Source organism: Azonexus hydrophilus (genome assembly GCF_905120355.1).
Lineage (GTDB): Bacteria > Pseudomonadota > Gammaproteobacteria > Burkholderiales > Rhodocyclaceae > Azonexus.
On sequence record NZ_CAJHOB010000001.1, the window covers coordinates 1 to 115343 of the forward strand.

The following is a 115343-nucleotide window of genomic DNA, read 5'->3' on the forward strand; positions in this document are numbered from 1 at the left end:
AACGGTTGTGCGACAAGCCTTTGGCGTTCGGCGCGGCAATGTTCACCACCGGCACGCCGTTACCCGCCGCACCCACCGTCGTCCCACCGCCCGCCACCACCACCTGACCCAGCGCCGGCAAGACCGGATTCAAAACCAAGGTGCAGATCAGCGTCCAGATCACACCACGGCCTGAACGGCTGCGCGGGGAAGGAATAAGGTCAGGGGTGGAGAGAGAAGAGAGGGGGGCGGGTTTTCTCATGATGGCGAACCATTCGTTCAAAGAGGAAATGTTCAAAAAACGTTCACAGCAGGATTTCGAGACGGAAATGCAGGGGGCGCTCGCGCTTGAGCAGCGCAGCGGGGCGCGACAGGGATTCGGCCCAGGTCAGGCTGAGGCGGGCCTTGCGCCCGCGGGTGCTCAATTCGATGGCCCGCCCGCTGATGCGGCCGTGCTGTCCGGTGAATGCGTTGTGGCGGTCGCGCGAGATGACGCCCACGTCCCAGGCGAGCGCGAGGCCGAATTCCCCCGCCAGTTCGGGCAGCCAGTCCGCCGCTGCCGCGCCGAGCGCGTGGGCGGGAATGGCCGAGCGCCAGCGCAACTGGTTGCGCAGATAGCCGCCGCTGTCGCCGGACAACGAGCCTTCCTTGAAGCCGCGCACCGAGCCGAGGCCGCCGATGCTGACCCGGCGGGCGCTGTACAGCACGTCCTCGCTTTTCTGGAAGTAGAGCATGCTGTCGAAGGAAAACGACTGCCCGGCCAGCGCGAAGGGTTGCAGGAAGCTGCCGGTCAGCGTGTATTTGTCGTACTGGGCGTGCGGCGCGTCGCTGTCCGGATGGCGGTCGACGCGCCCGCCGAACAGATCGACGCCGCGCTGCCAGCCAAGATCGAGGTTGACGAAGGCGGAGCCGATACGCCGGCCATGATTGAACGCCAGCGCCGCTTCGGACAGGCGCGGACTGCTGGATTCGAGCAGGCTGCCTTCGATGTAGTTGCGCGAGGCGACTTGGCCGAGCGCGAAATTCACCGCCGTCTTGCCCTGGGCGTCGCGGTGCAGCAGCCTTTCGGCGCGCAGTTCGTGGCTGCGACTGTTGCCCGAGGCGGCGAATTGCAGGCCGAAGAATTCATTGACCGTGCGATAGCGGCTCTGGCTGTAGCTGTAGGAAAACGTCCACCAGCCGAGCGGCAGACTGTAGGCCAGAAAGCCGTTGTCGGCGGCGCGTTCCTGCGTGCGCTGCGTGCTGCTGCCGCCGCGCACGATCAGGTGATCGGCCAACCCGAGCGGCGAATCGAGTTCAAGGCCGAGATTCCATTGCTGTTCCCCGGTGCTGCGCTGGCCGTCGTTGTGCCGGGTAAAGGAAACGCGCCAGGGTTTTGCCGGCTGATTGGCGATGACGGCACGGCTGCCGCCCGGCGCTTCGCCCGGCAGCAGTTCGACGGCGGCGCGGTTGGAGGGCAGGCGGTTCAGTTGATCGGTAAGCTGTTCGAGTTCGCGCAGGTTGAGGAATTCTCCCGTTTTACCGGGGAAGGCCATGTTCAGTTCGCGCTCCGTCAGGCCGCTGTCCGGCTTGGCTTCGATGCCTTCGAGGCGCCCTTCGATGACGATGATTTCCAGCCGGCCACTGCCGAGATCCTGTTCCGGCAGATAGGCCCGCGAGGTGACGTAGCCGCGATCCAGATACCAGTCGGTGATGCGCTTCAACAGCGCGTTCAGGTCACCCGCCGCCAGACAGCGCCCGACGAACGGGGCCAGCAGTTCCTGCCGCTCCGCCTGATCGGGCAGGCTGGCTCCGGTGAGTTCGATGCGGCGAATCTCGAAACAACGCTCCGGCGCAGGCGCAGGTTCCGCCGGTTGCGCGGCGGTTGCGGGCAGTTGGCGCAATTCCTCGATGCGTCGTTCCTGCTCCCGGAGCAATCTTTCCTGACGCTCCCGCTGCAAATCGAGATCGCCCGGCAGCACGGGTTGAGCAGACGCATATGACATAAAACAAGCCAAGATAGCGACGCAAACAGTGACAAAAATAAAATGCCGGCGATAGATGGGTGCCATCTTTGCCGGGCAACAAGAATTTGAGGGATGCAGTTCAGACATGAGAAAGGCGTAGGGGCTGCGACATTTCAATCTACATTGCACGGCAAAATAGTCCACACAATAGAAAAGCCGACTTTATCTGAATAAAAAGATAGATAACATATCTATTGAACATGCAATATTATCTTTTTGTGTTTTACACAACAAACGAAGAACCCAAACTTTCAAAGAGAGTAGAGTTTTGTGTAAACGGATCTTTGGCAGGAAACTGCCGACTTGTCCGGAGTCAGGATGAGCAAGAAGAAACACGGCGTACGCCAAAACCTTGGCACCCAATTTCCACCCTCCGGGCGCAGCGCACGAACCTACAGGTGGAAACAGCCTGCAGCTTCGGGCTGATACAGCACTTTCCTAATCCGGATATGGCGGGTCCGGTTCGTCATGCGCCAGTCAAAGGCATCACCTGCCTTGTAGCCCAGAATCGCGGTACCGATGTCAGAGCAGACCGATAATTTCCCGGCGCTCTCATCCGCATCTTCCGGGTAGACCAGCGCCACTTCCACTTCCTCGTCGTCCAGTTGCAGCAAAGTCCGCGAATTCATCGTGATGACGTTCTGCTCCACGTGCCGCGCGTCGACGACGACGGCCCGCTCAATCTCGTGCTCAAGTTCAAAAACGGCCGAGGGATGTTCGAATGCGAGCAGATTCGTGAGCCGTGCCTTGTCGAATTCGGTGATGTGGATATCGGCGGTGTGCTCCGCGGCGCCTTCGCGCAAGAGCCGGAGATAACGCCTGGAACTCATGGCGAATGACTTCAAGACAGGGGTCTGACTTTCCAGCTGAAAACCACAGCGCTCGAAAGCCTTCAGCGAGCGAGTGTTTTCGATGTGCACCTTGGCGATGAGCTTGTCGGCCCGCATTTCGAAAAATGCGAGCTTCATCCCTTCGCGGATGGCACTCGCACCGAGCTTGCGTCCCCAGTTGTCGCGGTTGCCGATAACCAGGACCATTTCGCAGTCCGACCCGGTTTTGACCAGACGCACAAAGCCCACGGGCACATCATGCCGATCGTAGGCCGTGAAGAACCGACCGCCTTGATTGAACAGATGCGTCAGAACAGGTAACTGAACACGTCCGATAACCTCTTCGATGAAGCGGGAGACATGGCGGGAATCGCTCAGGTAGCGGGTGACGCACTCGTCTTCCAGCCAGTCCATGAGTATGAGCGCGTCAGCCCGAGTGATCTCGGGACACAGAGAAATGAAAGGTCTCATCATCTTCACCACGTTGGCAGCAAGAATGAAAGCCTTTCATGGGCCCAGCCATGACGGTTCTTTCGAAAGGGTGCCTATTCTATGGCGGCACGGGCCCAAAGTCGAGGCGGCCGGGATACGCGCCGAGAGTGTGCAAGCGCTTGGTACGGTATCATCCAGCCAAGAGGACGACCTCGGCCTGCGGGCAATGTGAACACGTCCGGGACGGCCCGGCTCTTTCCTGAAGGAGGGCCATATGGCCTGGATTCTGTTGATTTTCGCTGGACTGCTCGAAGTGGTCTGGGCTTACACGATGAAGCTCTCGGACGGCTTCACTCGGATGGGATACGCATCCATCACCATTGCCGCAATGATCGCCAGTTTCTGGCTGCTGTCGATGGCGATGAAATCCCTGCCGCTGGGAACCGCCTACACGATCTGGACGGGTATCGGTGCCGTCGGCGCTTTTGTCGTCGGCATCTGCGTACTGGGTGAAGCCGTCAGCCCGCTACGGATCTTTGCCGCCGTTCTCATCGTGAGCGGCCTGCTGCTGATGAAAATAGCCTCCTGAGGCTATCAGCCGCACTCTGCGCTAGGGCCACAGCCCCAGTTCGGCCATCTGGCGGCTGGCGGCTGGCGCCCAGCCTCGGTTGGCCAGCGGGCTGGCCGGGCTGGGATGCAGGATGCGGCCAAAATTCAGAGGGCGTCCAGCCAGGGCTTCGCGCGCCCGCTGCTCGGCCCAGACGCCGACGCCAATCACCCATTCGGGCTGCAGGGCGTCGACCAGGGCACGCAAATGCTCATCGCAGGCTGCCTGCAAGGGAGTGCGCTCAGCAGCCGGCAGCTTGTCCGGCGTCAGGTTGCGGCTCTGGTCGAAAAACACCAACGGACAGTAATTGGCCACGAAGTGGTCGGCAAAGAATTTCTGCGGCGTGCCAAAACGCTCCGCAAACAATCCCCACAGGCGCTTGCCGCTGGCCTCGGAGCGGCGGCAGGAAAAACCTTCCACCGGCCGTTTCGGATTGCTCTGCACTGGCTGGCCGATGCTTCCGTGCAGATCAAGCCAGTCGCACACCGCAGCAATTTCGCCAAACGGCACCCCCGTCTGGGCCATGCCAAATGGCCCGGGATTCATGCCCAGGAACACGATGCGCTTGCGTCCCTGTCCATAGCGCTCGAGATAGGCGCGATGCACCGCCCAGGCGTAGGTCAACGGGTTATAGACGTGGCTGACCGGCGCCGCAAAATGCAAGGTTTCAACCGTGTCGGACAGCGCCAAAGCTGCCTTGACGAGTGCGTCAGCCGCCATCAGTTGAGTTTTTCCGGGCTGCCGCAGCACTGCTTGAATTTTTTACCGCTGCCACAGGGGCAGAGGTCGTTGCGCCCCACCTTGGGTTCGCTACGCCGTTCGGTTACCGGAGTACGCATGGCACGCCAGAAATTGTAGATATCCTGAATGATGAAAGGCAGATTCATTTGCCGGTCCGCCAGAATGCGCGCCTCTTCCGCCGGGCTCATCCAGCTTTCCTCCAGGCGCTCGGCCTCGGACTTGAGCAAGCCGGTCAGGAGGTAGAACGGCTCCATCAATTCGATCAGCCGCTCCTCGTGCTGGCCTGCAGCTTCTGCCCAGGGCATCGCACTCATTTCAGTACCGTACAGATACGCCTCGCACCACATCTTGTAGTCAAAAGACGGGGTTTCTTCCTCCGGCGCCACGCCTGCCGCGTCATCCGCGGCTGCTTCGTCCAGGTCTTCTTCCGGATAAAGGTACAGGGGGAAATTCTCGCCTGCCGCCAGGGCGGCTGCGTGCTGATTGTAAAAACGGATCAGCAGATCGATCAATTCGCGCAGATCCTCGGCATCGAGATGGCTTTCCATCGCCGGCCCGAGCACCTCCGGCAACCACTGCGCAGGCTGAATCGGCTCCGGCCCGCTGAGCATGGCGCAGAAAAACCCCTGAATTTCGTCCAGCAGCATGGCTTCGCCACCGAGAAACTCGCTGTCCAGGAGCGCCTCCAGGCGGTCAAGTTCGTTTTCGCTCAATGCGGTCATGGTGTTTCCTTTACTCAATGGTCAGGCTGTGATCAGCCATTCAGCCCACCCAACGACGGGCGTTGCGGAACATGCGCATCCACGGGCTATCTTCACCCCAACCCGACGGATGCCAGGACATCTGGACGCTGCGGAACACCCGTTCCGGATGCGGCATCATCGCGGTAAAGCGGCCATCAGCAGTGGTCACTGCCGTCAGGCCGGCGGGAGAGCCATTGGGGTTGTACGGATAGACTTCAGTCGCCTGGCCGTGGTTATCGACGAAACGGGCGGCAGCCAGACACGCGGCTTGATCGGCAGGCGAATCGAAAACCGCCCGACCTTCACCGTGCGAAACCACGATGGGGATCTGCGAGCCTTCCATGCCGGCGAAGAAAATCGACGGCGAATCCAGCAACTCGACAGCGACAAAGCGTGCCTCGAACTGCTCGACCTGATTACGGCGGAAGGCCGGCCAGTGTTCGGCACCGGGAATCAGCGATTTCAGCGCGCTCAACATCTGGCAACCGTTGCAAACACCGAGCGCAAAGGTATCCGGGCGCCGGAAGAAGGCTGCGAATTCCTCCCGGCAGGCGGCATTCATCAGAATGGTCTTGGCCCAGCCCTGCCCCGCGCCCAGCACATCGCCGTAAGAGAAGCCACCACAGGCAGCGAATCCCTTGAAATCAGCGAGACTGACGCGCCCGGCGAGAATGTCGCTCATCGTCACGTCGACCGCCTGGAAGCCGGCACGATCGAAAGCCGCCGCCATTTCGTAATGACTGTTGACGCCCTGCTCGCGCAGGATGGCCACCTTGGGCCGGCCGCTGATGGCCTGGTAAACCTGGGTGAAATCGTCCTGCGGATCAAATGTCAGCTTGGGCGACAGACCAGGATCGCTGGTATCGAGGATGCGGTCGAATTCCTGCTGCGCGCAGTCGGGGTTGTCGCGCATCGCCTGCATGCGGAAGCTGGTTTCCGACCAGGCACGCTGCAGGTCGACGCGCTTCTCGCGCAGCACGCGCTTGGCATTGCGGGTGACGCGGATTTCGTCCCACTCGTTCAGGTGGCCGACAAAGTGGTAAGGCACGCCACAGGCGCGCAGGATCGGCGTGACCTTCTCGCGGTCGGCGCGGCGAATCTGGATCAGCGCACCGAGTTCCTCGTTGAACAGGGCACGGACGATATTCTCGAAATCGCGGCCGGCCATCAGGTCCGGGCGCTTCTCGGCACCATCAACGTCGAGCGCGGCAGCGTCGAAACAGACGCCGTCGAGGTCGAGCGAGACGCCACAACGGCTGGCGAAGGCCATTTCGCAGGCGGCGACGAACAGACCACCGTCGGAACGATCGTGGTAAGCGAGCAGCAGGCCGTCGCGGTTGAGTTTCTGCACCGCGTCGAACAGGCCCTTGAGCTTGGCCGGCTCATCGACGTCCGGCGCATCGTCGCCGGTGGCGTTGTAGACCTGCGCCAGGCAGGAGCCGCCGAGGCGGTTCTGGCCGAGATCGAGCAGCAGCAGTTCGCTCTCTCCACCCTCACCCTGGTCGGTGGCGAGCAGCGGGGTTTTCGTCTTGCGCACGTCGTCGACCGCAGCAAACGCGGTGACGATCAGCGACAACGGCGACACCACCTGCTTCTTCTCGCCGCCCTCTTCCCAGGCGGTGCGCATCGACAGCGAATCCTTGCCAACTGGAATTGACACGCCGATCTGCTTGCACAATTCCGAAACACCTTCGACCGTCGCATACAGGCGGGCGTCCTCGCCCGGCACGCCGCACGGTGCCATCCAGTTGGCCGAGAGCTTGACCTTGTCCAGGCTGCCAACATCGGCGGCGGCCAGGTTGGTCAGCGCCTCGCCGATGGCCATGCGGCCGGAAGCCGGCGCATCGAGCACGGCCAGCGGCGTGCGCTCGCCCATGGCGAAGGCTTCGCCGAGATAACCTTGATAACCCATCGTAGTCACGGCGACGTCGGCCACCGGCACCTGCCACGGGCCGACCATCTGGTCGCGCGCGGTCATGCCACCGACCGAGCGGTCACCGATGGAGATCAGGAAGGTCTTGTCGGCGATGGTCGGCAGACGCATCAGGCGGTAAGCGGCGTCCTTGAGTTCGATGGAAACCGCGTCGAAGGGCACGAAGGTCGACGGCTGCGACGTGACATCGCGCGTCATGCGCGGCGGCTTGCCGAGCAGCGCTTCCATTTCCATGTCGACCGGATTGACGCCGAAATGCGCGTCGGTGACGGTCAAGTGGCCGTCGCCGGTGGCTTCGCCGACGACAGCGAACGGGCAGCGCTCGCGTTCGCACATCGCCTGGAATTCGCCGATGCGGTTCGGCGGGATGGCCAGCACGTAGCGTTCCTGCGATTCGTTGGACCAGATTTCGGCCGGCGACATGCCCGGCTCCAGGGTCGGCACCTTGCGCAGATCGAACTTGGCGCCGACGCCGCCCGAATGGGCAAGTTCCGGCAAGGCGTTGGAAACGCCGCCGGCACCGACGTCATGCACGGAGAGAATCGGATTGTCCTTGCCCATCTGCCAGCAACGGTCGATGACTTCCTGGGCGCGCCGCTGGATTTCCGGGTTGCCGCGCTGCACAGAGGCGAAGTCGAGGTCTTCGGCATTGACGCCGGCGGTCATCGACGAAGCAGCACCGCCGCCCAGACCGATCAGCATGCCGGGACCACCCAGTTGCACGAACAGCGTGCCGACCGGGAAGGTTTCTTCCTTGAACGACTGCTCGGCCTGGATGGAACCAAGGCCGCCGGCGATCATGATCGGCTTGTGGTAGCCGCGCACGAATTTTTCGCCATTGACGGGCACGTCCTGCTCGTAGGTGCGGAAGTAGCCGGTCAGGTTCGGGCGGCCGAATTCGTTGTTAAAGGCGGCAGCACCGATCGGGCCTTCGAGCATGATGTCGAGGGCGGAAGCGATGCGCGAGGGTTTGCCGTAGGCGCGCTGCTGCTCGGTTTCCCAAGGCTGAATGGCATCCGGCAGGTTCAGGTTGGACACAGTGAAGCCGCACAGGCCGGCCTTCGGCTTCGAGCCCTTGCCAGTGGCGCCTTCGTCGCGGATTTCGCCACCGGAGCCGGTCGAGGCGCCGGGGAACGGCGAAATCGCGGTCGGGTGGTTGTGCGTCTCGACCTTGGTCAGGATGTGGGTCAGCTCTTCCTTGTACGAATAGCCGCGGTCGGCATCCGGGTAGAAACGCGGAATGGTCGCGCCCTCGATGATCGAGGCATTGTCGGCGTAGGCCATCACCGTACCCTGCGGGTTGGCGGCGTGGGTTTCGCGGATCATGCCGAACAGCGTCTTGTCCTTCTTCTCGCCGTCGATCACCCAGGAGGCGTTGAAGATCTTGTGGCGGCAGTGCTCGGAGTTGGCCTGAGCGAACATCATCAGTTCAACGTCGGTCGGGTTGCGGCCAGCCTGGGTGAAGATGTCGAGCAGGTAATCGACTTCGTCGTCGGACAGCGCCAGGCCGAGCGTGGCGTTGGCGTCGACCAGCGCGGTTTTGCCGCCCTGGAGCACATCGACTGTCGCCAGCGGCTTGGGCGAGAAATGCCGGAACAACTCCCCGGCCTGCGAAAAATCATTCAGCACTGACTCGGTCATGCGGTCATGCAGCAACGCTGCCACCTGCTGCCGCTCTGCCTCGGTCAGGGTTTTGCCTGCCGGCAATTCAAGACGGAAGGCAATCACCCGCTCAATGCGCTCGATTGCGTCGGCCAGTCCGCAGTTGTGGGCAATATCGGTGGCCTTGGAAGACCAGGGGGAGATGGTGCCGATGCGCGGCGTCACCAGAAACAATTCGCCCGTCGCTACCGCCGCCGACTCCTCTTCCAGCAAAGCCGCCAGTTGCGCACGCTCGGCATCGCTCAAGGCCCGTTTAACTTCCACCACATGCCAGTAATCCGCCCGCAAGGCCACCATTTTCGGCAGCACCACCTGCAGGCGATCAACGAGACGTTGCAATCGAAACGCGGAAAAGGCAGCAGCGCCCTGCAAGCAAAGGATATCGGCCATGGGAATTCAAGGTTGTGCGGAAAGGTGCGAATTATACCCGAGGCCACCTTCGCCTTCTCCAAATGGGGCATCAGATCACGCGTCGCCATATTGGCGGCACGCCCCAGAGAATGCCGTGTTTTTTTGCATCGCTACGCCTCCAGCCCCCAGTGGCCGCGTTACAATTTGCCACATTCTTTTGCGCGGACTCAACGGACATGGCAACCTGGGGATTCGGCCTGCGGGCCAAATCGATGCTGGCGCTTCTGCTAGCCTGCCTGTTCGCCCTGATTCCCGCGGGCCTGGTCGGCTGGCAGGTGCTTGATGCCGTACGCGAGCACTTCGGTACAGCCTACCTGCGCAATTTCACCTTGCTCAAGCGCCAGCAAATTCTCGCCCCTGTCAGCCGCGAGCTGACCCTGTCGCTACGCCTGGCCGATTCGCAGGTCACCCGCCAATGGCTGCTCGACGAGCACGATGCCGCCAAACGCAGCCTGTTTTTTGCCGAAGCCGAAGGCTACCGGCGGGACTTTCGCAGTCAGACCTTCTTCATCATCCCCGCCAGCACCGGCAACTACTATTTTGGCGATGGGCAGCGGCAAAGCGACGTTCCAAGCTACCAGCTGCAGCGCGACAAAAAAAGCGACGCCTGGTTTTTCAATACCCTGCACCAACCGGGCTCTTACGACATCAACGTCAACTACGACGAAAACCTCAAGCTCACGCAAATCTGGTTCAACGCCATCATCCGCGATGGTGACAAGGTCCTCGGCCTGACCGGGGGCAGTCTCGATCTCACCACCTTCATCGAACGTTTCATCGTCACTCCGGAGGTCGGCCTGACACCGATGATCGTGGCCCAGAACGGCGCCATTCAGGCGCATCGCGACATCCGCCTGATTGCCACCAACCAGATCACCCACAGTGCCCTCGGTGCCTTGCCGCCGGAGCAGACCCTGAGCGGCCAGCTCGACCACGCCAGCGACCGCGAACTTCTGGCGACGGCGCTGCGCAACGCCGAGGAAAAAACCGACGAAGTCGTCATCATTCCGGTCCATCTCGCCGGCAAACCGCAACTCATGGCACTGGCCTACATTCCCGAATTGCGCTGGCACATCGTCACAGCCATGGATCTGAAGGCGGCGCGGATTCTCGATCAAACCTGGGCACGCAGCGGCCTGATCCTGCTCGTCATGCTGCTGGCCACCCTGCTGCTGGCCTTCAGCTATGCCGTCGAACGTCTGTTGCTGCGACCACTGAAAAAACTGCAGCAATCCGCCACTGCCATTGCCCGCGGCGACTACGACACCCCCTTGCCCACTGCCAGCCGCGACGAAATGGGCGATCTCAGCCAGGCGTTTGGCAGCATGGCGCAGCAGATCCGCGACCACACGACGGAGCTCGAAAACAAGGTCGCCGCACGCACCCAGGCGCTCGCCGAGGCCAACCAGGAAATGCAGCGGGCGCACCGGCAGATCAGCGATTCCATCGACTACGCCAGCCTCATCCAGCGCACCATCCTGCCGCAGCAACAACTGCGGCAAACACTCGATGAGAGACACTGCGTACTGTGGCAGCCCCGCGATGTGGTGGGTGGCGATTTCTACATTTTCCGCCAGGACGGTGAGCGTTATCTGCTGGGGGTGGTCGACTGCGCCGGCCATGGCGTTCCCGGCGCCCTGATGACCATGCTTGCCCGCGCCGCCCTCGACCATGCCATCAATACCTGCGGCCTTGACCAGCCTGCCGCCATCCTGCAGGAAACTGATCGCGGCATGCGCGCCATGCTGCAGGAATGCGAACTGCCGCGCGCCATTGCCACCAACCTCGACGCCGGCCTAGTGTTCGTAGACCTGAAGCGGAGCATGCTGCGCTTTGCCGGAGCCAAAATCAATCTCTACTGGAGTGACGGCAACGAAATCGGCCAGCTGGACGCCAACCGCCGTTCGATCGGTGACCGACGACCAGGTACCTATACCGACCAGGACATCGCATTGCGTCCGGATGTCACCTATACCCTATCCACCGACGGTTTCCTTGACCAGGCCGGTGGCGAGCGGGGCTACGGCTTCGGCAACAGCCGCTTCGCCGAACTCCTGCGCAGCAACGCCCGTCGTCCGATGGGCGAGCATGCCAGCGCCTTCAGTCAAGCCCTGGCGCTCTATCAGGGCACCTACCCGCAACGTGACGACATCACAGTGCTATCCTTCCGCTTCGACCAAAAACAGGCACAACATGACCCACATTGATCTGTTCGAACTGCGCACACACTTCAACCAGAGCCGCATCCTACTCTGCTTCAACGGCCCGATTTCACGCAGCCTGATCGAAGAAATCGGCAGTGCTCTGAAAAACTACCTGCAAGCTGAGCAAGCCCATATTTCAGCGGCAATGGACGTTTTCAGTGTCTATATCGAGATGACCCAGAACATCCGTCACTACGCACTGGCCCACGGTTACGACGAGCTCGCCGGCTCGGCCACAGTGGTGGTGGCACGCGACGCGGATGGCCGTTATCTGGTGCAGGCCGGCAACATGGTGGAGAAGGAAGACGGAGAGAAACTCCTCGCCCGGGTTGACCATCTCGCGGCCATGAGTCCGGCAGAATTGAAGGCCGCCTACAAGACCCAGTTGCGTCAGCCTCGTCCGGAAGATGCCGTCACCGGTGCCGGGCTCGGACTCATCGACATTGCCCGCAAATCAACTGCACCGCTGACGGCCAGCCTGGCCCCGCTCGATGCAACACACGTTTTTTTCAGCCTGCGCGCCACCATTTGAAACCTGCACATAAAAACAGTCATGAACGAACTCAATATCCCCGGCAGCCAATCGACTCCCAGCGTCAGCAGCAATCTGGCCCTGGGCCAGCTCTCGTTGCAGGGCGACTCCTATCCGGAAAACTCCTTCGAGTTTTTCACCACCGTCATTTCCTGGATTGAAGATTTCCTGACCCAGAAAACCGAGCCGCTCACTCTGGAACTGGGGCTGATTTACATGAATACCAGCTCGGTCAAAGCCATGATGGACATTTTCGACCTGCTCGAGGAAGCCCACAACAAAGGCCGGGCGGTGCGTGTAGACTGGCTGTACGACCCGCAGAACGAGCGGGTGCGCGAGTTGGCAGAAGAGTTCCGCGAAGACTACACTTTTCCTTTCCTGATCACCGCCCATGCCTGACAGCGATTTCCCGGCAGTGAAGAAGGCGCAGCCGCTGGCGCACTTTGCCGCCCTGCTCGACGAGCCGGCGCATGCCGACAACCCCTTGCGCCCGGCCTGCGCCGAACTGCTCAGCCTGTGCACTGAACAACAGGAGAGGCTGTCCCGGCTGGTACGCATTTCTGACGGTTATCACGATATCTCACGTAGCCAGAACCTCTCGCTGCATGCACAGTACGACCGTCAGCTGCGCCGGCTGGAAAAAATCACCCGCATCTCTGACCGCTATCAACAAAGCCTGCATGAACTGAGTGCCGCGCTTGAAGAAGCCGCCCTGAGCGACGCCCTCACCGGGTTGCACAACCGCCGCTACCTGATGGAGCGCCTCAAGAAGGAAACCTTGCGCAACGATCGCAAGGCAGGCAGCTTCGCCCTTGCCATACTCGACGTCGACTACTTCAAGTCGATCAATGACCGCTTCGGCCACGAAGCAGGCGACTTCGCCCTGTGCCAGATCGCCCAGGCGGTTCAGTCCAGCATCCGTGAATATGATATCTGCGGCCGTTGGGGCGGCGAGGAATTCCTCATCCTGCTCCCCGACACCGATCTTGCCTCCGCCGTGCAAGTCGCTGAACGCATCCGCCAGGAAATCGCCCAGCTGCACCTGGGTTTTCTCGACAGCAGCGCCCTCCCGCACACCACGGTCAGCATCGGCCTGAGCACGCACGTGCCGGGAGAAATGTATTCAGCGACACTGGACCGTGCCGACAGCGCCCTGCGTAACGCCAAATCCGCCGGACGGAACCGGATCGAAGTCAGCTAGACGGGGTATTTCCTGCCGCCTCGGGGGCGGACCGGCAGTCGGCACACTGACCATACAAGGTCAGTTCATGCCCATCGACAGCGAAACCATTGGGCGCCAGCCCCTCCAGGGCACCCGGGCAACCAGCCACATCGAAGACCCGCGTGCAGGCACGGCATAGGAAATGATGGTGGTGCGGCTTGCCGCACAACTCGTAGCGGGCGTTTTCTCCCGGCAGCTGCACCAACTGCACCGCCCCCTCCTCCATGAAGGTTTTCAGGTTGCGGTAGATGGTGGCGATGCCGATCCCCGGCGCATCGTGTTGTGCCAGCTCGAGGATTTCCGTCGGCAGCAGCGGTCTCTGCGCCGCTCGCAAGGCTGCAAGAATGGCGTGGCGCTGGCGGGTTGAGCGTTCATTCGGAAGCATTGGCAGACAGTGGCGTCAAAACAAGGGGGCTACTGTAACAGTTGCCCGTGACCGTAGCGAATCCTGAAACGCGCTTCCCGGAGAGGAAATTGGCGCCACTGCCGCATGGAAAGGTGTCGATTGATCCGATATTGAGAATTCATTATCATCTTGAATTCTGATTCTCACCACACTTGGCCACACCCATCATGTTCAAACCGACTCCTCTCGCCTTGGCACTCGCTTGCATCTTTGCTCCACTCCCGGCAAGCGCCGCTGAAACACACACCACCGCGCAGGAATCCACGCTGCCGGCGATTACCGTCGAGGCAAGCAGCCTGTCGCTGGGGATGGATGACATGACAACGCCCGTCACCGTTCTCACCGCCGATGACCTGCTCACTCAGCGAGCAGCCACACTGGGCGAAACGCTGGCGAACCAGCCCGGCACTCACGCCAGTCATTTCGGCGCCGGCGCCAGTCGCCCCGTCATTCGCGGCATGGACGGGGCGCGGGTGCGCATCCTCAGCCACGGTTCGGAAGTGATGGATGCTTCGACCATCAGCCAGGATCACGCAGTGGCGATCGAACCTCTGCTCAGCAACCAGATCGAGATCCTGCGCGGCCCTTCCGGTCTGGCCTATGGCGGTGGCGCCAGCGGCGGCATCGTCAATAGCCTCGATGACAAGATTCCCACGCAGATTCCGGCCGCAGGTTACGCCGGCCATGTCGAAATGCTCGGCGCCTCGGCCGCCCGCGAAGGCACCGGCACCTTCGCCGTCACGGCCGGCAGTGGCAATTTCGCCCTGCACGCCGAAGGGCTGTACCGTGACAGCGACGATTACCGCGTCGGCCACGGCTGGCACAAAGGCAAACGGGTCGCCGGCAGCGACACGCGCACCCGCACTGGCAGTCTCGGTCTGTCGTGGGTCGGCGACCGCGGTTATGTCGGTCTGGCCTATACGGCACAGAACAACGTCTATGGCCTGCCCGGCCACAGCCATGATTTCGAAGACTGCCATCTGCATGGCACGCACCTGCATTGCGGCAGCCATGGCGGACATAGCCACGACGATGAAGCACACGGGGTGCCCCGCGTCGACCTGCGCAGCGAACGCTGGGATGTGCGCGGCGAATACCTCGAGCCCCTGGCCGGCTTTTCTCGACTGCGTTTCAGCGGCGGCCTGACCGACTACCAGCACGACGAACTGGAGGGCAACGAAGTTGCCACCCGTTTCCGTAACAAGGCCCGCGACGGCCGGTTCGAACTGCAGCACCACCCACTCGCCGGCTGGCGCGGGGTCATCGGCCTGCAGAGCAGTTTCCGTGATTTCAGTGCGACCGGCGAGGAAGCCTATGTCCAGCCCAGTACGACCCGCAAGCATGCCGTCTTCCTGCTCGAAGAAAAACGCTTCGGTCCCTGGCGGGTGGAAGGCGCGCTGCGCCACGAATGGCAGCGTATCGACACCGATTCGGCACAGCCCAACCGCAGCCACGATGGCACCTCGGCAGCGCTCGGCCTCCACTGGCGCCTGGCGCCGCAGTACAGCCTCGGCCTGACACTGGCGCGCGCCCACCGCCTGCCCACCGCCGAAGAACTTTACGCCGACGGGCTGCACATGGCTTCCGCCACCTGGGAATTAGGCAACCCCCGCCTGCAACGCGAAACCTCGAACAACATTGACCTGACGCTGAAAAAAACCGCCGGCCCGACCACCTTCTCGTTCAGCGTTTATCGCAACCGCATCAAGGATTACATCTACGCCAGCACCCTGGACGAAGACGACGGCCTGCAGTTGATCGAATATACCCAGGGCGACGCCATCTTCACCGGCATCGAAGGTTCCGTACGCCAGCAATTGAGCCGCCAGACTGGCCTGACCCTGTTCGGCGATTACGTCCGCGCCCATCTCGACCGTGGCGGCAATCTGCCGCGCATCCCGGCTGCGCGTCTGGGCGTCCGTCTTGATGCCCGCCTGGGTGACCCGTGGCGCGGCGAACTCGAGTTCTACCGCGTTGCGGGACAGAACCGGGTAGCCGCCCATGAAAGCGCAACCCCCGGCTACAACATGCTCAATCTGCGCCTGAGTTACACCACGCGGCTCAACGGCCTCGCGACCCAGTTCTACCTGAAGGGCGAAAATCTCGGCAATCAACTGGCTTACGCGCACACTTCCTTCATCAAGCACACTGCCCCGCTGGCCGGGCGCAATATCACGCTCGGTGTGCGCATCGCCTTCTGAGTGTCTGCCGCATGCCGTGGCGGGAGGCCGTACAACGGGAGCTTCACACGGATGAACGGCAAGCGCTGCAGTTGATCGTGCTCACTTGCGGATCGGCCCGTTGCGCCCGGACATGCTGTCGCTCATCCGGTAGGCCGCATCGATGAACTGGCCGTCCGGGTTCTTGCGGCAGTACTGCTCGATGTTGCGCTCGACCGTGCCGGCCGAGACGTCGGTCACCTGCTGGCGCTGGTTGGCGTAGTTGTGGCCGCTCAGGAAGCCGCGCACCCAGGCCACCTGCGCCGCCCGCTGGTCGGGATCGGCGGCGGCCGCCTGCCAGGCGGCGCAGGAATTGTCGTCGAAACCGAGGACTTTCAGCCTCGAAGCCGTCGCCGGCCCGGCCAGCAGGACGGCACATGCCAGCAGGACGCATCCGCGCGTGTTGCCCATCGCTCACTCCAGAAACGGTTGCCAAAGGCCGCAGCATAGACCACCCGGCCGCCGGCGGGAACGCCGATGGCTTGAACCGCCGGCGATTGTCACGGTCAACCCGGCCATTGCCCGGAAAACCGCCATGCCCGAATTTCGCCCGTTTGCCCTCTCCGCCACCTATGCCCAGACGCTCGCCGAGTTTTGCGTCCCCTGGCAGCCGGCAGCCGCGCCGGCCCCCAAGCCGGTGCGCCTGAACCGCGAACTGGCCGAAGAACTCGGCGCCGACCCCGATCTCCTGGCCGGCCCCGAGGGCCTGGCGATGTTCGCCGGCAACCTGCTGCCGGCCGGCGCCAAGCCGGTCGCCCAGGCTTACGCTGGCCACCAGTTCGGCGGTTTCTCGCCGCGCCTGGGCGACGGCCGCGCTTTGTTGCTCGGCGAGGTCATCGACCGTCAAGGCCGGCGCCGCGACATCGCCTTCAAGGGCTCCGGGCGCACCCCCTTCTCGCGCAATGGCGACGGCAAGTGCGCGCTGGGCCCGGCACTGCGCGAATTCCTGGTCGGCGAAGCAATGCACGCGCTCGGCATCCCGACCACGCAGGCACTGGCCGTGGTCGCTACCGGCGACATGGTGCGCCGCGACCGCGCCCTGCCCGGCGCCGTGCTCACCCGTATTGCTGCCAGCCACCTGCGCGTCGGCACCTTCGAATACGTCGCCGTGCATCACGGCCCGGCCGCCGTGCACAAGCTCGCCGACTACGCCATCGCCCGCCACGACCCGGATCTGGTCGGCCGCGCCGACCGTTACCTGGCGCTGCTCGACGCCGTCGCCGGCCGCCAGGCCGAGCTGGTCGCACGCTGGCTCGGGGTCGGCTTCATCCACGGCGTGATGAACACCGACAACATGACCATCTCCGGCGAAACCATCGACTACGGCCCCTGCGCCTTCCTCGAAAGCTACCACCCGCGCACCGTGTACAGCTCGATCGACAGCCAGGGCCGCTACGCCTACGGCCGCCAGGCGTCGATTGCCCAGTGGAACCTCGCCCGCCTGGCGGAAACCCTGCTGCCGCTGATCGACACCGACACGGACCGCGCCATCGCCGCCGCCACAGCGGTAATCGAGGCCTTCCCCGAGCGTCACGCCGCCTGCTGGCTGAACGTGATGCGCGCCAAGCTCGGCATCGACGACAGTGGCGACACCGAAACCGACCGCGCCCTGGCCGACGATTTCCTGAGCCTGCTGCAACGCGGCCGCCACGACTTCACCAACAGCTTCCGCGCCCTCCACGACTTTGCCGACGGCCGCCCGCAGGCACTCGCCCGGCTGTTCGCCGACGACCCGGACGCCGCCGCCTGGCAGCAACGCTGGCAAGCCCGCCAGCCGCAACGCGACGCCGCCCTGCTGGCGACCATGAAGCGCGCCAACCCCTGGCTGATCGCCCGCAATCACCAGGTCGAAAATGCGCTCGAAGCCGCCGTCGACCGTAACGATCTGGCCCCTTTCGAGGCCCTGCTCGCCGCACTGCGCGCGCCCTTCGACGAACGCGACACCGACCGCCATTACACCGAACCGGCAGCGCCGGAAATCACCGCCAGCTACCAGACCTTCTGCGGGACCTGAGGCAAGGCCGGACAAAGGCCGTAAAATCCGGCCTTTGTCATCGCCAAGCCGCCCGCATGCGCCTCCTCCACACCTCCGACTGGCACCTCGGCCAGCATTTCATGGGCAAGAGCCGGCAGGCCGAGCATCAGGCGCTGATCGTCTGGCTGCTCGAACAGGTGGCGGAACACGCGGTCGATGCGGTGCTGATCGCCGGCGACATCTTCGACACCGGCACCCCACCCTCCTACGCCCGCGAGCTGTACAGCCAGTTGGTCGTCCGCCTGCACGAGGCGGGCGTCGCGCTGCTGCTGCTCGGCGGCAACCACGATTCGCCGGCGACACTGGGGGAGAGCCGCGAACTGCTGGCGCGCCTGGGGACGACGGTGATTGCCGCGACGCACGAAGACATCAGCACGCAAGTCGTCGTGCTGCCGCAGCGCGACGGCACGCCCGGCTGCATCGTCGCCGCCGTCCCCTTCGTCCGCCCGCGCGATGTGCTGCAGAGCCAGGCCGGGCAAAGCGCCGAGGACAAGCAGCAGTCACTGCAGCAGGCGATCCAGCAGCACTATGTTGCGGTCGACGCCGCCGCCCGGGCCAGAATGGCCGCGCTCGGCGTCACCCTGCCGATCATCGCCACCGGCCACCTGACCACGGTCGGCGCCAGCGCCAGCGAATCGGTGCGTGAAATCTACGTCGGCGCGCTCGAAGCCTTCCCGACCAGCGCCTTCCCGCCGGCCGACTACATCGCGCTCGGCCATATCCACCGGCCGCAGAAGGTCGGCGGGCTGGAACACATCCGCTACTGCGGCTCGCCGCTGCCGCTCGGCTTCGACGAAGCGCGGCAACAGAAGGAAATCCTGCTGGTCGACCTCGACAGCGACGGCCTGAAAACTGTCACCGTGCTGCCGGTACCGCGCTTTCAAGGCCTGGTCGCCATCAGCGGCAATCTGGAAACGCTGGCCGGCGCGATCGGTGCCGCAGCCGCCGAAGGCACGCGCGAACGCCCGGCCTGGCTCGAAGTCACGGTCGCCGATGACGATTACCTGTCCGACCTGCCGGCGCGCATCGAGAAGATGACCGAAGGCTGGCCGGTCGAAGTCCTACGCATCCGCCGCCAGCGCGGCAACGCCGCCGCCCGCCTGGCAGCCGCCGCCAGCGAGACGCTGGACGAACTCGACCCGTTTGATGTCTTCACCCGCCGCCTGCAACAGGAGGAACTGAGCGACGACCTGCAAGCGGCGCTGAACAGCCGCTACCGCGCCATCGTCGCCGCCCTGCGCGGGGAAGAAGCATGAAAATTCTCACCCTGCGCCTGAAGAACCTCAATTCGCTGAAAGGCGAATGGTTCATCGACTTCACCCGGCCGCCGTTCACCGACAACGCGCTGTTCGCGATCACCGGGCCGACCGGCGCCGGCAAGTCGACGCTGCTCGACGCCATCTGCCTCGCCCTCTACCACCAGACGCCGCGCCTGAAGACGATCTCGGCGTCCGACAACGACATCATGACGCGGCACACCGCCGACTGCCTGGCCGAGGTCGAATTTGAGGTCAAGGGTGCCGTCTACCGCGCCTTCTGGAGCCAGCGCCGCGCCCGCGACAAGGCCGACGGCGCGCTGCAGGCGCCGAAAGTCGAACTCGCGACCGGCGACGGCACCATCCTCAGCACCCAGACCAACGACAAGCTGAAACGCGTCGCCGAAATCACCGGCCTCGATTTCCCGCGCTTCACCAAGTCGATGCTGCTCGCCCAGGGCGGCTTCGCGGCCTTTTTGAATGCCAGCGCCAACGAGCGCGCCGAACTGCTCGAAGAACTGACCGGCAGCGAAATCTACGGTGAAATCTCGCGCAAGGTCTTCGAGCAGGCGCGCGAAGCTAGGGACAAACTGGCCCAGCTCAAGGCCCGCGCCGACGGCATGGCACTGATGAGCGACGAGCAGCGCACCGCGATGCTGCAGGAAAGCGCCGTGCTTGAAACACAGCTCGCCGACGTCCAGCGCCAGCACACACAGACGCAAGCGCAGCGCCAATGGCGCCTTGATCTCGCCCAGGCCGAACAGGAAGTCGCCGCCGCACTCACCCGCCAGCAAACCGCCGACGCCGCGCTGGCCGCCGCCGCGCCCGAACTCAAGCGCCTGAGCGACAGCGAACCGGCGGAAGCGCTGCGCCCGCTGCACCAGCAATGGCAGCAGGCCGACGCCGCCGCCCGCCAGACCGCCGCCGAACGGCAGACGCTGCACGACGAACGCAGCCGCCTGCAGGCCGAACAACTGGCCGGCCACGACGCTGCCGCCAGCCACGCCGCCGCCGTCGCCGCCCAGGCGCAACAGGCCCTGCAACACAGCCGGCGCGAAGCGAAGGAGATCGACGATTTCTGCGCCGCCCACGCGCAGCGCGCCCAACTCGGCGAACGCCTTGGCCTCTGGGATCAACAATTCCGGCAACGCGACAAACTCATCCGCGAACTCGCCGCCCAGCAGCAGGCGCAACAGAAACTCACCGCCGAGCAAGCCGCCAACGAACGGCAACGCGCCGCCCAGCAGTTGACGGTCGACGCCGCGCAGAAGGCAAAAACCGCCGCCGACGCCGCGCTCGACACCAGCCGTACCGAACAGAACCAATGCCTCGCCGGGCAGACACTGGCCGAGCTGCGCGCCCATTGGCAGCGCGAGCAGGCCGCCGGCAACCGCTGGCAGCAGCTCGACACCCTCGCCCACCAGCGCCGCGAACTCACCGCCCAGCAAGGCGCGCAGGCGCAGCAACTGCAGCAGGGCGAAGCGCAGATCGCCGCCCGGGAAAGCAGGCTGGTCGCGCTGCGCGAGCAGCACAAGGTGCTGAACGCTCAGGTCGCCGACAAGCAGAAGCTGCTCGAACAGGAACGCCTGATCCGCAGCCTCGCCGACCACCGCCGCCAGTTGCAGCCGGGCCAGCCCTGCCCGCTGTGCGGCGCGCACGAGCACCCGGCAATCGCCGACTACGCCGCGCTCGACGTTTCGGCCACCGAGGCCGCATTGCTGGCGGCGCAGAAGTCGCTCGCCGAGCTGGTCGACAAAGGCCAGCAACTGCGCGACGAGCAGACCAAGGCGAAGACCGCGCACGCCGCGCTGCAGGAACAACAGGCAAAGACCGCCCGCGACCTCGCCCGCCTCGCCGACGACTGGCAGAGCCAGCTCGCCGCGCTGCCGGCCGACAGTATTGCGGTCGACGCCTGGCAGGACGAAAAAGCCATCGCCGCCGCCCGCAACGCGGCTGAGCAACGCCTGGTTGCGCTCGACGAGCGCATGAAAGCCGCCGAACGCGACGAACAGGCGGTCCACACCGCCACCAAGACCGCCGCCGACGCCACCCAGGCGCTACTCGCCGCCGGCAACCAGCTGCAACTGCTGATCCAGGCCGGGCAAACCGCCGCGCTGCGCCAGGCGGAAATCGCCAAAGCCGGCCAAGGCATCGCCGCCGAACAGGCCGAACTCGACGCCCGGCTCAAGGCAACCCTGGCCGACATTCCTGCCGACCCGGCCGCCTGGCTGGCTGAGCGCGACACCGAATGGCAGCACTGGCAGCAGACCCAGCACCGCCGCCAGGAACTCGCCACCCAACTCGTCCAGCAGCAGGAACGCGCCGACGCCGCGCAAACCCAGGCCATTCACTGGGCCGAACAGGCCGCGCAACGACGGGCCGCAGCCGCCGACGCTCTCCCGCCGACGCCAACCAGCGCCGAAGCCGACCCCGCCGCCGCCCTCGCCCGCTGCGCCGAGCACCTCGCCGAACTCGGCCAGCAACTCGCCGCATTGCAGGGCCGACAGGCACAACTCGACGCCAACCTCGCCCGACAGCAACAAACCCTCACCGACGCCGCCAGCGCCTGGCAAACGGCACTCGCCGCCAGCCCGTTCAAAGATCTCGAAGCCTACACCGCCGCCCTGCTACCGACGGAAGAACGCCAGCGCCTGCAGCAAGCCCGGGAAAGCCGGCAAGTAGCCAAGCAGCAGGCCGACACGCTACTCCAGGCCGCCCGCGAAAAACTCGCTCGCCTGCACGCCGCGCCCACCGGCGCGCCGGCCAGCGATGACACGCCTAAGGCTAGCGGAGAAACCGAAGTACCGCCGCTCGCCGACCTTGGCGCCGCCCTCACCCAACTCGACCAGCAGCGCCGCGAACTCAGCGAACAGCTCGGCGCCCGGCGCGCGCTACTTACCCGCGACCAGGAGGCGCGCCAGAGCCAGCAGGCGCTATTCCAGGAAATCGCCGCACAGACCGCCGACGCCGACCTCTGGCAGCGCCTCGACGGCCTGATCGGCTCGGCCAAGGGCGACAAATTCCGCAAATTCGCCCAGGGCCTCACCCTCGACCACCTGCTGCAGCTCGCCAACGGCCACCTGGCCCGTCTGCACGGCCGTTACCTGCTGCGCCGCAAGACGACAGGCGAACTCGAACTCGACATCGTCGATAGCTGGCAGGGCGAAGTCGCCCGCGACACGCGCACCCTCTCCGGCGGCGAAAGCTTCCTGGTCAGCCTGGCACTGGCACTGGCACTCGCCGATCTGGTCAGCCACAAAACCTCGATCGACTCACTCTTCCTCGACGAAGGCTTCGGCACGCTCGACGCCGACAGTCTCGACCTGGCCCTCGCCGCCCTGGACAGTCTCAACGCCAGCGGCAAGAGCATCGGCATCATCAGCCACGTCGCCGGCCTGAAAGAGCGCATTCCGGTGCAGATCGAAGTGCGCAAGAACGGCGGTATCGGCCATTCGCAATTGCGGGTCAGCGCCTGAGGGGTGCCCCTGTGTCAGCTGCTGCAATGCCCGCCGCGCGCGGCACGGCAAATTTCGATCAGGGCGTTGAGCGCATCGGTTACGGTAAAAATACCGAGGAAACTGCCATCCGCCTCATTGACGATGACGCTGCCGATCTTCTTGTCCGACATGATGAAGGCAACATCGTCGAGTGCATCCGACGCGTTGACCATGACCGGGTCGGTCGCCATGATGTCGGCGGCACTGATCTGGATGCAATGCGCCCGGGACAGGCTTTGCGCAAAACGCACATTACGGTCACTGACCAGACCGACCACGACACCGTCACGCACGATGGGCAGGTGGCGGATACCGTACGCCTGCATCAATTCACGCAATTCATCCGGCGACAAGTTTTCACGTCCAACCACCGGGTTCGGGGTGGTAAATTCCTCGACAGGCAGGCTCAGCATGGCAGTTCTCCCGGAGTGATGCTCGCCTCGACTATAGGCCGCCGGGCGCCGCAGGGTCAACGCCGTTGCCACACGTCGTTGCCACAGCTACCGGTCAACACGGAAAGTACATTTTCCGCCTCGGTTCCCGTGCCCTCCACGGAGGCATAAAGCAAACAGCAATCGGTTAAACTGCGAACCTTTCGCTGCCAAACAAATACGCATGATCAAACGCACGGTTTTTTTCGTTTCCGACAGCACCGGGCTCACCGCCGAAGCGCTCGGACACAGTTTGTTGACGCAGTTCGAGGATGTCGAGTTCAAGCTGGTACGCATCCCCTTCCTCGACAATACCGATAAGGCACGCGAAGCCCTGCTGCGTATCAACGCCCAGGGGGAAACAGACGGCATGCGACCGATCGTTTTCACCACCCTGGTCAATAAGGATGTCGCGGCCATCGTGCACCAGGCAGATGCTTTCTGTCTGTCGTATTTCGACAGTTTCCTCTCACCGCTGGAAGCAGAACTGGGCCTGAAATCGAGCCACACCGCCGGCCGTTCGCACGGCAAGGCGGACAGCCTCGATTACAAAAAACGCATCGAAGCCATCAACTACACACTGGCCCACGACGATGGCATCACTGATCGCGACCTGGCTGAAGCCGATGTCATTCTGGTCGCCGTTTCCCGCTGCGGCAAGACACCCACATCCCTTTATCTGGCCATGCAGTTCGGCCTGAAAGCCGCAAATTTCCCGCTCATCCCGGAAGACTTCGACCGTGGCCGCTTGCCCGGCACACTGGAAAAACACCGCAGCAAGCTGTTCGGACTGACCATTCAGCCCGAGCGACTGCATCAGATCCGCGAAGAGCGCCGGGCCAGCAGCAAATACGCCTCCTTGCCGAATTGCCGCTATGAAGTCGCCGAAGCCGAAAAGATGATGCGCCGTGAAGGTATCCGCTGGCTCGACTCCACCACCAAATCGATCGAAGAAATATCCGCCACCATCCTGCAGGAACTCAACCTGCGCTAACCAACCCCTCGCCAAAACATGCCTAAAATCACCAAAGCCGTTTTTCCCATTGCCGGTCTCGGCACCCGTTTTCTCCCGGCCACCAAGGCATCCGCCAAGGAGATGTTGCCGGTGGTCGATAAGCCGCTGATCCAGTACGCGGTGGAAGAAGCCTACGCCGCCGGCATCCGCCAGATGATTTTCGTCACCGGGCGGACCAAGCGCAGTGTGGAAGACCATTTCGACACCGCCTACGAACTGGAAAACGAACTCGAACGCGCCGGCAAGACCGAACTGCTGGCCATTGCCCGCAGCATTGCCCCGGACGACATGATCTGCACCTACGTACGCCAACCGCGCGCCCTGGGCCTTGGACATGCCGTGCTGTGCGCGCGCGAACTGGTGGGCAAGGAAGCCTTTGCCGTCTTGCTGGCAGATGACCTGATGGTCGGCGAGCCGCCGGTCATGGCGCAAATGGTGCAGCAATACAGCGAATGGCGCGCCAGCATTCTCGCGGTGCAAGACGTGCCACGCGAACATACCAAGCGTTATGGGATCGTCAGCGGCGACACGCTCAATGAAGAATTGGTCGATGTCGACGGCATCGTCGAAAAACCGGCTCCGGAAAATGCGCCGACGACACTGGCGGTTGCCGGTCGCTACATTCTGACGCACGGGATTTTCGACGAACTGGCCAACCTGCCCCGCGGCGTGGGCGGCGAAATCCAGCTGACCGATGGAATCGCCCGTCTGTTACGCCGGGAAAAGGTATTCGCCTACCGCTACCACGGTACCCGCTACGATTGCGGCAGCAAGCTCGGCTTCCTGCAGGCCACCGTCGACCTGGGGGAGCAGCACGCAGAAGTTGGCCGTGAATTTTCTGCCTGGCTGCAGGCGCGCACTCAGGACTGAACCGCCAGACGGCGGCGCACCTGCTCGAACAGGCAAACCGCCGCCGCGGCACCGACATTCAGCGATTCAACGCCGCCTGGCATGGGAATGCGCAGCCGCTGCTGCGCCGCCGCAAGCAACTCGGCCCGCACCCCCTGACCTTCAGCCCCGAACACCCAGGCTGCCGGTGCACTCCAGTTCGCTTCGTACAGGGAATGCGCATCGTCCAGGCTGGTCACCAGCGTACTGCCGCGAAAGTCGCGCATGAAACCCAACAAATCGACGTCACTATGGATTGCCAGCAGGAAATGCGCTCCCTGCCCGGCCCGCAGGACCTTGGGCGACCACGGCGCAGTACATGCCGCGCTGAGCAACACCTGCCGCACCCCCGCTGCCGCTGCAGTCCGCAACAGGGTACCCAGATTGCCGGGGTCCTGCACCCCATCGAGCAACAAGGCATCGGCTGCCGTATCAGGCGGCAGTTCCGGTTCGGGAATCGGGGCCAAAGCAAGGATGCCACTCGGCGTATCAACCAGACCCAGTTCGCGCACCAGGACGTCACTGAGCACAGTCACCGGTCGGGTGCCGAGATAAGCTGCAATTTCCCGATTCTGCCGCGCGCTGTCAGCCACGATCAGCGTATCCAGCGCACCCCGCTGCTGCTCCCAGGTTTGCACCAAGTGCAGACCATCGAGCAGGGTCTGTCCGCGTTTCTTACGCTCGCGCGCTGAGTCCGCTAATTTTTTCAGCCCTTTGTAAAAGGCGTTGTCGCGCGAGTGGATTTCTTTCATAGCAGCGACAATTGCCGAGCCACCGGCGCAAAGCTACGGCGATGCACGGGCGACACGCCGTGCGCCGCCAGTGCGGCGCAGTGTGCGGCGGTGGGATAACCCATATGCCGGTCGAAACCGTAGTGCGGATATTGCGCATGCAACCCCAGCATCCCCTCGTCGCGTACGGTTTTAGCGAGTATGGACGCCGCCGCGATCGCTGCCACCTTGGCGTCACCCTGCACCACGGCTTCTGCCGGTATGGCGAGTGAGGGACAGCGGTTGCCATCGATGAGGGCGCGCTCGGGCGTGACCTGCAATGCGGCCACTGCCCGCTGCATGGCCAGCATGCTGGCATGCAGGATGTTCAACTGGTCGATTTCTTCGACGCTGGCTTCGGCGACTGCCCAGGCCAGCGCCCGCTCACGGATCAGGCCGGCCAGCGCCATGCGTTTTTTCGCCGAGAGTTTTTTCGAATCGTTCAGCCCGGCAATCGGCCGGGCCGGATCGAGAATCACCGCCGCCGCCACCACCGGCCCCGCCAGCGGTCCACGGCCCGCTTCATCAACGCCGCAAACGAGCCCTTCAGGAACGATCAACGCAGACATTCCAGCACCGCCTGCGCCGCCTTTTCCGCCGTGTTCTGCCGCAATTGCAAATGCAGGTCGGTAAAGGCCGCCTCGATTGCTGCCGAATTTTCCTTGTCGACGTACAGTTGGTTGAGTGCTTCGGCAAGATTTTCCGGCGTCGCCGCATCCTGCAGGATTTCCGGCACCACGAAACGTCCGCACAAAACATTGGGCAGGCCAACGTAAGGCAGATAGGCCATCCGTTTCATCAACCAATAGGAAAATTTCGCAATCTTGTAGGTGATCACCATCGGCCGCTTGATCAAGGCGGCTTCCAAGCTGGCCGTACCACTCGCAATCAGTGCCACATGCGCGGCACCGACGGCATCCTGAGCATGGCCGAACAGAAGGCGAAAGGGAATGTCGGCAGCCTGCTGCCGGTACATTGCCGCCTCGAACTGCAAGCGGGTTTCCCGGGTCGCCAGCGGCACCACAAACTGCGCCTGCGGCTGGTAGCGTTCGCGGATCAGACGGGCCGTCTGAATGAAAGTGTCCGCCATGGTTTCCAACTCGCCACGGCGGCTGCCCGGCAACAGGGCAAACATCGGCACCGTCTTGGGCAAGCCCAGCTTTTCGCACACCGCCAGGCGGTCCGTTGTCAGCGGAATGCTGTCGGCAAGCGGGTGGCCAACATAGGTGACGGGAATGCCTTCTTTTTGATAGAGCGGCGGTTCCAGCGGAAACAGCGCCAGCACGCGGTTGACCGCACGCCCGATGCTATGGATGCGCCCGCCACGCCACGCCCAGATAGATGGACTAACGTAATGAACGGTCGGCACGCCGGCTGCCTTCATGCTGGCTTCCAGGCCGAGGTTGAAATCCGGCGCGTCGATGCCGATGAAGATGTCCGGACGCTCGCTTTTCAAGCGTTTTTTCAGCTGACGGCGGATACCGGCAATGCGCCGATAATTTTTCAGCGCATCCCAGTACCCCATCACCGACAGCTCGCCCATCGGCCACCAGCAGGTCATGCCCTGCCCTTCCATACGCGGGCCGCCGATGCCGTAGAAGATGGCACCGGGCAATTTCGCCTTGAGCGCCGCGATCAGATGCGCACCCAGCAAATCCCCGGAGGCTTCGCCTGCCACCAGGGCGATACGTAACGGGTTGCTCATGGTTCAGCGGATGATGCCGCGCCTGGAAAGGTCCAGGAAATCGACGAACAACTGTATTTCAGGCTGCGTTTGCGCCGCCTCGACCAGCTTGGCGCGCGCTTCTTCCAGGCGCAAACCGGATTTGTAGAGGGTGCGGTAAGCCCGCTTCAGGGACAACAGCGCGTCGGCTGAGAAGCCGCGCCGTTTCAGGCCTTCGACATTGATGCCATACGGCTGGGCGGTATTGCCTGCCGCCATCAAGTACGGTGGTACATCCTGCAGGATCACGGTACTGACCGCCGTCATCACGTGCGCACCGATGCGGCAGAACTGGTGCACCCCGGTAAACCCCCCCAGAATGGCCCAGTCATCAACCGTCACGTGGCCCGCCAGGGAAGCATTGTTGGCGAAGGTGCACTTGTTGCCGACCTGGCAATCGTGAGCGATATGCACATAGGCCATGATCCAGTTGTCGTCGCCAATGCGGGTCACCCCCTTGTCCTGCGCCGTCCCCAGATTGAAGGTGCAGAATTCGCGGATGGTGTTGCGGTCACCGATTTCCAGACGGGTTGGCTCGCCCGCGTATTTCTTGTCCTGCGGCACTTCACCCAGGGAACAGAACTGGAAGATGCGGTTGTCGCGACCAATCCGGCTATGGCCCTGAATCACCACATGCGGGCCAATCTCGGTGTTATCACCGATTTCGACATGCGGGCCGATGATGGAATAGGCGCCAATACGGACATTGCTGCCCAAGCGCGCCGCAGGATCAACCAGAGCAGTGGCATGAATCATGTCAGAGATCCCGCTTAGCACACATCAGCTTGCCTTCGGCGGCAATCTGCCCGTCCACCCGTGCTTCACCCTTGAACTTCCAGACACCACGCATCTGGCGCTCGACTTCAACGTGCAGATGCAGTTGATCACCCGGCAGGATCGGTCGTTTGAAGCGCACTTCATCAAGCCCGGCAAAATAGAAGACCGTGTCCGGTGCCGGTTTTTCGCCCAGCGATTTGAAGGCCAGGATGCCTCCGGCCTGCGCCAGCGCTTCCATGATCAGCACGCCGGGCATCACCGGATGATGCGGAAAATGACCCACGAAGAAGGGTTCATTGATGGTGACGTTCTTGTAGGCATGAATCGATTTGTTCGGTTCGATTTCCAGCACCCGATCCACCAGCAGGAAAGGATAACGATGCGGCAGGTGCGCGAGAATTTCGTGAATGTCCATCAACATGGTTGCAAACCCCGGTTATTCGTTTTCAATGGTTTTCAGTTTCTTTTCCAGCTCCGCAACGCGCTCGGCCAGTTTCGACAAGCGGCGGATGTGGGCCGCATTACGCACCCACTCATCATGACTATCGAGCGGGAAGACGCTGGTATATAGGCCCGCCTGATTGATACTCTTCATCACCAGCGAACCGCCGGAAATGGTCGTTCCCGGTGCCAATGTCACGTGCCCGGAAATCATGCCGGCACCACCGACGATGCAATGCTCGCCCAGGGTCACACTGCCCGCAATGCCGGTACAGCCGGCCAGCACGGAGTAGGCACCGATCTGGCAGTTGTGTGCGACCTGCACCAGATTGTCGATCTTGGCGCCTTCGCCAATCACCGTATCCTCGAGGGCGCCACGGTCGATGGTGGTGTTGGCACCGATCTCGACGTCGTCGCCGATCGTCACCGCACCGATTTGCGGAATCTTCACCCAGGTCCGGCCATCGGGAGCAAAGCCAAAACCATCGGCACCGATCACCGTTCCGGAGTGGATGATGACACGCGCGCCCAGGGTACACCCGGCGTAGACCGTCACATTGGGGTAGATGATGCTGTCGGCACCGATCGTTACCCCGTCACCGATCACGGTATTGGCGTGAATGACGACATTTTCGCCCAGCTGCACATTGCGACCGATCACGACATGCGGCCCGACGGCTACGCTGGCTGGCAGTTCCGACGCGCTGACAGCGCTGGCATGGACACCGCTGAAGCCGGCACGGGCCGGATAGAGCAAGGTCGCGACACGTGCGTAGTAGGCGTAAGGATTAGTCGTGACAATGCGCGCACCGGCAAAACCATCGGCGGCATCAGGCGCCAGAATCACCGCAGCGGCCTGGCAGCCTTGCAATTGCGATTTGTATTTACGATTGGCGAGAAAACTGATGTCTCCCGCCCCCGCACCCGCCAGGGTGGCCACCCGGGAAATGCGTGTTTGCGGGTCCCCATGCACATCGCCGCCCAGGCGGGCGGCGATTTCGGCGAGCGTCCACGACTGCGAGCTCGGTGCCGTCATTATCTACCGTCCGACAAGGCCTTGATGACGCGTTCGGTGATATCCAGACGCGGACTGACCCACACCACATCCTGCAAGATCAGGTCGAACTTGTCGCTTTCGGCAATCTGCTTGATGGCACGGTTGGCCCGTTCGATCACGGCTGCGTTTTCCTCGTTCTGGCGCAGGTTGAGATCTTCACGGAACTCACGCTGACGCCGCTGGAATTCGCGCGACAGATCGCCAAATTCCTTCTCCTTGCTGCGCCGTTCGTTTTCCGACATGGTCACGGCGTTCTTTTCCAGCGCCTCCTGCATGCCCTGCAACTGTTTGGCCATGCGCTGCAATTCCTGGTCACGCTTGGAAAACTCGCTTTCCAGTTTTTTGCCGGCTTTCTGCGCCAGCGGCGCATCGCGGAAAATCCGCTGGGTGTCGACATAACCCACCTTCAGTTCGGCCGCCTGAGCCACACCCACGGTGGCGAGCAAGGATGCAAGAACAAGCGCTTTAACTTTCAACACAAGTAACTCCTGACTTAAAAAGTAGTTCCCAGCTGGAACTGGAAGGTTTCTGCCTCGTCGCCCTTCTTCTTGTTCAAGGGCGTACCGATGCTGAATTTCAATGGGCCAACCGGCGACATCCAGGCAGCTGTCACACCCGCCGAATAACGCAGTTCGCCCGCGTCGAGTTTATCCTTCGCGGCATACACCTGACCAGCGTCGAAGAACACACCCAGCCGGGCGGTGTTCTCAAGCCCGGGCAAGGCCCACAACAACTCGGCGTTGCCGATGACTTTGCGGTTCCCCCCCAGACGATCTTCGCCTTCCAGGGTATTGATGGTCCCCAGGGTGCTCGATTTGTAACCGCGCACCGAGCCGATACCGCCGGCGTAGTAATTCTTGAAGAAGGGCAGCCCTTCGCTATTGCCATAACCGTCAGCGTAGCCCACCTCACCGGCCAGCATCAGGGTGAACCGCTTGCTCAGCGGGAAGTACTGCTGCACCTGGTAGCCAGCCCGGTAATATTTCAGGTCACCGCCCGGCAGGGCAATTTCAAAACTGGCGCGCTGGTAGGTCCCCTTCGACGGGAAGAAGAAACTATTCTTCGAATCGCTGACCCAGGCTAGGGTCAGCGGGAAGGAGGTATTGGTCCGGCCAAATTCCTTGACGTACTTCTTGTAGTACGCCGGGCTTTCGTCGAAGGTATCGATCGAAGTCGAATCCGCTGCCAGACCAAACGAGAAGGATTCCGTCTCGCTGATCGGGAAGCCGAAACGGATGCCACCGCCAGTGGACGACGATTTGTAATCGGCAATATTGGTGGAACTGGTATCTGTCGTCCGGTGATAAATGTCGAAGCCCTGGCTGACACCATCCGGCGTGAAATACGGATTGGTATAGGAAAGCGAATAAGTGCGGTAGGACTTGGCGGTATTGACCTGGATGGACACGTTGTTACCACTGCCCATGAAGTTGCTCTGCGAGATGCCACCGGAGAGGATGAGTTTGTCGGTACTCGAAGTACCCGCCCCCAGCATCAGGTTGCCGGTCGGTTTTTCGACCACATTCACATTCACATCAAGCTGGTCGCTGGTCCCTGCCACTGGCGGCGTATCGACCGTCACTTCGGAGAAGAAGCCGAGACGGTCGATGCGTTCGCGCGAATTCTGCATCTTCTCGGCGTCGTACCAAGCACTTTCCATCTGACGGATTTCACGCCGTACCACTTCATCGCGGGTACGGGTATTACCGGTAACGTTGATGCGGCGGACGTACACCCGTTTGCCAGGATCGATGAAAATGGTGAAATCGACCAGACGTTTTTCCGAATTGATTTCCGGGGCGGCGTTGACGTTGGCAAAGGCATAACCTTCGGCGCCCAGGCGATCGGTAATGGCTTTGGTGGACTGATTGAGCTTCTCGCGCGAGAACACCTCGCCTGGACGCACGCTGACCAACTTGCGCAGATCAGCCTCGGGAATTGAGGTATCGCCGGCCAACTTGATCGAGGCCACGCGGAATCGCTCACCTTCCTTGATGTTGAGGGTGATGAAAACGTCGCGCTTGTCCGGCGAAATGGAAACCTGCGTCGACTCGACGTTGAATTCCAGGTAACCACGATCAAGGTAAAAGGATTTCAGCTTTTCCTGATCCGCCGCAAGTTTCTGCCGCGAATACTGGTCGTTCTTGGTATACCAGGTCAGCCAGCCCGGCGTCGTCAGATCGAACAGGCTGACCAGTTCCTTTTCCTTGAACGCCTTGGCGCCAACGATGTTGATCTGGCGGATCTTGGCCGCATCCCCTTCGACAATATTGAAGTTGATGCCGACCCGGTTGCGCTCCAGCGGGGTCACCGTCGTGGTGATCTGTGCCGCGTATTTGCCGCGCGAAAGATACTGGCGCTTGAGTTCCTGTTCGGCCTTGTCGAGCAACGAGCGGTCGAAGATGCGCCCGGTGGCAATCCCCACTTCCTTCAAGGCCTTGATGATGGCGTCTTTTTCGAATTCCTTGAGGCCCACGAAATTGATCGAGGAAATCGCTGCGCGCTCTTCCACGATCACCACCATGACCTGGCCTTCAACGTCGATGCGTACGTCCTTGAAGAAGCCGGTGGCGAACAACCCCTTGATAGCCTGCGCGGCCTTGTCGTCATTCAGGGTATCGCCCACCTTGACGGGCAGATAGCTGAATACGGTACCGGCTTCCGTACGCTGAATACCTTCGACCCGGATGTCTTTCACGACAAACGGCTCAAAAGCCGCTGCGGGCAAAGCAAACAAACCGGCGATCAGGACAGGCAGCAGGGTTTTTTTCATCATGAATCGCCAAACAGGCGAGTGAAATCGTTGAAAAGTGCAAAGGCCATCAATGCAAAAAGAATGGCCATGCCGATTTGCTGCGTCAAGGCCACAACCCGCAATGAGAGCGGTTTACCACGAATAACTTCGACGGCATGATACACCAAATGCCCCCCATCCAGCACCGGGATGGGCAACAGGTTGAGGACCCCCAGACTTATACTGATCAGGGCCATGAACTTGATGTAATAGTCCAGCCCTAGTCGCGCCGACTGGCCGGCATAATCAGCGATAGTCACCGGGCCCGAAAGGGTCTTCCAGGAGACCTCGCCAATCAGCATCTTGCCGATCATGGCCAGGGAAAACCAGGACTTCTCCCAAGTTTCACGCAAGGCTTTCTCGGCTGCGGCAAGAGGACCGTAACGAACAAAACTGCGCAAAGCCCGCTCACCCTCCGGACTTTGCGCGACCGCGACGCCAATGCGACCAAAACGCAGGCCGCGTTCATAAACCTCTTCCGGCGTCACGGCCGCTACAAAATAGCGCCGCTGCCGCTCCATTTGCAGCTTCAACTGCTTACCCGGTGACTTGCGCACCACTTGCACGAACTGATACCAGTTGACCACGGCCTTGCCATCGACCGCCAACACCCGGTCCCCCGCCTGCAAACCCGCACGCGCGCCCGGTGTGTCAGCCGCAACTGTGCCAATCACTGCCGGCAGATCAGGGCCAATGAACTGCACCCCCAGCCGGGCCAGCACATCGCCTTCCCAGCCGTCATCATCCACCCGATCCAGTGCCAGGCGCCGCAAACTGCTTTCACCCCGGGCATTCACCACGTCCAGGGTCACTTCCTTCTTGTTCATGGCCTGATGCAGCAAAATCCAGCGCAGATCGCTCCAGCTGACCACCGGTTCGCCATCGATACTGCGCACCTGCTCACCGGCCAGAATGCCTGCTTCCGCCGCCGGAGTATCAACGGGCGGATTGCCCAGGATCGGCAACAATTCGTCACTGCCGAGCATGAACACACCCCAGTAAAGAAAAATCGCCAACAGGAAATTTGCCAGCGGTCCGGCAACGACGATCAAACTGCGCCGGCCTACCGACTGCCGGTTGAAGGCCCGCGCCACTTCGTGCTCATCAACCACGGCCTCGCGCTCATCGAGCATCTTGACGTAACCGCCGAGCGGAATCGCACTTACCGCCCACTCGGTCTGATCGACGCCATACCGGCGCTGCCACAGCACCGGGCCGAATCCAACTGAAAAGCGCAGGATTTTCACCCCGCACCAGCGCGCTACCAGAAAGTGCCCCAGCTCATGCACGACCACCAGTATGCCCAAGGCAACGATGAATGCGGCTGCGTAAAAAAGGAACTGCCCCATACTCAGCCTCGCTGTGCAATCAATGTCGCGGCCAGGCGCCTTGCTGCCGTATCGGCTGCCCGCACATCATCTAGGCTACCTTCCGGCGCCGCCGGCAAGGCAGCCAACACCCCCTCGTTGATGCGCGCGATATCGAGAAAGCCCAGCCGTCCTTCCAGAAAGGCAGCCACCGCCATTTCGTTGGCTGCGTTGAGAATGGCGGGGGCCGTCCCCCCCGCACACAGCACATCATAGGCCAGCTGCAGGCAACGGAAACGGGAAAAATCAGGGGGATAGAAATCGAGGCGACCAATGGCAAACAGATCAAGCGGCACCACGCCCGCAGCAATCCGCTCCGGCCACGCCAGCGCATAGGCAATCGGTGTCCGCATGTCGGGGTTGCCCAGTTGCGCCAGCACGGAACCATCGGCGTACTGCACGGCAGAATGAATCACGCTCTGCGGATGCACTACGACCTGAATCATCTCCGGTGGCGCGGCAAACAACCAGTGCGCTTCGATGACCTCAAGCCCCTTGTTCATCATGGTCGCCGAGTCGACCGAAATCTTGCGCCCCATGACCCAATTGGGATGCGCACAGGCCTGTTCCGGTGTCACATTCTCGAGATCCGCCAACGGCGTCGCACGGAATGGCCCACCGGAAGCGGTCAGGAGAATCTTGTCCACGCCGCAGGCCGACAAGCCGGCGGAGAAATCGGCAGGCAGCGCCTGAAAAATGGCATTGTGCTCGCTGTCGACCGGCAACAGGCTGGCGCCGTGCTGGCGTACGGCATGCATGAATAACTCGCCGGCCATGACCAGCACTTCCTTGTTCGCCAGCAACACTTTCTTGCCTGCCTGTGCCGCCGCCAGGGTGGGTTCCAGACCGGCCGCGCCGACGATGGCCGCCATCACCGCATCGACTTCAGGCGCGGTGGAAATGGCGATTTGCGCGGCCTCTCCGTACAGGACTTCAGTCGACAAGCCCGCCGCGCGACACCGGGACGCCAATTCAGCGGCACTATCCGGCGCACCCAGCACGGCATAACGCGGCATGAATTCGCGGCATTGGGCAAACAACTTGTCCACCTGGCGCTGCGCACACAGCGCAAACACCTGATACCGCTCCGGATGACGACGAATCACATCGAGCGTGCTGCCGCCAATCGATCCGGTCGAACCAAGAACGGTAATCTGTTGTGGTTTCATGCGTGGTGGAGAAAGGCGAGCCAGGCCAGTGCCGCCAACGGTAGCGTCGAGGTCAGGCTGTCGATACGATCGAGCACCCCTCCGTGCCCGGGCAGGATGTTGCTGCTGTCCTTGATCCCTGCTTTACGCTTGAGCAGGGATTCGAACAAATCACCGATGATGCTGACCGCTGTTGCCAGCACCAGCGCCAGCATCCAGGCGGTGAGTGGCACTTTGCCAGCAAGCAGGAAATGGCCGATCACCAAGCCGTAGAGCATGACACCGATAAACGCACCGAGCGCGCCTTCCTGCGTCTTCCCCGGACTGATGCTGGGCGCCAGCTTGTTCCTGCCAAATTTCCGGCCAGCAAAATAGGCCGCGATATCCGCCATCCACACCAATGCCATCACTGCCAGCAAAACTCCCGGATGCACGGCGCGCAGCTGCACCAGCGCCAGCCAGGTCGGCAACAACACGACCGCCCCGACCAGGAGACCGGCCAGGCTGGAAAGACGCCACTGACGATTGAGCCAGAGCGGGATGAGAAATATCCAGAAGACAACCGAAAGGGTGTAGAGCGCAACCACCCACGGCGCAGCGGGCGCAAAAGTACCGATACCCAGCGCGGCAGGAGCGACTTGCGCCAAACCGACGCAAATCAGCGCGGTTACCCCGCCCAACAGGCGACGTGCGCCCTGCTGCCAACCCAGCAGCGCGCCCCACTCCCAAGCCGCCACACCAATCACGGCCGCCGTCAGCAGGGCCCAAGCTGATTGTGGCAGCCAGAACAGACTGGGCAGCAGCACCCCAACCAGTACAAGGGCAGTGATGACCCGGGTCTTAAGCATGTGACGAAGGTTCCTTCAACTGTTCGCTGGTGCGCCCGAAACGGCGCTCGCGTTGCTGGTAGGACGCGATGGCACGGTCAAATTCGACGCGGTCGAATTCCGGCCACAGGGTCGGCGTGAAATAAAACTCGGTATAGGCCATCTGCCACAGCAGGAAATTACTGACCCGCATCTCACCGCCGGTGCGGATGTACAAATCCGGTTCCGGCGCGAAGGCCATGGACAGATAGGGTTCGAGATCGGCTTCCGTCCATTGTCCAATCTTCTCCGGCTCTGCCACCGCCAGACGGTTCGCTGCCTGCAGGATGTCCCAGCGGCCACCATAATTGGCTGCAATGCTCAGATGCAGGGCGGTATTTGTTGCCGTCGCTTCTTCCGCCTGCCGGATCAAAGTCTGCAGCCGTGGCTCGAAACGCGACAGATCGCCGATCACCCGCAGGCGCACGCCATGACGCTGCAGGCGCTCGACCTCCTGCTCCAGCGCCTTGACAAACAGCTGCATGAGCAGACTGACCTCTTCCAGCGGCCGCCGCCAGTTCTCCGAGGAGAAAGCAAACAGGGTGAGGTAACCGACTCCGCGTTCCAGGCACGCACGCACCAGCTCGCGCACCAGTTCGACGCCTTTGACATGTCCTGCCACGCGGGGGAGGAAACGTTTCTTTGCCCAACGCCCATTGCCGTCCATGATGACCGCAATGTGCCCGGGAACCTCTGGCGCGGACGGAATTTCCCGCGTCGAACTGGAAAAAATCCCCATGCAGGGCGTCGATCAGATCTGCATCAGCTCGGCCTCTTTGGCGGCGAGCATTTTGTCTACTTCTGCGATGTTCTTGTCGGTGAGCTTCTGGATCTCATCCTGGGCACGACGCTCGTCGTCTTCCGAAATCTCGCTCTTCTTGACGGCATCCTTCAGGTGCGTATTGGCATCGCGGCGCAAGTTGCGGATCGCCACCTTGGCCCCTTCGCCTTCATTCTTCACTACCTTGATCATTTCCTTGCGCCGTTCTTCGGTCAGCGCCGGCATCGGCACCCGGATCAGGTCACCCTGCGTCGCCGGATTGAGGCCCAGATCGGAGTCGCGGATGGCGCGCTCAACCTTCTGCACCATGTTCTTTTCCCACGGCTGTACACCCAGGGTACGGGCATCGACCAGAGTGATGTTGGCGACCTGATTCACCGGCATCATCGAGCCGTAGTAATCGACCTGGACGTGGTCGAGCAAACCGGCATGGGCACGCCCGGTACGAATCTTGAGGAGGTCGGCTTTCAGCGCCTCCAGGGTTTTGAGCATTTTTGCTTCGGCGGTTTTCTTGAGTTCGGCAATCATCACTTTTCCTCAGCAATAAACCAGCGTGCCTTCATTTTCACCGCATACGACGCGCTTCAAGGCACCCGGCTTGAAAATGGAGAACACGTTGATCGGTAATTTCTGGTCGCGGCACAGTGCAAAAGCAGTGGCATCCATGACCGCGAGATTCTGCGCGATGGCTTCGTTGAAGCTGATCTGGTCATAGCGCGTGGCGCCAGGATCCTTCTTCGGATCGGCCGTATAAATCCCGTCCACCTTGGTCGCCTTCAAAACGATGTCGGCGCCGATTTCGGAACCGCGCAGGGCGGCTGCGGTATCGGTGGTAAAGAAAGGATTGCCGGTGCCTGCACCGAACACCACCACCTTGCCTTCTTCCAGATAGCGAATGGCCTTGCCGCGAATGTAAGGCTCGACCACCTGCTCGACATTCAGGGCCGATTGCACACGCGAATCGAGCCCGATGCGACGCATGTTGTCGGAGAGCGCCATGGCATTCATCACCGTGGCCAGCATCCCCATGTAATCTGCAGTGGCGCGATCCATCCCGGTCGCCGTACCGGCCATGCCGCGAAAGATGTTGCCACCGCCGATCACGACGCCAATTTCCACCCCGAGTTCTGCCACCGCCTTCACTTCCTGGCAAATGTCGGTGATCACCTGCGGGTTGATCCCGTAGGCATCGTTACCCATCAGGGCTTCACCGGACAATTTGAGCAGGATGCGTTTGTACTTGGAGACAGCGGCAGTCATCGGGGCTTCCTTGGCGATATGTTTCAGCTTACTTGTTGGCAGCCGCAGCGGCCTGGGCAGCGACTTCAGCGGCGAAATCGTCAACCTTCTTCTCGATGCCTTCGCCGACCAGGAACAGCTCGAAGCCGGCGACGCTGGCGCCCTTCTGCTTCAGCAGCTGCTCGATGGTCTGCTTGCCGTCTTCCGCCTTGACGAACACCTGGCCAAGCAGGGTCACATCCTTCAGATATTTCTGCACGGTGCCTTCGGCAATCTTGTCCAGCATCGCTTCCGGCTTGCCGGCTTCGCGTGCCTTCTCGATCGCCACACGGCGCTCGGCGTCGAGCAGTTCGGCCGGCACACCGGAAGCATCCAGCGAGCGCGGCTTGGACGCAGCGATGTGCATGGCGATGTCGCGACCCAGCTGATCGTCACCGCCGACCAGGTCAACCAGCACACCCACCTTGGCGCCACCGTGAATGTAGGACAGCAGCTTGCCTTGCGCCGTGCGGCGCACGAAACGGCGGATGCTCATGTTCTCGCCGATCTTGCCCACCAGCGCAGCGCGGGTGGATTCGACCGTACCCTCGCCCATCGGCAGCGCCGACAGAGCCGCCACGTCGGCCGGATTCTTGTCGGCCACCAAAGCGGCACAACCGTTGGCCAGCGCAATGAACTCGTCGTTCTTGGCCACGAAATCGGTTTCGGAATTGACTTCGATGATGGCGCCGGTCTTGCCGTCTGCCGAAATACTGATCGCCACGATGCCTTCCGCTGCGATGCGCGCTGCCGCCTTGCTGGCCTTGTTACCCAGCTTGACGCGCAGAATTTCTTCTGCCTTGGCCATGTCGCCATCGGCTTCGGTCAGAGCTTTCTTGCATTCCATCATCGGCGCGTCGGTCTTGCCGCGCAGTTCAGCCACCATGCTTGCGGTAATTGCCGCCATATTGTTTCTCCTGTGCTGATAAAGCAGGCGGAGCCTGTTGCTCCGCCTGACTGTTGCCTGAATTACTCGGCTGCTTCTTCGACTTCGACGAATTCGTCGTCACCGGCAGCGACGATTTCCTGCACGGCCAGGGTGCGGCCCTCCAGGATGGCGTCGGCGACGCCACGGGCGTAGAGCTGAATCGCGCGCGACGAGTCATCGTTACCCGGAATCACGTAATCGATGCCTTCCGGCGAGTGATTGGTATCAACCACGCCGATCACCGGAATCCCCAGCTTGGTGGCTTCGGTGATGGCAATCTTGTGGTAACCGACGTCGATCACGAAAATCGCGTCCGGCAGGCCGCCCATATCCTTGATGCCGCCGATGGATTTTTGCAGCTTTTCCAGTTCGCGACGGAAGGTCAGCGCTTCCTTCTTCGACATTTTTTCCAGGTCACCGGCTTCTACCGCCAGCTCCATGTCCTTCAGGCGCTTGATCGAAGTCTTGACCGTCTTGAAGTTGGTCAGCATGCCGCCCAGCCAGCGCTGATCGACAAAGGAAGCACCCGCACGCTGCGCTTCTTCAGCGACGATTTCGCGCGCCTGGCGCTTGGTACCAACGAAGAGAATGTTGCCGCGATTACCTGCCAGCTTCTTCACGAAAGCCATGGCTTCGTTGTACTTGGCCAGCGTCTTTTCGAGGTTGACGATGTGAATCTTGTTGCGTGCACCGAAGATATAGGGGGCCATCTTCGGGGACCAGAAACGGGTCTGGTGACCAAAGTGGACACCAGCTTCCAGCATATCGCGCATGGTTACGGACATTCTAAAACTCCTTTAAGGGTTGACCGCCACCCGCCGCAAACGCCCGTCTTCTTTGAGTTTTGACGGACACCCTTAAACAGCGGAGGCATGGAATTTGACAGCCGGCAATACCGGCTGTCGTTTTAGCCGACCAGATTTTGGCCGAGAAAAACCGGCGGATTATAGCAAAAAAACCAAGAGAAACGAGAGCCCAAACCGAATTTCATGAATCAGTCAAACAGTGCCCCCCGCTTCCGACCGGACGACTTATACCGTCCCCTCCGCAACCGAGCAGGCATCATTGCACCCAACGGTCTCCTCGATGATGCTGCGCACCCGCCCCATGGCTTCATGCAGCACCTGCTCCAGGCTTTCGAAATGAATACCTGCACTGCTGCTGCCGCGACCGGCGGCATGATTGGCGACGAGGTTGATGGCCGCGTAAGGAATCTCCATTTCGCGAGCCAGTACGGCTTCCGGCATGCCGGTCATACCGACGACGTCAGCGCCATCGCGCTGGTAGCGGTTGATCTCCGCCGCTGTTTCCAGGCGCGGACCTTGCGTCGCGGCATAGACGCCCCCCACATGCACGGGAATATCGAGATTTTTTGCTGCCGCAACGATGCGCTGCGACAACGCCGCATCGTAGGGCATGGTGAAATCGACATGGCGCACCGGCGTGCCCGGGCCGTCGAAAAAGGTCGCCTTGCGCCCCCAGGTGTAGTCCAGGATCTGATCGGGAACGATCAGGTCGCCCGGATCGAGATCGGGACGGATGCTGCCCACCGAGGCCACCGAAATGATGCCGCTGACGCCCGCCTGCTGCAGCGCCCAGATGTTGGCGCGATAATTGACGGCGTGCGGCGCAATGGTATGGCCATAGCCATGGCGCGGCAGGAATACCGCCGCGTGGCCGCAGATCTGGCCAAACACAAGGGCGCCGGAAGGTTCTCCGAAGGGTGTACGCACCACTTCACGGTGCGATACGTCGAGATTGGACAGCGTGGTCAGGCCGCTGCCGCCGATGATTGCGAGCATGAAAACAACTCCGCTTGATCTTAGGGGGTTATACGTTCTGCCAGCAAGGATGCCAGCACAGGAACACTGCCCGGGGGCAGCATGGTTTTACGGGTTTCCGGCACAACCGCAGCCGCCAGCTTGCGATAGAGCGCCAGGCTGGCACGGGTGGCGAATGGCAGGTCCGCCAAGGTTTTTTCCTGATGGTAACGGGCCAGCACGCTGCGCCCGGTTTCCTTCGCCTGCCAGTGCAACACCGTACGATCGACAAAATGCAACTGCTGCACGCTGAGCAGACGTGCAGCAAGTTCGGCAACGGCCCGGTGCACCTTTTCCCGGTAAGCCACCACGGCCCGCCCGGTCGCCTCAGGCTGCGCGCCAATCACAGCACTGGGGGCACCCATCAACCAGCACACCACGACCGCAGGGGAAAAATCCACAATCGCAGCTTCGACTGTCGCCGACAAAGCGCACACATCACCATTCAGGAAAAGCGCCGACGGCACCAGCGCCTGTGCCTGCGCGCTGCACTCCGGCAGACTTTCCAGCACCAGGACATCCTTGCCCGCCGCAACCAGGGCGGCAGTGGCAAAACCAGGGCCACAGCCGATTTCCAGCACGCGCTGCCCCCTGACTTGCGCCGCCATCCAGGCGTAATCGCCCTGCCGGGCGTAGCGTGCCCCTTCTTCCTGCCAGTAGCCAAGAAACTCCTGCAGCGAGCCGCGCAAATCTCCGGCGGCCGCTTCGCTCACGCCGTTTCTTTCCGGGCGTAGATGGCCGGCAGGTTACGCCAGGCGCCCCCCGCATCCATACCGAAACCGAAGACAAAACGATCCGGCAGGCTCAAGCCAACAAAATCGGCCTTCAGCGGTTTGTTCTTGCCATTTTCCTTGTCGCTGAACACTGCCGTCAGCACTTCCGTTGCGCCCAGGCGCAGGAGGCTTTCCCTCACCGCCGCCAGTGTCAGCCCTTCGTCAAGAATGTCATCAACCACCAGCACGCTACGCCCCTTGACCGACGTCCACGGCGCGGCGCGCCAGGAAATCTTGCCGCCCTGGGTTTCCGGGCCGTAGCGGGTGGCGTGCAGATAGTCAAAATCCAGCGGAAAATCCAGGCGCGGCAGGAGATTGCCGCAGAACACCGCCCCCCCGGTCATGACACACAGGACCAACGGGTATTTTTCCGAGAGTTGCGCCTTGATCTCACCGGCCATGCGATCCAGCGCTGCCGTCACCTCTTCCGCACTGTAGATCACCTCGGAGGCGGCCAGCATGGCACGGGCTTTTTCAGTCGTCATTACTTCTTTCGTCATGTTGCGGCAACTCCTTTTAGTAATTCCAGCAAGGCATTTTCATCCAACAGGGGAATCCCCAGCTCGCGCGCCTTATCGAGCTTGCTGCCGGCTTCTTCGCCGGCAACGACATAATCGGTTTTTTTCGATACCGAGCTACTGACCTTCCCCCCGGCAGCCTCGATTCTATCCTTGGCAGCGTCTCGCTTGAGCGTGGGCAAGGTGCCGGTCAGCACAAATACCTTGCCAGCAACGGCGCTTGCAACAGTTTCCGCGCCCTTCTCCGCCACCGGCAGCGCCGCCAGCAAGGCCTGCCGCTGCACCGCCAGGGCAGCCAGGCTACCGCGCTGCCCCGGCTGCTGCAGCCAGGTCGTCAGTGCCTCGATCAGTTCCGCCGGCAGTCCCTGCGCCGACAGCCAGGCGGCATTGACGCCCTCCTGCGCCAGCCTGTCACCCGGCACCAGGGCCGCCAGCTGGCGTGCCCGCAGCGGCGTCAGGCGGGGAATGCCGAGCGCAGCATACAGATGCTCCCAAGTGAGGCAGCCAGCCAGCCGTGCGCTGGGCGGATGCTCGTCGCACGGCCGCACCCCCTCCGCCAGCAAGGCATCGATGGCGCGGGCGTTATGTTCTTCCGCGAAGAAAGCGGCGATCGCAGCAGCAACGGTCTGACCGATATCCGGCAACACGGCCAGCATGGCCGCCGGCGCCCGGCGCACGCGCTCCAGGCTGCCCAACCAGTCAGCCAGGGTTTTGGCCGTGGATTCACCGACGTGGCGAATCCCCAGCGCAAACAGCAGGCGCGCCAGTGACGGCGATTTGCTGGCGGCGATACCTGCCAGCAGATTCTCCGCCCAGCGCGTCGCCACCTGCCCGGCTTTGACGGTTTCCGGGGTGACACCATCGCGCTCGTCGGCACGCCGTTTCATGTCGAGCAGATCGTCCAGCGTGAGCCGGTAGAGATCGGCCACACCGGTCACATAGTCGAACTCGACCAGGCGCTCAACATAGCGCTCGCCCAGTCCCTCGATATCCATCATGCGGCGCCCGGCGAAATGCAGAATCGCCTGAATGCGCTGGGCGCGGCAGGAAAATCCTCCGGAGCAGCGGGTCACCGCCTCGCCGCTTTCCCGCACGGCCGGCGCACCGCATACCGGGCAAAACAATGGCATGGTAAATGGCTGCGCCGTCGCCGGCCGTTGCTCGAAAACAACGCCGAGAATTTCCGGAATCACGTCACCGGCACGGCGAACGATCACCGTGTCGCCAACGCACAGCCCCCCTTTGCGCTCGATTTCATCTGCATTATGCAAGGTGGCGTTGGTCACCGTGACGCCGCCAACGAACACGGGCGAGAGGCGCGCCACCGGCGTCAGCGCACCGGTACGACCGACCTGGATGTCGATCGCCTCGACCACGGTCAACGCCTCCTGCGGTGGGTATTTGTGCGCCACTGCCCAGCGCGGTTCGCGTGAGCGAAAACCAAGGCGGCGCTGCAAGGCAAGGGCATTGACTTTGTACACCACGCCATCGATATCGAATGGCAACTGCGGTCGCAATGCGGCAATGCGCCGATGAAAATCAGCCAGGGCCTCACCACCAGCCAGCACCGCACGATGTTCGCAAACCGGCAGGCCGAAGGCGGCCAGCGCGTCGAGCACGCCAGCATGTGTCGGCGGCATTTCCCAGCCTGCGACATCACCCAGGCCGTAGGCGAAGAACTTGAGCGGGCGGCTGGCCGCCACCGCCGGATCAAGCTGCCGGACACTCCCTGCGGCCGCATTGCGCGGATTGACCAGCGTCTTGTCGCCACGGGCGGTGGCCTCCGCGTTGTACTGCGCCAGATCGTCGCGACGCATGTACACCTCGCCACGCACTTCCAGCACCGGCGGCGGATGGCCGCGCAAGCGCAGGGGAATCTGCCCGATGGTGCGCAGATTCTGCGTCACGTCCTCTCCGGTCGCGCCATCGCCGCGGGTGGCGCCGCGCACCAGGATACCCCGTTCGTAGCGCAGGCTGATTGCCAGACCGTCGAATTTCAGTTCAGCGGCGTATTCAACCGGCGGCGCATCCGCCGGCAGGTCCAGCTCACGTCGGATACGGGCATCGAAATTAAGGGCGCCGCTGGCATCGGTATCGGTTTCGGTCTGGATCGACAGCATCGGCACCACATGGGCAACCGGCACAAACTGGGCCAGTGCCTGCCCACCCACCCGTTGTGTCGGTGAGGCCGGGCTCTGCAACTCCGGATGCGCGGCCTCCAGCGCCTGCAATTCGCGGAACAACGCGTCGTATGCTGCATCGGGCAGCGTCGGCGCATCCAGTACATAATAGGCGTGGTCGTGCCGATCGATCTCGGCGCGCAGTTCGGCAACGCGCGCGGCGGGGGATACGGCGGACATCAGGAAAACAGGCGGCGCGACTGGGCCGAGCCAGCGGCAATGCCATACTGACGCATGACAGCCTGTGGCTTGCCAATGAATTCACGGCGAATGTGTTCCAGTTGCGCTTCCCCCAGCGGCTGCCGATTGTCATCCACCAGCGCCCCCTGCAAGGTGTCGGCAAAACGTTTGGCCAGTTCGGTCATCTGCTGGAACACGCGTTCGCCGTGATCCACACACGGCACATCGAGCAGAAAGGTCAGACCGTGCGTGCTCAGGTTGCGCAGGCCATCTGCCGTGAGCGGCGTGTTTTCGTAATTCTGCAGCGAGAACTGCGGCTGGCCATCGTCGTCATAGCGGGTGAACATGCCGCCCACGCCCAGCACCATACCAGCCGCTTCCGCCAGCGCACGGATCTTGGTCCCGGGAAAGGCGATCCCCCGACTGACCAGATTGAGGCCGATCTCGAGGTCGACATCGGCACAGAAGCGATCGATTGCCGCCGCCTGATCGAGCACAGGTTCTGCCGGCATGTCGGCGACAGCCGTCAGATCGTCCGCCAGCGCCTGCATGGCAGCGGTGAAACCGACGAGGTCGGCTGAGGCCAGCGGGCCCAGACGATTAACCAGCTGCAGCCCGATCCGCAAACGGCGCACGCTCAGTTCTTCTTCGCCACGCAGCGGCACCCATTCGCGCGTAGTTTCATTAAAACCGATCCAGTGCACCGGCTTGTTCACCTTGAGCAGCGTCTCACGCTGCGAGGCGAGAATCTGCCGCACCGGCACGGCCTCGATCATTTCCATGGCGACGATGTATTCAATACGTGGATCGAGCAACTCCACCGGTACGTCGGGCACGGCAATCTCTTCCTTGACCGCCGCCGGCTCCACTTTTGCTGCCGGCGCAACGACAGGTTCTGGCGCATCCGCAGCAGCTGCCACAGGCTCCGCCTGCTCCGGCTCGGCAGCAACCTGCGGCGCCACCTCGACCTCCGGTTGCACTGCCGGTTCAACGTACACCGGCGATTCTTCAAGCAGCTCCAAGTCTGGCTCTTTGGCCCCCAGCAGATCCGGCCCTTCCTCGGCAAACACAGGCTCCAGACGTTCGACAGCGGCCTCATCCACTGGCGGCCGGACCGGCTGAACCTTGAGCAACACATCGTCGTGCTCCGGGCGCAGTACCGATTCGGCCACCTTGCGGTGACGGTATTCCTGCCAGCTGTTGTAGGCATACACGCCACCCACCACGATGACGCTCAAGCCAGCCAATCCCCAGTGCAATTCGCTCATGCATCCCTCATCTTCAAGGCTTCCTCGATATCCACTTCCACCACGCGCGAGACGCCGCTTTCCTGCATGGTGACGCCGACCAGCTGCTCGGCCATTTCCATCGCGATTTTATTATGGGAAATGAACAGGAACTGCGTTGCCCCTGACATTTTCTTGACCATACTGCAGAAACGCTCGGTATTCGAGTCGTCGAGCGGCGCATCGACCTCGTCGAGGAGGCAGAACGGCGCCGGATTCAACTGGAACATGGAAAACACCAGCGCAATCGCCGTCAGCGCTTTTTCGCCACCGGACAGCAGATGGATGGTGGAATTCTTTTTCCCGGGCGGCTGGGCGATTACCTGGACGCCGGCGTCGAGGATTTCCTCGCCGGTCATCACCAGTTCGGCGCGGCCGCCACCGAAGAGTTCGGGGAAAAGCTTGCCGAAATGGCCGTTGACCGTGTCGAAGGTGTTCTGCAGCAGGTCGCGGGTTTCGCGGTCGATGCGGCGGATGGCGTTTTCCAGCGTTTCCATCGCCTCGGTCAGGTCGGCCGCCTGCATGTCGAGGTAGCCCTTGCGCTCGCTCGCGGTTTCCAGTTCCTGCAGCGCTGCCATGTTGACCGCGCCCAGTTCGGCGATAGCATTGTTGAGCCGGGTGATTTCACCTTGCAGTGAAGGCGGACGAGCCTCGCCCAGTAAAGGCAGGAGCGCAGTTTCGTCGGCGCCCGCCTCTTGCAATTGCTGCGCGAATTGCTCGGCATTGAGTGCCGCGGCCTGTTCCTTCAGTTTCAGATCACCGATACGGCTGCGCAAGGGCTCCAGTCCCTGCTCGATTTTCAGGCGCTGCTCGTCCAGCGCGCGCAGTGCCTGCGTCGCCTCCTCCAGCGCGCCACGCCGCTCGGCCAGCCGCAGCTCCGCCTGTACACGGGTTTCCAGCGCCGCCTGCAGGCTTTCTTCCATGACGTCCGCCGGCGCGGCCACCACCTGTTCGGCACAGGCTGCCCGATCGCGTTCGATGCGGCTCAGTTCGCGCTGGGCAGTCGCTTGCTGGGCAAAGATGTCCTGCAGTTTTCCGGCCGCTTCACGGGCAGAAAACTGGGCTTCGCGCAATGCACGGTCAAAGTCGGCATTTTTCTCACGCTCGGCCCGCACCGCCCGTTCGCACTCGTCGAGCCGCTGTTGCGCGCCCGCCACCAGTACGCGGATGCGACTCAAGCCGTCGCGGATTTCCTCGATCCGCTCATCAGCCGCCATTTCCCTTTCGCGCTCGCTTTCCTCTTCCTCTGCCAGTTCGGCCAGCTGCTCGCTCATCCGCTCCTGCGCTTCCCGGTAGCGGGCCAGCGCCTGACTCAGCTGCAGGACCTGCAGTTGCGCCTGATGCACGCGCTGCTGGCGGTCGGTCACGTACTGACGGGTTTCGTCGATTTCTTCCTGCTTGTCCGCCCACTGTTCGTCAAGCATGGCGGCATGCTCACGCAAACCGGCGAGTTTTTCCGTTGCCAAATCGATGCCCGCAGCCAGCGCCTCGATTTCGCGCTGGCGTTCCAGCAGGCCATGTTCGCCCTGATCCGGCGCAAAAAAAGTGATGCCGCTACGCGTCAGGATGTCGCCGCCCTGCGTCACCAACACCGCGCCCGGCGGCAATTGCTCCCGCCGACTCAGGGCATCGGCCAGAGTCGCCACGGTTTCAACGCTGCCCAGCCAGTCGTCAAGGGCAATGCGTATCTGCGGCAATTCACAGCGCACGCGGGCGGCCAGACTGCCGGCGGCGCGCACCGCGACCTCCGGCACATCGCCCAGCAATACGCTCAAGCGCGCCTGCGGCCGGTCGTGCCGCCAGGCATCGAGGCGCGCCGGATCGTCGCAGGCGATCGCCGAAAGACGCTCACGCAGCACAGCCTCCACCGCCTCTTCCCAACCGGCTTCGACCTGAATCTGTTGCCACAACGCCGGCGCATCGGCCAGCGCGTGACGCGCCAGCCATTCCGGCAGTTCGCCCTGCTGGGCGGTTTTCGCCTGCATCTGCTCCAACGCGGCACGACGCGCTTCACCGGCCGCCAGTTCGCGCTCCAGGCGCTGCACCTCGGCCTGCACTGATTTGCGCTGCTCCGCCAGGGCTGGCAACTCTTCCTGCAACTGCTGCAGATGCTCCTGATCCCCGGCCAGTTCCTCGCGCAGCAGTTCGAGCTCTTCTTCCTTTTCCGCCAGACTCAATTCATCCGGCACTTCTCCGCCGCCACTTTCGCCGCGCAGACGTTCGCGTCGCTGCGCCAGAGCAGTCAGCGCCCGCTGTGCGTGCGCCTTGTGCGTCAGTTCGACTTCCAGCTTCTGCTCGCCATTAGCGGTACGCGCCTTGAGCCGCTGCAGTTCTTCCTGCGCCTGCGCATGATCCTCTTCCACCTGTGGTGCCAGATTCATCTGCGCATGCAGGCGTTCTTCCGCCTCTTCGACCCGCAGCTGCGTCAACTCCTGCGCTTCTTCCCAATGCGCCCGGTCCGCCGCCAGGGTCTCGGCCGTCTGCGTCCACTGCGCCAGCTCATCTTCCAGCTGCACCAGACGCGCTTCCAGCTGGCTGCGCGATTCACGCCGATGGCGGATTTCCGCTTCCAGACGGGCCACTTCGGCGTTGGCAGCGTACATGTCGCTCTGTGCCGCATGCAGCGCATCGCCGGCAGCAAAATGGGCTTCGCGCAACGTTTCTGCCCGCGCTTCGGTTTCGCGCAGGGCGGCGCTCTGGGCTTCGAGATCGGTACTCGCCCGCTCCACTTCCAGCGCCAGCCGCTGGCGTTCGCCGGCCGCCTCGCGCTTCTTCAACAACCAGAGCAACTGCTGTTTCTGCACCAGTTGTTCGTTCAGCGCCTGATAACGGCGCGCCACCTCGGCCTGACTTTGCAGGCGTTCGATCTGGTGACCGAGTTCCTCGCGGATGTCCTCCACCCGCAACAGATTTTCGCGCGTGTCTTCCAGTCGCCCCTGGGTTTCCTTGCGCCGCTCCTTGTAGCGGGTGACGCCGGCGGCTTCTTCGAGGAAGACGCGCAGATCGTCCGGCTTGGCCTCGATGATGCGCGAGATCATCCCCTGGCCGATGATGGCGTAGGCGCGCGGCCCCAGCCCGGTGCCGAGGAAGAGATCGGTGATGTCCTTGCGCCGGACCTTGAGGTTGTTGATGAAGTAATCCGACTGGCCCTGCCGCGTCAGCACCCGTTTGACCGACAGCTCGGCATACTGCGACCACTGGCCCATGGCCCGGCCAAGGGAATTATCGAAAATCAGCTCGACCGAGGCACGCGACACCGGCTTGCGGTTGGTCGAGCCGTTGAAGATGACATCCATCATCGACTCGCCGCGCAACTCCGAGGCTTTCGATTCGCCCAGTACCCAGCGCACCGCATCCATGATGTTCGACTTGCCGCAGCCGTTCGGCCCGACCACGCCCACCAGCTGCCCGGGCAGGGACACGGTCGTCGGATCGACGAAGGATTTGAAACCGGCAAGTTTGAGTTTCGTCAGGCGCATGCGCGAGAGGGCATTCGAAGCACACCGACATCCTGGGACAAACCCCGGAAGCCGCGCGTGGAAGGCGATTGAAGGGCGCGTATGATAGCATCCTCGCCCATCTCTCCTTCCTGCCCAGGCTCCTGCCATGATCCTCGACAAATTGTTCCAGCTGATGTCGGAAAAACAGGCTTCCGACATTTTCATTTCTGCCGGCACCCCCATCCACATCAAGATTCAGGGCGAAACGATGCCGGTCAATCAGCAGATCATGCTGCCGGACATGATCGAGAAGATCGCCTACGAACTGATGTCGCCCGACCAGGCAAAAACCTTCGAGGCCACCAGCGAGATGAACCTCTCCTTCGGGGTACCGCAAGTCGGCAACTTCCGGATCAACATCTTCCGCCAGCGCGGTTCGATCGGTATCGTCATCCGCTTCATTCTCGGCAACATCCCGCCGCTCGACAGTCTCGGCCTGCCGTCGCTGCTGGCCGAGCTGATCATGGAAAAGCGCGGCCTGATCCTGATCGTCGGCGCCACCGGCTCGGGCAAGTCGACCACCATCGCCTCCATGCTCGACCACCGCAACTCGACGCGCGCCGGCCATATCCTGACGGTGGAAGACCCGATCGAATTCCTCTTCAAGCACAAGAAGTCGGTGGTCAACCAGCGCGAAATCGGCATGGACACCCACGACTGGGCCAGCGCCCTGAAAAATGCCATGCGCCAGGCGCCGGACTGCATCCTGATCGGTGAAATCCGCGACCGGGACACCATGCAGGCCGCCATTTCCTACGCCCAGACCGGCCACCTGTGCCTGGCCACCCTGCACGCCAACAACTCGTACCACGCGCTCAACCGCATCATCAACTTCTTCCCGCTGGAAAACCGTCCGGCGTTGTTCCTCGATCTTTCCGTCGCCCTGCGCGCCATCGTGTCTCAGCGCCTGGTGAAGAAACCCGACGGCAAGCGCTTCCCGACCTGCGAAATCATGCTCAACACCCGCCATATCAGCGACCTGATCGAGCGCGGCGAAGTGCAGGCGATCAAGGACGCCATGGAGCAGACGCTCGCCCCCGGCTCGCAGACCTTCGAGCAGGATCTGTTCCGTCTCTATCACGAAGGCGCCATCACCATCGACGAGGCTCTGGCCAACTCGGACTCGCCGACCAACCTGTCGTGGCTGATCAACAACGCCGAATTCAACATCAACAGCGGCAAGGAAGAAAAACTTGGCGATGTCGCCATGGATTTCGACAGCACCGACGAAGAAGGCGCCTCCTTCAAGGAATTCCAGCTCAACCTCGACGATGAGCAACCCACCGCATGACTACCGCTGCCGCCACCGAACTACACACCCTGCGCGACTTCCTGCGCTACGCCGTCAGTCGCTTCCGTGCCGCCAATCTGTTCTTCGGTCACGGCAGCGACAACGCCTGGGATGAAGCCGTCTACCTGACCTTGCACACCCTGCATCTGCCGCTCGACCGCCTGGAGCCTTTTCTCGACGCCCGCCTGCTGCCCGACGAGCGCTGCCGCCTGCTCGACATCTATAGCCGCCGCTGCCAGGACCGCCTGCCGGCGGCCTATCTCACCCATGAAGCCTGGCTGGGCGAGGATCGCTTCTATGTCGATGAGCGGGTCATCGTACCGCGCTCCTTCATCGCCGAACTACTCGACGAGCAGCTGGCGCCGTGGGTGGACGATCCCTGGGCAATTGAACATGCGCTTGATCTGTGCACGGGGTCCGGCTGCCTGGCGATCAAGCTGGCGCTCAATTTCCCCAACGCCCAGGTCGATGCGGTGGATCTCTCCCCTGATGCACTCATCGTCGCCGAACGCAATATCGCCGATTACCAGCTCGGCGAACGCATCCATCCCGTGCTTTCCGATGCGTTTACCGCGCTCACCGGCAAACGTTACGATCTGATCATCTCCAATCCGCCCTACGTCGACGCCGAAGCCGTCGCCGCGCTGCCGCCGGAATACCGGCACGAGCCGGAAATGGCCCTGGGTTCCGGGACCGACGGTCTCGACTTCACCCGCATCATCCTGCGTGAAGCGAAAAAACATCTGACCGAGCAGGGGCTGCTCATCGTCGAAATCGGCCACAACCGCGCCGCGCTGGAAGCCGCCTTCCCCACCCTGCCCTTTACCTGGCTGGAAACGGCCGCAGGTGACGAATACGTCTTCATGCTGCAGGCCGCCGATCTGCCCGCCACCATCTGACCCACCGGCGTGAAGCTGTACGCTCTGCCCAGTCCGTTCGAGATCGAAGCCGGTACCGTCCTCATGCTTGAACCGGAGTGGGCACGCGCCGGCGAGTTACGGGCGCAACTGCTGGACGAAAGTTACCCCAAACCTTTCGTCATCGACGATGGCGAATCACGCTATCTCTATTTCAATGTGCGCCTGATGCAGAGCCAGATGTCGCTAAAAGCACCGCACGATCTGGCGCTGCGCTACACACAGAAGATGATGGGCTTCCTGCTCTTTCATCCACGCCCGCGACGCATCGTGCAGATCGGCCTGGGCGGTGGTTCGCTGGTGAAATTCTGCTACCGGCGCCTGCCCGGCGTGCACATCACCGCCGTCGAACTCGACCCGGACGTGATTGCACTGCGCGAGGCCTTCTCGGTGCCTCCTGACGATGAACGGCTGAACATCCTCTGCGCCGACGGTGCCGAATTCATCAGCACAACTGAAAAAGGCATCGACGCAGTGCTACTGGATGCCTTCGACCGCAATGGTTACGCCCCCGCACTGGCCAGCCGCGATTTCTTCGCCCAGATTTACGCCAAGCTCTCCGGCAGCGGCGTGCTGGTGGTCAACCTGGCGGGCGACAAGGAAACTTACGCCGGCGTGATCGGCCGCATCATGGAAGTGTTCGACGACCAGGTCATCGTCATTTCAGTCCCGGACGACGGCAACCACATTCTCTACGCCTTCAAGGAACGCCATTTCGAACCGCGCTGGCGCTGGCTGAACAACCACGCCAAGGAACTGCGCGCCCGTCTCGGACTGGATTTTCCCGCCTTCGTGCACAAGATGGAACGCGCCAGCAAACTCAACTACGCCCAGCGCGAAGCACTGCGCGGCCGCTGAAACCGGCCACCCACAAAAAACGGCGCGGGAGCCAGTACCTGCTCAGCCGCGCCGCTACGCACTCTCTTATTAGCGCTTACCCCGCCAGCTTGCCTTCCACCCAGGCCTTGACCGAAGCCAGTGCCGCCGGCAGATTTTCCGGCTGGGTGCCGCCAGCCTGTGCCATGTCGGGGCGGCCGCCGCCCTTGCCACCGATCTGCTGCGCCACGTGGTTGACCAGCTCGCCGGCCTTGAGACGCTTGCTTTCCGCGCTGGTCACCCCGGCAATCAAGGTCACCTTTCCGTCGACAACGCTGGCCAGCACGATGGCGGCAGCGTGCAGCCGGTCCTTCAGCTTGTCCATGGTCTCGCGCAGGGCGGCAATATCGGCACCGTCGAGGCGGGCGACCAGCAGTTTGAGGCCCTGCACTTCCACCGCCTGATCGGCAAGGTCGTCACCCTGTGCGCTGGCCAGTTTTGATTTCAGGCGCTGCAATTCCTTTTCCAGCTGCCGCTGGCTGTCCTGCAGACCGACGATGCGCTCGGCAATATCTTCCGGCTGCGTCTTGAGCAATGCCGATACCCCTGCGACGCGGGTGGCCTGCTCCTGCACCCAGGCCAGCGCATTCAGGCCGGTCACCGCTTCGATCCGGCGCACGCCGGCAGCGACGCCGCTTTCGGAAACGATCTTGAACAGACCGATGTCGCCACTGCGGCTGACGTGCGTACCACCGCACAATTCTTTGGAAGAACCAATCGAGAGAACACGCACCGCGTCACCGTACTTCTCACCGAACAGCATCATGGCGCCGGATTTCTGCGCCTCTTCAAAACCCATCACCTCAGCCACCGTCGCCGTGTTGGCAAGAATTTCGCCGTTGACGATTTCTTCCACCTCACGGATTTCCTCGGCACTTAGCGGTGTCGGCTGGGCAAAGTCAAAGCGGGTCTTCTGCGGGTCGACCTGCGAGCCTTTCTGCTGCACATGCTGCCCGAGAACCTGGCGCAGCGCCTTGTGCATCAGGTGGGTGACCGAGTGGTTGCGGGCGGTGGCGGCGCGGGCAGCCGCATCGACGCGGGCACCGACTTCCTGGCCAAGCACCAGCTTGCCGGTCTTGAGGATGCCGTGGTGGCCGAACACGGCGGCCTGGATTTTCAGCGTATCTTCGACCGCGAAGATGCCACCGACACCCTTGAGCTCGCCGCGATCGCCGCACTGGCCACCGGACTCGGCGTAGAACGGGGTGTGATCGAGAACGACGACACCAAGGTCGCCTTCGTGCAATTCATCGACTGCAGCGCCGTCCTTGTACAGGGCCAGCACCTTGCCCTTGGCTTCGAGCGATTCGTAGCCGTGGAAGGTCGTTTCGGTACCGGCATATTCCAGATTGGTGGCCATCTTGAACTTGCCGGCGGCACGCGCCTGTTCCTTCTGGCGGGCCATGGCAGCATCGAAAGCGGCGCCATCGACGGTGACGTTACGTTCGCGGCAGATGTCAGCGGTCAGGTCGAGCGGGAAGCCGTAAGTATCGTGCAGCTTGAAGGCAGTTTCACCGTTGAACACAGTTGCCCCCTTGGTGGCCATATCCGCCAGTTCGCCCTCAAGGATTGCCATACCGTTCTCGATCGTCGCAAAGAAGCGGTCTTCTTCCTGCTTCAAGGTGGCGACAATCTTGGCCTGGTTTTCCTTGAGCTCCGGATAGGCTTCGCCCATTTCCCCGACCAGGTCGGGAACGATGCGGTGGAAGAAGGCAGCACGGGCGCCGAGCTTGTAGCCGTGACGGATGGCGCGACGGATGATGCGGCGCAGTACGTAGCCGCGACCTTCGTTGCCCGGGATGACGCCGTCGGCGATCAGGAAGGAACAGGCGCGGATGTGGTCGGCGAGCACCTTGAGCGACGGCGAGTTCATGTCGGCGTCGCTGGTTTCGCGGGCGGCAGCGGCGATCAGCGCCTGGAACAGGTCAATCTCGTAGTTGGCATGCACGCCCTGCAGCACAGCGGAGATACGCTCCAGGCCCATGCCGGTATCGACCGACGGCTTGGGCAGCGGATGCATCACGCCCTGCTCGTCGCGATTGAACTGCATGAAGACGTTGTTCCAGATCTCGATGAAGCGGTCACCGTCTTCTTCCGGCGATCCCGGGGGGCCGCCCCAGTGCTGCGGACCGTGGTCGTAGAAGATTTCGGTGCACGGGCCGCAAGGTCCCGTATCGCCCATCATCCAGAAGTTGTCGGAAGCGTAACGGGCGCCCTTGTTGTCGCCGATGCGCACGATCTTCTCGGCCGGCACGCCAACTTCCTTGTGCCAGATGTCGTAAGCCTCGTCGTCCTCGGCGTACACCGTGACCATCAGCTTGTCCTTGGGCAGCTTGTAGACCTCGGTCAGCAGTTCCCAGGCGTACTTGATGGCGTCGCGCTTGAAATAATCGCCGAAGCTGAAGTTGCCCAGCATCTCGAAGAAGGTGTGGTGGCGCGCGGTGTAGCCGACGTTCTCGAGGTCGTTGTGCTTGCCGCCGGCGCGCACGCATTTCTGCGAGGTGGTGGCGCGGGAATAAGGCCGCTTGTCGAAACCGAGGAAGACGTCCTTGAACTGGTTCATGCCGGCGTTGGTGAACAGCAGCGTCGGATCTTCATGCGGCACCAGCGAGCTGGAAGAAACAATCTGGTGGCCCTTGGCGGCAAAGAAGTCGAGGAATTTCTGGCGGATTTCGGCGCTTTTCATGTGAGTCCGGCTTGAATTACGAAACCGTCAATTTTAATGCAAAGCCACCACTGATAGACGTTTACGCGCTCAGTCAGCGGTAAATCCTTGGGCGCAAAGCAACACGACAGGACGCGGCACGGAGGAACGTGCAAGGCCGGGCCAGATTGGGGATAATCGGCGGTCGTTTTTCTCAGGAATTCTCCATGTCCCATCGTGCCATTCCCCTTGTCTGCTCGCTTTTCCTTCTTCTTGCCGCCTGCGGCGAAGTGGAAGACACCCGTCCCGGTCAGCCGGTGAAAACCCGGCAACAGGCCTTCAAGGACATAATCAAGGTGTTCGAGCCGATGGGCGTCATGCTGCGCGAGAAGCGCTACGAACCGGAGAAGTTCCTGCGCTTGGCAAGCGCCCTGCACGAAAAGCGCGATGCCCCCTGGGCACATTTCGGGCCGGACACCAATTACCCGCCCACCAAGTCCACCCCGCTGGTGTGGGAAGACAGCGCCCGTTTCAACCAGGAAAGAGACACCTTCCTCGCCGCCACCGACGCCTTGCTGGCGGCGGCCAAAACGCAGGACGAAGCAAAAATCCAGGTGGCGTACGACGCGGTCCATGCCAGTTGCCAGGACTGCCACAAACCCTTCAAGACGCGCTAGATCACGGAAAGTGCCCCCATGCTCCGCCTGACCGAACTGAAATTGCCGCTGGACCACGCCGATGACGCCCTGCGTCCGGCCCTGTGCGCCCGTCTGGGCATTGCCGCCGAGGAGTTGCTGGACTTCCGCATCGCCAAGCGCAGCCACGATGCGCGCAAGAAATCGGCCATCGTGCTGATTTACCAGATCGATTTCAGCGTGCGTGACGAACAAACCCTCCGCCTGCGCCTGCAGGACGACGCCAAAATCATCCCGGCCCCCGATCTGGACTATCGCTTCCCCGCCCAGGCTCCGGCTGGCCTCAGCGAACGCCCGGTCATCATCGGCTTCGGCCCGTGCGGACTGATGGCCGGACTGGTTCTGGCACAGATGGGCTTTCGCCCGATCATTCTCGAACGCGGCAAGGCCGTGCGCGAACGGACCCAGGACACCTGGGGACTGTGGCGCAAGCAGGTGCTGAATCCGGAATCCAACGTCCAGTTCGGCGAAGGCGGCGCCGGCACGTTTTCCGACGGCAAGCTCTACAGCCAGATCAAGGACCCGCGCCACCTGGGACGCAAGGTCATGGAGGAATTCGTACGCGCCGGCGCGCCGGAAGAAATTCTCTACCTGAGCAAGCCGCACATCGGCACTTTCCGCCTGGTCAAGATGGTCGAGCACATGCGCGCCAGCATTCTTGCCCTGGGCGGAGAAATCCGTTTTTCGAGCAAGGTCGAACGTCTCTGTCGCGAGGGCAACCAGGAGAGCGGCCAGATCACCGGCGTCGAACTGGCCAGCGGCGAATTCATCGCCAGCCGCCATGTCGTGCTGGCAGTGGGCCACAGCGCCCGCGACACCTTCGCCGCCGTGCAGGCGAGCGGCGTGTTCATCGAAGCTAAACCCTTTGCCATCGGCGTGCGGATCGAACATCCGCAGCAGATGATCGACCAGGCTCGTTTCGGTTCCAACGCCGGCCACCCGCGCCTGGGAGCGGCGGATTACAAGCTGGTGCACCATGCCAGCAACGGACGCGCCGTGTACAGCTTCTGCATGTGTCCGGGCGGCCAGGTTGTGGCGGCCGCATCGGAACCGGGACAGGTGGTGACCAATGGCATGAGCCAGTATTCGCGCGCTGAACGCAATGCCAATTCGGCTCTGGTGGTGGAAGTCCGCCCGGAAGATTTTCCCGGCGATTACCGCAAGAACCCCCTGCTCGGCATCGAATACCAGCGCCAGTGGGAGCGGCTGGCCTATCAAGCCGGAGGCGAAACCTACGATGCCCCGGCGCAGCGGGTGGGCGATTTCCTTGCCAACCGCCCGTCACAGGCGCTCGGCGCGGTCGAACCGTCCTATCAACCCGGCGTGCGCATGACCGATCTCGCCACTTGTCTGCCCGATTACGTCTGCGCCGCATTGCGTGAGGCGATTGTCGCTTTTGATCGCCAGATCAAGGGCTTCGCCCAGGACGATGCGCTGCTGACCGGGGTGGAAACACGCACGTCGTCACCGATCCGCATCCGTCGCGGCGACGATTTCCAGAGCATCAACACCCGCGGCCTTTACCCGGCCGGCGAAGGCGCCGGTTACGCTGGTGGCATTCTGTCTGCCGGCGTCGATGGCATCAAGGTCGCGGAAGCGGTCGCGCTCGCCATGCTGGCCGCAACAAAAACGTAACAATCCGCTTGACGGTCGCGGCTGCGGCAGCGCAAGCTAGGCCGAAAACTTTTCGGGGCCTGCATGGCTGAAATCAATCTGGCAGCGCTGCTCGGCGGCGTTGGCCTCTTTCTTCTCGGCATGACGATGATGAGCGGCGGCTTGAAGCTGTCGCTCGGCCCGGCGCTCACCCGCCGCCTGCGCGACTGGACCAACGGACGCCTGCGCGGCCTTCTGTTCGGCAGCGTCGCCACCGCGCTGATGCAATCCTCCACTGCCACCACCGTCGCCACCATCGGCTTCGTCAATGCCGGCCTGTTGCCGCTGGGACAGTCGCTATGGGTGATCTTCGGGGCCAACCTGGGCAGCACCGTCACCAGCTGGCTGATCGCCCTGATCGGCTTCAAATTCAAGCTGGAGGCAGCCGCCCTGCCCGTGATCGGTCTCGGTGTGCTGCTGCATCTCTCCGGCGCAGAAAGCCGCCGCGGCGCTGCGGGCAGCGCTCTGGCCGGACTGGGCTTACTGTTTCTCGGCATTGGTTTCCTGCAGCAGGGTTTTGCCGGCAGCACTGAACATCTCGAACTGCAGCGGCTCTCCGGCTATGGCCTGTGGTCATTGATCGCCTTCGTCCTCGCCGGGATGCTGCTCACCGTGCTGCTACAGGCTTCGGCCGCCACCCTGGCGATCGTGCTGACGCTTGCCGAAGCCGGCGCCCTGCCGCTGAACGAAGCCGCGGCAGCCGTCATTGGCGCCAACATCGGCACCGCGATCGGCATTCTGTTCGTCCTGGTCGGCGCCACGCCCAATGCCAAACGGGCGGCCATTGCACACGTTGCCTTCAATGCGCTCACCGGCATTGTCGCTACCCTCACCCTGCCGCTGCTCCTGTTCTTCATCGAAACCCTGCGCACCGCGCTCGGCATCGGCCCGCAGCCGGCCCTCAGCCTGGCGCTCTTCCATACCCTGTTCAAGCTGCTGGGCGTCACCCTGATGTGGCCGCTCGCCAAGCCGCTGACGGCTTTCCTCAAACGCCGTTTCAAAACGCAGGAGGAAGAAATCGGCAAGCCGCACTACATCGACCGCAGCGTGGCACAAACACCGTCCCTGGCAGTGGACGCCCTGCACCGCGAAATTGCCCGGCTGGGTGACATCGTTATCGAACGCGCTCGCCTGCGCTGCCTGCCGGACAGCCACAACTGGCCGAGCAGCGATCCCTTCCCGACGCTGGCCCGCGCCATCGTCGCCTTCGTCAATGACGTGAACCAGCGCCCCATGCCGGAAAGCACCGCCAGCGAACTGGCGCAGCTGCTGCGCAGCCACCGCTATTACGACAACTGCCACGAACTGTGTGGCGAGCTTGGCAACATCCACAGCGCCGTCTCCGCCCTCACCCACGTCACGCTTTCCAGCAGCGCGCATGCGCTGGCCGCACGGGCGGCCGCCCTGCTCAACCAGCTGGACCCCGCCAAAAACGATTTCCAGCCACCGCCCGCCGATCTGCTGCAGGGGTTCGAAGCGAATTACCAGGCGCTCAAGGCCGCCCTGCTGCAGGCCGGTGCCGCCGGCACGCTCGACATCGAGCACATGGATCAGCTGATGGACGGTTTCAGCGCCCTGCGCCGGCTGCTGAAACAGGCCCACAAGGCCGCAGCCCTGCTCAGCACCCTGACGCCGGTACCCAGCGGCAACGGCCACAATGGAGACAACGGCGTCGAAGCCGCTACTGGCGCGAAAAATGACGCCCTCTATCACCGCATTACCTGCGGCGAATAACTTGCGCATGCGGAGATTGCAGATCATAATCTCCGCATGAATAGCGGCGATTACAAGTACATCTGGCAGTCCAACGACTGGCCGAACTGGCTCTTCGACCTGGCAGCACTGGCTGGGCCGATGGCTGAGGTCAGCCGCGCCCAGGGGTTGTTGATAGGTCGTCTGGTCGACGTGGGCATGGCGCTGCGCGATCAGGCGAGCCTCGCGGTACTCACCGAGGACGTGGTCAAGACCAGCGAGATCGAGGGTGAGCAGCTCAATGTTGAATCTGTGCGCTCGTCCATCGCCCGCAGGTTGGGCGTGGACATCGGTGCCCTAGCTCCGGTCGATCGGCACGTCGAAGGCGTAGTCGAGATGGTGCTGGATGCCACGACCAACAGCGAGGCACCGGTAACGCGGGAGCGTCTGTTCGGGTGGCATGCCGCACTGTTTCCTACCGGCTACTCCGGCCTTTCCAAGATCAAGGTCGGCGGCTGGCGCGACGATACCAGCGGGCCGATGCAGGTGGTGTCCGGACCCATCGGCCGCCAGCGTGTGCATTTCGAGGCGCCCTCGGCTGACCGTCTGGAGGATGAAACCAGGCGCTTCCTTGACTGGCTCAATGGCGCATCAAACGAGCCGCCACTGATCAAAGCCGGTCTCGGCCACCTATGGTTCGTCACGCTGCACCCGTTCGACGACGGCAATGGCCGTATCGCGCGGGCCATCGGCGATCTGCTCCTGGCCCGCGCCGATGGCAGTCCACAGCGGTTCTACAGTCTGTCGGCGCAGATCCAGCGCGAACGCAAAGCCTATTACGACATCCTGGAGCGGACCCAGAAGCGGTCGATGGACGTCACCGAATGGCTTGCCTGGTTCCTCGACACACTCCATCGCGCCGTCGATCAGGCGCAGCACACACTCGACGCCGTGCTGACCAAGACCCGCTTTTGGCAGCGCTGGGCAAGCACGCCACTGAACGAGCGGCAGGTGAAGTTGCTGAACAAGCTGCTCGACGGCTTCGAAGGCAAGCTCACCAGCAGCAAGTGGGCGGCCATTGCCAAGTGCTCGCCGGACACCGCCCTACGTGACATCAACGATCTGCTTGCGCGTGGTGCCCTGCGGAAATCGGATGCGGGCGGGCGCAGTACAAGCTATGTGTTGGATGATGCGCCAACGGGGGAGCGTGCATGAAGAAAGATGGAGGCGACGCGTAACTCGGATCCGCAAAATCCACGATGCCTTGGACTCCACTTTTTTCAGCCTAGCTCACAACGCGACTGCGGGGAAAAATGGCGACAAAGCGGCTACCCCGCCCAGGTTCGCTGGCAATGGCCAGGCGCGCCTGGTGGCGGTTCAGGGCATGTTTGACGATAGCCAGGCCAAGGCCGGTGCCACCCGCTTCGCGTGAGCGGCTGCGGTCAACACGGTAGAACCGTTCCGTCAGGCGTGAAATATGTTCGGGGGCAATGCCGGGACCGCTATCGCGTACAGCAAATTCCGCACCGCCTGCATCGACCCGCCACTCCAGAACAATCTTGCCGCCGGCCGGGGTATAGCGCACAGCGTTGGCCACCAGATTGGCAAAAGCGCTGAGCAACTCGCTCTCGGCGCCGTACAGGTTGCCCTGGCCGCTGCTTTCGCTGGCAATTTCGTGACGACCGCCGGAAAGCGCCTGCGCATCACGCTGCAAGCGATCGAGCATGTGCCCCATATCGACCACCTGCGAGCTTGGCGGAGGCGCCGACTCGATCGAGGACAAGGTCAGCAGATCCTGCACGATGTTGCCCATGCGCTCGGCCTGCTCCGCCATCAGGCCAAGATAGCGGGCCCGCTCTTCCGGGCTGAATTCGATTTCCTGCAGGGTTTCGAGAAACCCGCTCAACACCGTCAGCGGCGTGCGCAGTTCGTGCGAGACGTTGGCCACGAAGTCGCGCCGCATGCGTTCCAGACGATTGGCCTGCGTCACATCGCGGATCTGCATCAAGCGCCGGGCGCCGGCGTAGGGCAGGATGTGCACCGCCAGCATGCGCGGCTGCCCGCGCTCCAGCGTCAATTCCAGCGGCGTGGTAAACACGCCGGCCGCCAGATAGGCCATGAATTCCGGCACCCGCACCAGGTTGACCACCGGCAAGCCACGGTCGGTCGCCAGACATAAACCCAGCTGCTCTTCGGCAGTGCGGTTACAGAAGACGATCTGGTCCTGCGCATCAAGCAAGACCACGCCATCGATCAGGGCCTGGTTGGCAGCGATGAGCAATTCAATTTCCCGGTCGCGCTCGCTGATCTGCTGCGCCACTTCCTTCTCGTGCCGATAGAGGCGGCGGAAGATACCATCCCAAGTACCCGGCCCGGTCAGATCCGGATCGGCAAAAGGCGCTTGCGACCAGGCATCCAGGTACGCCAGGGGGCGCAGGTGCGACAGCAACAGCCAGAGCAGTGCCGCAGCGAACAACAGCCAGCCGACCCAGGCTTCGCTCAGATAACCCAGCAGCCAGGCCGCCGCCGCCAGAAAGGCCAGCAAGAGCGCGGTTTTACGAAAAACCGACATGCCCTCACTGCCCCCGGAAACGATAGCCGGTACCGCGTACCGTTTCCACCCGCGCGTCCTCACCCGAAGCTTCCAGCGCCGCACGCAGACGCCGGATATGGACATCCACCGTCCGTTCTTCGATGAACACGTGGTCGCCCCACACGTCATCCAGCAGCTGCGCCCGGGAGAACACACGCTCGGGATGGGTCATGAAGAAAAACAGCAGGCGAAATTCGGTCGGCCCCAGTTCGAGCGGCGCCCCGGCGGCTTCTGCCCGGTGTGTGACCGGGTTGACGCGCAGGCTGCCAATCTCGACCTCTTCCGCCGCCAGGTGCGGCGAGCGCCGGCGCAATACGGCGCGAACGCGCGCCACCAGCTCCTTCGGCGAGAAGGGTTTGGTGACGTAGTCATCGGCGCCCGCATCCAGGCCTTCGATCTTGTCGTCTTCATGACCACGCGCGGTGAGCATGATGATGGGCAGCAGCCGGGTGCGCTCTTCGGCCCGCAACTGCCGCGCCAGCGCCACGCCGGAACGGCCCGGCAACATCCAGTCGAGCAGCACCAGGTCGGGCAAGGTGGCGCGAATGGCCGCCTCGGCCTCTTCCGCACTCTGCGCCCGCACCGGCTGAAAACCGGCGTGCTTGAGGTTGATGACGATCAGTTCAAGGATGGCCGGCTCATCTTCCACGACCAGAACCACCGGAATCACTGCTCGCCTCCGTTATGTTCGTTGATCATCGGCGATTTGGCGTGGCGGATGTCGCGTCCTTCGGCGATGTACACCACCAGCTCGGACACATTCTTGGCATGGTCGCCAATGCGTTCGATGGCGCGGGCAATGGTCATCACCTCCAACGCCTGGGTGATGGTGCGCGGATCTTCCATCATGTGCGTGATCAGCTGCCGCAGCACCGCCTTGAACTCGATATCGACGGCATCGTCAGCGCGGATCACGCTCAAGGCAAGCGGTGCATCCAGGCGGGCGAAGGCATCCAGCGCCTGCCGCGTCATGCTCAGCGCCGCTTCGGCGATATGTCGCACCCCCACCGCAAAACGGCGTTGATCGACACCTTCGGCATGCAGGCGGCGCACCCCCTTGGCAATTTTCTTCGCCTCGTCGCCGGCGCGCTCCAGATCGGTCACGATCTTGGTCACGCCAAACACCAGACGCAGATCAGACGCCGTCGGCTGGCGCCGGGCAATGATCTGGGCGCAATCGTCGTCGATGGTTTTTTCCAGGGCGTTGATCTTGCGGTCAGTTTCCAGAATCTGTCCAACGCCCGCCGGATCGCCGCTGGCATAGGCGTCGATCACCGCCGACACCTGATTCTCGACCAGCCCGCCCATCTGCAGCACATGCGTGCGCAGGCGGCTCAGGTCTTCATCGAACTGGCTCGACACATGCAGGATTTCATTCATCTCGTTTCTCCGCTCAGCCAACCCGGCCGGTAATATAGTCTTCAGTGCGCTTGTCCTGTGGCTTGATGAACAGCTCATCGGTCTTGCCGAATTCGATCAGTTCACCAAGATACATGTAGGCCGTGTAATCCGACACTCGTGCAGCCTGCTGCATGTTGTGAGTGACGATGGCGATGGTGAATTCGCGCTTGAGTTCATGGATCAGATCCTCGATGCGCATGGTCGAGATCGGGTCCAGCGCCGAAGTCGGCTCATCGAGCAACAGCACCTGCGGCTTCACTGCCACCCCACGGGCGATGCACAAACGTTGCTGCTGACCGCCGGACAACCCGGTGCCCGGCTTGTTCAGCTTGTCCTTGACCTCGTTCCACAGTGCCGCCTTGGTCAAGGCCCATTCGACGCGATCATCCATTTCGTTGCGCGTCAGTTTTTCGTGCATGCGCACACCGAAAGCGATGTTTTCGTAGATCGACATCGGGAACGGCGTCGGTTTCTGGAACACCATACCCACCTTGGCGCGCAAATCGATGGTGTCGACGTTCTTGTCGAGAATGTTCTTGCCGGCAACGATCAACTCGCCTTCGGCGTACTGCCCCGGGTAGAGGTCGTACATGCGGTTGATCGTGCGCAGCAGGGTCGATTTGCCACAGCCCGAGGGGCCGATGAACGCGGTGACCTTGCCCTTGTAAATATCGAGATTGATGTTCTTGAGGGCAATCGCCTTGCCATAGTAAAAGTTGAGATTGCGGATGCTGATCTCGGGTGTCTGATTCTGGACAGCGGATTCGACAGGCATTGTGTTGGATTCCAATTAGAGTTGATCTGCAGCTCAGTGGTTGGCCGATTGCTGGCGGAAGACGACGCGCGCCAGGATGTTGAGGAAGAGCACCCCCATCGTGATGATGAAGACGCCGGCCCAGGCAAGTTGCTGCCAGTCCGCGAAGGGGCTCATTGCATATTTGAAGATGGTCACCGGCAGGTTGGCCATGGGCTCGGACAGGTCGGTGCTCCAGAACTGGTTGGACAGCGCAGTAAACAACAGCGGCGCAGTTTCGCCGGAAATACGGGCCAGCGCCAGCAGGATGCCGGTAATCACCCCCGTCTTGGCCGAGCGCAGGGTGACCATGATGATCACTTTCCACTTCGGCGCGCCCAGGGCAAATGCGGCTTCGCGCAAGGTATTCGGCACCAGTACCAGCATGTCCTCGGTCGTGCGCACCACCACCGGAATCACCAGCAACGCCAGCGCGACGGCGCCGGACAAACCAGAAAACTTGCCGACCTGAGACACATAGATGGCATACACGAACAGACCGATCACGATCGACGGCGCCGACAGCAGGATGTCATTGACAAAGCGGGTCACCCGGCCGAGCAGCGTGCGGCGCCCATATTCGGCGAGATAAATGCCGGCCAGGATCGCCACCGGCGTAGCGATCAGCATTGCCAGTCCGACCATGATGACGCTACCGAAGATCGCATTGCGCAGGCCGCCGACATTACCCGGCGCCGGCGTGTCATGCACCAGCAGATCGAAGGAGAGCGCGCCGATACCCTGCTCGAAGACCATCCAGAGAATCCAGATCAGCCAGAACAGGCCAAAGGCCATGGCCGCCAGCGACAGGCCAAGCGCGACGACATTGGTCAATTTGCGGCGAAGTTTCAAATTCATGGCCGGCTCCTTAGTGCGCACTGCCGCCATTTTGCTTTTCCATCGACAGAAGAAGCAGCTTGGACAGGGACAGCACGACGAAAGTAATGAAGAACAGGATCAGGCCAAGTTCGACCAGGGCTGCCGTATACAAGCCCGGGCTCGCCTCGGCGAATTCGTTGGCCAGCGCCGAGGTGATGCTGTTACCCGGCATAAACAAGGAAAAATTGCCGAGCAGGCTGGCGTTGCCGATGACAAAGGTGACCGCCATCGTCTCGCCCAGCGCCCGCCCCAGGCCAAGCATGACGCCACCAATCACCCCCACCCGCGTGTAGGGCAGCACCACCTTGCTGACCGTTTCCCAGGTCGTTCCCCCCAGGCCGTAACAGGATTCCTTGAGCATCGGTGGCACCAGCTCGAACACATCGCGCATGACCGAGGCGATGAAGGGAATGATCATGATGGCCAGGATGATGCCGGCGGCCAGAATACCAATGCCGAGCGAGGGTCCGGAAAACAGACTGCCGACCACCGGCAGTTTGCCCAGGGTCTTGGCAATGAGCGGCTGCACGTGCTGGCCAAAGAACGGCGCAAATACGAGCAAGCCCCAGATGCCATAGACGATACTGGGAATCCCCGCTAGCAGCTCGATGGCAATACCGAGAGGACGGCGCAGCCAGGTGGGCGCCATCTCGGTCAAGAACAGGGCAATGCCGAAGCTGATCGGCAGCGCGATCGCCAGGGCAATGAGTGAAGTCACGATGGTGCCGTAAATCGGCACCAGGGCACCAAAATCTTCTGCCGGTGGATTCCAGGCGGAACTGGTGAGAAAACCGAGGCCGAATTTCTCGATTGACGGCCAGGCACTCCAGGTCAGCGAAATCACGATCCCGCCCAGCAGGGACAGGGTGATGAAAGCGACGGTGCGCGTCAGGTTGAAAAACAGCAGGTCGGCCAATTTACCCTTGGCTTGCATATGACTCATGACGGTTATCCGTTTCGATTGACGTAGTGCAGCACTTCATGTGGCAACGCAATGCGGCATTTTGCACGTAACAAAAGCGCGCGCCCCCAGTCTGTGCCACCGGAAGCGCCCGCTCCATGTCCAGTGCCGCTTATTTGACAGCCTTGCCGGAAGCGTCCTTGATGTTGCTCCAGGAAGCCGTCACCTGTTTCACCAGGCTCTCCGGCAGCGGCACGTAATCCAGCTCGGACGCCAGCTTGCTGCCGTTCTTGTAAGACCATTCGAAGAATTTCAGCACTTCAGCCGCCTGCGCCGGCTTGGCCTGCACCTTGTGCATCAGGATGAAGGTGGCACCGCTGATCGGCCAGGAAGCCTTGCCCGCCTGTGCCGTCAGGATTTCGCCGAAAGCCGACTTGCTCCAGTCGGTCCCCGCAGCCGCCGCCTTGAAACTCTCATCGTCAGGACGAACGAACTCACCCGCCGGATTCTTCAGCCAGGCCCAGGCCAGATTATTCTGTTTGGCATAGGCATATTCGACATAGCCGATCGAGTTCGGAATGCGTTGCAGGAAGGCAGCAACCCCTTCGTTACCCTTGCCGCCCATGCCGGTCGGCCACTGCACTGCGGTGCCCTCGCCCACCTTGCTCTTCCACTCGCCACTGACCTTGGACAGGTAATTGGTGAAAATGAACGTAGTCCCGGAACCGTCAGCACGGCGCACCACGGCGATATCATCGCCCGGCAGCTTGGCATTCGGGTTCAGTTCAGCAATGGCCTTGTCGTTCCACTTGGTGATCTTGCCGAGGTAGATGTCGGCAATGATTTCGCCAGTCAGGCGCAAATCACCCGCCTTGATCCCGGTCACGTTGATCACCGGCACCACGCCGCCGATCACCGTCGGAAACTGCACCAGCCCGTCCTTATCCAGCACTTCCTGCTTGAGCGGCATGTCGGATGCACCGAAATCAACCGTCTTGGCGTTGATCTGCTTGATCCCGCCGCCAGAACCGATCGACTGATAATTCACCTTGTTGCCAGTAGCCTTCTGATAGGCATCCGCCCATTTTGCATACACCGGCGCCGGGAACGAAGCCCCTGCACCGGTCATATCGGCGGCCTGAACAGTCGCCCCAAACCCCAGCGTCACAGCCAGAAAAGTAGTGCGGAAAATACGCGTTTGCAGCATCTCTGCTCCTTGGTCGTTGAATGAACAGGCGCAACTTTAGGGCGGCTTTGTTACAGGCAGATGACACGGCAGGAGCTACTGCGCTCTTTATTTCTCCAGCGCCAGACTGCGGCGCAAGGCGACCAGATAATCAAGACCGGCAATCGCCCGGCTGCCGTACCAGGAGACCATTTCCCCATCGATCATGTGCGCCGGCTTCGCCGCCAGCGCGCTGACTTCGGCCAGATCATCCGGCTTGAAATGGTATGGCTCGGTCGACAAAAACACCCGCGCCACTGACGCCATCTCCGCCCAGGAAAACACTGGATAGCGCAATTCGCTCGCCGCCGGAGCAGTCTGCCAGCCCACCGCCGCCAGCATCGCTGAAATATAGGTCGAGCGCGCCACTGTCATCCACGGCTCACGCCAGATCAGGTAGGCCACCGCCTCATCGTCCAGGCTGCGCCGCAACTCCGCCGCGCGTAACAAAGCAGCCTCCAGACTGGCGCACAGCTCCGCTGCCAGCGCCTCACGCCCGAACACCCCACCCAGCAGGCGAAACAGCGTCAGGTTATCGGCCGGCGTACACGGGTGCGTCACGATCACATGCGGCACGAAACGCGCCAGCTCCGCCACCGTCTCCCGCGTATTCTCGTCAACGTTCACCAGCAAATGTGTCGGCGCCAGCGCGCGCACCACCTCCAGCCGGACATCCTTGGTCCCCCCCACCTTCGGAATATCCCGCAAAACCTCACGCGGATGCACACAAAACCCGGTACGCCCCACCAACTGCGCACGTAAGCCAAGATCGCAAACCAGCTCGGTCAACGAAGGCACCAACGACACAATACGCGCGCCCTCCCCCGCCGGAGCATGCACCTGGCCGCTGGCGTCGATCAAAGCAGAGGGGTCGGAGGGATGGGGGGAAGATGAATTCATGGGGGGGATGGTAGCAAATGGGCAAAATCACTACGAAACAGGCACCACGATACGATAGACCTCACTGCCCTTCCTGTGTCGAAGTTTGAGATTTTTCAATCTACGCCTCCCGTTGCCGGGAGGCGAAGCCAGTGTCCGAGAAAGTGCAAGTTCTTCTGTGCTCGTTTCAATCCACGCCTCCCGTTGCCGGGAGGCGAAGCCATCGGAGTCCCGCCGTGCTGCGCGGGTGGGGATGTTTCAATCCACGCCTCCCGTTGCCGGGAGGCGAAGCTCACCTGCCCAGGCAGCGCCATTAACACAAAGCGGGTTTCAATCCACGCCTCCCGTTGCCGGGAGGCGAAGCCTGGCGTAAGCCACGCCCCATGGTGTGAGGGGTAGTTTCAATCCACGCCTCCCGTTGCCGGGAGGCGAAGCAGAATACGACCGCGCGGGATGTGATACTCGTTTTGTTTCAATCCACGCCTCCCGTTGCCGGGAGGCGAAGCGGAGTTGTCCTGTACCTTGCGGACGCAGCCGACAGGTTTCAATCCACGCCTCCCGTTGCCGGGAGGCGAAGCCAGGTTATGCGCCTAGCCAAGCAGACCTGGGGCTCTTGTTTCAATCCACGCCTCCCGTTGCCGGGAGGCGAAGCCTACGCCCGTGATCCGGCGACTGATCCGCTTGCGAAGTTTCAATCCACGCCTCCCGTTGCCGGGAGGCGAAGCACGTCCACCGAGTAGTTGATGGCCCGGGCCGCAGGGTTTCAATCCACGCCTCCCGTTGCCGGGAGGCGAAGCCTGATAGACAAAGAGATTACCCGGAGAAACAAATGTTTCAATCCACGCCTCCCGTTGCCGGGAGGCGAAGCCCCGCCGGACAAGCCACGCAGGCGGGCGAACAGTGGTTTCAATCCACGCCTCCCGTTGCCGGGAGGCGAAGCGGTAGAACATCGCCTGTTCCTCGAACTCAGAAAGAGTTTCAATCCACGCCTCCCGTTGCCGGGAGGCGAAGCGCCGAATCCGCCAGCCTGGCTGACAGTCAAGCCGTTTCAATCCACGCCTCCCGTTGCCGGGAGGCGAAGCCCTCGCCGTCTTCTCGTTTCAGTGGAACCTCAACGCGTTTCAATCCACGCCTCCCGTTGCCGGGAGGCGAAGCATTTTTGTCCGACCGTTGCTGTGTAAGGGAGTAGCGTTTCAATCCACGCCTCCCGTTGCCGGGAGGCGAAGCCCTGGAACAACAGGTAAACAACGGACGTGATACCGATGTTTCAATCCACGCCTCCCGTTGCCGGGAGGCGAAGCGACAGACGCGCTCGCCGATAGTGTCGGTGGCCTTGTTTCAATCCACGCCTCCCGTTGCCGGGAGGCGAAGCCGTGGTCACGTCGGCAGGCACCGCCGCCATAGCCGTTTCAATCCACGCCTCCCGTTGCCGGGAGGCGAAGCGCAACGACGGAAACGCAGGCGTGGTGGTGGGGAAGTTTCAATCCACGCCTCCCGTTGCCGGGAGGCGAAGCCCGGCAATTGTTCCGGCAACAGAAGCCAGACCGGTTTCAATCCACGCCTCCCGTTGCCGGGAGGCGAAGCCTGCCCGTGGCGTTTGTCTGTGATTTCCATTACCTGTTTCAATCCACGCCTCCCGTTGCCGGGAGGCGAAGCTGTGCAATAAAACGGCAAGCGGCTTCTGGTGAATCTGTTTCAATCCACGCCTCCCGTTGCCGGGAGGCGAAGCCTCATGAGCAAGTGCCGCCGGTTGCGGAATGGACCGTTTCAATCCACGCCTCCCGTTGCCGGGAGGCGAAGCCCGAAATCCAGCCGATCTTACTGGTCCGCAGGTGGAAGTTTCAATCCACGCCTCCCGTTGCCGGGAGGCGAAGCCCCGAAGCTCTGGCGGGCGACCTCATCATCAGCCAGTTTCAATCCACGCCTCCCGTTGCCGGGAGGCGAAGCGTGGCGGGTCTCGCGCATTGCGGAATTCCTGGGTGTTTCAATCCACGCCTCCCGTTGCCGGGAGGCGAAGCGATTTGAGCATGTGGGCAAAATTTGTGCCGAAGCTGGTTTCAATCCACGCCTCCCGTTGCCGGGAGGCGAAGCGGTGCGCTTTGCGCTGCAATGCTTCGCGTAGGCCAGGTTTCAATCCACGCCTCCCGTTGCCGGGAGGCGAAGCCGCGGTTTTATGGAGATCTACTGATGGACGAACAGTTTCAATCCACGCCTCCCGTTGCCGGGAGGCGAAGCCTCCGGCTGGCATTGGGTCAAACGCGGGCGGATTGTTTCAATCCACGCCTCCCGTTGCCGGGAGGCGAAGCATGGCCCGCAAGCCGGCGGAACGTGCGACCCTGTTGTTTCAATCCACGCCTCCCGTTGCCGGGAGGCGAAGCTTGGCGAATGACTCCAAGCAGGTGAACGAGGTAATGTTTCAATCCACGCCTCCCGTTGCCGGGAGGCGAAGCCCGGCGCCCCTGACAGCCCCGCCCCCAGCGCAACGTTTCAATCCACGCCTCCCGTTGCCGGGAGGCGAAGCCCCTCGTTGGGGTTTTTGGATTGTTGGCAAAACCGGTTTCAATCCACGCCTCCCGTTGCCGGGAGGCGAAGCTTAGTCAACGTTTCCATTAGTCATCCTTGATGCCGTTTCAATCCACGCCTCCCGTTGCCGGGAGGCGAAGCTCATCTCCTGCAACTACAGGAGATCAAAGAACAATTCGGCCGCATTGCGCGAACCTCGTCCTTTTTGAGCAGCCGGCATCTTACGTGAAGCTCGCGCCGGGATGGAAGCTCCGACAAATCAGTGCCTTGTCGCCCGCGCGAACCTACCGGGAAAAAGTTGTGCACTCGGGGTTCGCGCGCCATCACAGCACCAGGGGCGCGTCGAAGTCGGTGGCGCGGAAGCAGCCATGTTCCTTGACCTCGTAGCCGCGCAATTCGGCAATGCGATAGAAGCGCAGGTTGTCTTCCTTGGGGTCGATTTCGGCGATCAGGTCGCGTTCAAGCGCTTCAAACTGCGCTCGGTCGACCTGGCATTCAAAGACCGATTTTTGCACCCGCTGGCCGATGCCTTCGCACAGCTTGGCGACACGGCGCAGGCGGCGTCGGCCTTCTCGGGTTTCGGTATTGACGTCGTAGCAGACGATGACCAGCATCAGCGCACCAGGTAGGGAAGATATTCATCGGTGTCGCCGCGCAGGGTGCGTGCCAACAGACGGGCCTGAACGTGCGGCAGCAGGCCGAAGGGCAAGCTCTCGGCCAACAGCGGATGCGAGGTCGGCTCCTGCTTGCGCTCCTGATAGGCCACCAGCACAGCTTTCCGGGCATCGCCTTCGAGCAGGACGGCGCCGCCTTCGCGCTCGACGAAGTCGTCGGCGTCGAGTTGGCCGCGATTGATCAGCGACAGCGCCAGACGGTCGGCGAAGAAGCGAAACTCCTCCACCAGGTCGAGCGCCAGCGCCGCCCGCCCCGGCCGCAGGGCATGCAGAAAGCCGACTTGCGGGTCGAGCCCGGCGGCTTCGATGGCCGAGCGGCAATCGTTCATCAGCAGCGAGTAGAGGAAGGAAAGCAGCGCATTGACGCGGTCGCGCGGCGGTCGTCGGCTGCGCCCATCCATACGAAAGGCGTCACGAGCGCTTGGGCGGACAAGATGATTGAGCGCGGCGAAATATTGCCGCGCCGCTTCTCCCTCTACGCCGCGCAGGGTATCAAGATCGCCCGCCGTCGGCAGGGCGCGCAAGGCAGCGGCAAGATCGTCGGCACCGCGCGCCAGGATGGCAGCGTCTTCTTCAAGCTTGCTCTCGCGCGCGCCGCGCAGCAGCACCTGGCGGCAGTTGCGCACCTTGCCGGCGATGCAGTTGCGCGCCAGCCGGACGGCAAGCGCGGTATCGTCCGCCGCCCGGTGCTGCGCCTGCCGGAGCAGCACATTGCCCGACACCGCGCCTTCCAGCCGCGCCTTGAAGCGCCCGTTGGCATCGAGCAAAACCAGCGCCACGCCCTCTTCCGCCAGGCGGTGCATCAGCGGCAGCGACACCGTGACGTGGCCGAAACAGACCACGGCGCCAAGGTGGTGCAAGGGCACCCGTAAGCGGGTTTCACGTTCGATGTCCAGCCGCACAGTGTTGTTGTCGAGGTGGACGTAGCTTTCCGGCGTCGTCACATACAAGGTGTTGAGCAACTGCATGTCAGTCCTCCGGCTCGAACAGATGGGCCAGCGCAGCGGTGCGCGCCGGGTTGTTGTGCACCGCGTCCGGCTGGCACAGGTCGCGTAGCGAACAGGCACGGCAATGCTCGTCGGCCAGCGGTGGCGGGGTGATGCCGCTAGCCAGCAGATCGCGCACCCCGGTGATGGCGATCATGGTTTTTGCCCTTAAAGCGGCGTCGACCGCAACATTTCGCCGCCGGCGCGAGCTGGCGTAATACAAGGCGCCTTCCGGTACCGGCTTGCCGAACATCTCTTCCAGACACAGCGCCTGCGCCGCCAGTTGCACGTCGTCACAAGCCGCGATGTCGGCCCGCTTGTGGCGGGAACCGTGTTTGTACTCCACCGGGTAAGGCGTGCCGTCGGGCAGGAATTCCACCACATCGGCCTTGCCGACCAGCCCCAGCCGGTCGCTGAACAGCGGCAGGGCACGCTCGATGCGCAGGCCATCTCGTACCTCAAAGCCGGGGTCATCGACCCGCTTGTGCAGGGCCTGACCGCGCTGGGTGAACAGGTTGTCCTCGAACACCTGCTCAATGTGGATCAAGGCGTACTGGCGCGGGCAGTAGCACCAGTGCTGGAGGGCGGAAAGGGGAATGGGATCAAGGGGTTCGCTATTCATCGGCCAAGCAATCGTGAAAGAACTTCTCTACAATCCGAGGTCTACCGCGAAGGAGGGTTTCACGATGTCGCTCACTTACCAGCAAGTGGCCCAGGCCGCCATGCAACTCCGCCCGGACGAGCGCGTCGACCTGGCGGAAAAGCTCTGGGTCAGCGTCGAGACACCGGAGGCGATTGCCGCCGCCTGGGACGAGGAAATCGCTCGCCGTGTCGCCCAACTGGAAGCCGGCGAGGTTGAAACCGTGCCCGCCGAACAAGTCATTGCCGAACTACGCACCCAGCTGGTGTGATTGCCATCCGCTTCCACCCAGCCGCCCGCAAGGAAATTCAGCGGGCTTTTGACTGGTATCGGCAGGAGGCAAGCCCGCTCGTCGCAACCGGTTTTCTTGACGACTTTGAACAAACCCTGGCACTCCTGAAACGCCACCCGAAAATCGGCGAAACCGGCAACAGCCAAACCCGCCGCCAGGTTTTCCAGCGCTACCCCTACACCGTGGTCTATCGCCTGGCAGGCGAAACGCTGGAAATCGTCGCCATCGCCCACCACAGCAGACAGCCGGAGTATTGGGCGAGGCGACGGTAGGGGCTGCGATTCAGAAGCCGTCGATAATTTCCGGTTCCAATCCGGGCAAGGCCTGACGCAAACGATCCTTGTCGAAGCTACCATCATCGTTGAGCAGGTTTCGCAACGAATCGTGGACCTTAGCCGCAGAGTACTGTCCGGCCTTGCAGTTGTGCTTCCACCAAATCACCGACAGAACCTGCATGCTTCCGTCGGGACGTGCAGACGAAGCATCGTTCTCGAAAAGTCGCGGCAAAATCCCCTTGATGACTTCCGCATCTGCATCGCTGAAGCCAGTTCGTTCGGCAAGTTGCGGGTTAATGCTGCCGTAGCATTCGTAAATTCCTTGATCGACCCGATGTTTCATGCCCATGGTGTCCGCACCCCGCTTGCTGCCATCGCCTTCGCCACTGACGCTCTTAGTAATCTGCGTGCTGGTCACACCAACAATTTCCTTGCTGAAAGCGGACTGCACGGTAACCGGGCCTCGAATAGGAATGGAAACACCACTGGCATCACCGTCCTTGCCGAACGCAAAGACCTGCCCAAACGCCCGGACATCGAACCATTTTTCGCAAGCTTTTTTCGCTGTCTCGTCCTTTTTTGTCTTTTTCGGGTTCCAGGCATCTTTGCCTAACCCATTGGTTTCCGACTCGGCCCTGCTTCGTAGACTTGGCTCACCATCCATCTTGCGATCATCAGACTGTACAAAAATCGAATGTTTCTCCTCTTGCAAACGGTCCCGCAATTTGCGCTTGAGGCAAACGTCGGTAATTTCCCCGAAACCACCGTAATCAGTGCGGGGACGATTGCCGTTCAACGGATCGCCGTTCGGATTGGCATTGCGGACGCGCAAGACGAGCGCGAAATCGATTTTGTTTTGCAGAGTGCTCATTTGGATTTCCTTTCAGAAAAATACTTGGCTAATTCAGTGGTTGGTTTCGGCTTGGCTATCGGCGCTGGCGGCTTGCTTGTCCGCATCCGCCGCTGGCCAGAAGTCCTTGCGTTGCGCGTGGTAGCCGAGCAAGAACTCGCCGCTTAAAGGCGCATCGCTGGTTCTTTCCGGCAAGTCATTCAGCCGACTCATCACCTCATCAAGCAACTTGCGACGCTTGACCAGAAGGCCAACCGATCTGTCGCTCCCAGCCTGCATCCGGGCTTCATAAGGTTTGAGCGCAAGTTCAATCGTCCGCCAGGTTGAGAACGGACGATCCGCGAAACGCTGCATCAGCCGGCCTGCCGTGGTTTCCCGCTTTTTCCCCTCATCCGAAGCCGACAAGGCATAGCCTTCGATGCTATCAGCGATGGCCAGCAAACGGCCGTAGAGGTAGTCGCGACTGTTTCTTTCCGTTTCCAAATCCATCTGGTAGTTCCTTTCCTGGTGGTATCCCTTAAAAAGTGCGCAAGCTATTCCCAAAACCTTTTCCCATTCCCAGCGTTCCAGTCCGACGCGATTGGTCGCTCGCCGAACAGTGCTTCTCACCAGATCAAGCGGCACATCCCAGCCATCGACAATGCACGGCAGCAAACGCTCTACCGTTGCCTTCTGGAGCTTTTCGTCGAGGCGCCGACCGTAGGCCGCTTCGGCAATATCAGGCGGCGCTGGCGCGCCAATGAAACGCGTGTCCTTGCCGTAGTTTTGATGCCAGGCATACCGTGCATGCCAAGCTTCCAGTCGCTTGAGAAAGTCGGAACCCTTCAGTTCGCGGTAAAAGCTGATCGCCATACGACCCGGCGTCGCTGAATCCAAGCCAATTACAACGACATCCTCTTTGGGATCGAGGTTGGCGCCGTAACCGGCAACGGCTTTCTTCAGGCGCAAGGCAAAGTTCTGGTCGGTACCAACCGAACTTGTCGCAGCTTTTATGTCCGAGCTATCAAGCTCGAATTGCTCAAAGATGTTCTTGATCGGATTGGGCAACAAAACACCGGAAACAGCCCAACTCACGACGGCCTGATCGCCCTTCCGGTAGCCTTGATGGGCAAGCAGCCAGCGCAAGGCGTTATGCGCCTTTTGCGTGACATCAAAGCCCACCGAAATAACTTCCTTGGCCTCTATGAACTTGCCGCGAAAGGTATAGCCAGAATCATCGTTAGCAGAAATCAGCTTGGCCTTATCGCCGGCATGCCTGAGTTTCGCCGGGTGCTGAATCGCTAGCGCCGATTCCTGTCCGGTCACCATGCAAATCCCGAACAAAGCTTGGGTATGCTGGTAATACGCTATCCAGGAGTCAATCAGGGCCTGATCCTGCCAAGTTGCGCTCAACGGATCATCTGGTGCGCTTTCCACCCGCCAACGAACAAAGGCGTCTTCCGGTGCTTGGGTGTTCTGAATGACTTTGAAAATGGCCGGTGCGGGATTCGCCTCGTCACTCCAGCTTTTGAGAAGTTTGCCGTCCTCGCCCAGCGGCAGGATTCCCGCCGTGACCAAATCCCGCACCACGCTCCCTTTTTCCACGTAGTGGAGAATGGCCGTCAATTTGGGATGCTGCCACTCAGAGGCAGCCCAAGCACGTAGCCCGACCAGATAGTCGCGGTTCGGCACTTCCGGCTCTTTGGCAAAACCCGAGGTCACTTCACCGCCGAAAACCACGAAGTCCTTGGCCACGTACTGTAATTTATCGCAAAGCGGATGATTAACCGGCTTGCTCCCGGATCGACTCGCGGACCCCTCAGTACAAGGAATCAGGGTCGTACCCTGACTTTTTTCGATTACAACAGCCCGTTTGAAGCCACCATTGCCGTCGAGCACAATTTCAATCTGCGCCTGCTGGGTGGAGTGGCAAATCGGCATCAGCGGCTCGAAACCTTCTGGCTCGTGCCCGGCACTCTGTTCGTAGGTTTCATACAGCTTTTGAATCCAGCTCATGATTGCGCCTCCAACTGGCCGGCCAAATCATCGGCTTCTTCATCCACCGCACGCTGGTTGCTCGAAACACCAAAGGCTTTCGGACTCATATCCCGGACGAACTTCCGCACTTTGCAATCTTCCGGTCGGTCGAAGCGGATCACACCGTTGACCATCGTCGGAGACCAGCTCCGGGTGTACAGCTTATTTTCCCCGATCTCGTCGGGGTAGTCGAAGCTGTGAAACATCAGCCCAAACCCGAGTTCACCGTCGGCATCCAGCTCGCCGACGCCGGAACCGAATTCGCAGGGTTCGACGTAGCCCTGGCAATCGCGGGTTCCCAGAAAAATGTCCTGGCGCCCACCCCGCTCCAGCATGCGCTTGGCAATGTCGTAGTGTTTCCCTTCTATCCGGTCCGCTGCCAATTCCTGGCGGTAGGTGTTCCACTCGAAATGTGCCCGAACCTGATACTCGACATCAGACAGGAAGGTATAGATCGCCAGACTGTTGCCGCCGCTGTATTCCTGCGGCTTGGTGCCCTTGGTCTGCGTCCGGATACGCTTCATAACGCGCACCTCATCCACCACCCAGATCAACGTCGGTTTCCAGTAAATGGACTTCAGGACACCCTTGAGGGCTTCATAAGTGGGGATGTGGTACGAGCATTTTTCGCCACCGATACGGGTCAGCGGATCGGTAAATAGGGCATAGCGGCCCCATAAACGGAATTCGATACTGTTGCGCCTAGACATTGAGTGTCTCCATCAAAGAAACGGGTTCAGTCGCCAGACCGAACTGCTTGCTGTAATAGCGGGGATCAAGGCTGTAAATTCGGACGCCCTCCTTGATGACATGCAAGGCTTCGGCCTTGGAAAGTTTGTCGAACACATGCGGAAAAACATTGACGGTGAATTGCTGGGCTTCGCGCAACAATTCACCCTCCAGCGAAATGTCGTAGGCACCATGCAGGCGACCAATCAGATCAGCCCCCGCTTTGCCCCAGGGAACCACTACACCTTGGGTTGGCGAGTCGATGGCTTTGAATGCTTCGGCTGCGGACATGAAGGACTGATTTAGTCCCCGAATAGAAGATGAATCCCCATTGCGCGCGGCCTCTTTCAAAGACGACTCGTTGTCCGACAACAGGCTCAGCAAGGAGTCATTTCGCCCAATGGCTTTCGCCTCCTTGGGGGAAACGGGGTAGCCCATGTCCTTTTGCCGCTCAAAGAAATAATGGGTGTAGTAGTCAGCCAAAGCCTGCGGCCCTAGCAGGTCGTGCTCATAACGCTCTGGCGTTTCGCGGAAGAAATCGAGGACTGAAGCGACTTTGTCTCGCCCGATGGCGATATCTTTCAAGTACTCCAGCGCGACATGCTCATCCGAAGGATTCACCAAATACACCCGGCCTCGCGCCGACTTGCCGTTGCGATTGCAACGCCCGGCCGCTTGCGCGATGGAGTCCAGCCCAGCCATGGAACGAATCACCGCGCCGAAATCCACATCAACGCCGGCCTCGATCAACTGCGTGCTAACACACAGCGTTGGCAATCCGAATTCGAGGCGAGACTTGATCTTTGCCAACTCGGATTTCCGGTGCATGGGGCACATGTCAGTGCTGAGATGAGAGAGGCTGTCTGCATTGACCAATGACTGGCAGGCAAGAAAGATTTGCTTGGCAGCGTCTTTGGTATTGACGATGACTAGGCAGCTTTCCACCCGCTCTACCTCAGCGCGGGCCAAGTCTGCTATCTCAGCAAAAGTCCAACCGTTTGGCCGTCGTTGATCAATGATCTCCACCCGCTTGAGGTCCGCAAAAAGCTGGCGGACATCGCTGACAATTTCATGTCCTTCGGCCAGACGAATCGCCCCCTGATCGAGCGCCACCTGATGCAGCAATGGCTGCGTGGCTGTGCAGAGCACGACGGTACTGTTGCACTGTTCGCTCAGGAAATTGATGGCGTTATTGAACAAGTGGACGCAACGGATCGGCAAAGTCTGGATTTCGTCGAAAATCAGGACCGCATTGGCCAACTGGTGCATGCGCCGCGCGCCGCGCGTGCCACTGCCAAACAAGGTTTCAAGCAACTGCACCATGGTCGTGTAGACCACTGGCGCATCCCAGTTCTCGCAAAGCATCTTTTCCCGCCAAGTCTGCTTTTCCGGAGTAACGCTGGAGTGATGTTCCAATACGACCTTGCCCTGATCCTGCGGAAAATCCTCAGGTTCGAGAATGTCGCGGACCACTTTCGCGTTCTGGTCGATGATGGACGTGAACGGAATTACGTAGATGACGCGATCCAATTTGCGCCGCTCCGCATGATGTAAGGCAAAACGCAAGCTGGCCAAGGTTTTGCCGCCGCCCGTCGGCACCGTCAAGGTGTAAATCCCGGCTGGACGCTCAGCGGCATCTTTGCACTCAGTGGAGATTTGCTGCCGCAAGTGGTCAATCGGATGTCGCGGCGCGAAAGCTGCCAGTGCTTTTTCCAGACGCTCAATCAGAACAGCCCAAGGCACGTAATCGCCTTGTGGCCGATTAGCGGCGACTTTCTTTTGTTCGAAATTCGCCGTATCGATACGGTCGGCATCGATCAAACAACTGAACAGAAACCGGACAGCCAAGCCCAGTTGCTGAAACAACGGCCTCGAATTTTTCTCTTTCTGGTTGAGGGTCGTCAGCAGATTTTTCATTTCGCCAATTAACTCAGGCGAATCCAGCAGCACATGCGCCCGCGCCAGTATTTCTGCATCGGCGCAGGACTGCACTTCTTCAAGGTGAGTCTTCTCTTCCGGCTTTCTCATGCGCTTGCCGAAGACATCGCTACCCTCTGGATCTAGGCAATCGATCAAGCCGGAATGGTGGGATGCAATGCAGAGTGCCAGTAACTGGCCGATCAAGGACTCTCGCTCTCCTCTCTTGGACAAGGTTTGCCAGATAAACTGGGCACCGGCCGATGAGTGATCGACCTTGCCCTTGAGAGCCCCAGAATCAACGTAATCATCCTCGTCAGGGTTAAGCAAACCGAGGGCGGAATGGATATAGCACCGAAAATCCTCGCTGTACTTCCCGAGATCGTGAAGCAATCCGATCAACTCTCCGGCAACCTCAAGACTGATTTTCTTGCCAAAGATGCTCGATAGCGCGGCCACACCAAGCAAGTGACTGGAAAGGGCTTGAAAAACCTGATCATTTTTCCGCCAATGAGCCATTGGCAGAAGTTTGGCTTCTTCGCTTTTCATAATTTCGCGTCTCCATTGCGAAAGCCACCGTCGATACCCCTTGGTACTACCCGCTCAAGACATTCAGGAAGAGTCACATCAGCCGCAACAACAACTCTTTGAGCACAAAGGAGCGAAAAAACATACCAGTCGCAGCAAGCGCAAAAACAAGTACACAGGCAGCATAGAAGCGATGCGACGGCTGATTTTTCATCAACCGTAATTCGCGCAATAATCCAATTAGATTGCCCATACCCCTTACCTCGCACCAAGAAACTGGACAAATCATAGCATTCGTTCTTAGCTTGTGTTGTTGTGCGGTTTAAACCGGGGCCGCAATAAAGTCTGGTAGACTTGGTACCTCGCCAAAAACTAGGCGTGGATTGAAACTTAGCAGGTGTAGTTGTGAAGCCAGCAAGAGTTGATTGGGCCGGGCTTGTCCCGGCCCTTTCTTTATCGAAGGCTAGGTAACTCACTTCACTCATCCCCATACCTCCCCGCCGCCGCCTTCAACAACCCCACCACCTTCGCCCGCAACTCCGCCGGCGCCACCACCTCGCAATCCGGCCCGTGCTTCAGGATGTCCATGATCAGTTCCGGGTCCTGGCTGTAGGGCACGCAGAGTTGATAGCGGCCGTCGGGCAGGAATTCGCCGTGCTGTTGCGGGTGCCAGCGTTCGCTGGCGACCCAGCGGGCGCGATGGATGGAGAAAACCAGGACAGCCAGATGTTCGGCTGGGCCGCTGAATATTCCATAGCCCGAACTCAGGACTTGATCAAGCACTGCCTCTTCAATATCTACCGCTCCGGTATCAACAACGCTGGCTGTTTGAATCGCATCGACCGAAAAACTGCGCAGCTCTTCGCGCAAGTGGCACCAGGCATCGAGATACCAGTTGTCACGGTAGTGCACCAAACGCTGGGGCGAAACCTCGCGCTGGGTAATCTGGCCGTCGCTGCGTGCAGCATAGGTGAGCAGCAGACGACGACGTTCCATCAAGGCCGCTGCAATCGTCTGAAAAAACATCGGGTTACACTGCCTGGGCGCACTTCCCAAAATGCGGACACGCCAGAAGATATCGGCGACATCGCCACCGCAGCTTTCGAGTAGGCCGAGAAGACGTTGGCGCAACGGCGCTATCTGCTCGGCAAGTACACCACTGCCATCAATGCTGCCAAGCAGTTGTTGTGTGCTAAGCAAGGCGTGAATCTCTGCAGGAGAAAACCATAAGCCAGGCAGCGCATGGCGTTCGACACTGCGATCAATGCGGTAACGCCCCTGCTCACGATCGAACAAGATGGGCACCTGCAAGCATTCCCGCAACTCGCGCAAATCCCGGTGCAGTGTGGCACGGGACACCTCCAGCCGCTGCTGCAGTTCAGCAAAGTGAACGCCGCGACGAGTCAGCAACATGCGCTCGATGATTCCGAATCGTTCTGATTTTGTCATCGCTCCCCCTCGCCCGGCATCTTATGCGTTTATGCAGCCGGCAATCCAGCCCCATTTGCATTTGTACTGATCGGGATGACTTACGGCCATCCCGAGCGCATGCCGAGTATAAATAGCCAAAGTCTCACAAAGTGAGACTATTAATTAGCCATAAGCAAGGGGGGGGTTCTGCGGCCTGGGCCGTGTCGCCACGCAGGATCGGAGAAAATTGCTGTTCTATGGACTGACTGCCCCACCCTTGCGCCGCGCCAGCACGGTATAGACCACTGGCACCACGAACAGGGTGAGGAAGGTGCCGAGCAGCAGGCCGCCGACGATGACCCAGCCGATCTGCTGGCGGGATTCGGCGCCGGCGCCGGTGGCGAGGGCCAGGGGGATGGCGCCGAGGACCATGGCGCCGGTCGTCATCAGGATGGGGCGCAGGCGCAGTTCGGCGGCTTCAATGACGGCTGTCTTGATGTCGCGCCCCTGCTCCTGCAGCTGATTGGCGAATTCGACGATGAGGATGCCGTGTTTGGTAATCAGCCCCACCAGAGTGACCAGGCCGATCTGGCTATAGACGTTGAGCGTGCCGTGGGTTGCCCACAGGGCGAGCAGCGCGCCGGCCATGGACAGGGGGACGGTGAGCATGATGATGAAGGGATCGCGGAAACTCTCGAATTGCGCGGCCAGCACCAGATAGATGAAGGCCAGCGCGAGCACGAAAGTGATCGCCAGGGATGAGGACGACTGGCGGAATTCGCGCGACTGGCCGTTGTAATCGATGCTGTAACCCGGCTTGAGCACGCCGGCCGCGGCGCTTTCCATGGCGGCCAGCGCCTCTCCCATGGTGTAGCCCGGCGCCAGGTTGGCGGTGATGCTGACGGCGCGGCGCTGGCCAAAGTGATTGAGCTCGCGCGGCGCCACCGTTTCCTGCACTTCGAGCAGGTTGTTCAGCGGAATCATGGCGTCGTTGGCGCCACGCACGTAGATGTCGCTGATCTGCGCCGGATTGCTGCGCTCGGTATCGGCCACCTGCACGATCACGTCGTACTGCTCGCCATCGCGCTTGAAGCGGGTGACCTGGCGCCCACCGAGGGCGCTTTCCAACGTGCGTCCGATGTTCTCCACCGGCACGCCGAGATCGGCGGCTTTGTCGCGGCGCACCTGCACTGACAACTCGGGCTTGTTCAGTTTCAGATCGGTATCGAGATTGGTCAGGCCGGGGTTGCTGGCCAGCGCATCAAGCAACTGCTGGGTCACTTCCTGCAGCTCTTCGTACGAGGCCGAGGTTGCGATGATGAAATTGATCGGCCGCTCACGCGGACTTTGCCCCAGAGAGGGCGGCGTGACGGGAAATGCGCGCACGCCGGGAATGGCGGCAAATTGCGGTAACAATTCCTTGGCGATGGCCTGTGAATTACGGTCGCGCTGGCTCCAGTCGGTCAGACCGACGAAGGATGTGCCCTGACTTACCACCGGGTTGCCCGCAACCACAAAATAGCGCTCGATATCCGCCGTGCGGCTGTAAATATCTTCCAACTGGCGGGCGTATTTTTCGGTGTAGTCGAGCGTGGCGCCTTCCGGGCCATTGAACACGCCGACGATGGTGCCGCGATCCTCCACCGGGGCCAGCTCCGATTTCAGTGTCTGCAGCAGAACCGCGCACAGCGCGGCAACCAGGGCGAAGCCGACGAATACCAGCCAGCGGTGGGCCAGCGTGGCAGTCAGTACACGCCGGTAGCCGGCATTCAACCAGTTGAGAAAATTCTCGATGAGCATGAACCCGCGCGAGTGCTTTTCTTCGTGGCGCAGCAGTACCGAACACATCATCGGCGACAGGGTCAGCGCCACGAACCCGGATACCAGCACGGCGCCGGCCAGGGTCAGAGCAAATTCGATGAACAGCTTGCCGATACGGCCGGTCATGAAGGCCACCGGGGCATACACGGCAGCCAGGGTGAGCGTCATCGCCACCACGGCAAAACCGATTTCCTGCGCGCCCTTGAATGCCGCTTCACGCCGCGGCATGCCTTCCTCGATGTGGCGGTAGATGTTTTCCAGCACCACGATTGCGTCATCCACCACCAGACCGATGGCCAGCACGAGAGCCAGCAGGGTCAGGGTATTGATGGAGAAACCGAACATGAACATCAGCGCGAAGGCGCCGATCAGCGACACCGGTATGGTCACCAGCGGAATGAGGGTGGCGCGCAGATTGCGCAGGAAGAAGAAAATGATTGCCAACACCAGCAGGATGGCTTCGCCGATGGTGGTGAACACGGACTTGATCGAACGGTCGATGAAGATCGAGGAGTCGTAGGAAATATTCACGCTCATGCCCGGCGGCAATTCCGCGCTGATGCTCGGCAATTCCGCGTACATGGCCTGCGACAGTTCAAGCGGATTGGCCGTCGCCTGTTTGATGATTCCCAGCGAAACCGCCGGTCGTCCCTTGAAACGCACCGAACTGCGCTCGCTGGCGGCGCCGATTTCCACCTTCGCCACATCGCCGATGCGCACCGGATAACCGTTGACGGTACGCACCACGACGGCGGCAAACTCTTCCGGAGTGCGCAAATCAGTCGTCGCCACCACGGAAAATTCACGCGCCGTACTTTCGATGCGCCCGGCGGGCACTTCCACATTCTGCCGGCGCAATGCCTCCTCGACATCCGCCGGCGTCAGGCGATAAGCCGCCAGACGCTGCTTGTCGAGCCAGATGCGCATGGCGAATTTGCGTTCGCCGAACACCCGCACGTCCGCCGCGCCGGGCAGTGTCTGCAGGCGGGGTTTGACGAAACGGTTGGCGACATCGGTGACTTCGAGCGGCGAATGGCGGTCGGACGAAAAAGCCATCCAGATGATGGGGTTGGCATCCGCTTCCACTTTGGCGATGACTGGCTCATCGACCTCGTCCGGCAACTTGTTACGCACCCGCGACACCCGGTCGCGCACGTCGGAAGCGGCCGAATCCGGCTCCCGCTCCAGCTTGAAACGCACTGAAATCTGGCTGCGCTCGGCGCGCGAAATGGAGGTCAGCACCTCAACGCCCTCGATCCCGGCCAGCGAATCTTCCAGCGGCTTGGTGACCTGGCTCTCGATGATGTCAGCCGAGGCGCCACGGTAGTCGGTGGTCACCGTCACCACCGGTTCGTCGATCTTGGGATACTCGCGCACCGACAGCCGCTCGTAGGACACCAGCCCGAGCAGCATGATGACCAGCGAGAGGACGGTGGCGAAGACCGGCCGCTCGATGCAGATGGCGGAGATTTTCATGGCTGCGCGCTGACCGGCTGCACCGGCGTCCCGGGGCGCAACTTGAGCTGACCAGCAGTCACCACGACATCGCCGGCCTGCACGCCAGAAACGATTTCCACCTGGCCGTTGCGGCGCACGCCGAGACGGACATCCACCTTCTCCGCCTTGCCGTCGACCACCCGGAACAGGCTCGGCGGATTGCCTGCTTCGATGGCCGCCTCCGGAATCATCAGCGCCCCGGAACGCTGGCCAAAATTCAGGCGCACCCGCACGAACATGCCCGGGCGCAACTTGCCGGCACTGTTATCGAGCCGTGCCCGCACGGCAATGGAGCGCCCGTCGGGATCGATCTGCGGATTGATGGCATCGACCTGCGCCACGAAGCTTTCGTCAGGCAAGGCATCGCTGAACAAGGTCAGCCCCTGGCCGACACGCAGCCGGCTCACCTCGGTTTCCGCCAGCCGGAAATCAACACGCAGGCTGCGGATGTCTTCCAGATTGATCAGCGCTTCGCCTTCCTTGATGTAACTGCCCAGGCTCACATCGCGCAGGCCGACCACACCGTCAAACGGCGCTTTCAACTGCAGTTTGCTCAGGCGTGCCTGCGCCAGCTGCACCGCCGCTTCCTGCACCTTCAGCGCCGCAGCGGAGGCATCGAGCGCCTGCGGACTGATGAATTTCTTCGCCAGCAGTTCCTGGTTACGCTGATGCGTACTGCGTGCCAGCGCCAGACTGGCTTGCGCCTGCGCCAGTTCGGCCGCAGGAATGGCAGCATCCAGACCGATCAGCAATTCGCCACGGCGCACCAAGGCGCCATCGCGAAACCCGATGCGCACAACCTTGCCGCTCACTTCCGGGCGCAGGATGACCGATTCATTGGCTTTCAAGCTGCCAATGGCATTGGTGTCCTCATTGACAGCGAGGGCTGTGACTACGGCTGTCTCCACCGCGACGGCGGCCGGGGCTGCGGCGCCATTTGCTACGGGTGCCTTGCCCGGCGCCTGGAACACGCCCCAGGCCACATAGCTGAGCACGACCAGACCGGCAAGCGCCAGGGCAATGAGGGCGGGGCGACGGGACACATTCATCGGACACTGCTTTCTTCACTCAGACGCCGGTTCTCCCCGTGCGGAAACACCGGCAAATTCGTCTCCAGCAGGCCGGCTGCCGTTGCTGGCAGGGCATCGAGATCCCCGAGATCAATTGCGTCATCTGGCGCAAACGCGGCATGGCAACTGGCAGTTTTTTCTTCCGGTGCCGCCGCCTGCCAGCGCGCCTCGAAATCGGCGGCCAGCGCCACCACCTGCACCTGGCTGATGCCGGCCCGCAGCATGCCCAGATAATCCGCAGCGCCCTTCGAGAGATCGACAATACGGTGCTGCTGCCGCCGGCTCATGCGGTCATTGACGCGGACGACCGCGCACTGTCCGCTTTCCGGACGACGCACCGCCAGCCAGGTACCCAACGGAAAATGGTTGCTGGCAGCGGAGAATTTCTTCTTGTCGAAACGCTCGCCGGAGGCCGTGCGCCGGCCATGAAACTTGCCGCCATAAAAACTGGCCAGACCTTCGCGTACAGCCTCCACACCCTGCGCCAGGGTGATGTCTGCCGCTGCTGGGGAAGTCAGCAGCAGCGCCGATGCCAGCCCGCAGACCAGCATCCGGAACCGGGCCTGATACGGCGCGGCTTCAGCGAACCTGTGTCTGCGCTTCGTCACCCTGACGGGCCCGAATCTGACCGAGGCGATACACCGTCTCGCCCTGTGCCTGCAATTCCGCCATCGCCCGCTCGGCATCCGCCGCTGCGACCACCAGCACCAGGCCGATACCGCAGTTGAAGGTGCGGTGCATTTCCTTTTCGTCGACGTTGCCTTCGGCTTGCAGCCACTGGAACAGCTTGGGACGCGGCCAGCTCTTGCCGTCAATGTCGGCCACGGTGTTTTCCGGCAGAACGCGGGGAATGTTCTCCAGCAGACCACCGCCGGTAATGTGCGCCATGCCCTTGATCGCCACCTTGGCCAGCGTCGCCAGCACCGGTTTGACGTAGATGCGGGTCGGCGCCATGACCACGTCGGCCAGGGTTTTGTCGCCGTCGAACGGGGCATTCATGTCTGGCTGGGCACGTTCGATGATTTTGCGCACCAGCGAATAACCGTTGGAATGCGCGCCCGACGAGGCCAGGCCAAGCACCACGTCACCTGCGGCAATGGTCTTCTTGCCATCGAGCGCCTGCGATTTTTCCACCACGCCCACGGCAAAACCGGCCAGATCGTATTCACCCGGCGGGTACATGCCCGGCATTTCCGCCGTCTCACCGCCAATCAAGGCACAACCGGCAAGCTCACACCCCTTGGCGATGCCGCCCACCACTGCGGCCGCCGTATCGACATCAAGCTTGCCACAGGCAAAGTAGTCCAGGAAAAACAGCGATTCAGCACCCAGCACCAGAATGTCATTGACACTCATCGCCACCAGATCCTGCCCCACCGTGTCATGCCGATTGAGGTCGAAGGCCAGCTTCAGCTTGGTTCCCACCCCGTCGGTACCGGACACCAGCACCGGCTCCTTGTAGCGCTTGGGCACCTCGAACAGGGCGCCGAAACCGCCGATCCCACCCAGCACGCCATCGCGCAGGGTTTTCTTCGCCAACGGCTTGATCCGGTCCACCAGCGCATCGCCGGCATCGATATCAACACCCGCGTCGCGGTAGGAAAGAGAGCTTTTCTGGTTCATGGCACTATGCAGGAAGGCGGAAAAGGCGCGATTTTACCTGAAACCACACGACCTCAGGAAAACAGACGAAAGCACGCCGATGGAGAGGCTTCTTGCTACAATGCGCAACCCTGCTGCGGCAGGGGTTTTCTTTTCCCCGAGCACCGACATCATGCAAAACGCTGACCCTGCCGAACTGGAAAAATTTGGTGAACTCGCCCATCGCTGGTGGGACCCGAATAGTGAATTCAAACCCCTGCACGACATCAATCCCTTGCGTCTGGACTGGATCGAGCGCTCGGTCGGCAGCCTGAAAGGCAAGCGCGTGCTTGATGTTGGCTGCGGCGGCGGCCTGCTCTCTGAAGGCATGGCCGCGCGCGGCGCGGAAGTGACCGGCATCGATCTGTCGGACAAGCCGCTGGGCGTGGCCCGGCTGCACCTGCTGGAAAGCGGCCAGGAAGTCACTTACCGCAAGATTTCTGCGGAAGAACTGGCGGCGGAAATGCCGGACAGCTTCGATCTGGTGACCTGCATGGAAATGCTGGAACACGTGCCGAACCCTTCAAGTACCATCACCGCCTGCGCCCGCCTGGCCAAACCTGGCGCGCCGGTATTCTTTTCCACCCTCAACCGCAACCCGAAAGCCTACCTGCTGGCGGTGATCGGCGCCGAGTACATTCTCAAGATGCTGCCGAAAGGCACGCATGATTACGCCAAGTTCATCAAGCCCTCGGAACTGGCGCGCTGGGCCAAGCTGGGCCAGCTCGATCCGGTCGAACTGATCGGCATGAGCTACAACCCGCTCAGCCGCAGCTATTCCCTGGGCAAGGACGTCAGCGTCAATTACCTGATGCGCGCCGTACGCCAGGCGTACTGATCAGTCACCGCCCGGCGGCGCGTTCGCGGCGGCGGTAACTAAAGATGGCCGGCGCCACCAGCAGCACTAACAGCCCGCAGGCAACGAACAGGGGCCAGCGCACCGGCCGGTTCCACTCGGCGCGCGCCTGCGCCCGTGCGGCACCGTCCACACGCTGATATTTCAGTCCGTTGTTACCCATTTCGTTGGGTTTGCGGTTCTTCAGCCAGGCGTGCACCAGGGTGTAGCTCTTGGGATGGAAGCCGAACACCCAAGGCGCATCGCGGTGCAGAATGCCCAGCATGTCGCGGATCAGACCCAGCCGCTCGGGCGTGTTGTCCATGTTCTTCATTTGCAGGAACAAGCGGTCAAAGGCGGGATTGGCATAATTGGACGAATTTTCGCCCCCATGTACCCGCCCTTCCGGCCCGTACAGCAGGAACATGAAGTTTTCCGGATCGGGATAATCGGCGTTCCAGCCCAGGTAGTACAGTTGCACGGCCCCCTTGCGCAACTTGTCCTGGAAGCGGTTGAAATCGGTTGAACGCACCACCAGCTGCACATCGATCTTGGCAAACTGGCGGGTCAGCCAGTCTAGCCGCGATTTGTCCCCCATGCCGCCACCAGTGGTGTCGAGATTGAGCACCAGCGGCTCACCGGTCTGTGCATGACGACCATTCGGGTAACCTGCTTCGGCCAGCAGACGCCGCGCCTCCTGCACCGATTTGCGCTGCGGCCGGCCATCCACCCAGTCGTACACTTGGGGGTCCAGACCAGCAGGGCCGGCATCATAGCCAAAGATTCCCGGCGGCAATGGACTTTGCGCCGGAATGCCCCGCCCGTTCATGAAAATGGAAATGAACTCTTCCTGATCGATGGCAATCGACACCGCCTGGCGCAACTTGGCAGCCGCATCGTTCAGACCACCCACCACCGGATCCTGCATGTTGAATCCCATGTAGAAAGTGGACGGACGCACCGAAGTCAGCAAGTGGATACCACGGGCCTGCATCTCATCGGACAAGCCCACATCGCCACCGACGTTGATACGCACCGCCTGATCGAAGCTGTCGGAAGAAATCCCGGAGGCGTCGTAATAGCCTTGCAGGAATTTGTTCCAGTAGGGAATGGCTTCCTTTTCCCGGGTAAACACAGCACGCTCGATGAACGGCAGGGGCTTGCCACAATCGACGAGCAGTCCAGCAGCGGCATCCTCCGCCTCGCCCTCGCAGGGATAGCGCTCACCATGGAAATTGGGATTCCTGAGCAGCACCATGCGCCGGTTCGGGTCATTTTCCGCCAGCATGTACGGGCCGCTGCCAACCGGCCACCAATCCAGGGTCAGGTTCTTTTCACGCATGCCCGGCTGGGCATAAAAGCGGTCCACTTCGCGCGGCACCGGTGCGAAGAAATGCATCGCCAGCCAGTAGGCAAATTGCGGATATTTGCCATGAATACGGATGCGCCAGGTCCGCTCATCAAGCACTTCAACACCACTCAACGCGAATTGATCGAGATCGAGCCAGGCATCGTCCGGCATGTCCTTGACGGCGCTGCGCAAGTTGTCACCTAGTGCCTTCAAGCCCACGATCCGGGCCGCCATCATGCCGTAAATGGGCGAATGCAGGCGGGGGCTGGCCAGACGCTTGATCTGGTAAACATAGTCAGCGGCACGCACCGGCCGGCTGTCCTGCTGCGGAAAATCACTGATCACCTGGCGGCCCAGCGCCGTTTCCGCCCCCAGATACAACGGTGCCCCTGACGCATCAAGGGCGAAGGCAGGATGCGGCTGGTAACGGATGCCGGGACGCAGCTGCAGTTCATAGACACTTTCAGCGATGCTGTCGGCTGCTGCATCGGCGGGCAGTTCGCGACCGTCCGCTGCGTAATAGCGGGGCTGCGGCAATTCGGTCACCGCCGCCGGCACCAGTTGGTAGGGGCGCTTCAGATAATGGTACTGCAGGGGCGGCTCGTAAATCTGGGCGGTAAACACCGCTTCGTCTTCAGTATAAGACTGAGCCGGATCGAGATGCTTGGGCCGATCGGTAAAGGCTGCGTAAAGCGTATTGGCATCGAGCGCATCCGGCGCATACGGCGTATTCCATGCGTCACCGCAGGCGGTGAGCAAAAGAAGCGTCAGTGCAGTAAGCAGTTTTCCCATGCCGGCGAGTGTAACAAAGGCTTGACCGGGGCGGCGGCCACCGAACACAATGAATCCGCCCCCAATGCAGGTTTTGCCCCGACGAGAAAGGAATCGCCATGCTCGACACCCAGATCGCGAATTTCACCCTCCCCACCACCAGCGGCCAGACATTCGATCTCGCCAGCCAACGCGGCAAACATGTGGTGATTTATTTCTACCCCAAGGACAGCACCCCCGGCTGCACCACCGAAGGCCGGGATTTCAGCGCCCTGTTCCCGGAGTTCACTGCGGCAGGTGCCGTCATTCTCGGCATCTCGCGCGACAGCCTGCGGGCGCATGAAAATTTCAAATGCAAGCAGGAATTTCCGTTTGAACTCGGCTCGGATGCCGATGAGAAAGTCTGTCAGCAGTTCGGCGTGATCAAGGAAAAGATGATGTACGGCAAGCTCTGCCGTGGCATCGAACGCAGCACCTTCGTCATCGACAAGGCAGGCAAGCTGCGTCGCGAATGGCGGGCGGTCAAGGTTGCCGGCCACGCCCAGGAAGTGCTCGATTTCGTCAACACGCTCTAATCACTCAGAGGAGTCGCATCATGGCGCGAACGACCAAAAAAGCAGCCGCCGGCAAGGGCGCAACACGCAAGCTGTTCGTCCTCGATACCAACGTGCTCATGCACGACCCGAGCAGCCTGTTCCGCTTCGAGGAACATGACATCTTCCTGCCGATGATGACGCTGGAAGAGCTGGACAACCATAAAAAAGGCGCCTCGGAAATTGCCCGCAATGCGCGCCAGGCCTCGCGCATGCTGGATGAGCTGCTAGCCGGTGATGATTCATCGATCGACAACGGCATCGAACTGACCGCACCTTCCGGCAAGCTCGCCACGGGCCGCCTGTTCCTGCAGACCCAGGCCATCGGCAATGAATTGCCGACCGCCCTGCCAGCCTCGAAAGTCGACAATCACATCCTCTCAGTGGTCATTCACCTGCAGAAGCAATTTGCCCAGCGCCCGGTGATTCTGGTGTCGAAAGACATCAACATGCGCATCAAGGCACGCGCACTCGATCTGCTGGCAGAAGACTACTTCAACGACAAGGTCCTGGAAGACACGGACATTCTGTATTCCGGTAGCCTGGCCCTGCCGGACAATTTCTGGGACAAGCACGGCAAGGGCATGGAATCCTGGAAACAGGAAGGCAGAACCTATTACAAGCTGAGTGGGCCGATGTGTCCGCAGTTTCTCATCAACCAGTTCGTCTGGATGGAAAAGGACGGCCTCTACGCCCAGGTGATTGAAGCAGCTGGCAAGAAGGCAACGCTGGAAACCCTGATCGATTACACCCATCCGAAAAATGCGGTGTGGGGCATCACGGCGCGCAATCGCGAGCAGAATTTTGCCCTCAACCTGCTGATGAATCCGGAAATCGATTTCGTGACCCTGCTCGGTCAGGCCGGCACCGGCAAGACCTTGCTGACGCTGGCGGCTGGTCTGGCACAGACACTCGAAAAGAAAACCTTTTCCGAAATCATCATGACCCGCGCCACGGTCCCGGTGGGCGACGACATTGGCTTCCTGCCCGGCAGTGAAGAGGAAAAAATGGCGCCCTGGATGGGCGCCCTGGAAGACAACCTGGAAGTCCTCGCACATACGGATGACAACAGCCCCTACGGTGGCGACTGGGGCAAGGCGGCAACCAACGACATCCTGCGCGCCAAGATCAAGATCAAATCGCTCAATTTCATGCGCGGGCGTACTTTCATCAAGAAGTTCCTGATCATTGACGAAGCGCAGAACCTGACGCCGAAGCAGATGAAGACCCTGATTACCCGTGCCGGCCCGGGAACCAAGGTGATCTGTCTGGGCAACATCGCGCAGATCGACACCCCCTACCTGACCGAAGGCAGTTCCGGCCTGACTTACGTGGTGGACCGCTTCAAGGGCTGGCCACATTCGGGTCACATCACGTTACAAAGAGGGGAGCGTTCGCGTCTGGCTGACCACGCAGCCGACGTGCTATAGTCAGCCCCAATTTCAGGCCATGGTCATGTGATTTTCATATGCCATGGCCCTTTCGATTGGATCCCGTCAGCGCCCATTTTTTAGCGCCAACACGCACGCTGGAGTCATGTTTTGAAGCGTCGAGATTTCCTGGCTGCGGCCGCCGCCCTCCTCAGTCTGGAGGCCATCGCCGCGCCGCAGAAAAAGAACCAGAAAGCACCGGCACGATCGGCCAAGAAATCCAGCAGCAAACCCGCTGCATCAAGGAAGAAAAAAACTGCCGCAACCCGAAGCACGAAAGCACCGGCTCGTCCCATCGCTCCGCCGCCTTCGGCAGAAAATTCCGTCATCGACAATCCACCTGCCGGCACCTCTGCCACCCGCCTGCCCCCCGTACGGGCAGCAGAAGTCCCGCAGCAATGGAAACAGTTCGAGATCGTCACCACCCTGAAGCTGAAAGCCAGCACGCCCTGCCGTTTCTGGCTACCTCTGCCCCTGGATCAGGATGGCCTCTATCAGCGTCTGAACAGCCATCAATGGCAGAGCAATTCACCCAAGCTCACTCTGTCCCGATTGCCCGACGGTCAGCTTGAGGTTCTGTACGCAGAGTGGCGCGGCGGCGAAGAAGCCCAACTGCAACTGGTGACCCAGATCAGCACGGCTGACCGCCAGTTCGACATCACCCGGCGCTCCATGGCACCGGAGCGCGAGGACATTCTGCGGCGGGCCTTGCAGGCAAGCGAAAACATTCCCAATGAGGGCCCGATTCGCCAATTGGGTGAACGCATCATCGGCCGCATCAAGGACCCAGTCGCGCAAGCCAAGGCAATCTATGACTGGATTACCGAAAACTGCCTGTACAACAGCACCCTGGCCGGCTGTGGCAGCGGCAACGTCAACCAGCAACTGAGCAGCGGCATTTACGGTGGGCGTTCAGCCGACATCAACGGGCTGTTCGTTGCCTTGTGCCGCAGCATGGGCATACCAGCCCGTACCGTTCCCGGTCTGCGCATCGGGCCCTCGAAACTGCTGCACAGTCTGGGTATCAACAATGGCGATGCCACACACGCCCAGCACGTCCGTGCCGAATTCTATGTTCCCGGTTATGCCTGGATTCCCACCGACCCCAGCGACGTCTGCCGTGCCATTGCCCGCGAATCGATGGGGCCGCACGATAGCCGCCTGGATGCCCTCAAGCGCGTCCTGTTCGGTGTCTGGGAGATGAACTGGATCGCCTTGAACAACGGCAACGATCTTCTGTTACCCGGCGACAACGCGCGCCAGGCATTTTTTGCGCACCCGAAAGTGCTGCTTGATCAGCAAGCGCTGGATAGCCTCAACCCGCTGTTCACGCCGTACACCATCAGTACCCGCAGCCTCTGAGGCCAGTTCTGGTTCTGTGTGCTGCCAGCGTCCACTGCTGGTAGCAGCGCAGCAATCAGTCGCGAGCTTCCCGGTATCCGCCGCCCGCCAGGTTCTCGAAACGGGTGTATTCGCCGAGGAAGGCCATGCGCACGGTGCCGGTTGGACCATTACGTTGCTTGCCGATGATGACTTCGGCAATCCCCTTGTCGGGCGAATCTTCCTTGTAATACTCGTCACGGTACATCATCAGGATCACGTCAGCATCCTGCTCGATGGCGCCTGATTCGCGCAAGTCAGACATCATCGGACGCTTGTCGGTACGTTCTTCGACTTTCCGCGACAGCTGTGACAAGGCAACAATGGGCACCTGCAGCTCTTTCGCCAGCGACTTGATCGAACGGGAGATTTCCGAAACCTCGGTCGCGCGGTTCTCTCCTTGTTTGTTGCCACTCATCAGCTGGATGTAGTCAATCACCAGCAGCCCCAGCTTGCCACCGTACTGGCGCGCCAGCCGGCGGGCACGGGCACGCAGGTTAGCCGGGGTAAGGCCACCGGTCTCATCGATGTAGATGGGCGCTTCGTGCAACTTACCCAGGGCAAACGACAGGCGCGACCATTCATCATCGGTCATCCGCCCGGTACGCAGGCTTTGTGAATTCAGACGCCCGATCGATGCCAGCATCCGCATCGCCAACTGCGCTCCCCCCATTTCCATGGAAAACACACCGACTGGCAGCCCGGTATCAACAGCTACGTTTTCGGCAATATTCAGCGCAAACGCTGTTTTACCCATCGAGGGGCGGCCGGCGACAATGATCAGATCACCGGGCTGGAAACCAGACGTTTTCTGGTCCAGATCGACAAAACCCGTCGGGACCCCGGTAATGTCAGATGGATTATCACGGTCGTGTAATTCCTGAATCCGCTCCACCACCTGCGTAAGCAGCGGATTGATGTGCACGAAGCCTTCGGCATGTCCGGCACCGGCTTCGGCAATCTTGAAAATCTTTGACTCAGCCTCATCGAGCAAGGTGGCCGCATCACGCCCGAGTGGGTTGAGTGCATCCGTCGCAATTTCATCGGCGGTCGCCACCAGCTGGCGCAACACGGCGCGTTCGCGCACGATCTCGGCATAACGACGAATATTGGCGGCCGAAGGGGTGTTCGCCGCCAGTTCGCCAAGGTAGGCAAGGCCTCCTGTCTGGTCATTTTCACCCGCAGCGTCGATGGCCTCGGCAACCGTCACCACGTCGGCTGGCTTGGCTTTTTCCAGCAACCCACGGATTTGACGGAAAATCCGGCGGTGTTCATCGCGATAAAAATCGCTTTCCGTCACTTGATCGCCAATCCGATCCCAGGCATTGTTGTCGAGCAGCAACCCACCCAGAACCGACTGCTCAGCCTCAATCGAATGCGGTGGCACACGCAACAGCTCCAGCGATGGATCTTTAGTTTTGGGTTTGCTGGTACGGGTATTCATCAAAGGGTCCGGAAATTAAAAAGGCCCCGCGTCGCGGGGCCTTGCAGCGTAAGTGAAAGCGCCTTATTCGGCAACCACATTCACGGTCACTGTTGCCAGCACATCGGTGTGCAGAGCCACTTCAACCGGAAACTCACCGATCATCTTGAGCGGGCCTTCCGGCAGGCGGACAGCAGATTTGTCAACATCGAAACCGGCGGCCTTGAGTGCCTCGGCGATATCCGCATTGCCCACAGAACCAAACAGACGGCCATCCATTGCCGACTTGCGGGCAACGGAAACTGCAGCGCCATTCAATTTGTCGGCGACAGCCTGGGCAGCAGCCAGCTTCTCGGCAGCAAGCTTTTCCAGTTCGGCACGACGGGCTTCGAACTCAGCCAGAGCCGCCGGCGTGGCGCGCTTTGCTTTTTTCTGTGGAATCAGGAAGTTACGAGCGTAACCATCCTTGACCTTGACCACTTCACCGAGGTTACCAAGGTTCAGGACCTTTTCGAGCAGAATGATTTGCATGTGTCGTCTCCTCGATTACTGATGGTTGTCGGTATAGGGCAACAGTGCCAGGAAGCGGGCACGCTTGATGGCGGTACCCAGCTGACGCTGATAGCCAGCCTTGGTGCCGGTCAGACGAGCCGGCATGATCTTGGCGTTTTCCTGGATGTATTCCTTGAGCACATCGACATCCTTGTAGTCGACCTGCTCAACCTTTTCTGCCGTGAAGCGGCAGAATTTGCGGCGCTTGAAGAGGCTGCTGCCGCGACGTTTTTTCTTGTCATCAAGTTTTTTCTTGAAGAATCGTGCCATTTTCGTTTCCTTCCAAATATTCAATCATCTGTGCGTGCAGGACGGGGGTTTTGCTGTGACGGCTGCGGGCCGCGAGAAAGCCTTCGACTTTAACCCCGCCACCGAGTGACCCCGCTGCCAGAACCTTGGCCAGATCACCGAGTGCCACTACCGCCAACTCGACTTCTACCTGCCGCTCACCGCCATTTTCATGCAGCTGTGAACGATGTTGTAGCCGTGCTTCGCTGACCGCAACCCCAGCCGGGGTATAGCGCATTGGCTTGCGCTCGATCAGGTTGCCAGACAAAACAATGGTATTCAGTCGTCCTCCGTCCAAACGCCAATCAGGCTGCTTCAGCCGCCGGCTCAGCCTCACCCGCGAGCAGGGGTTTCGACTTCTCTTCCTTCATCATCGGCGAAGGCGAGGTCACTGCCGCTTTCATCTTGATGGTCAGATGACGCAGCACGGCATCGTTGAACTTGAAAGCGAGCTCGAGTTCATTCAGCGTTTCACCATCACACTCGATGTTCATCAGCACATAGTGTGCTTTGTGGATTTTCTGGATCGGGTAAGCCAGTTGACGGCGACCCCAGTCTTCCAGACGGTGCACCGAGCCACCTTTGGCGGTGACGATGGCACGATAACGGTCGACCATGCCGGGCACTTGTTCGCTCTGGTCCGGATGGACGATAAAGCAGATTTCATAATGACGCATGAATGCTCCTTTTGGGATAAACCCTCCGTCATGCGAACGGTAGGGCAAGGTGGAAAACGTGGGATTTTACCACCCATACCAAATCATCGAAACAGATTTCGCGATTTTTCTGCAAAAAACCCGTATTACCCCAAGAAGTGTCTCAGCTAGTGCTCGATGCTGTGACGCAAGCGCAAGCTCGCTGGCAGCCATCCGGATCAAGCATCGGCCAGCTCTCGCTCAATGTTGAGTTCTGTTTCCTTCAACTCAATCAAGAAGAGGATATCCTCCACCACAGGCAAAGGAAAACCTTGGCGCTGACCACTACGATTGTCACGCAACAACTGCTGCATGTAATCAAGAACCTCGGGCGAGGACCACTGCTTGGTCAAGGCGGCCACAATCCGCGGCATATCCTCCACACTGCGCGCACGATCCGACGACTGCGCCGCATCGACAATCGCGACATCCTCCGGCGCAGACCCGGATGAACCATTCTCGGTTGGTTCCCACGGCTGAATTTCCACATTGAAATGCTGATTCAGGTTGCTGGCCACGGCATCGAACTCTTCCCGCATGTTGGCCATGCGGTACACCTCCAGCAACCGCACCCAAGGCTGCAATGCCTCTTGTGGGTTATTGTCGATGTATTCCTGCAGCGCTTGCGCCGCACCCTTGACCCGCCCGAAGGACAGCATGATGTCAGCCAGTTCCATCACTGGATTGGCTTCGAAGTGCTCATCAACCGTAGTCGGGTTGATCGAGAAAATGGAATCACCTGGACGCGGTTGCGGCTTAGCTGGCACCACCGGGGCAACACTTGCTGTACCGCCAAGTTCAAAATCCACGGGCAAGGGCTTGTTAGCAGCTGCCGGCTCCAGATGCAAATCAACCTGCTGCGCTACCGCACGGGAAGGAACACTCAATTCAGCCTGACGCGGCGCATCCACCAAAGGTTCGGCATGCAGAAGACCAGCGTTGTCCGCGTCCCTGGCTTGGCGCTGCCGCCAGTACAGCCCGCCGGCCAGAAGCAATACCAACGCCAGCAGCAAACCGTACCACCCCCAGTCCGACGACGCCTCTTCCAGCGGAGCCGCTGGCACAGCAGCCGCTTGCGGCAACGGCGCATCCTCAACAGCTGCAGCACGTGCCTGCAAACCTGCCGCCCGCCCCTGCAGATCAGTCAAGGCGGCTTCCATGCTGCGCAGCTTTTCCGCTACCGCCAACTGATCGGTGGCACGCTCATGCAGAGCTGCCAGCATTCGATACTCGAGACGTAGTGCTTCGCGCTGTTCCTGAGTGAATGCAGTTTCACGCAGCATGTGCTCGCCAAGCACCATGGACAGGCGCAAAGATGCCTCGCCGCCATCGTCATTTGCTGAGAGAAAGAAGCGGTCGCCGCCACCCTGCGTTGCGGCAGCAAGCGGCTGATGCACCACCTGCCCCCCCACCGTGGAGAGCTGCTGGTCTCCAGCGAGAGGCAACACTGGCACCGCCTGCGCCCGCGATGCGGCACGCCGTACCTCACTGCGTTCTCGCTTTCTGCGCGAAACTGGCAATTTTTCCGCCACATCCTGCGTGGTCACTGCTGGCACAGATTCTGTCAGAACGGGATTGGCGAGAAGCGTGTATTCACGATAAAGATCATTGCCGCAACCTAGATCGATTGCCACCTGAAACAACGGCTCACGCACCACGTCCGAGCGCAGGCGCAAGCGCGGCGACTTACCTGGAACGACCTGAACATCAGCCTGCTTCACCCAGGGCAAATCTTCCCCGGAGCGGGGCTTCACCACCCGAAAACAACTGCCATCCGGGACAGCTCCGTCGACCCCAAGCAGGGGAATGCTGAGATCGAGGCGTTGCCCGAGAACCGGCTCCTGGCGCGGCTCTCCCAGGCCAACGGCCAGCGCCACTGACGGCAACACCAGCGCACCGCCAAGAAACAGAATATGTGCAAGCTTTTGCTTCAACGAAGCACCTCTAATGACGCATAAATATATCCGGCGATTATAACGGCTATTTATGAAAAATGTAGTGCGCATCATCAAACGACCCAACCCAATGCGGACGGTAGATGACGAAAACTGTCAGCACTCCACCTGACAGCCAGGCTTCAGAAAATGCCAGAAGCAGAAAATACGGCAAATATTCTTCAAATAGATAGAGCAAGGGGTAAGCGCCCCCCAACCCCAGTAGCAAGGTCGAAACCAGACCAACACCCAGAATTACCGCGCCGCCGCACAGAAAGGCATTGACGAATATGTAAACGAAATAATTTCTCGGCAAGCGCACAGCCAGCAACCGGAACAACCCATGACTCAGCGCAACGCCAACCCCCGCCAGCAGCAAGGCATTCGCCGCATAAGAAAACCAGGCGCCGCCGTCGTTCAGGCTGGTGCACAACAGGACGACGGCCAATCCAACCAGTGCCAGATGGGGACCGAAAACCAGGGTGAACACATTGGCACCCAGCAGATGCAGGCTCAACCCTTCCTGGGCACTGGCTTTCATCGTCCACAGCAGAACCAGAGCGACGATCAATCCCAACCATAGATTGGACTGCTCGGAATCCACCAGACGCTTCCAGGGCGCGCGCCAAACAGAATGGGCGAAAAGAGGTATCCAGACGAGCCATGCCGCCCAGTACCACGTTTCGCCCAACAGGTTATCAGTCAGATTCACACGGGCATTTTAGCCCAGCGCGCGCTCCAACTGCGGCACCACTTCAAACAAATCGGCCACCAGACCGTAATCGGCCACTTGGAAGATCGGCGCATCAGGATCCTTGTTGATCGCCACGATCACCTTGGAGTCCTTCATGCCAGCGAGATGCTGAATGGCACCGGAAATACCAACCGCGACGTAAAGCTGCGGCGCCACAACCTTGCCGGTTTGCCCGACCTGATAGTCGTTCGGGACAAAGCCGGCATCAACTGCAGCACGACTGGCGCCGAGCGCAGCGCCCAGCTTGTCGGCCAGCGGATCAAGCAATTTGTGGTAGTTGTCACCACTGCCAAGGCCACGACCACCGGAAACGATGATCTTTGCTGCGCCGAGTTCCGGACGTTCAGACTTGGTGAGTTCCCGCCCCTGCAGCTGCGTGCAGCCAACATCGGCCGCTGCCGCCAGCACTTCGACCGGTGCGCTATTACCTGCGCCCACGGCATCGAAGGCTGTAGTACGCACGGTAATGACCTTGATCTTGTCCGCACTTTGCACGGTGGCCATGGCATTGCCGGCATAGATCGGGCGCACGAAGGTATCAGCGCTTTCAACCGCCGTGATTTCCGAGATCTGAGCCACATCGAGCAGGGCCGCCACGCGCGGCAGCACGTTCTTGCCGAACGTGGTGGCCGGCGCAAGGATGTGGGAATAGGCGCCTGCCTGCGCCACTACCAAGGCCGCAACGTTTTCGGCGGTCTGATCGGCATAGTGCGCAGCATCAGCCACCAGCACCTTGCTCACGCCCTGCAGGGTAGCCGCCTGCGTAGCGGCGGCCGCACACCCTGCCCCGGCGACGAGCACATGAATATCGCCACCAAGCTTTGCCGCTGCAGCCAGGGTATTGAGGGTGGCAGCCTTGACGCTTTGCTGGTCGTGTTCGGCAATTACAAGAATCGTCATGTCAGATCACCTTCGCTTCATTTTTCAGTTTATTCACCAACTCAGCCACATCTGCGACCAGCACACCGGCGGAACGCTTGGGCGGCTCGACCACTTTCAGGGTGGTCAGACGCGGTGCCACATCGACACCGAGCGCGTCCGGCTTTACGGTATCCAGCGGCTTCTTCTTTGCCTTCATGATGTTGGGCAGGGTGGCATAGCGCGGCTCATTCAGACGCAGGTCAGTCGTCACCACCGCCGGCAGAGACATCGACAAGGTTTCCAGGCCACCGTCGATTTCGCGCGTTACCGTCGCCTTGCCGTCAGCCAGCACAACCTTGGAAGCAAAGGTCGCCTGCGGCCAGCCCGCCAGAGCTGCCAGCATCTGGCCGGTCTGGTTGGAATCATCGTCGATGGCCTGCTTGCCACAAATCACCAGCTGCGGCGCTTCCTTGTCGCACAGTGCCTTGAGCAGCTTGGCCACAGCCAGGGGTTGCAGGTCGGCATCACTTTCGACCAGGATGCCGCGATCGGCACCGATGGCCATGGCTGTGCGCAGAGTTTCCTGGCATGCCGCCGGACCGCAGGACACAACCACCACTTCCGTTGCCACACCGGCTTCCTTCAGCCGCACCGCTTCTTCGACGGCGATTTCGTCAAACGGGTTCATGCTCATCTTGACGTTGGCCAGATCGACACCGCTGCCGTCCGCCTTGACCCGGACCTTGACGTTGTAATCGATGACCCGCTTGACGGGAACGAGAATTTTCACTGACATCTCCTTTGGCTGTACTGCCCGATTTTTTGAATAGACTGCCTGCTGCTGGATGTTGCTCGACGGTTTGACAGGCAGCTTGGCAAACCGCAGAATCCCCATACCGTATAGTATGGAAGAGCATACGTTAGTGTATGAAAAAACATGCTGTCAAGCCACTCCCGCAAACGCCATCATGCCACCCCGTAAAACAGGCGGAAAAACGCCCGGCCTGACGCGCCAATCGCTGGACCGAGAGGACTGGGTGCGCGCTGCCCTCAATCTCCTGGCCGAAGAAGGGATCGCCGGGGTCCGTATCGAAGTTCTGGCCAAACGCTGCGGCGTCACCAAGGGCAGCTTCTACTGGCACTTCAAAGATCGTCAAGCCCTGCTCGAAGCCGCCCTGGAAACCTGGTCTGCCGGACGTATCCGTGACATCGAGAAAAACACCTCGGTCATCCCCGGCGCCGAAGCGACTCAACTGCGCCACGCCATCGACTGGTACAGCGCCAACCGCAATCGCAAGGGCATGGCGATCGAGCTGGCCGTCCGCGACTGGGCCCGCCACGACAAGCGCGCCGCCGCCAGTGTAGAGGCCGTCGATCTTTATCGACTACGCTGTACCGAACGCCTCCTGCTTGCTGCGGGAACACCCGCAGCGGATGCAAAAAGCCGCAGCTTGCTGCTCTACGCGTGCACCTTTGGTCTGTCACTCATGCACTACGCCTCCTTTGCTGACGACCCCACCAGACTGAGGGAACAGATCAGCGCCTACCTGGTAAGCCAGTGAGTCAGTCTCAGGAAACCACCTGAAACTCTTTCCCTACCTGCCGCCAGAGGTGGGTTTCATCAAGCAACGCGGTCGCCGTCCACGGGTTTTCTGCCAACCAGGCAGCCGGTAATCGCACGCTGAACCCTTTGCCGCATTCAGCGACCTGTACAAATGCCTGCTCGCGCTCTTCTCGTGCCCGGCAGAACAGGGCGGCAAGCCGCAAGCAAAAAATCAGCGGCCAGAGTGGGTCAGTCACCGACAGCGGCGGCAGTTTGTCGAGCTTGCCACGGTGCCCCAGCACCAGGGTTGCCAGCTGCGCCTGATCCTTGCGGGAAAAACCGGGCATGTCGGCATGCGTCAGGATGTAAGCCCCATGTCGATGGTAGGCATTGTGCGCCACCGAGATCCCGATTTCATGCAGGCGACACCCCCAGGACAAAAGCTGCAACTCCGCTTCACGCTCTTCGCCCGGGTAGAGTTGGGCGAAGAAATCCAGCGCCATCCGCTCCACGCGTTCCACCTGCTGACGCTCGACGTGATAGCGTTTGCGAAACTGCTCCACCGTCGCATCGCGCATGTCATGCTGATGAAAGCGGCCCAGTTGATCGTACAAAACCCCAAGGCGCAGGGCACCATCAGCGTAAACCATGTGCTCCAGCGCAAACGCCTCAAATATGGCCTGCATGATGACGACACCTCCGGCCAATACCGGCAGGCGGTCTGCCTTCAGGCCACGCAACTCGAGCCGCTCGGCGCTGCCCGCCTTGATCAGTAGCGCCGACAAACGCGCCAGCCCTTCCTGTGTAATACCTTCTTCGCCCCCAGGATTCAGCGCGTTTTGTTCAAGCGCATCAGCAATCGCCTTTGCCGTCCCGGAGGTACCCACCGCCTCTTTCCAGCCCCGCTGCCTGTACTCCTGAACGATGTGCTGAATCTGCCGCGCAGCAGCCACTTGCGCCTCACGCCAGCGGCGCTTGTCAACTTTGCCGCCGGGAAAGAATCGCTGCGTATAACTGACACAGCCCATATACAAGGATTCGGTCAGCTGCGGCACATGGCGTTTGCCAATGATGCATTCGGTGGAGCCGCCTCCGATATCGACGACCAGCCGCTTGTAGGCTGCCGTCGGCAGTGAATGCGAAGCACCGAGATAGACCAGCCGCGCCTCTTCGCGCCCGGCAATCACTTCGATCGGAAAACCGAGGGCAGCTTCTGCCTGCGGCAGAAAATCCGCCGCATTCTTGGCCACCCGCAAGGTATTGGTTGCCACCGCCCGCACGGCACCTGCATCCAACCCGCGCAACCGTTCCCCGAGCCGCCGCAGGGCCTCCAGCGCACGCTCCTGGCTGGCCGCATCGAGCATTTTCCGCTCATCCAGACCAGAAGCCAGACGTACCGGTTCTTTCAGGGAATCGAGCGGATAAATCTGATTACCAACAACCCGGCCGACCTGCAGACGAAAGCTGTTCGAGCCAAGATCAACTGCCGCAATAGTTTCGTAAATCATGGCCGGGATGAGGCGGACAAAAAGGGAGTGCGATTCTAACGCAGCCCGAATTCAAGCGTTTATTTTTTACCCGCCGTATCGGCTGCCCGCCGTTGAATCACATCCATCGGCAATCCCAGTGTCAAAGTTTCGTCCATCAGCGCCAGCAGAGGCAGCAACTGGGAAAGGAGGACATCAAGATGCGGTCGCACGGCATCCGGGCGACGCACCCGCAACAACTCCAGGGCATGCGGAATGGAGATCGGGCGTTGCGCTGGTGTGTCGGCATTACTTTCCACGCGGTTGCCGCCAGCCTGCAACGCCTTTTCCATGCGCTCCATCGCCAGGTCGAGCAGCGCACCGGCAGAAGTGACCGTATCGGCAGGTACGCCAGCCAGACCAATACTGACGGTCAGCTCTATCGTTTCCCCCTGCGCCGCCAGTCGGGAAGCTTCAACCGCTTGCCGCACGCGTTCGGCAAAACTCGCGCAGTGGACCAACGCCGTCCCCGGCGACACGACCGCCAGACACCCCGGTGCCACGTGGCCCAGACTGTCTTCCTGGCGCACCTTGCCGGATAGCATGCGGGCAAAGCGTTGAATGATCTTTTCCGCTTGTTCCACTCCAAGCCGCTCGCCCAGGCTTTCGAAACCATCGAAGCCGAGCACCATCAGGCTCACATCCATACCATGCCGGGCCGAGTGCGACAGTGCCTGGGCAATCTGCAGCTCGAGGAACTTGCGCGTGTACAACCCGGTTTGCGGGTTCTGCACCCGCTCTTCCTGCACACTTTCGACTGCTTCGTGCGCCTCTTGCAGCGCCAGTAAATTCCCCAACTGGGTCAGGATTTCGACGGTGCCGCTGCCCTTGGTAATAAAATCAGAAGCGCCGGCAGAGCGTGCCCGGGCACGCTCTTCTTCAGTCTCTTCCCCCGACACCAGAATGAAAGGCATCTGCTGCAAGCGGCGCAGGCGTGAGGTACGCAGACGCTCGAGCAACTGGTAGCCGTTCATTTTCGGCATCTGCAGATCGGACACGACCGCGCGGATCGACTGATCGAGCACCAGCGCCTGCCACGCAGCTTCACCATCACCCTCTTCACGTACATCGTAAGAGGCCCGGATGTGCTGCACTAGCGAAGCGCGCACCAGGCGCGAATCGTCGACAACCAGAACGCGCGGCAAATCTGCCATCTCAGGCCCCACCCACCTCGACCACCACCCGCCCCTTGATGCGTCCGCCGATGAATTCGTCGAACATCGCCGGCAATTCAGCAAAGGCCACCCGGCGCGTCATCGCTGCCAGGTGCGGCGGCCGCAAATCGCCTGCCAGACGCTGCCAAACACCGCTACGATAAGGCTCGCGGATATAACCGGAATCGACTCCCAGCAAGGAAACTCCACGCAAGATGAAAGGCGCAACGGTGGTATTCAGCTTCATGCTGGAAGCCAGGCCGATGCTGGCGATGGTGCCGCCCTGCAACATCGTGCTCGCAATCCAAGCCAGGTAGTCCCCGCCCAGATTGTCGACAGCGCCGGCCCAGCGGCCACTGTCGAGCGGGCGAATTTTGCTCAGATCGAGATCCTGCCGTAGCAGAACCTCGCTGGCGCCCAGTTCGCGCAGGTAATCTGCCTCGCTGGCCTTGCCGGTCAGTGCCACCACCTGATATCCGCGCTGCGCCAGCATATCGACGGCCAGACTACCGACCCCCCCCGTCGCCCCGGTCACGATCACCGGACCCTTGGCTGGGGTCAAACCATTCTCTTCCATGCGCACGATACCAAGCGCCGCGGTGAACCCCGCAGTACCCAGTGCCATCGCGTCGTACAACGAGAGATTCGCGGGGAGCGGCACCACCCAATCAGCGGGCACGCGAGCCAGTTCAGCATAGCCGCCATGGTGCGCAACACCAATATCAAAACTGGTGGCAATGACCGGATCGCCGGCTTTGAAACGGTCGTCAGCACTGGAGACCACCGTGCCACACAGATCGATGCCCCCAACACAGGGGAAACGCCGGATGATCTTGCCAGCCCCGGTCGCAGCTAAAGCATCCTTGTAATTGATGCTGGAGAAAGCCACACGAATCACCACTTCGCCGGCATCGAGGTCAGCCAGCGACATCGTGGCAAAGCGGTGCCCGACCTTGCCTTCATTTTCCTCGATCAACAACGCTTGAAAACCATCGGCCATTGTCTGCTCTCCTTTTAGTTTCTGGCGCGCATGATAACCCTACACGCCCTCAGACAGACAAGCCAAACAAAGATTTCCACATAATGTAAAAATGACAACGTGGGGTTTACAGCCATAAAAATTTCAAATAGATTACGCGCCCATGTCTCGACGCAGCCTTTTCCTCTCCCTGCTTGGTGCCGCCTGTAGCTGCGGCCTCCTCGGCCCGGCGCACGCCAGTGAAACTCTTCGCCTAGACGGCCTGCGCCCCCTGGACACCCCAATCTCGCTGGTCGAGCGCTACACCAATGCAACCCAGGATGTGATCCTGGAAGGCCTGAAACTGGTTGGCGTACGCTACAAGATGGGGGGCAACAGCAGCGAAACCGGCCTAGACTGCAGCAGCTTCGTGCAAACAGTATTCAAGGAAAGTATCGGCACTTATCTGCCTCGCACCGCGCGCGAGCAAAGCCAGCTGGGCGAGCATGTTGACCTCAATCAACTGAAGCCTGGCGATCTGGTGTTCTTCAACACCATGCGCCGCGCCTTCTCGCATGTTGGCATCTATCTGGGTGACAACCATTTTCTGCACGCGCCGCGTGCTGGCGCTGAAATTCGTGTCGAAAACATGAACAGCGGTTACTGGCTGACGCGTTTCAATGGCGGCCGCCGCTTGATCGACGCACGCTAGGAAACCCCTCGCCGGCTCGCCAAAACGGGCAACTTCTCCTAGAATCCATGCGTCAGCCTGAAGTAAGGATTCATGAGCTCCAAATTCACCCCTGCTGCCAGCAGCCCCCTGATCAGCGCCATCCGCGCTGGCAACCTGCATGCACTGCGCACCGCAATCGACACGGGCGGCAAGCTCGAAGAAGCCGACATGCATGGTTATCCTGGCCTGCCTCTGCGTACAGCCTGCTTTGGCGGCAATCTGCTTATCGTGCAGGCACTTCTCGATGCCGGCTGTGACATCAATGCACCGACCGCTGATGGCCGTGGTGCGCCACTGCGTCTAGCCTTGCGTGCCGGGCATCAGGATATAGCGGCCTTGCTCCTCAGTCGCGGCGCGGAAATTCCAGCGGGCGTCACGATTCCCCCATCCCTCATGGAGCGCGCGCAGGGAATGGCCAGCGGTAAACGCACCGTCGTCGACATGCCAGCACTTGAGTTCGAGCGCAGCCCGGCAGTGGAAACCCAATTTGTACCGGCTGCTGATCCACTGCCTGCCCCGCCGGGCATGACGGAAACCCAGCTGGGCAACATCATCGACTTTGAATTCGCTCCACCACCGGCAGCCCCTTCCGCTGTCCCAGCCGCTGCACCTGCTGCACGCACCCCGCAGGCCAAGCTCAATGAAATCGAGGAAGTCGACATGAAAGGCGTCTACGGTGTAGACACCAACATCATCAACATGGATCTCGAACGTCTGAGTGGCGCCCTGCTTGAACCTGTGCCACCACCGGTGCGCAAATAAGGTCGTGACCCGGTTTGCCGCTCGCGCATACCATTCCCCTGCTCTCTGCGGACGACCCACTCCCCCCGGTCACACACGCCCGGCCTGAACTGGGCGGCCTGCTGGCAATAGGTGGCGGCCTCTCAGTAGCGCGCCTGCTCGGCGCCTATCGCTGCGGTGTCTTTCCCTGGGGCACGCAGCATGGCCTGCCGCTGTGGCACTACCCCGAACCACGCATGGTGCTGCTGCCACAGGAATTCAGGATCAGTCGCTCCTTGGGCAAGACCCTGCGCAACTCACGCTTCGTCTTCAGACACAACAGCGATTTCCCGGGCGTGATCCGTGCCTGTGCCCAGACTCCACGCCCAGGCCAGGACGGCACCTGGATCAGTGAAGAAATGATCGCCGCCTACTGCGAACTGCACCGTCTGGGCTGGGCACACTCGGCGGAAACCTGGCTGGATGACGAACTCGTCGGCGATCTGTATGGTCTGTGGATCGGCCAGGTATTCTTTGGGGAGTCGATGTTTTCCTGGCATAACAATGCTTCCAAATTCGCCCTGGCACACTGGGTTGCGCACCTGCGCGCCGAGCACTGCGGCCTAATCGATTGCCAGATGCATACCGCCCACCTGGCCTCCCTGGGAGCTCGGGAAATTTCCGGAACACAATTCCAGCACCTGTTGCAGACCTTAATCGGATAGCGCCATGGCCCACCCGGACGATGCTGGTCTCCCCTGCTCCATATTGCAGTTCTACGCAACAGCACCCTATCCCTGCAGCTATCTCGATACACAGCAGGCACGTTCGCAAGTTGCGGCTCCGCCGCATCTGGTTGATGTAAACACTTACAGTCAATTGATTCGCCAAGGCTTTCGCCGCAGCGGCCTGTTCACCTACCGTCCCTATTGCGATAGCTGTCAGGCTTGCGTTCCGGTACGCCTGGCGGTCGATCAATTCCACCCCAACCGCAGCCAGCGGCGCGCCTGGAGCACCCACCGTACACTGCAGGCGCGCGAACGACCACTGGTCTTCGATGCAGCACATTACGCGCTCTATCAGCGCTATCAACAATGCCGCCATGCCGGCGGCGGCATGGACGAAGACGGCAGCGAGCAGTACGGCCAGTTCCTGCTGCAAAGCTACGTCGATACCCGCCTCATCGAGTTTTCCGAAAACGGCGTGCTGCGCATGGTCAGCATCATTGACGTGCTGGACGATGGCCTATCCTCCGTCTACACCTTTTACGATCCCGCTGTTGCTCACGCCAGCTACGGCACCTACAACATCCTCTGGCAAGCGCAGCAGTGCCTGGGTAGCCAGTTGCCCTATCTCTATCTCGGTTACTGGATCGCCGAATCAAGGAAAATGGCCTACAAGGCCCGTTTCCGCCCCCTGCAGGCCTTGCTCGACGGCCGCTGGCAGAATCTGCCCTGAGCCGGCGCGGGGACGTGCTGCTACACTGCCCCCTGATCTTTCACTCACGCAGGAAAAACCATGTCCCATCGCCTGTTCGCGCTTATTCTGTGTCTCGCCACCTTGCTTTCGGGCTGCGGCTACAACCAGATCCAGATCAATGACGAGGATGTCAATGCCGCCTGGTCGGAAGTCCTCAACCAATACAAACGGCGCGCCGATCTGGTGCCGAATCTGGTGGCCACCGTACAGGCCTATGCGGCGCACGAAAAAGACGTATTCACCCAGGTCGCTCAGGCGCGCGCCAGCGTCGGTGGCATTCAGGCCACGCCGGAACTGATCAACGACAGCGCCGCGTTTGCCAAATTCCAGTCCGCGCAGGCGGAGATGACGAGCGCCATCGCCCGCCTGCTGGTGGTCGCCGAAAATTACCCGCAACTCAAGGCAGACGCCAATTTCCGCGACCTGCAGGCGCAACTGGAAGGTACGGAAAACCGCGTCACTGTCGCGCGCAACCGTTACATTGACGCGGTTCGCACCTATAACGTGTCCGTGCGCACCTTCCCCAACAATCTCACCGCCATGGTCATGGGCTGGCAGCCCAAGGCCAATTTCAGCGTCGACAACGAAAAAGCCATCAGCGACGCGCCGAGTGTCAATTTCGGCAGCAAATAAGATGCTGCTACCGCGACTGCTCCTTCTCTTCAGCCTGCTCTGCTGCAATCTGGGGGCATCAGCTGCCCCTGTGGCGCTGCCCGCGCTGACGGCACCGGTCATCGATACCACGCACACCCTGCCCCCGGCAGCGCTCACCGCCCTCAATCAGCGCCTGACCCAACTCTCGACCCAGACGGGTAGCCAGATCGCCATCCTCATGCTGCCGACCACGCAGCCGGAGAGCATCGAGCAATTCAGCATCCGTCTGGCGGAAACCTGGCAGATCGGCCGCAGCAAGGTCGACGACGGCGTCATCATCATCGTTGCCAAAGAGGACCGCAGCACCCGCATCGAAGTGGGTTATGGCCTGGAAGGCGCAATTCCTGACGCCATTGCCAAGCGCATCATTGCCGAAGAGATGACGCCGCATTTCAGTCGCGGCGACTTCGCCGGTGGCCTCAATGCGGCAATCGATCGCCTCGAAAAACTGATCGCCGGCGAAGAACTGCCCGCCCCCACCAAGGACAGTGCAAACCGCTTCGACTCGCCCCTGATCTTCCTGGTGCTGCTCGCCGCCAGCCTGGCCCGCGCCTTGTTCGGGATGGTCGGCAGCATCGGCATTTCACTGGTTGCCGCGGCCATCACCTGGTTCACCTTTGGCTCCATCGTCGCTGCCATCGGCGTCGGGCTGTTCACTTTCCTCATCTCCCTGATCCGTTTCAGCCCCGGCAGCGGCGGCGGGCGCGGCGGTGGCGGGGGAGGATTTTCTGGCGGCGGCGGATTCTCGGGTGGAGGGGGTCGTTTTGGCGGCGGCGGCGCCTCCGGCAAATGGTAAAACCAGTACCAAGACGGCACCCCGGGCGAACTAATCCACCGATTCAGTTGCCTTATCCACGCCGCCGATTTGAGCCGGATTAAAGTTCAGCCTCGCCAAGCCCCCCGAGAATTGACCCCATCTTCAATTTCCCTCGAATACCATGCGCCTTCCTGCCTTGTGCCTTGCCCTGGGACTTCTGTCCGCACCCGCCCTGAGTCAGACCTTTTCGCCGGACCAGCCAATTCATGACGCAGCGCGTCTGGGGGACGCTGCCGCCGTGACCCTGGCCCTGAAAAACAACCCCAACGCCCGCGACCAACGCACCCAACTGGGCTCGCAGCCGATCCATCTCGCCGCAATGAACCCCGATGTCAGCGCCCTGCGCGCCTTGATTGCCGCGGGCGCCAATGTCAATGCGCGCGATGCCGAAGGGGCGACACCACTGCACATGGCGGCGTATGCCAGTCGCACCACACACGTGCAGATCCTCCTCGAAGCCGGTGCCGACCCGCTCGCCGTCACCGACAACGGCCGTGACCCGACGGCCATGGCACGCAAGGTCAAGGCCGACGAAACCGCCGGTGTGCTGGCCCTGTGGATATTGAAAGGCTGTCAGGCGAAAAAACCATGCTGAAATCCATCACCCTGCTCCTCGCCCTCGCCGCCACAACGGTTCAGGCCACCGAACTGCCAACCATCAAGGCCTATTCACCCAAGGTCTGCCTGGCCTGCATCGACTGGGCCGAACATTTGCGCCAGCAAGGATTCAAGGTTGACATGACGCAAACCGACGACATGGAGGCCATCAAACGCAAGCTGAAGATCCCCAAGGAACTGGAAGCCATTCCCAGCGCCACAGTCGCCGGCTATTTCATCGAAGGCCACGTACACGCAGACCAGATCAAGGAATTGCTCAGCGAAAAACCCAAGGCACGGGGTCTGGCTGTTCCCGGGTTGCCGCTGGGCGCACCGGGCCGGGAATATTCCAGCCCGACCTGCCAGACGGCGTGTACGGTGCTCGATACCGACACCGCCCCACAGCGGGTGCGCCGCGAGTTTTACGAAACCCTGCTGGTATTGCCGGACGGCTCAACCAAAACCTGGGCACGCCACTGATGTTGCGGCCCTGGCGCGCCGAACCCAATAACCGCTACAGGAATTCAGCATAGTGCGCGGCGGCCCAGGCGGCCGCCGCTGCCAGTGGGTCGGCCTCCTGCTGCTGGCGGATTTCCTGCATGAGGAAACCGTCACCGCGGCGGCGGTAAGCGACTTCCAGACGCGTACCCCTATCCGGTGCAACCCCGGTCAACAAATGGCAAACGCTGTCAGGCCAAGCTGGCGCAGCGCCAGCACCGGCGATCTGGGCAGCCACCATGATCCCCATGGCCGCCGCCACATGGGCGGTTTTCGGGTAATGCCCGAACTGTGACGAGACTCGCCCGGCCGCATCGCCGATGATGAAAACGCTGGCATCCACCCCACTGCGCAAGCTTGCCGCATCCTGAGCCCCCCAGGGATCGTTCGCACTTGCCAGCAATCCAGCCGCCGCCAACCAGGAGGGCGCCTTCTGCGGTGGTGACAAAAATGCCGCCGCAAACGGAATGTCATCCAGATCGGTGCTGACCGTACGCTTGTCCAAATCGATGGCACGCACCCGGGCGTGATCGAGATAGGTGATCTGTTCCCGCCAGGTATCGTTGAAGGCCCGCCGGTAAGCAGGCATCAACGGATTGGGATCAATCACGATGACTTTGCCGGGCAGGCGCCTTTGCTTCAGCCACCAGGCCAGTAGCAGCGCGCGTTCATACGGTGCAGGTGGGCAACGGTAGGGCGCAGGCGGTATTGCCAGCACCAGATCCCCGCCCTTGAAATCCTGCAAGCGCGCCCGCAGCCGTGGCAAATCTGCGGCACTGCGCATGGCTCCCGACGCCTCGGCTTCCAACCGCGCCACGCTGGCAGCATCATCGACACCCCAGGCCCGCCAGTCCTCCTCGATGCCCGGTGCCACAACCAGCCAGTCGTAAGGCAGGGCGCCGGCACTGGTATGCAGCAGTTGGGCGGCCCGTTCGAGCGCACGAATTTCTCCCTGCAGAAAACGATAACCGCGCGCCGCCGCCAGTTCGGCGTAGTTCCGCTGCAGCGGTGGCGGTGCGTCGGCGTGGCCGACCAGCCAGCGGTTGCTGCCGCTGAAAGACGTGAAGTACGCCGACCGGTCGACCAGCGTTACCTCCAGCCCGGGTGCATACTGCCGCAGGGCCGCTGCGGCGCGCAAACCACCCCAGCCGGCACCCGCAATCACCACCCTGCCGCTTTTCGGTACCGCATGCGCCGTGCGCAGCAACGGCCACACAGCGGCTGCATACAAGAACCGCCGGCGCGATACGGAGGACAGGCGAGGGAACTGGGCAACCATGAGCAATTTCCGGACAGACAAAACCCGCAGCCTAGGGCGTCCACGGCAGACGGTAAACGTGCCAGATCAAATCAGCCGAGCGTATCGCATGCGCTTATCGCGCAATAACGACATTCAATCACTGATAGCGCAAGGCTTCGATCGGATCGAGGCGAGCCGCCTTCTGGGCCGGATACCAGCCAAAAAAGATGCCGACACTGGCCGCCACGGCAAAAGCCAGCAATGCCGCCGTACCGGAAATGACAATCACCATGCCGGTCAGGGCATTGATACCCAAGGCAATGGCGATACCCAGAAGCAAGCCGGTAAAACAGCCGGCAAAGGAAATCATCACCGCTTCCAGGAGGAACTGCAGCAGGATGTCGCGCTGCCTGGCCCCGATCGCCATGCGGATACCAATTTCACGGGTACGCTCGGTAACCGACACCAGCATGATGTTCATGATGCCAATCCCACCGACAATCAGCGAAATGGAAGCAATCGCTCCGAGCAGGATCGACATGGTGCGCGTCGTCGCCGCCTCCGATTCCGCTGCGGCTGACAGATTGCGCATGAAAAAATCGTCCGGCATGTCATCGCGGAGACGGTGGCGCTGGCGCAGGAGCGCCGTCGTCTGCGCCATCACCTGCTCCATCTGGTCGGCGCGCTCCGTCTGCACCATGATCATGCGCACCGAACCGACGAACGGTGTCCCAAAGACCTTGCGCTGGGCGGTTGTCAGGGGAATCAGCACGGTGTCGTCCTGATCGCGCCCATCCAGGCTCTGCCCCTTGGCACCGAGCACCCCGATCACCACGAAGGGACTCTGCTGGATGCGCATGGTCTTGCCGACAGGCTCTTCCTCTCCAAAGAGATTTTCCGCCACGGTTTGCCCGATCACCACCACCCGGGTGGCCGAACGCACGTCGGAATCGCTGAAGCCGCTCCCGCTGGTGATACTCCAGGCGCGTGCATCGAGATAGGCCGGCGTGGTGCCGATGACCTGCGTGCTCCAGTTTTGCGCGCCATAGATCACTTGCCGCGAGCCCTGGTGCGTGGGGGCCACATTGGCCACACCATCCAGCTCGGCAATCGCATCGGCATCGGCCACGGTCAGTGTCGGACCACCGCCGCTGCCGCTCCTGACACCGCCGGAAGAAGAAAACCCGGACAGCACGATGAAAAGATTGGACCCCATGGTGCTGATCGTCTGCTGAATCGCATACTGCGCGCCCTGACCGATCGCCAGCATGATGACCACCGCACCCACACCAATCACCATGCCGAGCATGGTCAATGCCGCCCGCAGGCGGTTGGCGTTCATCGCCGACCAGGCTTCACCCAGCATCGGCCGGATCATGCCGCTGCTCCGGTCAGGTGGTCACTGATGATGCATCCGTCACGAAAACGCACCTGGCGTCTGGCGTGCTCGGCAATATCAAGCTCGTGCGTCACCAGCACGATGGTGATGCCATCCCGGTTCAGACTGTCGAACAAGGCCATGATGTCTTCACTGGTCTGACTGTCGAGGTTGCCGGTCGGCTCATCAGCAAGGATGAGACGCGGCTGATTGACCAGCGCCCGCGCAATCGCCACCCGCTGTTGCTGACCGCCGGAAATGCGGTTAGGCAGGGAGTCGGCATATTGCCCCAGACCCACCCGTTCCAGCAGCACCCGAGCCCGGGCACGGCGGCTGGCCTTGTCCACCCCGGCATACACCAGCGGCAAGGCAACGTTGTCCTGCAGGCTCATCCGCGGCAGGAGGTTGAACCCCTGAAAAACGAATCCCAGGGTATGGTTGCGCAGTCGCGCCAGCGCATCCCGATCCATCTCAGCCACATTGGCACCCGCCAGAAAATAAGCCCCGCTACTGGGTCGATCGAGACACCCCAGCAGATTCATGAAGGTCGATTTACCGGAACCTGAGGGCCCCATGATGGCAAGGTATTCGCCGCCATCGACACGCAGATTGACCCCGCGTAGCGCAGGAAACTCGCCCGCCGCAGTCTGATAGGACTTACCCAGACCCTCGACCCGAATAACCGCTTCCGTCATCAGAACATCCGCATGCCGACAGAAGACGGTGCTTTGCCGCCACTGGCGTTTTCGCCGACTACCACCAGCGTACCTGGCTGCAGCAAGGAGGTTGGCTCGCCGCCCAGAACTTCTGTATTGCGGCCATCGGTAATGCCCAGCCGGACATTGACGGGTTGCAATTTACCTTCTGCCAGCACGTGGATCGTGGCCCCCTGGCCCGCGCGCTTCTTGCCCTTGGCCCCCCCCGCTTCCGCCGCACGCATTTTTTCAGCCGCCTTGTCGCCTCCACTAGCCTTATCCACCACAGTCTCGGCCGGTTTGAAGCGCAGCGCCGCATTGGGCACCAGCAGAACATCATCGCGCGATTGCACGCCGATCGTGACATAGGCCGTCATGCCGGGCAGAAGGATGTGTTCCGGGTTGGCGACGGAAATGCGCACGTTGTAGGTGACGACATTCTGTTGCGTTGTCGGGTTGAGACGAATCTGCTGCACTACGCCTTCGAACTGACGATCCGGAAACGCATCGACGGTAAACCTGGCCGGCAGGCCCTCGCGGATATTGCCCAGATCGGCCTCGGCAAAACTCGTATCGATGCGCATCTCGGTCAGATCCTGTGCAATCTTGATCAGGGTCGGTGTCTGGAAACTCGCCGCCACCGTCTGCCCGAGATCGACCACCCGGTCAATCACCACGCCATCCACTGGCGAACGGATGGTGGTGTAGCCAAGGTTGGCGCGATCACGCGCATTCGCCGCCTGCGCCTGGGCCAGTTGGGCCCGGGCCGACTTCAGGGCCTGCGCCGCCTGATCGTATTCCTGGCGGGAAACGTACTCCTGCGCGAGCAGGGCCCGCATCCGGGTTTCGTTGGCCTGCGCCAGATCCAGCGAAGCCTGTGCATTGATCACGTTGGCTGCGCTCTGGCGCTCACTGGCGGCAACCAGGGCATCATCCAGTTCGAGCAAGGGCTGCCCGGCCTTCACCTGATCGTTGAAATCGACATACAGCTTCTTCACTGTGCCGGACACCTGCGTCCCCACGCTGACCAGCACCACCGGATTAAGCGTGCCATTGGCCGATACACTTTGCACGACGCTACCACGCTCAACGGCCACCGTACGATAACGCTGCGCCGGATCCTGCGCAGCACGACTGCTCCCCCACCAATACAGCAGGCCAGCCAGCACGGCCAGGAAAATACTGCCAAGGAGAATTTTTTTCTTCATGTTCAAGGTCTTTCCGGTGCTGGCGCAAGCAGCGAATCATCGAGTGCGCCCATGGCCTGCGCCAGGACGGCGCGATACACGTACCAGTCAAGCTCCGACTGGATGCGCTGCATCCGGGCTGCCGCCAGGGCGCTTTGCGCATTCAGCACATCCAGTACCGTGCCGACCCCTGCCTTGTAGCGCCCGAGCGCCACCCGCTCCGACTGTTCGGCACTGGCCAGCAAATCACGCGTGGTCTGCACTGCTTCCGCGGCTGTCTGCAAGCGCTGATAGGCCTGCCAGACATCCAGCGTCACCTGATTCTGCAGGCGCTCATTCTGGGCCAGACGAACCTCACGCTGCGCCTGCGCCGCGCGAATGCGGTAGCTGTTTTCGAAACCGGTAAAAATCGGCACATTCACTACCAGCCCGACACTATTGCCACGACTCCGGTCATCCTCAATGCGCTGCCAGTTCGGCCCGGCATTCAGCGACACGCTCGGCCGTCCCTGCGCCCGAACCGCCTCAATGCTGGCTTCAACCGCCCGCAACTGGGCGGCGGCAGCCTTCAAATCGGGGCGCTGCTCAAGCGCAGCACGGATCAGGCTATCAACATCGCGCTGAAATGCAGCCACCTCACCTAGCGGCTCTGCTGCCACCAGGGTAAAACCAGTGGCAGCCGGAAATCCCAGGGCATTGGCGAGTACCCCCTGGGCGTTACGCGCTTCGCCCTCAGCCCGCTGCCGAGCCAGC

At 61.3% G+C, this 115343-nt stretch carries 104 protein-coding genes and 1 CRISPR repeat array (1 of these 105 running past the window's edge); of the genes, 33 read left to right on the forward strand and 71 right to left on the reverse strand.

What is annotated here, in order from left to right:
- The 3 genes from JYJ39_RS00005 to JYJ39_RS00015 form a co-directional block, all read right to left on the reverse strand.
- A partial coding sequence (locus JYJ39_RS00005) for a hypothetical protein (RefSeq protein ID WP_205200884.1) occupies window positions 1–277 on the reverse strand: 277 nt, incomplete at its 3' end.
- Window positions 278–284: 7 nt separating this feature from the next.
- Window positions 285–1964: a ShlB/FhaC/HecB family hemolysin secretion/activation protein gene (locus tag JYJ39_RS00010; RefSeq protein ID WP_240189478.1), complete on the reverse strand. Its 1680-nt coding sequence runs from the start codon at window positions 1962–1964 to the stop codon at window positions 285–287.
- Between the two features lie 413 nt (window positions 1965–2377).
- Window positions 2378–3289: a bifunctional GNAT family N-acetyltransferase/nucleoside diphosphate kinase regulator gene (locus JYJ39_RS00015; protein WP_205200888.1), complete on the reverse strand. Its 912-nt coding sequence runs from the start codon at window positions 3287–3289 to the stop codon at window positions 2378–2380.
- A 232-nt stretch (window positions 3290–3521) separates the two neighbouring features.
- On the opposite strand from JYJ39_RS00015, the gene JYJ39_RS00020 reads away from it, so the two are divergent.
- On the forward strand, window positions 3522–3836 hold the full coding sequence (locus JYJ39_RS00020; protein ID WP_205200891.1) for a DMT family transporter: 315 nt from the start codon (window positions 3522–3524) through the stop codon (window positions 3834–3836).
- Window positions 3837–3857: 21 nt separating this feature from the next.
- Here JYJ39_RS00020 and JYJ39_RS00025 read toward each other — a convergent pair whose 3' ends face one another.
- From JYJ39_RS00025 to purL, 3 genes are read right to left on the reverse strand one after another with little or no spacing between them, the layout of a single operon-like run.
- Window positions 3858–4574, reverse strand: a complete 717-nt coding sequence (locus tag JYJ39_RS00025) for a uracil-DNA glycosylase family protein (RefSeq protein WP_205200892.1) — start codon at window positions 4572–4574, stop codon at window positions 3858–3860.
- Complete coding sequence (locus tag JYJ39_RS00030; protein WP_205200894.1) at window positions 4574–5317, reverse strand: YecA family protein; 744 nt, start codon at window positions 5315–5317, stop codon at window positions 4574–4576. Before JYJ39_RS00030 ends, JYJ39_RS00025 begins: the two co-directional genes overlap by 1 nt.
- Window positions 5318–5357: 40 nt before the next feature.
- Window positions 5358–9323 carry a phosphoribosylformylglycinamidine synthase gene (purL, locus tag JYJ39_RS00035; protein WP_205200896.1) on the reverse strand — a complete coding sequence of 1322 codons (3966 nt, stop codon included), beginning with the start codon at window positions 9321–9323 and terminating at the stop codon, window positions 5358–5360.
- Between the two features lie 197 nt (window positions 9324–9520).
- Here purL and siaA point away from each other — a divergent pair, with 197 nt between their 5' ends.
- From siaA to siaD, 4 genes are read left to right on the forward strand one after another with little or no spacing between them, the layout of a single operon-like run.
- Window positions 9521–11551: a biofilm regulation protein phosphatase SiaA gene (gene siaA / locus JYJ39_RS00040; protein WP_205200901.1), complete on the forward strand. Its 2031-nt coding sequence runs from the start codon at window positions 9521–9523 to the stop codon at window positions 11549–11551.
- Entirely contained in the window at window positions 11538–12080 is a 543-nt protein-coding gene (gene siaB, locus JYJ39_RS00045) for a biofilm regulation protein kinase SiaB (RefSeq protein ID WP_205200902.1), read from the forward strand. Before siaA ends, siaB begins: the two co-directional genes overlap by 14 nt.
- Before the next feature lie 21 nt (window positions 12081–12101).
- On the forward strand, window positions 12102–12479 hold the full coding sequence (gene siaC, locus JYJ39_RS00050) for a biofilm regulation phosphoprotein SiaC (RefSeq protein WP_205200903.1): 378 nt from the start codon (window positions 12102–12104) through the stop codon (window positions 12477–12479).
- Entirely contained in the window at window positions 12472–13281 is an 810-nt protein-coding gene (gene siaD / locus JYJ39_RS00055) for a biofilm regulation diguanylate cyclase SiaD (protein ID WP_205200904.1), read from the forward strand. Before siaC ends, siaD begins: the two co-directional genes overlap by 8 nt.
- Here the strand turns inward: siaD and JYJ39_RS00060 are convergent.
- On the reverse strand, window positions 13274–13687 hold the full coding sequence (locus tag JYJ39_RS00060) for a Fur family transcriptional regulator (protein ID WP_205200906.1): 414 nt from the start codon (window positions 13685–13687) through the stop codon (window positions 13274–13276). The two genes, siaD and JYJ39_RS00060, sit on opposite strands and share 8 nt — an antisense overlap.
- Before the next feature lie 188 nt (window positions 13688–13875).
- Between JYJ39_RS00060 and JYJ39_RS00065 the strand changes: the two genes are divergently transcribed.
- The gene (locus tag JYJ39_RS00065; RefSeq protein WP_205200908.1) at window positions 13876–15909 is read left to right on the forward strand and encodes a TonB-dependent receptor domain-containing protein; all 2034 of its coding nucleotides are present in this window, start codon (window positions 13876–13878) and stop codon (window positions 15907–15909) included.
- Window positions 15910–15990: 81 nt separating this feature from the next.
- On the opposite strand, the gene JYJ39_RS00070 is transcribed toward JYJ39_RS00065, so the two are convergent.
- Window positions 15991–16338, reverse strand: a complete 348-nt coding sequence (locus JYJ39_RS00070) for a hypothetical protein (RefSeq protein WP_205200910.1) — start codon at window positions 16336–16338, stop codon at window positions 15991–15993.
- A gap of 124 nt (window positions 16339–16462) precedes the next feature.
- Between JYJ39_RS00070 and JYJ39_RS00075 the strand changes: the two genes are divergently transcribed.
- The 3 genes from JYJ39_RS00075 to JYJ39_RS00085 are packed head-to-tail and all read left to right on the forward strand — an operon-like array spanning window position 16463 to window position 22694.
- Window positions 16463–17941 carry a protein adenylyltransferase SelO gene (locus tag JYJ39_RS00075; RefSeq protein WP_205200912.1) on the forward strand — a complete coding sequence of 493 codons (1479 nt, stop codon included), beginning with the start codon at window positions 16463–16465 and terminating at the stop codon, window positions 17939–17941.
- Window positions 17942–17997: 56 nt separating this feature from the next.
- Window positions 17998–19218, forward strand: coding sequence for an exonuclease subunit SbcD (gene sbcD / locus JYJ39_RS00080; protein WP_205200914.1), 1221 nt, complete (start codon window positions 17998–18000; stop codon window positions 19216–19218).
- The gene (locus tag JYJ39_RS00085) at window positions 19215–22694 is read left to right on the forward strand and encodes an AAA family ATPase (protein WP_205200916.1); all 3480 of its coding nucleotides are present in this window, start codon (window positions 19215–19217) and stop codon (window positions 22692–22694) included. Before sbcD ends, JYJ39_RS00085 begins: the two co-directional genes overlap by 4 nt.
- Window positions 22695–22708: 14 nt before the next feature.
- Here the strand turns inward: JYJ39_RS00085 and JYJ39_RS00090 are convergent, their stop codons facing one another.
- Complete coding sequence (locus JYJ39_RS00090) at window positions 22709–23128, reverse strand: CBS domain-containing protein (RefSeq protein ID WP_205200918.1); 420 nt, start codon at window positions 23126–23128, stop codon at window positions 22709–22711.
- 202 nt (window positions 23129–23330) lie between these two features.
- On the opposite strand from JYJ39_RS00090, the gene ppsR reads away from it, so the two are divergent.
- A complete protein-coding gene (gene ppsR, locus JYJ39_RS00095) occupies window positions 23331–24140 on the forward strand; it encodes a posphoenolpyruvate synthetase regulatory kinase/phosphorylase PpsR (protein ID WP_205200920.1) in 810 nt (269 codons plus the stop codon).
- Window positions 24141–24158: 18 nt separating this feature from the next.
- On the forward strand, window positions 24159–25031 hold the full coding sequence (gene galU / locus JYJ39_RS00100; protein WP_205200923.1) for a UTP--glucose-1-phosphate uridylyltransferase GalU: 873 nt from the start codon (window positions 24159–24161) through the stop codon (window positions 25029–25031).
- Here the strand turns inward: galU and JYJ39_RS00105 are convergent.
- The 22 genes from JYJ39_RS00105 to smc all read right to left on the reverse strand — a co-directional run bounded on the left by JYJ39_RS00105 (window position 25022) and on the right by smc (window position 49215).
- Window positions 25022–25801: a TrmH family RNA methyltransferase gene (locus JYJ39_RS00105; RefSeq protein WP_205200925.1), complete on the reverse strand. Its 780-nt coding sequence runs from the start codon at window positions 25799–25801 to the stop codon at window positions 25022–25024. The genes galU and JYJ39_RS00105 overlap by 10 nt on opposite strands.
- Window positions 25798–26388: a ribonuclease HII gene (rnhB, locus tag JYJ39_RS00110; RefSeq protein WP_205200927.1), complete on the reverse strand. Its 591-nt coding sequence runs from the start codon at window positions 26386–26388 to the stop codon at window positions 25798–25800. The genes JYJ39_RS00105 and rnhB overlap by 4 nt, the downstream gene beginning before the upstream one ends.
- Window positions 26376–27524 (reverse strand): lipid-A-disaccharide synthase, encoded by a 1149-nt coding sequence (lpxB, locus tag JYJ39_RS00115; protein WP_205200929.1) that lies wholly within the window; start codon window positions 27522–27524, stop codon window positions 26376–26378. Before lpxB ends, rnhB begins: the two co-directional genes overlap by 13 nt.
- Window positions 27525–27527: 3 nt before the next feature.
- Window positions 27528–28298, reverse strand: a complete 771-nt coding sequence (lpxA, locus tag JYJ39_RS00120) for an acyl-ACP--UDP-N-acetylglucosamine O-acyltransferase (RefSeq protein ID WP_205200931.1) — start codon at window positions 28296–28298, stop codon at window positions 27528–27530.
- A gap of 1 nt (window position 28299) precedes the next feature.
- Window positions 28300–28734, reverse strand: a complete 435-nt coding sequence (gene fabZ / locus JYJ39_RS00125) for a 3-hydroxyacyl-ACP dehydratase FabZ (protein ID WP_240189480.1) — start codon at window positions 28732–28734, stop codon at window positions 28300–28302.
- 21 nt (window positions 28735–28755) lie between these two features.
- Window positions 28756–29796, reverse strand: coding sequence for a UDP-3-O-(3-hydroxymyristoyl)glucosamine N-acyltransferase (gene lpxD, locus JYJ39_RS00130; protein ID WP_205200933.1), 1041 nt, complete (start codon window positions 29794–29796; stop codon window positions 28756–28758).
- On the reverse strand, window positions 29796–30293 hold the full coding sequence (locus JYJ39_RS00135) for an OmpH family outer membrane protein (protein WP_205201428.1): 498 nt from the start codon (window positions 30291–30293) through the stop codon (window positions 29796–29798). Before JYJ39_RS00135 ends, lpxD begins: the two co-directional genes overlap by 1 nt.
- 17 nt (window positions 30294–30310) lie before the next feature.
- The gene (bamA, locus tag JYJ39_RS00140) at window positions 30311–32590 is read right to left on the reverse strand and encodes an outer membrane protein assembly factor BamA (RefSeq protein ID WP_205201430.1); all 2280 of its coding nucleotides are present in this window, start codon (window positions 32588–32590) and stop codon (window positions 30311–30313) included.
- Window positions 32590–33960, reverse strand: coding sequence for an RIP metalloprotease RseP (gene rseP / locus JYJ39_RS00145; RefSeq protein ID WP_205200935.1), 1371 nt, complete (start codon window positions 33958–33960; stop codon window positions 32590–32592). Before rseP ends, bamA begins: the two co-directional genes overlap by 1 nt.
- Before the next feature lie 2 nt (window positions 33961–33962).
- Complete coding sequence (gene ispC / locus JYJ39_RS00150; protein ID WP_205200938.1) at window positions 33963–35147, reverse strand: 1-deoxy-D-xylulose-5-phosphate reductoisomerase; 1185 nt, start codon at window positions 35145–35147, stop codon at window positions 33963–33965.
- Window positions 35144–35974 carry a phosphatidate cytidylyltransferase gene (locus JYJ39_RS00155; protein WP_205200940.1) on the reverse strand — a complete coding sequence of 277 codons (831 nt, stop codon included), beginning with the start codon at window positions 35972–35974 and terminating at the stop codon, window positions 35144–35146. Before JYJ39_RS00155 ends, ispC begins: the two co-directional genes overlap by 4 nt.
- The gene (gene uppS, locus JYJ39_RS00160; RefSeq protein WP_205200942.1) at window positions 35967–36731 is read right to left on the reverse strand and encodes a polyprenyl diphosphate synthase; all 765 of its coding nucleotides are present in this window, start codon (window positions 36729–36731) and stop codon (window positions 35967–35969) included. Before uppS ends, JYJ39_RS00155 begins: the two co-directional genes overlap by 8 nt.
- A 12-nt stretch (window positions 36732–36743) precedes the next feature.
- The gene (gene frr / locus JYJ39_RS00165; RefSeq protein ID WP_205200944.1) at window positions 36744–37301 is read right to left on the reverse strand and encodes a ribosome recycling factor; all 558 of its coding nucleotides are present in this window, start codon (window positions 37299–37301) and stop codon (window positions 36744–36746) included.
- Window positions 37302–37310: 9 nt separating this feature from the next.
- Entirely contained in the window at window positions 37311–38033 is a 723-nt protein-coding gene (gene pyrH, locus JYJ39_RS00170) for a UMP kinase (RefSeq protein WP_205200946.1), read from the reverse strand.
- Between the two features lie 28 nt (window positions 38034–38061).
- Window positions 38062–38958 carry a translation elongation factor Ts gene (gene tsf, locus JYJ39_RS00175; protein WP_205200949.1) on the reverse strand — a complete coding sequence of 299 codons (897 nt, stop codon included), beginning with the start codon at window positions 38956–38958 and terminating at the stop codon, window positions 38062–38064.
- A 62-nt stretch (window positions 38959–39020) separates the two neighbouring features.
- Window positions 39021–39764, reverse strand: a complete 744-nt coding sequence (gene rpsB / locus JYJ39_RS00180) for a 30S ribosomal protein S2 (protein WP_205200951.1) — start codon at window positions 39762–39764, stop codon at window positions 39021–39023.
- A 246-nt stretch (window positions 39765–40010) separates the two neighbouring features.
- Window positions 40011–40781 carry an S-methyl-5'-thioinosine phosphorylase gene (locus JYJ39_RS00185; RefSeq protein WP_205200954.1) on the reverse strand — a complete coding sequence of 257 codons (771 nt, stop codon included), beginning with the start codon at window positions 40779–40781 and terminating at the stop codon, window positions 40011–40013.
- A gap of 20 nt (window positions 40782–40801) precedes the next feature.
- Window positions 40802–41512, reverse strand: a complete 711-nt coding sequence (locus JYJ39_RS00190; RefSeq protein ID WP_205200956.1) for a class I SAM-dependent methyltransferase — start codon at window positions 41510–41512, stop codon at window positions 40802–40804.
- Window positions 41509–42072, reverse strand: coding sequence for a hypoxanthine-guanine phosphoribosyltransferase (locus JYJ39_RS00195; RefSeq protein ID WP_240189481.1), 564 nt, complete (start codon window positions 42070–42072; stop codon window positions 41509–41511). The genes JYJ39_RS00190 and JYJ39_RS00195 overlap by 4 nt, the downstream gene beginning before the upstream one ends.
- A complete protein-coding gene (gene ligA / locus JYJ39_RS00200) occupies window positions 42069–44450 on the reverse strand; it encodes an NAD-dependent DNA ligase LigA (RefSeq protein WP_205200959.1) in 2382 nt (793 codons plus the stop codon). The genes JYJ39_RS00195 and ligA overlap by 4 nt, the downstream gene beginning before the upstream one ends.
- Window positions 44450–45718, reverse strand: a complete 1269-nt coding sequence (locus JYJ39_RS00205; RefSeq protein WP_205200961.1) for a cell division protein ZipA C-terminal FtsZ-binding domain-containing protein — start codon at window positions 45716–45718, stop codon at window positions 44450–44452. The genes ligA and JYJ39_RS00205 overlap by 1 nt, the downstream gene beginning before the upstream one ends.
- A complete protein-coding gene (gene smc, locus JYJ39_RS00210) occupies window positions 45715–49215 on the reverse strand; it encodes a chromosome segregation protein SMC (protein ID WP_205200963.1) in 3501 nt (1166 codons plus the stop codon). The genes JYJ39_RS00205 and smc overlap by 4 nt, the downstream gene beginning before the upstream one ends.
- Window positions 49216–49342: 127 nt before the next feature.
- Between smc and JYJ39_RS00215 the strand changes: the two genes are divergently transcribed.
- From JYJ39_RS00215 to JYJ39_RS00225, 3 genes are read left to right on the forward strand one after another with little or no spacing between them, the layout of a single operon-like run.
- Window positions 49343–50527 (forward strand): PilT/PilU family type 4a pilus ATPase, encoded by a 1185-nt coding sequence (locus tag JYJ39_RS00215; RefSeq protein WP_205200965.1) that lies wholly within the window; start codon window positions 49343–49345, stop codon window positions 50525–50527.
- On the forward strand, window positions 50524–51426 hold the full coding sequence (gene prmB / locus JYJ39_RS00220; RefSeq protein WP_205200967.1) for a 50S ribosomal protein L3 N(5)-glutamine methyltransferase: 903 nt from the start codon (window positions 50524–50526) through the stop codon (window positions 51424–51426). The genes JYJ39_RS00215 and prmB overlap by 4 nt, the downstream gene beginning before the upstream one ends.
- Before the next feature lie 9 nt (window positions 51427–51435).
- The gene (locus tag JYJ39_RS00225) at window positions 51436–52302 is read left to right on the forward strand and encodes an MnmC family methyltransferase (protein WP_205200969.1); all 867 of its coding nucleotides are present in this window, start codon (window positions 51436–51438) and stop codon (window positions 52300–52302) included.
- Window positions 52303–52378: 76 nt separating this feature from the next.
- On the opposite strand, the gene alaS is transcribed toward JYJ39_RS00225, so the two are convergent.
- Complete coding sequence (gene alaS, locus JYJ39_RS00230) at window positions 52379–55006, reverse strand: alanine--tRNA ligase (RefSeq protein ID WP_205200972.1); 2628 nt, start codon at window positions 55004–55006, stop codon at window positions 52379–52381.
- 185 nt (window positions 55007–55191) lie between these two features.
- On the opposite strand from alaS, the gene JYJ39_RS00235 reads away from it, so the two are divergent.
- The 4 genes from JYJ39_RS00235 (at window position 55192) to JYJ39_RS00250 (ending at window position 60219) form a co-directional block, all read left to right on the forward strand.
- Entirely contained in the window at window positions 55192–55641 is a 450-nt protein-coding gene (locus JYJ39_RS00235; RefSeq protein ID WP_205200975.1) for a c-type cytochrome, read from the forward strand.
- A gap of 18 nt (window positions 55642–55659) precedes the next feature.
- Window positions 55660–57294, forward strand: coding sequence for an NAD(P)/FAD-dependent oxidoreductase (locus tag JYJ39_RS00240; RefSeq protein ID WP_205200977.1), 1635 nt, complete (start codon window positions 55660–55662; stop codon window positions 57292–57294).
- A 63-nt stretch (window positions 57295–57357) separates the two neighbouring features.
- Window positions 57358–59046, forward strand: coding sequence for a Na/Pi cotransporter family protein (locus JYJ39_RS00245; RefSeq protein ID WP_205200979.1), 1689 nt, complete (start codon window positions 57358–57360; stop codon window positions 59044–59046).
- 36 nt (window positions 59047–59082) lie between these two features.
- Complete coding sequence (locus tag JYJ39_RS00250; protein ID WP_205200983.1) at window positions 59083–60219, forward strand: Fic family protein; 1137 nt, start codon at window positions 59083–59085, stop codon at window positions 60217–60219.
- 70 nt (window positions 60220–60289) lie between these two features.
- On the opposite strand, the gene phoR is transcribed toward JYJ39_RS00250, so the two are convergent.
- The 11 genes from phoR to cas4 all read right to left on the reverse strand — a co-directional run bounded on the left by phoR (window position 60290) and on the right by cas4 (window position 72480).
- Window positions 60290–61576, reverse strand: coding sequence for a phosphate regulon sensor histidine kinase PhoR (gene phoR, locus JYJ39_RS00255; protein WP_205200985.1), 1287 nt, complete (start codon window positions 61574–61576; stop codon window positions 60290–60292).
- Window positions 61577–61580: 4 nt separating this feature from the next.
- Window positions 61581–62267 carry a phosphate regulon transcriptional regulator PhoB gene (phoB, locus tag JYJ39_RS00260; RefSeq protein WP_430622458.1) on the reverse strand — a complete coding sequence of 229 codons (687 nt, stop codon included), beginning with the start codon at window positions 62265–62267 and terminating at the stop codon, window positions 61581–61583.
- Window positions 62264–62977, reverse strand: coding sequence for a phosphate signaling complex protein PhoU (gene phoU / locus JYJ39_RS00265; protein ID WP_205200988.1), 714 nt, complete (start codon window positions 62975–62977; stop codon window positions 62264–62266). Before phoU ends, phoB begins: the two co-directional genes overlap by 4 nt.
- Before the next feature lie 13 nt (window positions 62978–62990).
- Window positions 62991–63773, reverse strand: a complete 783-nt coding sequence (gene pstB, locus JYJ39_RS00270) for a phosphate ABC transporter ATP-binding protein PstB (RefSeq protein ID WP_205200991.1) — start codon at window positions 63771–63773, stop codon at window positions 62991–62993.
- Between the two features lie 33 nt (window positions 63774–63806).
- The gene (pstA, locus tag JYJ39_RS00275) at window positions 63807–64649 is read right to left on the reverse strand and encodes a phosphate ABC transporter permease PstA (protein ID WP_205200994.1); all 843 of its coding nucleotides are present in this window, start codon (window positions 64647–64649) and stop codon (window positions 63807–63809) included.
- A gap of 10 nt (window positions 64650–64659) precedes the next feature.
- Window positions 64660–65613: a phosphate ABC transporter permease PstC gene (pstC, locus tag JYJ39_RS00280; RefSeq protein WP_205200997.1), complete on the reverse strand. Its 954-nt coding sequence runs from the start codon at window positions 65611–65613 to the stop codon at window positions 64660–64662.
- Window positions 65614–65743: 130 nt separating this feature from the next.
- Window positions 65744–66778, reverse strand: a complete 1035-nt coding sequence (gene pstS, locus JYJ39_RS00285) for a phosphate ABC transporter substrate-binding protein PstS (protein WP_205200999.1) — start codon at window positions 66776–66778, stop codon at window positions 65744–65746.
- Window positions 66779–66865: 87 nt separating this feature from the next.
- Window positions 66866–67696: a helical backbone metal receptor gene (locus JYJ39_RS00290; RefSeq protein ID WP_205201002.1), complete on the reverse strand. Its 831-nt coding sequence runs from the start codon at window positions 67694–67696 to the stop codon at window positions 66866–66868.
- A gap of 92 nt (window positions 67697–67788) precedes the next feature.
- Window positions 67789–70339: direct repeats of the CRISPR family, unit length 37 nt; unit sequence GTTTCAATCCACGCCTCCCGTTGCCGGGAGGCGAAGC.
- Window positions 70340–70521: 182 nt separating this feature from the next.
- On the reverse strand, window positions 70522–70812 hold the full coding sequence (cas2, locus tag JYJ39_RS00295) for a CRISPR-associated endonuclease Cas2 (protein WP_205201004.1): 291 nt from the start codon (window positions 70810–70812) through the stop codon (window positions 70522–70524).
- Window positions 70812–71840, reverse strand: a complete 1029-nt coding sequence (gene cas1c, locus JYJ39_RS00300; RefSeq protein WP_205201006.1) for a type I-C CRISPR-associated endonuclease Cas1c — start codon at window positions 71838–71840, stop codon at window positions 70812–70814. The genes cas2 and cas1c overlap by 1 nt, the downstream gene beginning before the upstream one ends.
- 1 nt (window position 71841) lies before the next feature.
- A complete protein-coding gene (gene cas4 / locus JYJ39_RS00305; RefSeq protein ID WP_205201009.1) occupies window positions 71842–72480 on the reverse strand; it encodes a CRISPR-associated protein Cas4 in 639 nt (212 codons plus the stop codon).
- 64 nt (window positions 72481–72544) lie between these two features.
- On the opposite strand from cas4, the gene JYJ39_RS00310 reads away from it, so the two are divergent.
- Window positions 72545–72769 (forward strand): addiction module protein, encoded by a 225-nt coding sequence (locus tag JYJ39_RS00310; RefSeq protein WP_205201012.1) that lies wholly within the window; start codon window positions 72545–72547, stop codon window positions 72767–72769.
- The gene (locus JYJ39_RS00315; RefSeq protein WP_205201014.1) at window positions 72766–73062 is read left to right on the forward strand and encodes a type II toxin-antitoxin system RelE/ParE family toxin; all 297 of its coding nucleotides are present in this window, start codon (window positions 72766–72768) and stop codon (window positions 73060–73062) included. The genes JYJ39_RS00310 and JYJ39_RS00315 overlap by 4 nt, the downstream gene beginning before the upstream one ends.
- A 10-nt stretch (window positions 73063–73072) precedes the next feature.
- Here the strand turns inward: JYJ39_RS00315 and cas7c are convergent, their stop codons facing one another.
- The 10 genes from cas7c to purM form a co-directional block, all read right to left on the reverse strand.
- Window positions 73073–73936 carry a type I-C CRISPR-associated protein Cas7/Csd2 gene (gene cas7c, locus JYJ39_RS00320; protein ID WP_205201017.1) on the reverse strand — a complete coding sequence of 288 codons (864 nt, stop codon included), beginning with the start codon at window positions 73934–73936 and terminating at the stop codon, window positions 73073–73075.
- Between the two features lie 33 nt (window positions 73937–73969).
- Window positions 73970–75910, reverse strand: coding sequence for a type I-C CRISPR-associated protein Cas8c/Csd1 (gene cas8c, locus JYJ39_RS00325; protein ID WP_205201019.1), 1941 nt, complete (start codon window positions 75908–75910; stop codon window positions 73970–73972).
- Window positions 75907–76641 carry a type I-C CRISPR-associated protein Cas5c gene (gene cas5c / locus JYJ39_RS00330; RefSeq protein WP_205201022.1) on the reverse strand — a complete coding sequence of 245 codons (735 nt, stop codon included), beginning with the start codon at window positions 76639–76641 and terminating at the stop codon, window positions 75907–75909. Before cas5c ends, cas8c begins: the two co-directional genes overlap by 4 nt.
- Complete coding sequence (gene cas3 / locus JYJ39_RS00335) at window positions 76634–79126, reverse strand: CRISPR-associated helicase Cas3' (protein ID WP_205201024.1); 2493 nt, start codon at window positions 79124–79126, stop codon at window positions 76634–76636. The genes cas5c and cas3 overlap by 8 nt, the downstream gene beginning before the upstream one ends.
- Window positions 79127–79199: 73 nt before the next feature.
- Window positions 79200–79358 (reverse strand): hypothetical protein, encoded by a 159-nt coding sequence (locus JYJ39_RS00340; protein ID WP_205201026.1) that lies wholly within the window; start codon window positions 79356–79358, stop codon window positions 79200–79202.
- Window positions 79359–79582: 224 nt separating this feature from the next.
- The gene (locus JYJ39_RS00345) at window positions 79583–80518 is read right to left on the reverse strand and encodes a helix-turn-helix transcriptional regulator (protein ID WP_205201027.1); all 936 of its coding nucleotides are present in this window, start codon (window positions 80516–80518) and stop codon (window positions 79583–79585) included.
- Window positions 80519–80770: 252 nt separating this feature from the next.
- The gene (locus tag JYJ39_RS00350) at window positions 80771–83812 is read right to left on the reverse strand and encodes an efflux RND transporter permease subunit (RefSeq protein WP_205201029.1); all 3042 of its coding nucleotides are present in this window, start codon (window positions 83810–83812) and stop codon (window positions 80771–80773) included.
- Window positions 83809–84882 (reverse strand): efflux RND transporter periplasmic adaptor subunit, encoded by a 1074-nt coding sequence (locus JYJ39_RS00355; RefSeq protein WP_205201031.1) that lies wholly within the window; start codon window positions 84880–84882, stop codon window positions 83809–83811. Before JYJ39_RS00355 ends, JYJ39_RS00350 begins: the two co-directional genes overlap by 4 nt.
- The gene (locus JYJ39_RS00360; protein ID WP_205201033.1) at window positions 84879–85454 is read right to left on the reverse strand and encodes a septal ring lytic transglycosylase RlpA family protein; all 576 of its coding nucleotides are present in this window, start codon (window positions 85452–85454) and stop codon (window positions 84879–84881) included. Before JYJ39_RS00360 ends, JYJ39_RS00355 begins: the two co-directional genes overlap by 4 nt.
- 28 nt (window positions 85455–85482) lie before the next feature.
- Window positions 85483–86526 carry a phosphoribosylformylglycinamidine cyclo-ligase gene (gene purM, locus JYJ39_RS00365; RefSeq protein ID WP_205201035.1) on the reverse strand — a complete coding sequence of 348 codons (1044 nt, stop codon included), beginning with the start codon at window positions 86524–86526 and terminating at the stop codon, window positions 85483–85485.
- Window positions 86527–86677: 151 nt separating this feature from the next.
- On the opposite strand from purM, the gene ubiG reads away from it, so the two are divergent.
- Window positions 86678–87382 carry a bifunctional 2-polyprenyl-6-hydroxyphenol methylase/3-demethylubiquinol 3-O-methyltransferase UbiG gene (ubiG, locus tag JYJ39_RS00370; protein WP_205201037.1) on the forward strand — a complete coding sequence of 235 codons (705 nt, stop codon included), beginning with the start codon at window positions 86678–86680 and terminating at the stop codon, window positions 87380–87382.
- 4 nt (window positions 87383–87386) lie between these two features.
- Here the strand turns inward: ubiG and JYJ39_RS00375 are convergent, their stop codons facing one another.
- The gene (locus tag JYJ39_RS00375) at window positions 87387–89522 is read right to left on the reverse strand and encodes an ABC transporter substrate-binding protein (protein ID WP_205201039.1); all 2136 of its coding nucleotides are present in this window, start codon (window positions 89520–89522) and stop codon (window positions 87387–87389) included.
- 98 nt (window positions 89523–89620) lie between these two features.
- Between JYJ39_RS00375 and JYJ39_RS00380 the strand changes: the two genes are divergently transcribed.
- The 3 genes from JYJ39_RS00380 (at window position 89621) to JYJ39_RS00390 (ending at window position 92886) form a co-directional block, all read left to right on the forward strand.
- Window positions 89621–90076: a peroxiredoxin gene (locus JYJ39_RS00380; RefSeq protein WP_205201041.1), complete on the forward strand. Its 456-nt coding sequence runs from the start codon at window positions 89621–89623 to the stop codon at window positions 90074–90076.
- A gap of 20 nt (window positions 90077–90096) precedes the next feature.
- Window positions 90097–91524, forward strand: a complete 1428-nt coding sequence (locus tag JYJ39_RS00385) for a PhoH family protein (RefSeq protein ID WP_205201043.1) — start codon at window positions 90097–90099, stop codon at window positions 91522–91524.
- Window positions 91525–91635: 111 nt separating this feature from the next.
- Window positions 91636–92886, forward strand: a complete 1251-nt coding sequence (locus JYJ39_RS00390; RefSeq protein WP_205201045.1) for a transglutaminase-like domain-containing protein — start codon at window positions 91636–91638, stop codon at window positions 92884–92886.
- Between the two features lie 55 nt (window positions 92887–92941).
- On the opposite strand, the gene dnaB is transcribed toward JYJ39_RS00390, so the two are convergent.
- The 9 genes from dnaB to JYJ39_RS00435 form a co-directional block, all read right to left on the reverse strand.
- Window positions 92942–94348 carry a replicative DNA helicase gene (dnaB, locus tag JYJ39_RS00395; RefSeq protein WP_205201047.1) on the reverse strand — a complete coding sequence of 469 codons (1407 nt, stop codon included), beginning with the start codon at window positions 94346–94348 and terminating at the stop codon, window positions 92942–92944.
- Window positions 94349–94411: 63 nt separating this feature from the next.
- Window positions 94412–94858, reverse strand: a complete 447-nt coding sequence (gene rplI / locus JYJ39_RS00400; protein WP_205201049.1) for a 50S ribosomal protein L9 — start codon at window positions 94856–94858, stop codon at window positions 94412–94414.
- Between the two features lie 15 nt (window positions 94859–94873).
- Window positions 94874–95149 carry a 30S ribosomal protein S18 gene (gene rpsR, locus JYJ39_RS00405; RefSeq protein WP_205201051.1) on the reverse strand — a complete coding sequence of 92 codons (276 nt, stop codon included), beginning with the start codon at window positions 95147–95149 and terminating at the stop codon, window positions 94874–94876.
- A complete protein-coding gene (gene priB, locus JYJ39_RS00410; protein WP_275887950.1) occupies window positions 95121–95465 on the reverse strand; it encodes a primosomal replication protein N in 345 nt (114 codons plus the stop codon). Before priB ends, rpsR begins: the two co-directional genes overlap by 29 nt.
- Window positions 95466–95472: 7 nt before the next feature.
- The gene (gene rpsF / locus JYJ39_RS00415) at window positions 95473–95844 is read right to left on the reverse strand and encodes a 30S ribosomal protein S6 (protein ID WP_205201053.1); all 372 of its coding nucleotides are present in this window, start codon (window positions 95842–95844) and stop codon (window positions 95473–95475) included.
- A 197-nt stretch (window positions 95845–96041) separates the two neighbouring features.
- Window positions 96042–97796 (reverse strand): type IV pilus assembly protein FimV, encoded by a 1755-nt coding sequence (locus JYJ39_RS00420; protein ID WP_205201055.1) that lies wholly within the window; start codon window positions 97794–97796, stop codon window positions 96042–96044.
- A gap of 46 nt (window positions 97797–97842) precedes the next feature.
- Window positions 97843–98508 (reverse strand): energy-coupling factor ABC transporter permease, encoded by a 666-nt coding sequence (locus tag JYJ39_RS00425; RefSeq protein WP_205201057.1) that lies wholly within the window; start codon window positions 98506–98508, stop codon window positions 97843–97845.
- Between the two features lie 9 nt (window positions 98509–98517).
- Entirely contained in the window at window positions 98518–99450 is a 933-nt protein-coding gene (locus JYJ39_RS00430) for an electron transfer flavoprotein subunit alpha/FixB family protein (RefSeq protein WP_205201059.1), read from the reverse strand.
- Between the two features lies 1 nt (window position 99451).
- The gene (locus JYJ39_RS00435) at window positions 99452–100201 is read right to left on the reverse strand and encodes an electron transfer flavoprotein subunit beta/FixA family protein (RefSeq protein WP_205201062.1); all 750 of its coding nucleotides are present in this window, start codon (window positions 100199–100201) and stop codon (window positions 99452–99454) included.
- 178 nt (window positions 100202–100379) lie between these two features.
- On the opposite strand from JYJ39_RS00435, the gene JYJ39_RS00440 reads away from it, so the two are divergent.
- Entirely contained in the window at window positions 100380–100973 is a 594-nt protein-coding gene (locus JYJ39_RS00440) for a TetR/AcrR family transcriptional regulator (RefSeq protein WP_205201064.1), read from the forward strand.
- A 7-nt stretch (window positions 100974–100980) separates the two neighbouring features.
- Here JYJ39_RS00440 and ppx read toward each other — a convergent pair whose 3' ends face one another.
- The 3 genes from ppx to JYJ39_RS00455 are packed head-to-tail and all read right to left on the reverse strand — an operon-like array spanning window position 100981 to window position 104634.
- On the reverse strand, window positions 100981–102462 hold the full coding sequence (gene ppx, locus JYJ39_RS00445; RefSeq protein ID WP_205201066.1) for an exopolyphosphatase: 1482 nt from the start codon (window positions 102460–102462) through the stop codon (window positions 100981–100983).
- Window positions 102463–102521: 59 nt separating this feature from the next.
- Complete coding sequence (locus JYJ39_RS00450; protein ID WP_205201068.1) at window positions 102522–103634, reverse strand: GGDEF domain-containing response regulator; 1113 nt, start codon at window positions 103632–103634, stop codon at window positions 102522–102524.
- Window position 103635: 1 nt separating this feature from the next.
- The gene (locus JYJ39_RS00455; protein WP_205201071.1) at window positions 103636–104634 is read right to left on the reverse strand and encodes an oxidoreductase; all 999 of its coding nucleotides are present in this window, start codon (window positions 104632–104634) and stop codon (window positions 103636–103638) included.
- Between the two features lie 142 nt (window positions 104635–104776).
- On the opposite strand from JYJ39_RS00455, the gene JYJ39_RS00460 reads away from it, so the two are divergent.
- The 8 genes from JYJ39_RS00460 to JYJ39_RS00495 all read left to right on the forward strand — a co-directional run bounded on the left by JYJ39_RS00460 (window position 104777) and on the right by JYJ39_RS00495 (window position 110072).
- Entirely contained in the window at window positions 104777–105304 is a 528-nt protein-coding gene (locus JYJ39_RS00460; protein ID WP_205201074.1) for a C40 family peptidase, read from the forward strand.
- A gap of 72 nt (window positions 105305–105376) precedes the next feature.
- A complete protein-coding gene (locus tag JYJ39_RS00465; RefSeq protein ID WP_205201076.1) occupies window positions 105377–106087 on the forward strand; it encodes an ankyrin repeat domain-containing protein in 711 nt (236 codons plus the stop codon).
- 14 nt (window positions 106088–106101) lie between these two features.
- Window positions 106102–106770, forward strand: coding sequence for a leucyl/phenylalanyl-tRNA--protein transferase (aat, locus tag JYJ39_RS00470; protein WP_240189482.1), 669 nt, complete (start codon window positions 106102–106104; stop codon window positions 106768–106770).
- 4 nt (window positions 106771–106774) lie between these two features.
- Entirely contained in the window at window positions 106775–107503 is a 729-nt protein-coding gene (locus tag JYJ39_RS00475; RefSeq protein ID WP_205201078.1) for an arginyltransferase, read from the forward strand.
- Between the two features lie 60 nt (window positions 107504–107563).
- Window positions 107564–108157: a LemA family protein gene (locus tag JYJ39_RS00480; protein ID WP_205201080.1), complete on the forward strand. Its 594-nt coding sequence runs from the start codon at window positions 107564–107566 to the stop codon at window positions 108155–108157.
- Window position 108158: 1 nt separating this feature from the next.
- Window positions 108159–108974 carry a TPM domain-containing protein gene (locus tag JYJ39_RS00485; RefSeq protein ID WP_205201083.1) on the forward strand — a complete coding sequence of 272 codons (816 nt, stop codon included), beginning with the start codon at window positions 108159–108161 and terminating at the stop codon, window positions 108972–108974.
- 142 nt (window positions 108975–109116) lie between these two features.
- On the forward strand, window positions 109117–109590 hold the full coding sequence (locus tag JYJ39_RS00490; RefSeq protein WP_205201086.1) for an ankyrin repeat domain-containing protein: 474 nt from the start codon (window positions 109117–109119) through the stop codon (window positions 109588–109590).
- Window positions 109584–110072: a DUF411 domain-containing protein gene (locus JYJ39_RS00495; protein WP_205201089.1), complete on the forward strand. Its 489-nt coding sequence runs from the start codon at window positions 109584–109586 to the stop codon at window positions 110070–110072. Before JYJ39_RS00490 ends, JYJ39_RS00495 begins: the two co-directional genes overlap by 7 nt.
- Window positions 110073–110106: 34 nt before the next feature.
- Here the strand turns inward: JYJ39_RS00495 and JYJ39_RS00500 are convergent, their stop codons facing one another.
- From JYJ39_RS00500 to JYJ39_RS00520, 5 genes are all read right to left on the reverse strand, one after another.
- Window positions 110107–111369, reverse strand: a complete 1263-nt coding sequence (locus JYJ39_RS00500; RefSeq protein ID WP_205201091.1) for an FAD-dependent oxidoreductase — start codon at window positions 111367–111369, stop codon at window positions 110107–110109.
- A 118-nt stretch (window positions 111370–111487) separates the two neighbouring features.
- Window positions 111488–112708, reverse strand: a complete 1221-nt coding sequence (locus JYJ39_RS00505) for an ABC transporter permease (protein WP_205201093.1) — start codon at window positions 112706–112708, stop codon at window positions 111488–111490.
- On the reverse strand, window positions 112705–113403 hold the full coding sequence (locus tag JYJ39_RS00510; RefSeq protein ID WP_205201095.1) for an ABC transporter ATP-binding protein: 699 nt from the start codon (window positions 113401–113403) through the stop codon (window positions 112705–112707). The genes JYJ39_RS00505 and JYJ39_RS00510 overlap by 4 nt, the downstream gene beginning before the upstream one ends.
- On the reverse strand, window positions 113403–114611 hold the full coding sequence (locus JYJ39_RS00515; protein ID WP_205201097.1) for an efflux RND transporter periplasmic adaptor subunit: 1209 nt from the start codon (window positions 114609–114611) through the stop codon (window positions 113403–113405). The genes JYJ39_RS00510 and JYJ39_RS00515 overlap by 1 nt, the downstream gene beginning before the upstream one ends.
- 2 nt (window positions 114612–114613) lie before the next feature.
- A protein-coding gene (locus JYJ39_RS00520) for a TolC family protein (protein ID WP_205201101.1) crosses the window boundary here: on the reverse strand, window positions 114614–115343 show its 3' portion. Its footprint extends 668 nt past the window's final position; only the last 730 of its 1398 coding nucleotides appear in the window; the start codon falls outside the window, past its right edge — the gene reads right to left on this strand; the stop codon is at window positions 114614–114616.

What these genes read in the sequence shown, in the direction of transcription:
- JYJ39_RS00010 (WP_240189478.1), bottom strand. Translation starts at nt 1,964, where the DNA reads ATGTCATATGCGTCTGCTCAACCCGTGCTGCCGGGCGATCTCGATTTG.
- JYJ39_RS00015 (WP_205200888.1), bottom strand. Translation starts at nt 3,289, where the DNA reads ATGATGAGACCTTTCATTTCTCTGTGTCCCGAGATCACTCGGGCTGAC.
- JYJ39_RS00020 (WP_205200891.1), top strand. Translation starts at nt 3,522, where the DNA reads ATGGCCTGGATTCTGTTGATTTTCGCTGGACTGCTCGAAGTGGTCTGG.
- JYJ39_RS00025 (WP_205200892.1), bottom strand. Translation starts at nt 4,574, where the DNA reads ATGGCGGCTGACGCACTCGTCAAGGCAGCTTTGGCGCTGTCCGACACG.
- JYJ39_RS00030 (WP_205200894.1), bottom strand. Translation starts at nt 5,317, where the DNA reads ATGACCGCATTGAGCGAAAACGAACTTGACCGCCTGGAGGCGCTCCTG.
- purL (WP_205200896.1), bottom strand. Translation starts at nt 9,323, where the DNA reads ATGGCCGATATCCTTTGCTTGCAGGGCGCTGCTGCCTTTTCCGCGTTT.
- siaA (WP_205200901.1), top strand. Translation starts at nt 9,521, where the DNA reads ATGGCAACCTGGGGATTCGGCCTGCGGGCCAAATCGATGCTGGCGCTT.
- siaB (WP_205200902.1), top strand. Translation starts at nt 11,538, where the DNA reads ATGACCCACATTGATCTGTTCGAACTGCGCACACACTTCAACCAGAGC.
- siaC (WP_205200903.1), top strand. Translation starts at nt 12,102, where the DNA reads ATGAACGAACTCAATATCCCCGGCAGCCAATCGACTCCCAGCGTCAGC.
- siaD (WP_205200904.1), top strand. Translation starts at nt 12,472, where the DNA reads ATGCCTGACAGCGATTTCCCGGCAGTGAAGAAGGCGCAGCCGCTGGCG.
- JYJ39_RS00060 (WP_205200906.1), bottom strand. Translation starts at nt 13,687, where the DNA reads ATGCTTCCGAATGAACGCTCAACCCGCCAGCGCCACGCCATTCTTGCA.
- JYJ39_RS00065 (WP_205200908.1), top strand. Translation starts at nt 13,876, where the DNA reads ATGTTCAAACCGACTCCTCTCGCCTTGGCACTCGCTTGCATCTTTGCT.
- JYJ39_RS00070 (WP_205200910.1), bottom strand. Translation starts at nt 16,338, where the DNA reads ATGGGCAACACGCGCGGATGCGTCCTGCTGGCATGTGCCGTCCTGCTG.
- JYJ39_RS00075 (WP_205200912.1), top strand. Translation starts at nt 16,463, where the DNA reads ATGCCCGAATTTCGCCCGTTTGCCCTCTCCGCCACCTATGCCCAGACG.
- sbcD (WP_205200914.1), top strand. Translation starts at nt 17,998, where the DNA reads ATGCGCCTCCTCCACACCTCCGACTGGCACCTCGGCCAGCATTTCATG.
- JYJ39_RS00085 (WP_205200916.1), top strand. Translation starts at nt 19,215, where the DNA reads ATGAAAATTCTCACCCTGCGCCTGAAGAACCTCAATTCGCTGAAAGGC.
- JYJ39_RS00090 (WP_205200918.1), bottom strand. Translation starts at nt 23,128, where the DNA reads ATGCTGAGCCTGCCTGTCGAGGAATTTACCACCCCGAACCCGGTGGTT.
- ppsR (WP_205200920.1), top strand. Translation starts at nt 23,331, where the DNA reads ATGATCAAACGCACGGTTTTTTTCGTTTCCGACAGCACCGGGCTCACC.
- galU (WP_205200923.1), top strand. Translation starts at nt 24,159, where the DNA reads ATGCCTAAAATCACCAAAGCCGTTTTTCCCATTGCCGGTCTCGGCACC.
- JYJ39_RS00105 (WP_205200925.1), bottom strand. Translation starts at nt 25,801, where the DNA reads ATGAAAGAAATCCACTCGCGCGACAACGCCTTTTACAAAGGGCTGAAA.
- rnhB (WP_205200927.1), bottom strand. Translation starts at nt 26,388, where the DNA reads ATGTCTGCGTTGATCGTTCCTGAAGGGCTCGTTTGCGGCGTTGATGAA.
- lpxB (WP_205200929.1), bottom strand. Translation starts at nt 27,524, where the DNA reads ATGAGCAACCCGTTACGTATCGCCCTGGTGGCAGGCGAAGCCTCCGGG.
- lpxA (WP_205200931.1), bottom strand. Translation starts at nt 28,298, where the DNA reads ATGATTCATGCCACTGCTCTGGTTGATCCTGCGGCGCGCTTGGGCAGC.
- fabZ (WP_240189480.1), bottom strand. Translation starts at nt 28,734, where the DNA reads ATGGACATTCACGAAATTCTCGCGCACCTGCCGCATCGTTATCCTTTC.
- lpxD (WP_205200933.1), bottom strand. Translation starts at nt 29,796, where the DNA reads ATGACGGCACCGAGCTCGCAGTCGTGGACGCTCGCCGAAATCGCCGCC.
- bamA (WP_205201430.1), bottom strand. Translation starts at nt 32,590, where the DNA reads ATGAAAAAAACCCTGCTGCCTGTCCTGATCGCCGGTTTGTTTGCTTTG.
- rseP (WP_205200935.1), bottom strand. Translation starts at nt 33,960, where the DNA reads ATGGGGCAGTTCCTTTTTTACGCAGCCGCATTCATCGTTGCCTTGGGC.
- ispC (WP_205200938.1), bottom strand. Translation starts at nt 35,147, where the DNA reads ATGAAACCACAACAGATTACCGTTCTTGGTTCGACCGGATCGATTGGC.
- JYJ39_RS00155 (WP_205200940.1), bottom strand. Translation starts at nt 35,974, where the DNA reads ATGCTTAAGACCCGGGTCATCACTGCCCTTGTACTGGTTGGGGTGCTG.
- uppS (WP_205200942.1), bottom strand. Translation starts at nt 36,731, where the DNA reads ATGGGGATTTTTTCCAGTTCGACGCGGGAAATTCCGTCCGCGCCAGAG.
- frr (WP_205200944.1), bottom strand. Translation starts at nt 37,301, where the DNA reads ATGATTGCCGAACTCAAGAAAACCGCCGAAGCAAAAATGCTCAAAACC.
- pyrH (WP_205200946.1), bottom strand. Translation starts at nt 38,033, where the DNA reads ATGACTGCCGCTGTCTCCAAGTACAAACGCATCCTGCTCAAATTGTCC.
- tsf (WP_205200949.1), bottom strand. Translation starts at nt 38,958, where the DNA reads ATGGCGGCAATTACCGCAAGCATGGTGGCTGAACTGCGCGGCAAGACC.
- rpsB (WP_205200951.1), bottom strand. Translation starts at nt 39,764, where the DNA reads ATGTCCGTAACCATGCGCGATATGCTGGAAGCTGGTGTCCACTTTGGT.
- JYJ39_RS00185 (WP_205200954.1), bottom strand. Translation starts at nt 40,781, where the DNA reads ATGCTCGCAATCATCGGCGGCAGCGGCCTGACCACGCTGTCCAATCTC.
- JYJ39_RS00195 (WP_240189481.1), bottom strand. Translation starts at nt 42,072, where the DNA reads ATGACGAAAGAAGTAATGACGACTGAAAAAGCCCGTGCCATGCTGGCC.
- ligA (WP_205200959.1), bottom strand. Translation starts at nt 44,450, where the DNA reads ATGTCCGCCGTATCCCCCGCCGCGCGCGTTGCCGAACTGCGCGCCGAG.
- JYJ39_RS00205 (WP_205200961.1), bottom strand. Translation starts at nt 45,718, where the DNA reads ATGAGCGAATTGCACTGGGGATTGGCTGGCTTGAGCGTCATCGTGGTG.
- smc (WP_205200963.1), bottom strand. Translation starts at nt 49,215, where the DNA reads ATGCGCCTGACGAAACTCAAACTTGCCGGTTTCAAATCCTTCGTCGAT.
- JYJ39_RS00215 (WP_205200965.1), top strand. Translation starts at nt 49,343, where the DNA reads ATGATCCTCGACAAATTGTTCCAGCTGATGTCGGAAAAACAGGCTTCC.
- prmB (WP_205200967.1), top strand. Translation starts at nt 50,524, where the DNA reads ATGACTACCGCTGCCGCCACCGAACTACACACCCTGCGCGACTTCCTG.
- alaS (WP_205200972.1), bottom strand. Translation starts at nt 55,006, where the DNA reads ATGAAAAGCGCCGAAATCCGCCAGAAATTCCTCGACTTCTTTGCCGCC.
- JYJ39_RS00235 (WP_205200975.1), top strand. Translation starts at nt 55,192, where the DNA reads ATGTCCCATCGTGCCATTCCCCTTGTCTGCTCGCTTTTCCTTCTTCTT.
- JYJ39_RS00240 (WP_205200977.1), top strand. Translation starts at nt 55,660, where the DNA reads ATGCTCCGCCTGACCGAACTGAAATTGCCGCTGGACCACGCCGATGAC.
- JYJ39_RS00245 (WP_205200979.1), top strand. Translation starts at nt 57,358, where the DNA reads ATGGCTGAAATCAATCTGGCAGCGCTGCTCGGCGGCGTTGGCCTCTTT.
- JYJ39_RS00250 (WP_205200983.1), top strand. Translation starts at nt 59,083, where the DNA reads ATGAATAGCGGCGATTACAAGTACATCTGGCAGTCCAACGACTGGCCG.
- phoR (WP_205200985.1), bottom strand. Translation starts at nt 61,576, where the DNA reads ATGTCGGTTTTTCGTAAAACCGCGCTCTTGCTGGCCTTTCTGGCGGCG.
- phoU (WP_205200988.1), bottom strand. Translation starts at nt 62,977, where the DNA reads ATGAATGAAATCCTGCATGTGTCGAGCCAGTTCGATGAAGACCTGAGC.
- pstB (WP_205200991.1), bottom strand. Translation starts at nt 63,773, where the DNA reads ATGCCTGTCGAATCCGCTGTCCAGAATCAGACACCCGAGATCAGCATC.
- pstA (WP_205200994.1), bottom strand. Translation starts at nt 64,649, where the DNA reads ATGAATTTGAAACTTCGCCGCAAATTGACCAATGTCGTCGCGCTTGGC.
- pstC (WP_205200997.1), bottom strand. Translation starts at nt 65,613, where the DNA reads ATGAGTCATATGCAAGCCAAGGGTAAATTGGCCGACCTGCTGTTTTTC.
- pstS (WP_205200999.1), bottom strand. Translation starts at nt 66,778, where the DNA reads ATGCTGCAAACGCGTATTTTCCGCACTACTTTTCTGGCTGTGACGCTG.
- JYJ39_RS00290 (WP_205201002.1), bottom strand. Translation starts at nt 67,696, where the DNA reads ATGAATTCATCTTCCCCCCATCCCTCCGACCCCTCTGCTTTGATCGAC.
- cas2 (WP_205201004.1), bottom strand. Translation starts at nt 70,812, where the DNA reads ATGCTGGTCATCGTCTGCTACGACGTCAATACCGAAACCCGAGAAGGC.
- cas1c (WP_205201006.1), bottom strand. Translation starts at nt 71,840, where the DNA reads ATGCAGTTGCTCAACACCTTGTATGTGACGACGCCGGAAAGCTACGTC.
- cas4 (WP_205201009.1), bottom strand. Translation starts at nt 72,480, where the DNA reads ATGAATAGCGAACCCCTTGATCCCATTCCCCTTTCCGCCCTCCAGCAC.
- JYJ39_RS00310 (WP_205201012.1), top strand. Translation starts at nt 72,545, where the DNA reads ATGTCGCTCACTTACCAGCAAGTGGCCCAGGCCGCCATGCAACTCCGC.
- cas7c (WP_205201017.1), bottom strand. Translation starts at nt 73,936, where the DNA reads ATGAGCACTCTGCAAAACAAAATCGATTTCGCGCTCGTCTTGCGCGTC.
- cas8c (WP_205201019.1), bottom strand. Translation starts at nt 75,910, where the DNA reads ATGAGCTGGATTCAAAAGCTGTATGAAACCTACGAACAGAGTGCCGGG.
- cas5c (WP_205201022.1), bottom strand. Translation starts at nt 76,641, where the DNA reads ATGTCTAGGCGCAACAGTATCGAATTCCGTTTATGGGGCCGCTATGCC.
- cas3 (WP_205201024.1), bottom strand. Translation starts at nt 79,126, where the DNA reads ATGAAAAGCGAAGAAGCCAAACTTCTGCCAATGGCTCATTGGCGGAAA.
- JYJ39_RS00340 (WP_205201026.1), bottom strand. Translation starts at nt 79,358, where the DNA reads ATGGGCAATCTAATTGGATTATTGCGCGAATTACGGTTGATGAAAAAT.
- JYJ39_RS00345 (WP_205201027.1), bottom strand. Translation starts at nt 80,518, where the DNA reads ATGTTGCTGACTCGTCGCGGCGTTCACTTTGCTGAACTGCAGCAGCGG.
- JYJ39_RS00350 (WP_205201029.1), bottom strand. Translation starts at nt 83,812, where the DNA reads ATGAAAATCTCCGCCATCTGCATCGAGCGGCCGGTCTTCGCCACCGTC.
- JYJ39_RS00355 (WP_205201031.1), bottom strand. Translation starts at nt 84,882, where the DNA reads ATGAATGTGTCCCGTCGCCCCGCCCTCATTGCCCTGGCGCTTGCCGGT.
- JYJ39_RS00360 (WP_205201033.1), bottom strand. Translation starts at nt 85,454, where the DNA reads ATGCTGGTCTGCGGGCTGGCATCGGCGCTGCTGCTGACTTCCCCAGCA.
- purM (WP_205201035.1), bottom strand. Translation starts at nt 86,526, where the DNA reads ATGAACCAGAAAAGCTCTCTTTCCTACCGCGACGCGGGTGTTGATATC.
- ubiG (WP_205201037.1), top strand. Translation starts at nt 86,678, where the DNA reads ATGCAAAACGCTGACCCTGCCGAACTGGAAAAATTTGGTGAACTCGCC.
- JYJ39_RS00375 (WP_205201039.1), bottom strand. Translation starts at nt 89,522, where the DNA reads ATGGGAAAACTGCTTACTGCACTGACGCTTCTTTTGCTCACCGCCTGC.
- JYJ39_RS00380 (WP_205201041.1), top strand. Translation starts at nt 89,621, where the DNA reads ATGCTCGACACCCAGATCGCGAATTTCACCCTCCCCACCACCAGCGGC.
- JYJ39_RS00385 (WP_205201043.1), top strand. Translation starts at nt 90,097, where the DNA reads ATGGCGCGAACGACCAAAAAAGCAGCCGCCGGCAAGGGCGCAACACGC.
- dnaB (WP_205201047.1), bottom strand. Translation starts at nt 94,348, where the DNA reads ATGAATACCCGTACCAGCAAACCCAAAACTAAAGATCCATCGCTGGAG.
- rplI (WP_205201049.1), bottom strand. Translation starts at nt 94,858, where the DNA reads ATGCAAATCATTCTGCTCGAAAAGGTCCTGAACCTTGGTAACCTCGGT.
- rpsR (WP_205201051.1), bottom strand. Translation starts at nt 95,149, where the DNA reads ATGGCACGATTCTTCAAGAAAAAACTTGATGACAAGAAAAAACGTCGC.
- rpsF (WP_205201053.1), bottom strand. Translation starts at nt 95,844, where the DNA reads ATGCGTCATTATGAAATCTGCTTTATCGTCCATCCGGACCAGAGCGAA.
- JYJ39_RS00430 (WP_205201059.1), bottom strand. Translation starts at nt 99,450, where the DNA reads ATGACGATTCTTGTAATTGCCGAACACGACCAGCAAAGCGTCAAGGCT.
- JYJ39_RS00440 (WP_205201064.1), top strand. Translation starts at nt 100,380, where the DNA reads ATGCCACCCCGTAAAACAGGCGGAAAAACGCCCGGCCTGACGCGCCAA.
- ppx (WP_205201066.1), bottom strand. Translation starts at nt 102,462, where the DNA reads ATGATTTACGAAACTATTGCGGCAGTTGATCTTGGCTCGAACAGCTTT.
- JYJ39_RS00450 (WP_205201068.1), bottom strand. Translation starts at nt 103,634, where the DNA reads ATGGCAGATTTGCCGCGCGTTCTGGTTGTCGACGATTCGCGCCTGGTG.
- JYJ39_RS00455 (WP_205201071.1), bottom strand. Translation starts at nt 104,634, where the DNA reads ATGGCCGATGGTTTTCAAGCGTTGTTGATCGAGGAAAATGAAGGCAAG.
- JYJ39_RS00460 (WP_205201074.1), top strand. Translation starts at nt 104,777, where the DNA reads ATGTCTCGACGCAGCCTTTTCCTCTCCCTGCTTGGTGCCGCCTGTAGC.
- JYJ39_RS00465 (WP_205201076.1), top strand. Translation starts at nt 105,377, where the DNA reads ATGAGCTCCAAATTCACCCCTGCTGCCAGCAGCCCCCTGATCAGCGCC.
- JYJ39_RS00475 (WP_205201078.1), top strand. Translation starts at nt 106,775, where the DNA reads ATGGCCCACCCGGACGATGCTGGTCTCCCCTGCTCCATATTGCAGTTC.
- JYJ39_RS00480 (WP_205201080.1), top strand. Translation starts at nt 107,564, where the DNA reads ATGTCCCATCGCCTGTTCGCGCTTATTCTGTGTCTCGCCACCTTGCTT.
- JYJ39_RS00485 (WP_205201083.1), top strand. Translation starts at nt 108,159, where the DNA reads ATGCTGCTACCGCGACTGCTCCTTCTCTTCAGCCTGCTCTGCTGCAAT.
- JYJ39_RS00490 (WP_205201086.1), top strand. Translation starts at nt 109,117, where the DNA reads ATGCGCCTTCCTGCCTTGTGCCTTGCCCTGGGACTTCTGTCCGCACCC.
- JYJ39_RS00495 (WP_205201089.1), top strand. Translation starts at nt 109,584, where the DNA reads ATGCTGAAATCCATCACCCTGCTCCTCGCCCTCGCCGCCACAACGGTT.
- JYJ39_RS00500 (WP_205201091.1), bottom strand. Translation starts at nt 111,369, where the DNA reads ATGGTTGCCCAGTTCCCTCGCCTGTCCTCCGTATCGCGCCGGCGGTTC.
- JYJ39_RS00505 (WP_205201093.1), bottom strand. Translation starts at nt 112,708, where the DNA reads ATGATCCGGCCGATGCTGGGTGAAGCCTGGTCGGCGATGAACGCCAAC.
- JYJ39_RS00510 (WP_205201095.1), bottom strand. Translation starts at nt 113,403, where the DNA reads ATGACGGAAGCGGTTATTCGGGTCGAGGGTCTGGGTAAGTCCTATCAG.
- JYJ39_RS00515 (WP_205201097.1), bottom strand. Translation starts at nt 114,611, where the DNA reads ATGAAGAAAAAAATTCTCCTTGGCAGTATTTTCCTGGCCGTGCTGGCT.